At 70.1% G+C, this 115343-nt stretch carries 95 protein-coding genes, 4 tRNA genes and 1 pseudogene (1 of these 100 running past the window's edge); 46 read left to right on the top strand and 54 right to left on the bottom strand.

Annotated features, from left to right (window positions below):
• The 3 genes from ACZ7MG_RS11005 to ACZ7MG_RS10995 all read right to left on the bottom strand — a co-directional run.
• Positions 1–952, bottom strand: the 5' portion of a protein-coding gene (locus ACZ7MG_RS11005) for an MFS transporter (protein WP_471382536.1). The gene continues 338 nt to the left of window position 1, outside the view; only the first 952 of its 1290 coding nucleotides appear in the window; it begins with the start codon at positions 950–952; its stop codon lies beyond the left edge, outside the window.
• A 79-nt stretch (positions 953–1031) separates the two neighbouring features.
• Entirely contained in the window at positions 1032–2114 is a 1083-nt protein-coding gene (locus ACZ7MG_RS11000; protein WP_471382538.1) for an inositol-3-phosphate synthase, read from the bottom strand.
• Positions 2115–2158: 44 nt separating this feature from the next.
• Positions 2159–2839, bottom strand: coding sequence for a PadR family transcriptional regulator (locus ACZ7MG_RS10995; RefSeq protein WP_471382540.1), 681 nt, complete (start codon positions 2837–2839; stop codon positions 2159–2161).
• A gap of 373 nt (positions 2840–3212) precedes the next feature.
• Here ACZ7MG_RS10995 and ACZ7MG_RS10990 point away from each other — a divergent pair, with 373 nt between their 5' ends.
• Together ACZ7MG_RS10990 and ACZ7MG_RS10985 are read left to right on the top strand one after the other, a co-directional pair.
• Positions 3213–5885, top strand: coding sequence for a transglycosylase domain-containing protein (locus tag ACZ7MG_RS10990; RefSeq protein ID WP_471382542.1), 2673 nt, complete (start codon positions 3213–3215; stop codon positions 5883–5885).
• Positions 5886–6068: 183 nt separating this feature from the next.
• Positions 6069–7577: a glycosyltransferase family 87 protein gene (locus tag ACZ7MG_RS10985; RefSeq protein WP_471382970.1), complete on the top strand. Its 1509-nt coding sequence runs from the start codon at positions 6069–6071 to the stop codon at positions 7575–7577.
• Between the two features lie 120 nt (positions 7578–7697).
• On the opposite strand, the gene ACZ7MG_RS10980 is transcribed toward ACZ7MG_RS10985, so the two are convergent.
• From ACZ7MG_RS10980 to ACZ7MG_RS10970, 3 genes are all read right to left on the bottom strand, one after another.
• A complete protein-coding gene (locus ACZ7MG_RS10980; protein WP_471382543.1) occupies positions 7698–8729 on the bottom strand; it encodes an alanine racemase in 1032 nt (343 codons plus the stop codon).
• Positions 8730–8794: 65 nt separating this feature from the next.
• Positions 8795–9916, bottom strand: coding sequence for a peptidoglycan bridge formation glycyltransferase FemX (femX, locus tag ACZ7MG_RS10975; RefSeq protein WP_471382545.1), 1122 nt, complete (start codon positions 9914–9916; stop codon positions 8795–8797).
• Positions 9917–10139: 223 nt separating this feature from the next.
• Entirely contained in the window at positions 10140–10454 is a 315-nt protein-coding gene (locus tag ACZ7MG_RS10970; RefSeq protein WP_471382546.1) for a hypothetical protein, read from the bottom strand.
• Positions 10455–10718: 264 nt separating this feature from the next.
• On the opposite strand from ACZ7MG_RS10970, the gene rpsF reads away from it, so the two are divergent.
• From rpsF to rplI, 4 genes are all read left to right on the top strand, one after another.
• Entirely contained in the window at positions 10719–11009 is a 291-nt protein-coding gene (gene rpsF / locus ACZ7MG_RS10965) for a 30S ribosomal protein S6 (RefSeq protein ID WP_005482942.1), read from the top strand.
• 77 nt (positions 11010–11086) lie between these two features.
• Positions 11087–11683 carry a single-stranded DNA-binding protein gene (locus tag ACZ7MG_RS10960; RefSeq protein WP_471382547.1) on the top strand — a complete coding sequence of 199 codons (597 nt, stop codon included), beginning with the start codon at positions 11087–11089 and terminating at the stop codon, positions 11681–11683.
• A gap of 82 nt (positions 11684–11765) precedes the next feature.
• Positions 11766–12002, top strand: coding sequence for a 30S ribosomal protein S18 (gene rpsR / locus ACZ7MG_RS10955; RefSeq protein WP_003949403.1), 237 nt, complete (start codon positions 11766–11768; stop codon positions 12000–12002).
• 18 nt (positions 12003–12020) lie between these two features.
• Complete coding sequence (rplI, locus tag ACZ7MG_RS10950; RefSeq protein ID WP_471382549.1) at positions 12021–12467, top strand: 50S ribosomal protein L9; 447 nt, start codon at positions 12021–12023, stop codon at positions 12465–12467.
• Between the two features lie 188 nt (positions 12468–12655).
• Here the strand turns inward: rplI and ACZ7MG_RS10945 are convergent, their stop codons facing one another.
• On the bottom strand, positions 12656–13993 hold the full coding sequence (locus ACZ7MG_RS10945; protein WP_471382550.1) for an MATE family efflux transporter: 1338 nt from the start codon (positions 13991–13993) through the stop codon (positions 12656–12658).
• A 458-nt stretch (positions 13994–14451) separates the two neighbouring features.
• Between ACZ7MG_RS10945 and dnaB the strand changes: the two genes are divergently transcribed.
• Positions 14452–15930 (top strand): replicative DNA helicase, encoded by a 1479-nt coding sequence (gene dnaB / locus ACZ7MG_RS10940; protein ID WP_471382551.1) that lies wholly within the window; start codon positions 14452–14454, stop codon positions 15928–15930.
• Positions 15931–15980: 50 nt separating this feature from the next.
• A complete protein-coding gene (locus ACZ7MG_RS10935) occupies positions 15981–17366 on the top strand; it encodes a serine hydrolase domain-containing protein (RefSeq protein ID WP_471382553.1) in 1386 nt (461 codons plus the stop codon).
• Positions 17367–17458: 92 nt separating this feature from the next.
• Here ACZ7MG_RS10935 and ACZ7MG_RS10930 read toward each other — a convergent pair whose 3' ends face one another.
• On the bottom strand, positions 17459–17911 hold the full coding sequence (locus tag ACZ7MG_RS10930; protein ID WP_471382554.1) for a GNAT family N-acetyltransferase: 453 nt from the start codon (positions 17909–17911) through the stop codon (positions 17459–17461).
• Between the two features lie 10 nt (positions 17912–17921).
• The gene (locus ACZ7MG_RS10925; protein WP_471382556.1) at positions 17922–18380 is read right to left on the bottom strand and encodes a MarR family winged helix-turn-helix transcriptional regulator; all 459 of its coding nucleotides are present in this window, start codon (positions 18378–18380) and stop codon (positions 17922–17924) included.
• Positions 18381–18520: 140 nt separating this feature from the next.
• On the opposite strand from ACZ7MG_RS10925, the gene ACZ7MG_RS10920 reads away from it, so the two are divergent.
• Positions 18521–19750 (top strand): MFS transporter, encoded by a 1230-nt coding sequence (locus tag ACZ7MG_RS10920; protein ID WP_471382558.1) that lies wholly within the window; start codon positions 18521–18523, stop codon positions 19748–19750.
• 34 nt (positions 19751–19784) lie between these two features.
• Here the strand turns inward: ACZ7MG_RS10920 and ACZ7MG_RS10915 are convergent, their stop codons facing one another.
• Positions 19785–20651, bottom strand: coding sequence for a GNAT family N-acetyltransferase (locus ACZ7MG_RS10915; protein WP_471382559.1), 867 nt, complete (start codon positions 20649–20651; stop codon positions 19785–19787).
• Between the two features lie 711 nt (positions 20652–21362).
• Here ACZ7MG_RS10915 and ACZ7MG_RS10910 point away from each other — a divergent pair.
• On the top strand, positions 21363–22868 hold the full coding sequence (locus tag ACZ7MG_RS10910) for a globin domain-containing protein (RefSeq protein WP_471382561.1): 1506 nt from the start codon (positions 21363–21365) through the stop codon (positions 22866–22868).
• Between the two features lie 41 nt (positions 22869–22909).
• Here ACZ7MG_RS10910 and ACZ7MG_RS10905 read toward each other — a convergent pair whose 3' ends face one another.
• The 5 genes from ACZ7MG_RS10905 to ACZ7MG_RS10885 form a co-directional block, all read right to left on the bottom strand.
• Complete coding sequence (locus ACZ7MG_RS10905) at positions 22910–23392, bottom strand: NUDIX domain-containing protein (RefSeq protein ID WP_033530680.1); 483 nt, start codon at positions 23390–23392, stop codon at positions 22910–22912.
• Positions 23393–23458: 66 nt separating this feature from the next.
• Entirely contained in the window at positions 23459–24364 is a 906-nt protein-coding gene (locus ACZ7MG_RS10900; protein WP_471382562.1) for a LysR family transcriptional regulator, read from the bottom strand.
• 190 nt (positions 24365–24554) lie between these two features.
• A complete protein-coding gene (locus ACZ7MG_RS10895) occupies positions 24555–25700 on the bottom strand; it encodes a cystathionine gamma-lyase (RefSeq protein WP_471382564.1) in 1146 nt (381 codons plus the stop codon).
• Positions 25697–26188: a low molecular weight protein-tyrosine-phosphatase gene (locus ACZ7MG_RS10890; protein WP_471382566.1), complete on the bottom strand. Its 492-nt coding sequence runs from the start codon at positions 26186–26188 to the stop codon at positions 25697–25699. The genes ACZ7MG_RS10895 and ACZ7MG_RS10890 overlap by 4 nt, the downstream gene beginning before the upstream one ends.
• A gap of 8 nt (positions 26189–26196) precedes the next feature.
• The gene (locus tag ACZ7MG_RS10885) at positions 26197–26574 is read right to left on the bottom strand and encodes a phage holin family protein (protein ID WP_471382568.1); all 378 of its coding nucleotides are present in this window, start codon (positions 26572–26574) and stop codon (positions 26197–26199) included.
• A 57-nt stretch (positions 26575–26631) separates the two neighbouring features.
• On the opposite strand from ACZ7MG_RS10885, the gene ACZ7MG_RS10880 reads away from it, so the two are divergent.
• The 4 genes from ACZ7MG_RS10880 (at position 26632) to ACZ7MG_RS10865 (ending at position 29336) form a co-directional block, all read left to right on the top strand.
• Positions 26632–26949, top strand: a complete 318-nt coding sequence (locus ACZ7MG_RS10880) for a cupin domain-containing protein (RefSeq protein WP_471382569.1) — start codon at positions 26632–26634, stop codon at positions 26947–26949.
• A 165-nt stretch (positions 26950–27114) separates the two neighbouring features.
• The gene (locus ACZ7MG_RS10875) at positions 27115–27327 is read left to right on the top strand and encodes a DUF5326 family protein (RefSeq protein ID WP_471382571.1); all 213 of its coding nucleotides are present in this window, start codon (positions 27115–27117) and stop codon (positions 27325–27327) included.
• Between the two features lie 747 nt (positions 27328–28074).
• A complete protein-coding gene (locus ACZ7MG_RS10870) occupies positions 28075–28800 on the top strand; it encodes an IclR family transcriptional regulator (protein WP_471382972.1) in 726 nt (241 codons plus the stop codon).
• Positions 28801–28898: 98 nt separating this feature from the next.
• Positions 28899–29336 (top strand): SsgA family sporulation/cell division regulator, encoded by a 438-nt coding sequence (locus ACZ7MG_RS10865; RefSeq protein WP_086747006.1) that lies wholly within the window; start codon positions 28899–28901, stop codon positions 29334–29336.
• 29 nt (positions 29337–29365) lie between these two features.
• On the opposite strand, the gene ACZ7MG_RS10860 is transcribed toward ACZ7MG_RS10865, so the two are convergent.
• Positions 29366–30844: a YibE/F family protein gene (locus ACZ7MG_RS10860; protein WP_471382573.1), complete on the bottom strand. Its 1479-nt coding sequence runs from the start codon at positions 30842–30844 to the stop codon at positions 29366–29368.
• Positions 30845–31064: 220 nt separating this feature from the next.
• Here ACZ7MG_RS10860 and thiC point away from each other — a divergent pair, with 220 nt between their 5' ends.
• The gene (gene thiC, locus ACZ7MG_RS10855) at positions 31065–32891 is read left to right on the top strand and encodes a phosphomethylpyrimidine synthase ThiC (RefSeq protein ID WP_471382575.1); all 1827 of its coding nucleotides are present in this window, start codon (positions 31065–31067) and stop codon (positions 32889–32891) included.
• A 231-nt stretch (positions 32892–33122) separates the two neighbouring features.
• Here the strand turns inward: thiC and ACZ7MG_RS10850 are convergent, their stop codons facing one another.
• From ACZ7MG_RS10850 to ACZ7MG_RS10840, 3 genes are all read right to left on the bottom strand, one after another.
• A complete protein-coding gene (locus ACZ7MG_RS10850; RefSeq protein WP_471382576.1) occupies positions 33123–34001 on the bottom strand; it encodes a hypothetical protein in 879 nt (292 codons plus the stop codon).
• Positions 34002–34184: 183 nt separating this feature from the next.
• Positions 34185–35264, bottom strand: a complete 1080-nt coding sequence (locus ACZ7MG_RS10845) for a metallophosphoesterase family protein (RefSeq protein ID WP_471382578.1) — start codon at positions 35262–35264, stop codon at positions 34185–34187.
• A gap of 214 nt (positions 35265–35478) precedes the next feature.
• Entirely contained in the window at positions 35479–36591 is a 1113-nt protein-coding gene (locus ACZ7MG_RS10840) for a LacI family DNA-binding transcriptional regulator (RefSeq protein WP_086752587.1), read from the bottom strand.
• 427 nt (positions 36592–37018) lie between these two features.
• Here ACZ7MG_RS10840 and hisC point away from each other — a divergent pair, with 427 nt between their 5' ends.
• The 5 genes from hisC (at position 37019) to ACZ7MG_RS10815 (ending at position 45788) form a co-directional block, all read left to right on the top strand.
• Positions 37019–38098 carry a histidinol-phosphate transaminase gene (gene hisC / locus ACZ7MG_RS10835; RefSeq protein WP_471382579.1) on the top strand — a complete coding sequence of 360 codons (1080 nt, stop codon included), beginning with the start codon at positions 37019–37021 and terminating at the stop codon, positions 38096–38098.
• 196 nt (positions 38099–38294) lie between these two features.
• Positions 38295–39803, top strand: a complete 1509-nt coding sequence (locus ACZ7MG_RS10830) for a cytochrome ubiquinol oxidase subunit I (protein ID WP_471382581.1) — start codon at positions 38295–38297, stop codon at positions 39801–39803.
• Between the two features lie 27 nt (positions 39804–39830).
• Positions 39831–40835 (top strand): cytochrome d ubiquinol oxidase subunit II, encoded by a 1005-nt coding sequence (cydB, locus tag ACZ7MG_RS10825; RefSeq protein ID WP_471382583.1) that lies wholly within the window; start codon positions 39831–39833, stop codon positions 40833–40835.
• 108 nt (positions 40836–40943) lie between these two features.
• Positions 40944–44438, top strand: a complete 3495-nt coding sequence (gene cydD / locus ACZ7MG_RS10820; RefSeq protein ID WP_471382584.1) for a thiol reductant ABC exporter subunit CydD — start codon at positions 40944–40946, stop codon at positions 44436–44438.
• A gap of 285 nt (positions 44439–44723) precedes the next feature.
• Positions 44724–45788 carry a peptidoglycan DD-metalloendopeptidase family protein gene (locus tag ACZ7MG_RS10815; RefSeq protein WP_471382586.1) on the top strand — a complete coding sequence of 355 codons (1065 nt, stop codon included), beginning with the start codon at positions 44724–44726 and terminating at the stop codon, positions 45786–45788.
• 82 nt (positions 45789–45870) lie between these two features.
• On the opposite strand, the gene ACZ7MG_RS10810 is transcribed toward ACZ7MG_RS10815, so the two are convergent.
• The 6 genes and pseudogenes from ACZ7MG_RS10810 to ACZ7MG_RS10785 all read right to left on the bottom strand — a co-directional run.
• A complete protein-coding gene (locus ACZ7MG_RS10810) occupies positions 45871–46740 on the bottom strand; it encodes an HAD family hydrolase (RefSeq protein ID WP_471382587.1) in 870 nt (289 codons plus the stop codon).
• Positions 46741–46898: 158 nt separating this feature from the next.
• Positions 46899–47801 (bottom strand): LLM class flavin-dependent oxidoreductase, encoded by a 903-nt coding sequence (locus ACZ7MG_RS10805; protein ID WP_471382588.1) that lies wholly within the window; start codon positions 47799–47801, stop codon positions 46899–46901.
• Positions 47802–47837: 36 nt separating this feature from the next.
• On the bottom strand, positions 47838–48386 hold the full coding sequence (locus ACZ7MG_RS10800; protein WP_471382589.1) for an RNA 2'-phosphotransferase: 549 nt from the start codon (positions 48384–48386) through the stop codon (positions 47838–47840).
• A gap of 123 nt (positions 48387–48509) precedes the next feature.
• A complete protein-coding gene (locus ACZ7MG_RS10795; RefSeq protein ID WP_471382591.1) occupies positions 48510–49544 on the bottom strand; it encodes a MerR family transcriptional regulator in 1035 nt (344 codons plus the stop codon).
• Positions 49541–51325 carry an SDR family oxidoreductase gene (locus tag ACZ7MG_RS10790; protein WP_471382592.1) on the bottom strand — a complete coding sequence of 595 codons (1785 nt, stop codon included), beginning with the start codon at positions 51323–51325 and terminating at the stop codon, positions 49541–49543. Before ACZ7MG_RS10790 ends, ACZ7MG_RS10795 begins: the two co-directional genes overlap by 4 nt.
• A pseudogene (locus ACZ7MG_RS10785) lies at positions 51322–51426 on the bottom strand (M24 family metallopeptidase); the annotation flags it as partial. The gene ACZ7MG_RS10790 and the pseudogene ACZ7MG_RS10785, both read right to left, overlap by 4 nt.
• A 385-nt stretch (positions 51427–51811) precedes the next feature.
• Here ACZ7MG_RS10785 and ACZ7MG_RS10780 point away from each other — a divergent pair.
• The 6 genes from ACZ7MG_RS10780 to ACZ7MG_RS10755 all read left to right on the top strand — a co-directional run bounded on the left by ACZ7MG_RS10780 (position 51812) and on the right by ACZ7MG_RS10755 (position 56213).
• Positions 51812–52801, top strand: a complete 990-nt coding sequence (locus ACZ7MG_RS10780; RefSeq protein ID WP_471382973.1) for an ABC transporter ATP-binding protein — start codon at positions 51812–51814, stop codon at positions 52799–52801.
• Entirely contained in the window at positions 52791–53744 is a 954-nt protein-coding gene (locus tag ACZ7MG_RS10775) for an ABC transporter permease subunit (RefSeq protein ID WP_471382593.1), read from the top strand. Before ACZ7MG_RS10780 ends, ACZ7MG_RS10775 begins: the two co-directional genes overlap by 11 nt.
• Positions 53741–54652, top strand: a complete 912-nt coding sequence (locus ACZ7MG_RS10770; protein ID WP_005482879.1) for an ABC transporter ATP-binding protein — start codon at positions 53741–53743, stop codon at positions 54650–54652. Before ACZ7MG_RS10775 ends, ACZ7MG_RS10770 begins: the two co-directional genes overlap by 4 nt.
• A gap of 10 nt (positions 54653–54662) precedes the next feature.
• Positions 54663–55382 (top strand): ABC transporter permease, encoded by a 720-nt coding sequence (locus tag ACZ7MG_RS10765; RefSeq protein ID WP_471382595.1) that lies wholly within the window; start codon positions 54663–54665, stop codon positions 55380–55382.
• Between the two features lie 159 nt (positions 55383–55541).
• Entirely contained in the window at positions 55542–55844 is a 303-nt protein-coding gene (locus ACZ7MG_RS10760; protein WP_471382597.1) for an SGM_3592 family protein, read from the top strand.
• A gap of 285 nt (positions 55845–56129) precedes the next feature.
• A tRNA-Ser gene (locus tag ACZ7MG_RS10755) sits at positions 56130–56213 on the top strand.
• Between the two features lie 175 nt (positions 56214–56388).
• Here the strand turns inward: ACZ7MG_RS10755 and ACZ7MG_RS10750 are convergent.
• The 9 genes from ACZ7MG_RS10750 to ACZ7MG_RS10710 all read right to left on the bottom strand — a co-directional run bounded on the left by ACZ7MG_RS10750 (position 56389) and on the right by ACZ7MG_RS10710 (position 67351).
• The gene (locus ACZ7MG_RS10750; RefSeq protein ID WP_471382975.1) at positions 56389–57243 is read right to left on the bottom strand and encodes an HAD family hydrolase; all 855 of its coding nucleotides are present in this window, start codon (positions 57241–57243) and stop codon (positions 56389–56391) included.
• Between the two features lie 173 nt (positions 57244–57416).
• Positions 57417–58694 (bottom strand): serine--tRNA ligase, encoded by a 1278-nt coding sequence (gene serS / locus ACZ7MG_RS10745; protein WP_471382598.1) that lies wholly within the window; start codon positions 58692–58694, stop codon positions 57417–57419.
• A 584-nt stretch (positions 58695–59278) separates the two neighbouring features.
• The gene (gene pheA, locus ACZ7MG_RS10740) at positions 59279–60214 is read right to left on the bottom strand and encodes a prephenate dehydratase (protein ID WP_471382599.1); all 936 of its coding nucleotides are present in this window, start codon (positions 60212–60214) and stop codon (positions 59279–59281) included.
• Between the two features lie 185 nt (positions 60215–60399).
• Complete coding sequence (gene efeB / locus ACZ7MG_RS10735) at positions 60400–61902, bottom strand: iron uptake transporter deferrochelatase/peroxidase subunit (protein WP_471382600.1); 1503 nt, start codon at positions 61900–61902, stop codon at positions 60400–60402.
• Positions 61903–61910: 8 nt separating this feature from the next.
• A complete protein-coding gene (locus ACZ7MG_RS10730) occupies positions 61911–64082 on the bottom strand; it encodes a copper resistance CopC/CopD family protein (RefSeq protein ID WP_471382977.1) in 2172 nt (723 codons plus the stop codon).
• 59 nt (positions 64083–64141) lie between these two features.
• Positions 64142–64639 carry a copper chaperone PCu(A)C gene (locus ACZ7MG_RS10725; protein WP_471382601.1) on the bottom strand — a complete coding sequence of 166 codons (498 nt, stop codon included), beginning with the start codon at positions 64637–64639 and terminating at the stop codon, positions 64142–64144.
• Complete coding sequence (locus ACZ7MG_RS10720; protein WP_471382603.1) at positions 64636–65370, bottom strand: SCO family protein; 735 nt, start codon at positions 65368–65370, stop codon at positions 64636–64638. The genes ACZ7MG_RS10725 and ACZ7MG_RS10720 overlap by 4 nt, the downstream gene beginning before the upstream one ends.
• An 82-nt stretch (positions 65371–65452) precedes the next feature.
• Positions 65453–66205: a YcnI family copper-binding membrane protein gene (locus ACZ7MG_RS10715; RefSeq protein WP_471382605.1), complete on the bottom strand. Its 753-nt coding sequence runs from the start codon at positions 66203–66205 to the stop codon at positions 65453–65455.
• 333 nt (positions 66206–66538) lie between these two features.
• A complete protein-coding gene (locus tag ACZ7MG_RS10710) occupies positions 66539–67351 on the bottom strand; it encodes a hypothetical protein (protein ID WP_471382606.1) in 813 nt (270 codons plus the stop codon).
• A gap of 935 nt (positions 67352–68286) precedes the next feature.
• On the opposite strand from ACZ7MG_RS10710, the gene ACZ7MG_RS10705 reads away from it, so the two are divergent.
• Positions 68287–68733: an ATP-binding protein gene (locus ACZ7MG_RS10705; protein ID WP_471382608.1), complete on the top strand. Its 447-nt coding sequence runs from the start codon at positions 68287–68289 to the stop codon at positions 68731–68733.
• A 530-nt stretch (positions 68734–69263) separates the two neighbouring features.
• A complete protein-coding gene (locus tag ACZ7MG_RS10700) occupies positions 69264–70133 on the top strand; it encodes an alpha/beta fold hydrolase (protein WP_471382609.1) in 870 nt (289 codons plus the stop codon).
• A gap of 204 nt (positions 70134–70337) precedes the next feature.
• On the opposite strand, the gene fxsT is transcribed toward ACZ7MG_RS10700, so the two are convergent.
• The 4 genes from fxsT to fxsA all read right to left on the bottom strand — a co-directional run bounded on the left by fxsT (position 70338) and on the right by fxsA (position 78470).
• Positions 70338–74309: an FxSxx-COOH system tetratricopeptide repeat protein gene (gene fxsT, locus ACZ7MG_RS10695; protein WP_471382610.1), complete on the bottom strand. Its 3972-nt coding sequence runs from the start codon at positions 74307–74309 to the stop codon at positions 70338–70340.
• Between the two features lie 135 nt (positions 74310–74444).
• A complete protein-coding gene (locus ACZ7MG_RS10690; protein ID WP_471382612.1) occupies positions 74445–75692 on the bottom strand; it encodes a TIR-like protein FxsC in 1248 nt (415 codons plus the stop codon).
• A 132-nt stretch (positions 75693–75824) separates the two neighbouring features.
• Positions 75825–78233, bottom strand: a complete 2409-nt coding sequence (locus ACZ7MG_RS10685; protein ID WP_471382614.1) for an FxsB family cyclophane-forming radical SAM/SPASM peptide maturase — start codon at positions 78231–78233, stop codon at positions 75825–75827.
• Between the two features lie 39 nt (positions 78234–78272).
• Positions 78273–78470, bottom strand: coding sequence for an FxSxx-COOH cyclophane-containing RiPP peptide (gene fxsA, locus ACZ7MG_RS10680; protein WP_471382616.1), 198 nt, complete (start codon positions 78468–78470; stop codon positions 78273–78275).
• A gap of 726 nt (positions 78471–79196) precedes the next feature.
• Between fxsA and ACZ7MG_RS10675 the strand changes: the two genes are divergently transcribed.
• Both ACZ7MG_RS10675 and ACZ7MG_RS10670 read left to right on the top strand, forming a co-directional pair.
• The gene (locus tag ACZ7MG_RS10675; RefSeq protein WP_471382618.1) at positions 79197–80144 is read left to right on the top strand and encodes an intradiol ring-cleavage dioxygenase; all 948 of its coding nucleotides are present in this window, start codon (positions 79197–79199) and stop codon (positions 80142–80144) included.
• Positions 80145–80153: 9 nt separating this feature from the next.
• On the top strand, positions 80154–80990 hold the full coding sequence (locus tag ACZ7MG_RS10670) for a triphosphoribosyl-dephospho-CoA synthase (protein WP_471382620.1): 837 nt from the start codon (positions 80154–80156) through the stop codon (positions 80988–80990).
• 211 nt (positions 80991–81201) lie between these two features.
• On the opposite strand, the gene ACZ7MG_RS10665 is transcribed toward ACZ7MG_RS10670, so the two are convergent.
• Together ACZ7MG_RS10665 and ACZ7MG_RS10660 are read right to left on the bottom strand one after the other, a co-directional pair.
• Complete coding sequence (locus ACZ7MG_RS10665) at positions 81202–82689, bottom strand: aminopeptidase P family protein (protein WP_471382621.1); 1488 nt, start codon at positions 82687–82689, stop codon at positions 81202–81204.
• Positions 82690–82984: 295 nt separating this feature from the next.
• Positions 82985–84538, bottom strand: coding sequence for a PP2C family protein-serine/threonine phosphatase (locus ACZ7MG_RS10660; protein ID WP_471382623.1), 1554 nt, complete (start codon positions 84536–84538; stop codon positions 82985–82987).
• Positions 84539–85048: 510 nt separating this feature from the next.
• On the opposite strand from ACZ7MG_RS10660, the gene ACZ7MG_RS10655 reads away from it, so the two are divergent.
• Together ACZ7MG_RS10655 and ACZ7MG_RS10650 are read left to right on the top strand one after the other, a co-directional pair.
• A complete protein-coding gene (locus tag ACZ7MG_RS10655; protein ID WP_471382624.1) occupies positions 85049–85714 on the top strand; it encodes a bifunctional DNA primase/polymerase in 666 nt (221 codons plus the stop codon).
• Positions 85715–85769: 55 nt separating this feature from the next.
• Positions 85770–86651, top strand: a complete 882-nt coding sequence (locus ACZ7MG_RS10650) for a hypothetical protein (protein ID WP_471382625.1) — start codon at positions 85770–85772, stop codon at positions 86649–86651.
• 255 nt (positions 86652–86906) lie between these two features.
• Here ACZ7MG_RS10650 and ACZ7MG_RS10645 read toward each other — a convergent pair whose 3' ends face one another.
• From ACZ7MG_RS10645 to ACZ7MG_RS10635, 3 genes are all read right to left on the bottom strand, one after another.
• Entirely contained in the window at positions 86907–87896 is a 990-nt protein-coding gene (locus ACZ7MG_RS10645; RefSeq protein WP_471382626.1) for a DUF5926 family protein, read from the bottom strand.
• Positions 87897–88100: 204 nt separating this feature from the next.
• Positions 88101–88643 (bottom strand): ATP-binding protein, encoded by a 543-nt coding sequence (locus ACZ7MG_RS10640; protein WP_471382627.1) that lies wholly within the window; start codon positions 88641–88643, stop codon positions 88101–88103.
• 404 nt (positions 88644–89047) lie between these two features.
• Positions 89048–89857 (bottom strand): glycerophosphodiester phosphodiesterase, encoded by an 810-nt coding sequence (locus ACZ7MG_RS10635; RefSeq protein WP_471382628.1) that lies wholly within the window; start codon positions 89855–89857, stop codon positions 89048–89050.
• A 254-nt stretch (positions 89858–90111) separates the two neighbouring features.
• Between ACZ7MG_RS10635 and ACZ7MG_RS10630 the strand changes: the two genes are divergently transcribed.
• The 3 genes from ACZ7MG_RS10630 (at position 90112) to ACZ7MG_RS10620 (ending at position 92350) form a co-directional block, all read left to right on the top strand.
• Complete coding sequence (locus tag ACZ7MG_RS10630; RefSeq protein WP_471382629.1) at positions 90112–91848, top strand: S1C family serine protease; 1737 nt, start codon at positions 90112–90114, stop codon at positions 91846–91848.
• 77 nt (positions 91849–91925) lie between these two features.
• A tRNA-Ser gene (locus ACZ7MG_RS10625) sits at positions 91926–92010 on the top strand.
• Positions 92011–92140: 130 nt separating this feature from the next.
• Positions 92141–92350 carry an antitoxin gene (locus ACZ7MG_RS10620; protein WP_471382631.1) on the top strand — a complete coding sequence of 70 codons (210 nt, stop codon included), beginning with the start codon at positions 92141–92143 and terminating at the stop codon, positions 92348–92350.
• Between the two features lie 42 nt (positions 92351–92392).
• On the opposite strand, the gene ACZ7MG_RS10615 is transcribed toward ACZ7MG_RS10620, so the two are convergent.
• Both ACZ7MG_RS10615 and ACZ7MG_RS10610 read right to left on the bottom strand, forming a co-directional pair.
• The gene (locus ACZ7MG_RS10615; RefSeq protein ID WP_471382632.1) at positions 92393–92755 is read right to left on the bottom strand and encodes a hypothetical protein; all 363 of its coding nucleotides are present in this window, start codon (positions 92753–92755) and stop codon (positions 92393–92395) included.
• A 188-nt stretch (positions 92756–92943) separates the two neighbouring features.
• On the bottom strand, positions 92944–93867 hold the full coding sequence (locus ACZ7MG_RS10610) for a bifunctional DNA primase/polymerase (RefSeq protein WP_471382634.1): 924 nt from the start codon (positions 93865–93867) through the stop codon (positions 92944–92946).
• Between the two features lie 354 nt (positions 93868–94221).
• On the opposite strand from ACZ7MG_RS10610, the gene ACZ7MG_RS10605 reads away from it, so the two are divergent.
• The 6 genes from ACZ7MG_RS10605 to ACZ7MG_RS10580 all read left to right on the top strand — a co-directional run bounded on the left by ACZ7MG_RS10605 (position 94222) and on the right by ACZ7MG_RS10580 (position 99991).
• Entirely contained in the window at positions 94222–94527 is a 306-nt protein-coding gene (locus tag ACZ7MG_RS10605) for a hypothetical protein (RefSeq protein WP_471382636.1), read from the top strand.
• Between the two features lie 231 nt (positions 94528–94758).
• Positions 94759–95709: a bifunctional MaoC family dehydratase N-terminal/OB-fold nucleic acid binding domain-containing protein gene (locus ACZ7MG_RS10600; protein WP_471382637.1), complete on the top strand. Its 951-nt coding sequence runs from the start codon at positions 94759–94761 to the stop codon at positions 95707–95709.
• A complete protein-coding gene (locus ACZ7MG_RS10595) occupies positions 95706–96149 on the top strand; it encodes a MaoC/PaaZ C-terminal domain-containing protein (protein ID WP_471382639.1) in 444 nt (147 codons plus the stop codon). The genes ACZ7MG_RS10600 and ACZ7MG_RS10595 overlap by 4 nt, the downstream gene beginning before the upstream one ends.
• A complete protein-coding gene (locus ACZ7MG_RS10590) occupies positions 96146–97312 on the top strand; it encodes a lipid-transfer protein (RefSeq protein WP_471382641.1) in 1167 nt (388 codons plus the stop codon). The genes ACZ7MG_RS10595 and ACZ7MG_RS10590 overlap by 4 nt, the downstream gene beginning before the upstream one ends.
• A gap of 236 nt (positions 97313–97548) precedes the next feature.
• Positions 97549–98175: a SigE family RNA polymerase sigma factor gene (locus ACZ7MG_RS10585; RefSeq protein WP_471382642.1), complete on the top strand. Its 627-nt coding sequence runs from the start codon at positions 97549–97551 to the stop codon at positions 98173–98175.
• A 157-nt stretch (positions 98176–98332) separates the two neighbouring features.
• Entirely contained in the window at positions 98333–99991 is a 1659-nt protein-coding gene (locus ACZ7MG_RS10580; protein WP_471382644.1) for a long-chain fatty acid--CoA ligase, read from the top strand.
• Between the two features lie 69 nt (positions 99992–100060).
• On the opposite strand, the gene ACZ7MG_RS10575 is transcribed toward ACZ7MG_RS10580, so the two are convergent.
• Together ACZ7MG_RS10575 and ACZ7MG_RS10570 are read right to left on the bottom strand one after the other, a co-directional pair.
• Positions 100061–105220 carry a PAS domain-containing protein gene (locus ACZ7MG_RS10575; RefSeq protein ID WP_471382646.1) on the bottom strand — a complete coding sequence of 1720 codons (5160 nt, stop codon included), beginning with the start codon at positions 105218–105220 and terminating at the stop codon, positions 100061–100063.
• A gap of 347 nt (positions 105221–105567) precedes the next feature.
• Positions 105568–106086 carry an SSI family serine proteinase inhibitor gene (locus ACZ7MG_RS10570; RefSeq protein ID WP_471382647.1) on the bottom strand — a complete coding sequence of 173 codons (519 nt, stop codon included), beginning with the start codon at positions 106084–106086 and terminating at the stop codon, positions 105568–105570.
• A gap of 234 nt (positions 106087–106320) precedes the next feature.
• On the opposite strand from ACZ7MG_RS10570, the gene ACZ7MG_RS10565 reads away from it, so the two are divergent.
• The 4 genes from ACZ7MG_RS10565 to ACZ7MG_RS10550 all read left to right on the top strand — a co-directional run bounded on the left by ACZ7MG_RS10565 (position 106321) and on the right by ACZ7MG_RS10550 (position 107676).
• Positions 106321–106411: transfer RNA gene (locus ACZ7MG_RS10565), tRNA-Ser, on the top strand.
• Between the two features lie 200 nt (positions 106412–106611).
• A tRNA-Arg gene (locus ACZ7MG_RS10560) sits at positions 106612–106684 on the top strand.
• A gap of 597 nt (positions 106685–107281) precedes the next feature.
• On the top strand, positions 107282–107494 hold the full coding sequence (locus tag ACZ7MG_RS10555) for a DUF2188 domain-containing protein (RefSeq protein WP_401306054.1): 213 nt from the start codon (positions 107282–107284) through the stop codon (positions 107492–107494).
• A gap of 5 nt (positions 107495–107499) precedes the next feature.
• Entirely contained in the window at positions 107500–107676 is a 177-nt protein-coding gene (locus ACZ7MG_RS10550; protein WP_401306052.1) for a hypothetical protein, read from the top strand.
• A 115-nt stretch (positions 107677–107791) separates the two neighbouring features.
• On the opposite strand, the gene ACZ7MG_RS10545 is transcribed toward ACZ7MG_RS10550, so the two are convergent.
• The 7 genes from ACZ7MG_RS10545 to ACZ7MG_RS10515 all read right to left on the bottom strand — a co-directional run bounded on the left by ACZ7MG_RS10545 (position 107792) and on the right by ACZ7MG_RS10515 (position 113753).
• Positions 107792–109045, bottom strand: a complete 1254-nt coding sequence (locus ACZ7MG_RS10545) for a site-specific integrase (RefSeq protein ID WP_471382648.1) — start codon at positions 109043–109045, stop codon at positions 107792–107794.
• On the bottom strand, positions 109045–109227 hold the full coding sequence (locus ACZ7MG_RS10540; RefSeq protein WP_249639482.1) for a helix-turn-helix domain-containing protein: 183 nt from the start codon (positions 109225–109227) through the stop codon (positions 109045–109047). The genes ACZ7MG_RS10545 and ACZ7MG_RS10540 overlap by 1 nt, the downstream gene beginning before the upstream one ends.
• Positions 109224–110681: a replication initiator gene (locus tag ACZ7MG_RS10535; RefSeq protein WP_471382650.1), complete on the bottom strand. Its 1458-nt coding sequence runs from the start codon at positions 110679–110681 to the stop codon at positions 109224–109226. Before ACZ7MG_RS10535 ends, ACZ7MG_RS10540 begins: the two co-directional genes overlap by 4 nt.
• Before the next feature lie 132 nt (positions 110682–110813).
• Positions 110814–111563 carry a DUF2637 domain-containing protein gene (locus ACZ7MG_RS10530; protein ID WP_471382652.1) on the bottom strand — a complete coding sequence of 250 codons (750 nt, stop codon included), beginning with the start codon at positions 111561–111563 and terminating at the stop codon, positions 110814–110816.
• A 48-nt stretch (positions 111564–111611) separates the two neighbouring features.
• On the bottom strand, positions 111612–111782 hold the full coding sequence (locus tag ACZ7MG_RS10525; protein WP_471382654.1) for a hypothetical protein: 171 nt from the start codon (positions 111780–111782) through the stop codon (positions 111612–111614).
• Between the two features lie 13 nt (positions 111783–111795).
• The gene (locus ACZ7MG_RS10520) at positions 111796–113208 is read right to left on the bottom strand and encodes an FtsK/SpoIIIE domain-containing protein (RefSeq protein ID WP_471382656.1); all 1413 of its coding nucleotides are present in this window, start codon (positions 113206–113208) and stop codon (positions 111796–111798) included.
• Between the two features lie 161 nt (positions 113209–113369).
• Positions 113370–113753 (bottom strand): SCO3933 family regulatory protein, encoded by a 384-nt coding sequence (locus tag ACZ7MG_RS10515; protein WP_471382658.1) that lies wholly within the window; start codon positions 113751–113753, stop codon positions 113370–113372.
• 161 nt (positions 113754–113914) lie between these two features.
• Here ACZ7MG_RS10515 and ACZ7MG_RS10510 point away from each other — a divergent pair, with 161 nt between their 5' ends.
• Positions 113915–114364: a GntR family transcriptional regulator gene (locus ACZ7MG_RS10510; protein WP_471382660.1), complete on the top strand. Its 450-nt coding sequence runs from the start codon at positions 113915–113917 to the stop codon at positions 114362–114364.
• Positions 114365–115343: the final 979 nt, after the last annotated feature.

The raw sequence follows: 115343 nt of genomic DNA, 5'->3' as shown, positions 1-115343 counted from the left end.
TGACGATCCACATGCCGGGCCCCAACCGCCCTGCTGCCCAGGGCGTGATCACCGCCGCTGTGAAGAACCCCGCTCCCGAGATCCCCACGGCGAGACCGAGCAGGGCCAGTCCCTGCTCGGAGTCGGGCGTCCCTGAGGTGTCGGACGACCAGGCGTAGCGGCAGAGCATGAGCACCATGACCGTCAGGGCGCCGTAGCAGAACCGCATCAGCGTCATCGAGGCCAACGCCCAGGCAGCGGCCCGCCGTCCCGGTTCGGCAAGGTGCCGGACGCCCGCTGCCAGGCCCCGCGCGGTTCCGGCGACCGCGGCACCGAGCCGTGGCTGCACCAACTCCGGATCCGGGCCGAGCAGTTCCCGGGCGATGCGGAGGGAGGCCAGGGCCGCGCACAGGTACAGGGCCGAGCCGAGGAGGACCACCGCGGCGTCGGAGTCCGAGGCCACCAGTCGCACGACGAAGGCGAGCCCACCGCCGGCGGTCGCGGCGAGCGTTCCGGCCGTCGGTGAGAGCGAGTTGGCGATCACCAGGCGGTCGGCGTCCACCACACGGGGCAGCGCCGCGGAGAGCCCCGCCAGCACGAAGCGGTTGACCGCCGTGACACAGAGCGCGGAGACATAGAAGAGCCAGTCGGGTACCTCGCCGAGAATCAGGACGGCGGTCACGGACGCGAGCACGGCACGCAGCACGTTTCCGTACAGCAGCACCTGGCGACGTCGCCAGCGGTCCAGCAGGACGCCGGCGAAGGGGCCGACGAGGGAGTAGGGAAGAAGCAGCACCGCCATCGCGGAGGCGATCGCCGCCGCCGAGGTCTGCTTCTCGGGCGAGAAGACGACGTACGTGGCGAGCGCGACCTGAAAGACGCCGTCGGCTCCCTGGGACAGCAGCCGTACGGTCAGCAGATGCCGGAAGTCCCGGAAGCGGAGCAGGACGCGCAGGTCGCGCACGACGGACATGGGGCACAGCCTCACATACGGGGAGGGCCCCCGGGGCACCTGCCCCGGAGACCCTCAACAGCCCGCTACGCACGCACGGTCAGCGCTCGACCTCGCCCTTGATGAACTTCTCGACGTTCTCGCGTGCCTCGTCGTCGAAGTACTGCACCGGCGGGGACTTCATGAAGTACGAGGACGCCGACAGGATCGGACCGCCGATGCCGCGGTCCTTGGCGATCTTCGCGGCACGCACGGCGTCGATGATGACACCGGCGGAGTTCGGGGAGTCCCAGACCTCGAGCTTGTACTCCAGGTTCAGCGGGACGTCACCGAACGCGCGGCCCTCCAGGCGGACGTACGCCCACTTGCGGTCGTCGAGCCAGGCGACGTAGTCGGACGGGCCGATGTGGACGTTCTTCTCGCCGAGCTCCCGGTCGGGGATCTGGGAGGTGACGGCCTGGGTCTTGGAGATCTTCTTGGACTCCAGTCGGTCGCGCTCGAGCATGTTCTTGAAGTCCATGTTGCCGCCGACGTTCAGCTGCATCGTGCGGTCCAGGATCACGCCCCGGTCCTCGAACAGCTTCGCCATGACGCGGTGCGTGATGGTGGCGCCGACCTGCGACTTGATGTCGTCGCCGACGATCGGGACGCCCGCCTCGACGAACTTGTCCGCCCACTCCTTGGTGCCGGCGATGAAGACCGGAAGAGCGTTGACGAAGGCGACCTTGGCGTCGATGGCGCACTGGGCGTAGAACTTCGCCGCGTCCTCGGACCCGACGGGCAGGTAGCAGACGAGAACGTCGACCTGCCGGTCCTTGAGGATCTGGACCACGTCGACCGGGGTCTCGGCGGACTCCTCGATGGTCTCGCGGTAGTACTTGCCGAGGCCGTCGAGCGTGTGACCGCGCTGCACGGTCACACCGGTGGCCGGCACGTCACAGATCTTGATGGTGTTGTTCTCGGAGGCGCCGATGGCGTCCGCGAGGTCGAGACCGACCTTCTTGGCGTCGACATCGAAGGCGGCGACGAACTCCACGTCACTGACGTGGTAGTCACCGAACTGCACGTGCATGAGGCCCGGGACCCTCGACGCCGGGTCGGCGTCCTTGTAGTACTCGACTCCCTGCACCAGCGACGCGGCGCAGTTGCCCACGCCTACGACGGCTACGCGAACCGAACCCATTCCGGTTGCTCCCTGTGTGTACGAGTGAGGTCCTGGCAGGGACCTCACGTGGTGGTGTCGCCGGGCGCATCCGGACCGGGGGTGTCCCCGGGCCGGGGCAGGGCGCCCGGCGCTCCCTCTGTGGTGTCGCGAGCGGGTTCTCCGTGGGCGGGGCCCTTCAGGTCCCGGCCCGCCCGCTCGCTCTCGATGAGCTCGTTCAGCCAGCGCACTTCGCGCTCCACGGACTCCATCCCGTGGCGCTGGAGCTCGAGCGTGTAGTCGTCGAGGCGCTCGCGGGTGCGCGCCAGAGAGGCACGCATCTTCTCCAGCCGTTCCTCCAAACGGCTGCGACGGCCCTCCAGGACGCGCATGCGCACATCACGGGAGGTCTGCCCGAAGAACGCGAAACGAGCGGCGAAGTGCTCGTCCTCGTAGGCGTCGGGACCCGTCTGCGAGAGCAGCTCCTCGAAGTGCTCCTTACCTTCCGCCGTCAACCGGTAGACGATCTTGGCGCGGCGGCCCGTGAGTGGGACGGCGGCAGCATCCTCCGGGGTACCCCCCGACTCCTCGATCAACCAGCCGTTGGCGACCAGCGTCTTGAGGCAGGGGTAGAGCGTGCCGTAGCTGAACGCCCGGAACACACCCAACGACGTGTTGAGTCGTTTGCGCAGCTCATAGCCGTGCATCGGGGCTTCGCGGAGCAGGCCGAGGACAGCGAACTCGAGTATTCCGGAGCGCCGGCTCATCGTCGCCTCCCCTCTCCCGCTCGCCCTGTCGACACGTTTTATGCCGAGCTGATGTATCGACTCGATACATCCAGACGATAGAACGCCCCTACGGATGCGACAAGTGGGGATCCGGTGAACGGGGTCACATCACCGATTAGTAGGAAGCAAGTTGCCTGATTTGGGGTGAAGTTCGGTGCTCAGTGGGTTTTGGCGGTGCGTAGTCTGTGCGGCATGCACATCACCGGGAACCGAGTGACGTCTGAGCACGTAGTGGTCCTGGGTGCGGTACGGATGAATACCCACACGACCGCATCCGTACTTCGGGGGGACCGGAAACCAGCCGCCGTTTCCAGGCGCGCACGGGTGCGCCTGCCCGAGGAGTAGTCGTTCGATGAGCGAGCACCGTCGCAAAATGCCGCAGCCGCAGGGCGGCGGACGTGGCGCGGCCCGACGCGGCCAGTCGGCGTCCTCCGGCCGCCGCGCGGCACCGCCGGGCGCCACCGGGTCACTTTCCGACACCTATGGCGCGGGAGGTGAGGAGACCCAGTACGAGGGCCGTGCCGCGGCTCGACGGGCGTCGCAGAGAAGCACCGGCACGGCCAGCGGCGGCGTCGGCGGCCGCCGCAGAGCCGCCGAACCCGCGGGGCGCGGACCCGGCCGCGGTCGTGGACGTGCCGCTCCACCCGGGAAGAAGCGCTTTATCGACTACCCGCGCGCCGGCAAGTACGGGGCAATGCGTTGGGTCCCGTCATGGCGGCAGGTGACAGGTCTGCTCATCGGGTTCTTCGGAAGCCTGGTGGCGGCGGCCGGCATCGGCTACGCGGTCGTGGCCGTACCCAACGCGGCCGAGGCCGCTACGGCGCAGAACAACGTCTACTACTGGTCGGACGGCACACAGATGGTCGCGACGGGTGGTGAGGTCAACCGCCAGATCATCGCGTACGAGAAGATCCCCAAGGCGATGCGCTACGCGGTCATGTCGGCCGAGAACAAGACGTTCGAGACCGACAGCGGCGTCGACCCGATGGGTATCGCCCGTGCCGTCGTCAACATGGCCAAGGGTGGTCAGACGCAGGGTGGTTCGACCATCACCCAGCAGTACGTGAAGAACGCCATGCTCGACGACCAGTCGCAGACGCTGTCCCGGAAGGTGAAGGAACTCTTCATCTCCGTGAAGGTGGGCGCGTCCGTCGACAAGGACGAGATCATGCGCGGCTACCTGAACACGGCCTACTTCGGCCGTGGCGCCTATGGCCTCCAGGCGGCTGCCCGTACGTACTTCGGGGTGGACGCGGAGAAGCTCAATCCCAGTCAGTGTGCCTTCCTCGCCGCTGTCCTCAAGGGCGCGACGTACTACGACCCGGCCGGAGCGACATCGATCGACCCGGCGGCCACGCCTCAGGCGAACACCAAGCGGGCCGCGGAACGCTGGGGCTGGATCTTCGACGAGATGGTCAAGGACAACCATCTATCGGCAGCCGAGCGGGCCAAGTACCCCGACTTCCCCAAGATCCAGCGTCCACGCTCAAACGCCCAGTTGGGCGGCCAGATCGGCTACCTCGTCGACACGGCCAAGGGCTACATCCTCAACAACACGGAGATCAAGCCGAACCAGCTTGAGCAGGGCGGATTCGAGATCCATACGACCTTCGACAAGAACAAGGTCAAGGAACTCGAGAAGGCCGTCACCAAGGTTCGCAAGGAGAACATCAAGCCGGATCTGCGCCCGAAGACCGACACCCACGTGCAGTTCGGCGGCGCGTCGGTGAGTCCGAAGTCCGGCGCCATCGAGGCTCTCTACGGCGGTGAGGACGCCACCAAGCACTTCACCAACAACGCCGACGTCACCGGAGCGCAGGTCGGCTCGGTGTTCAAGCCGTACGTCCTGGCGGCAGCCATGACCTGGGGCAAGCGCGACCCCGACCTCGATCCGGACCAGGCACAGGACGAGCGCACCATCGTCTCGCCGAAGAGCCTCTACAGCGGCAAGAACAACCTCAAGATCAGGGACTACAACGGCGAGATCTGGACCAACGAGGAGGGCAAGGAGTGGCTGCAGGCCAACGACGGCGACGAGTCGTACGGCAGTGCTCCGAAGTACCAGATCGATCTCCGTGAGGCGATGCGGGTTTCGGCGAACTCCCCCTACGTGCAGTTGGGCATGGACGTCGGTCTGGACCGGGTGAAGGAGGCGGCCATCGAGGCAGGCCTCAAGAAGGACAGCCTCACCGGCACGGGCTTCCCGTCCTTCTCGATCGGTATCTCCGACCCCAGCGCGATCCGCATGGCGGGCTCGTACGCGACCTTCGCCGCCAGCGGCAAGCAGAACGATCCGTTCTCGGTCAAGTCGGTCGAGTACGAGGGCCTGACGGTGTTCGACCACGACGAGGTCGCCAATCCCAAGCGGGCCTTCACTGCCGCGGTCGCCGACAACGTCACCGACGTCCTCAAGACCGTCGTCGACGAGGGAACCGGTACGTCGGCTCAGCTGACCGGCCGTGAGGTGGCGGGCAAGACCGGTACCACCGACGGCAACAAGTCGGCCTGGTTCGTCGGGTACACCCCGCAGTTGTCCACGGCGATCAGCATGTACCGCATGGACGACGACGAGTCGAACAAGAACCGCACGTTCCTTGAGATGTACGGCACGGGTGGTCAGGAGACGATCCACGGTGCCTCGTTCCCGGCCGAGATCTGGCACGACTACATGGAGGACGCGCTCAAGGGCGTGGAGCCGGAGGACTTCCCGGAGCCCGAGCCGATCGGTGTGATCGTCAACGACGACCCGGACCCGACGCCGACCCCGACGCCGACCGAGTCCGAGGAGGAGGAGAGCCCCGAGCCGAGCCCGACGCCGACCGAGAGCGAGATCCTTCCGTCACCGTCGCCCAGCGAGACCTGCACCAACCCGTTCGACACCACCTGTGAGGACACAGGGGGCACGGACACGGGAGGTACGGATGTCGGGGGCACCGATGGCGGGGTGACAGCGACACCGACCGAGTCGGAGGACGATTCGAGAGGCAACCAGAACGGCGGACTCTTCGGAGGCAACGAGGGGTAGCTCCGCCTCCGCCGGACTGTGTTTCACGTGAAACAAGGGCCATCGCACCGATCAAGGTGCGGTGGCCCTCGCTTTGTCCCCGCGACAGGGCAGAGACGAGGGGGCATGTTTCACGTGAAACATGGGCGCGGCCCACGGCGGGATGCGATGGTCCTCGGCGTATTCCTAGGCGCGTACGGCAGGATGTGCGGCATGCCCAGTGCAGAGACGACGCGAGTGAGTACGGACGAGCCGGAGCCGGTGCGGCCGACCAAGGAGGACGAGGTCGCTTCGACCGGCAGCGAGCTGATCGGCGGCCCGATCGGGCGGCGGGCGCTGCTCGGCACGTCCTGGTGGACGCCGGTACGGGTCGTCGCGCTCGTGGCGATCGGCATGTTCGCGCTGGGCATGGTGCAGAAGCTTCCCTGCTACGACGGCGCCTGGTTCTTCGGGGCCAGCTCCCAGTACACGCACGCCTGCTACTCGGACATCCCGCACCTCTACCAGGGGCGTGGCTTCGCCGACGGGCTGGTGCCGTACTTCGACAAGATCCCCGGCGACATGGAGTACCTCGAGTACCCGGTGCTGACCGGTGTGTTCATGGAGGTCGCCGCCTGGCTCACCCCGGGCAGCGGCACCATCCAGAGGCAAGAGCAGTGGTACTGGATGGTCAACGCCGGGATGCTGATGGGGTGCGCGGCGGTCATCGCCGTCTGCTGCGCGCGCATCCACCGTCGGCGCCCCTGGGACGGCCTCTTGGTAGCCCTGGCACCCGCTTTCGCGCTCACCGCCACGATCAACTGGGATCTCCTCGCCGTAGCCCTGCTGGCCGCCGCGATGCTGATGTGGTCGCGTCGGCGTCCCCTCGCCTTCGGCGTGCTGATCGGACTTGCCACGGCCGCCAAGTTCTATCCGTTCCTGGTGCTCGGACCGCTCTTCGTCCTGTGCTGGCGGGCGGGAAAGTGGCGGGCCTTCGGGACGGCCTTGCTCGGCGCCGTCGGGGCGTGGCTCGCGGTGAACCTTCCGGTGATGCTCCTGGCCCCCGACGGATGGGCGAAGTTCTACCGCTTCAGCCAGGAACGCGGCGTCGACTTCGGCTCCTTCTTCCTCGTCATCTCGCAACGGCTGAACATCCAGATCACCGCCGAGACGGCGAACGCGTACGCGATGGTCTCGATGGTGCTCGTCTGCGTCGGCATCGTCGTGCTGACACTCACCGCTCCGCGCCGCCCGCGCTTCGCGCAGCTCGCCTTCCTGGTCGTCGCGGCCTTCATCCTCACCAACAAGGTCTACTCACCGCAGTATGTGCTCTGGCTGGTGCCGCTCGCCGCACTGGCCCGGCCCCGCTGGCGGGACTTCCTCATCTGGCAGGCGTGCGAGGTGGCGTACTTCCTGGGGATCTGGATGTACCTCGCGTACACGACCAGCGGGGACGCCCACAAGGGCCTGCCGGCCGAGGGCTACCAACTCGCCATCATGGCCCACCTGGTGGGGACGCTCTACCTCTGCGTCATCGTCGTACTGGACATCTTCATGCCCGATCGGGACACGGTCCGCCGGGCGGGTGACGACGATCCGTCCGGCGGAGTGCTCGACGGCGCGGAGGATGTCCATGTGTACGGCACGGCGGCTCATCGCCCGCGGCACGCGATGCACTTCGAAGGACCACCGGTCGAGTGGGGCAGCCCTGGCCGGGGCGACCGTTCGCTCTGAGCGAACAAGGCCGGAACAAGCGACGCGGAAGGCCGTACACGCACCTCGTGTACGGCCTTCCGCGTCGCTCCTGGACGTCCGCCCGACGATCTGATCCCGCCTCCTCGCGAGGCCGCGGGGTCAGCGGTCGACGATCCGGTCGAACTGCGTGGTGGTGTGCCGCAGATGGGCCACCAGTTCCTCGCCGACCTTCGGCTCCGGGGCGTCCGACGGTACGAAGAGGATCGACACCTGCATGTGCGGCGGCTCGGCGAACCAGCGCTGCTTGCCGCCCCAGACGAACGGAGAAAGGTTCCGGTTGACCGTGGCGAGGCCTGCCCGGGCGACGCCCTTGGCCCGCGGCATGACACCGTGCAGTGCCTTCGGCGCCTCCAGACCCACTCCGTGCGACGTTCCGCCGGCCACGACCACCAGGAAGCCGTCGGAGGCCGCCTTCTGCTGCCGGTAGCCGAAGCGGTCGCCCTTGGCGACACGGGTGACGTCCAGCACGGCCCCGCGGTACTCGGTCGCCTCGTGGTCGCCCAGCCACAGCCGCGTCCCGATGCGGGCCCGGAAACGGGTCTGCGGGAACTGCTGCTGGAGGCGGATGAGGTCCTCGGACTTGAGGTGGCTGACGAACATCGTGTGCAGCGGCAGACGGGCCGCGCGTAGACGGTCCATCCAGCCGATGACCTCCTCGACGGCGTCCGAGCCGTCGGTGCGGTCCAGCGGCAGATGGATGGCGAAGCCCTCCAGGCGCACGTTCTCTATGGCCGCGTGGAGCTGGGGCAGCTCCTGCTCGCTCACCCCGTGCCGCTTCATCGAGGACATGACCTCGATGACGACACGGGCGCCCACGAGGCCGTACACGCCGTCGATCGACGATACGGAGCGGATGACGCGGTCGGGCAGGGGAACGGGTTCCTCCGCGCGTCGGTAGGGCGTCAGCACCAGCAGGTCGCCGCTGAACCAGTCCTTGATCCGGGCGGCCTCGTACGTGGTGCCGACGGCGAGGATGTCCGACCCGAGGCGCGTGGCCTCTTCCGCCAGCTTCTCGTGCCCGAAGCCGTAGCCGTTGCCCTTGCAGACGGGGACGAGTCCCGGGAACTGCTCCTGAACGTGCTTGTGGTGTGCCCGCCAGCGCGCGGTGTCGACGTACAGCGTGAGCGCCATGGACGGTCCCGGAACCTTTCTCGTGGCTGCGGTGTATCAGAGGTATGGAAGCAAAAACGGGGGCGTCAGCGGCGCGACATGTAGATGTCGAGCGCCTTGTGGAGCAGCTTGTTCAGCGGGAAGTCCCACTCGCCGAGGTACTCGGCGGCCTGTCCGCCGGTGCCCACCTTGAACTGGATCAGGCCGAAGAGATGATCCGTCTCGTCCAGCGAGTCGGAGATGCCCCGCAGGTCGTAGACCGTCGCGCCGAGGGCGTAGGCGTCCCGCAGCATGCGCCACTGCATCGCGTTCGACGGCCGGACCTCACGGCCGATGTTGTCCGAGGCACCGTAGGAGTACCAGACGTGCCCACCGACGACCAGCATGGTCGCCGCGGACAGGTTCACGCCGTTGTGCCGGGCGAAGTAGAGCCGCATGCGGTTGGGGTCCTCGGTGTTGAGGGCCGTCCACATGCGCTGGAAGTACGACAGCGGGCGGGGCCGGAAGCGGTCACGGATGGCCGTGATCTCGTACAGCCGCTGCCACTCCTCCAGGTCCTGGTAACCGCCCTGGACGACCTCGACGCCCGCCTTCTCGGCCTTCTTGATGTTGCGGCGCCACAACTGGTTGAAGTTCTTGTGGACCTCTTCCAGGGAGCGGTTGGCGAGCGGCACCTGGTAGACGTACCGGGGCTGTACGTCGCCGAAGCCGGCCCCGCCGTCCTCACCCTGCTGCCAGCCCATCCGGCGCAGCTTGTCGGCCACCTCGAAGGCACGCGGCTCGATGAAGTCGGCCTCGATGTCACGCAGGCGCTTCACGTCGGGGTTCTGGATGCCCGCCTTGATGGAGGTGGCCTCCCAGCGCCGGATGATCACCGGGGGGCCCATCTTCACCGAGAAGGCGCCCTGCTGCTTGAGATGCGCGAGCATCGGCTCCAGCCAGTCGGTGAGGTTCGGCGTGAACCAGTTGATGACCGGACCCTCGGGCAGATAGGCGAGATAGCGCTTGATCTTGGGCAGCTGGCGGTACAGCACCAGACCGGCACCGACCATCTCGCCCGTCCTGCCGTCGAACCACCCGAGGCTCTCGGAGCGCCACTCTGCCTTGACGTCGGCCCAGGCCGGCACCTGCATGTGGCTGGCCGAGGGCAGGCTCTGGATGTATGCCAGATGCTGCTCACGGCTGATCGTCCTCAGGGTCAGGCTCATTCGGGGCGCTCCTCGGGCTGGGGTGTCCCCATGGGTACAGGGGCTCCGGCTCTCGCGCCGAAGCCTACTGCGCCCTGCGGGCGCCTCGAATGGCCGTATGGAACCTGGGGCCCGGCCGACATGCGGCCGGGACGTCAGGCGGTGTTATTCGGCCGCTTGGTCCGATGTAAGCCGACGGACGGCAAGGAACACGGTCCGTCAACTGTGCGGCCGGGACACGGAGTCAGCCGATGACCCCGCCGAAGAGGCCTCCATGGGCCATGCCGAGGAAGAAGCCGACGGCCGAGGCACCGAGACCCACGATCAGGCCGAAGCGCTCACGGGTCGTCTCCGAGATGAACTGTCCGTACGCGCCGGTCAGAATCCCCACCAGCCCTGCCCATGAACTGAGTAGGTGCAGATGGTGGAACATCGCCGTGATGAAGGACAGCACGCCGAGGACGAGCGTCACGGCCAGCAGGGTGTCCTGCACGGGGTGGGGCTTGTCGTCGGTGGCGAAGAGAGAGCCGGCGATGTTGGGTCGCAATGTCTGTGCCATGGGGCACCTCCTGCGGAAGGCGGCGCATCGTAGCGCCATACACACCCGATGTGTACAGATTGAGGGTCACCACCCCCGGATTTCAACCGGAAGCGGGTGTGCGGGTAGTCTGTACCCTCTGCACCGGTGTCTGCCCAGGCCATGACAGGGATCCCCAGCGGGGACCCCCGATTGTCAGTGGTGGCCGATACCGTTGCGTACGCATCACAACCCTCCTGCCACGGAACGACCGTGGCCGCTGAGTCCGAAGGAGGTGGGTTCCACATGCGTCACTACGAGGTGATGGTCATCCTCGACCCCGATCTGGAGGAGCGCGCTGTCGCCCCCCTGATCGAGAACTTCCTCTCCGTCGTCCGTGAGGGCAACGGAAAGGTCGAGAAGGTCGACACCTGGGGCCGTCGTCGTCTCTCGTACGAGATCAAGAAGAAGCCTGAGGGCATCTACTCGGTCATCGACCTGCAGGCCGAGCCTGCGGTCGTCAAGGAGCTCGACCGCCAGATGAACCTGAACGAGTCGGTCCTCCGGACCAAGGTCCTCCGCCCCGAGACCCACTGAGCTTTCTCGCTCAGTCGGTCCCGGGATCCGAGTAGCAGCACAAGCAGCCAGCAGCAAACCCGCCGAGAGGTTCCCCCATGGCAGGCGAGACCGTCATCACGGTCGTCGGCAATCTTGTCGACGACCCCGAGCTGCGCTTCACCCCTTCCGGTGCGGCGGTCGCGAAGTTCCGTGTCGCGTCCACCCCCCGCACCTTCGACCGTCAGACCAACGAGTGGAAGGACGGCGAGAGCCTGTTCCTGACCTGCTCGGTCTGGCGTCAGGCGGCGGAGAATGTCGCCGAGTCGCTTCAGCGAGGCATGCGCGTCATCGTGCAGGGCCGGCTGAAGCAGCGGTCCTACGAGGACCGTGAGGGCGTCAAGCGCACGGTCTACGAGCTGGACGTCGAGGAAGTCGGCGCCAGCCTGCGCAGTGCCACGGCCAAGGTCACCAAGACTGCCGCGGGTGGCCGCGGTGGCCAGGGTGGTTACGGCGGCGGCAACGGCGGCGGCCAGGGTGGTGGCGGCTGGGGCGGAAGCCCCGGCGGCGGTCAGCAGCAGGGCGGCGGCGCTCCCGCCGACGACCCGTGGGCCAGCGGCGCTCCCGCCGGTGGCAACCAGGGCGGCGGCGGTGGCGGTGGCTGGGGCGGAAGCTCCGGCGGCGGTGGCGGCTACTCGGACGAGCCCCCCTTCTAGGACTTCTTGGGCCGGATCACCGGTCTTCGAGGTCGAGGGTGGGGCCGTCCCCCAAACTTCTTGATCACACAGGAGAAACCCCATGGCGAAGCCGCCTGTGCGCAAGCCTAAGAAGAAGGTCTGCGCTTTCTGCAAGGACAAGGTCACGTACGTGGACTACAAGGACACGAACATGCTGCGGAAGTTCATTTCCGACCGCGGCAAGATCCGTGCCCGCCGCGTGACCGGCAACTGCACGCAGCACCAGCGTGACGTCGCCACGGCCGTCAAGAACAGCCGTGAGATGGCGCTGCTGCCCTACACGTCCACCGCGCGATAAGGGAAGGGTGACCGACACATGAAGATCATCCTCACCCACGAGGTCTCCGGCCTCGGCGCTGCCGGCGACGTCGTCGACGTCAAGGACGGCTACGCTCGCAACTACCTGATCCCGCGGAAGTTCGCTATCCGCTGGACCAAGGGCGGCGAGAAGGACGTCGAGCAGATCCGTCGTGCTCGTAAGATCCACGAGATCCAGACCATCGAGCAGGCCAACCAGGTCAAGGGCCGGCTCGAGGCCGTCAAGGTCCGTCTGGCTGTCCGCTCCGGCGACGCCGGTCGTCTCTTCGGTTCCGTCACCCCCGCCGACATCGCTTCCGCGATCAAGGCTTCCGGTGGCCCCGAGGTCGACAAGCGCCGCATCGAGCTGACTGCTCCGATCAAGACCCTGGGCGCCCACGAGACGTCCGTGCGTCTGCACCCCGAGGTTGCCGCCAAGGTCAACATCGAGGTCATCGCGGCCTAAGGGCCGCGTTCGCTTAAGCGGTGTATGGGGCCGCACCCTGTGAAGGGTGCGGCCCCACATGCTTGTCGGGTCCCTCACCGAGCGACGTCGATCGCTTGGGGACGCCTGCGGGGCGACTGTTTCACGTGAAACACGGCGAACCGGGGCGATGTTTCACGTGAAACGACGCTCGGGCTCACGCCCCGCTCTCACCGCGTCGCCCCGGTGACGATCCACAAGCCGGAACGAGCCCGCAGCCAGAGAGTCAGCATGCGCGTCGCCATCATCAGCGTCATGGCGCCCCAGAGAGCTGTCAGGCCACCACCGAAGGTGGGTACCAGCAAGGCTGCCGGGATGAAGACCGCCAGGGTCAGCAGCATGGCCCGGGCAAGATAAGGGCCGTCTCCCGCGCCCATGAGTACGCCGTCGAGCACGAAGACGATCCCGGAGATCGGCTGGGCGAGTGCCACCACGATCAGAGCGGGGAGCGCGGCTGTCTGCACGGTCGGGTCATCCGTGAAGAGCGGAATGAAGACGGGGCGGGCGAGGATCACCAGGAGCCCGAGCACGGCACCCGTGGCGATCCCCCACTGCACCATCCGGCGGCAGGCTTCGCGGGCTCCCTGGGCGTCTCCCGCGCCGAGGTAGCGGCCGATGATGGCCTGTCCCGCTATGGCGATCGCGTCCAGGGCGAAGGCGAGCAGGCTCCAGAGCGCGAGGATGATCTGGTGCGCGGCGATGTCCTCGTCCCCGAGCCGGGCAGCGACCGCGGTGGCGATCATGAGGACGGCTCGCAGTGAGAGCGTACGGACCAGCAGCGGCGCCCCTGCCTGAGCCGAGGCGCGTATGCCGACGGCGTCCGGTCGCAAGGAGGCGCCGTGTCTGCGGGCACCGCGGATCACGACCCAGAGATAGGCGACGGCCATGCCGGCCTGGGCGATGACCGTGCCCCAGGCGGAACCCGCGATACCCCAGTCGGCGCCGTAGACGAGACCCGCGTTCAGGGCGCCGTTGGCGACGAAGCCCGCCCCGGCGACGTAGAGGGGTGTCTTCGTGTCCTGGAGGCCACGCAGGACACCGGTGGCGGCGAGTACGACGAGCATGGCCGGGATACCCAGTGCCGAGATCCGCAGATAGGTCGTGGCATAAGGGGCCGCGGTGTCCGAGGAGCCGAAGAGGGCGACGAGGGCGGGCGCGGTGGGAATGACGACGGCGACGAGGGCCACGCCGAGCAGCAGGGCCAGCCAGATGCCGTCCATGCCCTGACGGATGGCGGCCCGCAGATCTCCGGCTCCGACGCGCCGGGCGACGGCGGCCGTGGTGGCGTAGGCCAGGAAGACGAAGACACTCACCGCGGTGACGAGGAGGGCGGAGGCGATGCCGAGACCGGCCAGTTGCGCGGTGCCGAGGTGGCCGACGACAGCGGTGTCGACCATCAGGAAGAGAGGCTCGGCGACGAGCGCGCCGAAGGCCGGAACGGCCAGCGTGATGATCTCACGATCATGTCGCCGCCGGTCGGTCCGGGAGGTCACGGAAGCCTGTGTCATGACCACCGATCCAATCTTCCACAGGTAAGAGATGCAATGCGCTGTTGGCTATTACATCATGCCTGTTCGGGCGCGCTCTCGTGCACTGACCGTGATGATCTTGATCCGGTTGGGGAAGTTTTTCTTCTGCACAGCCGGTGGACGGTAAAGATGCAGGTCAGAGTGGGTCTGCTTGGAGAGGCGAGGTCTTGTTCACAGGCCTGTCCACCGAGTCGTGCACAGGTTTTGCGGGGTTCTCCACAGCATCTGGGCCGTCGTCCACATGGCCTGTGGATAACCAGATTGGCTGACGGTGCCGACGGGCCTACGGTGGTGCGGCGCCCGTTCCTCGGCAGATCACGAAAACCTCGCAAAACCGACGTGCCAGAACCGGAGTTGGGCCTCTTATTTGTCAGTGTCGTGCCGTAGAAATGAGAAGCACGGCGAGGTCCGCTCGGCGGACGGGAGGAGGTCGCTCGGTGAGCATTTCCGAGCCCCTGGACGACCCGTGGGCCGAGAGCGGGCCCAGTGAGCGTCTCCCCTCTTCTCGGCGGCGGGACGACGGAGGCCGCAGCAGGGACGAGCGTCATGACCGCGGCCGGGACAACGGGGAGTGGGACGGCGGAGGTTCGGCCTTCGAGCGCGTCCCGCCCCAGGACCTCGACGCCGAGCAGTCGGTTCTCGGCGGCATGCTGCTGTCCAAGGACGCCATCGCCGACGTGGTGGAGATTCTCAAGGGCCCCGACTTCTACAAGCCGGCGCACGAGACCATCTATCAGGCGATCCTCGACATCTACGCCAAGGGTGAGCCCGCCGACCCGATCACCATCGCCGCCGAGCTCACGAAGCGCGGCGAGATCACCAAGGTCGGGGGCGCCTCCTATCTGCACACCCTCGTCCAGACGGTGCCGACGGCGGCGAATGCCGAGTACTACGCGGAGATCGTCCACGAGCGCGCGGTCCTGCGCCGCCTGGTCGAGGCCGGCACCCGTATCACCCAGATGGGATACGCGGCCGACGACGACGTCGACGAGATCGTCAACAGAGCCCAGGCCGAGATCTTCGCGGTCACCGAGCAGCGCACCACCGAGGACTACCTCCCCCTCGGCGACATCATGGAGGGCGCGCTCGACGAGATCGAGGCGATCGGTTCACGGTCGGGGGAGATGACCGGTGTACCGACCGGCTTCACCGACCTCGATCAGCTCACCAACGGCCTGCATCCGGGCCAGATGATCATCATCGCGGCCCGCCCCGCCATGGGTAAGTCCACCCTGGCCCTGGACTTCGCGCGCGCCTGTTCGATCAAGCACAACATGCCGAGCGTGATCTTCTCGCTCGAAATGGGACGCAACGAGATCGCGATGCGTCTGCTGTCGGCCGAGGCGCGCGTGGCCCTGCACCACATGCGGTCCGGCACGATGACCGACGAGGACTGGACGCGACTGGCCCGCCGGATGCCGGACGTCTCGGCCGCGCCGCTCTACATCGACGACTCCCCGAACCTGTCGATGATGGAGATCCGCGCCAAGTGCCGGCGCCTGAAGCAGCGCAACGACCTGAAGCTCGTCATCATCGACTATCTCCAGCTGATGCAGTCCGGAGGCAAAGGGCGGTCGGAGAGCCGTCAGCAGGAGGTCTCGGACATGTCGCGAAATCTGAAGCTGCTGGCCAAGGAGCTGGAGCTGCCGGTGATCGCGCTGTCGCAGCTCAACCGTGGTCCCGAGCAGCGCACGGACAAGAAGCCCATGGTCTCCGACCTACGTGAGTCGGGATCGATCGAGCAGGACGCCGACATGGTGATCCTGCTGCACCGCGAGGACGCGTACGAGAAGGAGTCGCCGCGGGCCGGCGAGGCGGACATCATCGTGGGCAAGCACCGTAACGGTCCGACGGCCACGATCACGGTCGCCTTCCAGGGGCACTACTCACGATTCGTGGACATGGCCCAGACCTGACCCGGGGAAATGCGCTCGACGCGAGGTGCCTGGCCCGATGGACTGGGCGCATGACAACACCTCAGGAAGAGCTGCTGCCCGCCACCCGTCGGGCTCTGCTGCACCGCATCGCCGTCGCCCAGGCCGAGGGGCGGACGCCGTCCCTGGTCGCGGCGGTGGTCCGGGGCGGAGAGACGGTGTGGAACGGGGCACGGACCTCGGTGGAGGGGCACGCACCGGACGCGAACGTGCAGTACCGGATCGGTTCGATCACCAAGACCTTCACCGCCGTCCTGATCCTGCGGCTGCGCGACGAGGGTGTGCTGGATCTCGGCGACCCGCTGGAGAAGCATCTGCCGGGCACCGGCGCGGGGGAGGCGACCATCGCCGAACTGCTCGCCCACACGGGCGGACTGGCGGCCGAGTCACCTTCACCGTGGTGGGAGCGCACCCCGGGCTCCCTGCGCCCGGAACTCGCCGATGTGCTCGGCGAGCGACCCCACCGCCATCCCGTGGGCCGCCGCTTCCACTACTCCAACCCCGGCTTCACGCTTCTCGGCGCGCTCGTCGAACAGCTGCGGGGTGCTCCGTGGGAGGAGGTCCTGCGGCGCGAGGTGCTCGAACCGCTCGGTCTGCGCCGCACGACATGGCACCCCGAGGCACCGCACGCCGGCGGCTGGGCCGTCCACCCCTGGGCGGACGTGATGCTGCCGGAGCAGGTCGAGGATCTGGGGCGCATGGGACCTGCGGGCCAACTCTGGTCGACGGCCGCTGACTTGGCGCGCTTCGCGGTCTTCCTGGCCCAGGGGGACGAGCGGGTGCTGAGCGCGGAGTCCGTCCTGGAGATGCGGACGCCGGCCGCGCCGGGGGAGGCCGCCGATGTATCGGCCGGCTCGGCGTACGGACTCGGGATGCAGCTTCAGCACCGGGACGGCCGGTTCCTCGTCGGTCACAGCGGTTCGGTTCCCGGCTTCCTCGCTCAGCTCACCATCTCCGTCGAGGACGACGTGGCGGCCGTCGTACTGACCAACTGCACCTCCGGGCCCGTGGTGTCGGAGGTGGCAGCCGACCTCGTACGTATCGTGGCGGAAGCCGAACCGCGGATCCCCGAGCCCTGGCGGCCGTTGCCTGATGTGGACCGCTCGGTCCTGGAGTTGACCGGCCCCTGGTACTGGGGGACCTACAGCTTCGCCTTGCGGGTCGTCGCCGACGGTGGTCTCTCGCTGGAGCCGCTCGCCGCCACGCTGCGAGGCGCTCGGTTCCGGCCCAACGACGACGGCAGTTGGACCGGACTCAACGGCTACTTCGCCGGAGAGGTCCTACGGGCCGTACGAGGGCCCGATGGGACCGTGAGCCACCTGGACCTCGGGTCGTTCGTGTTCACGCGTCAGCCGTACGACAAGGAGGCCCCGGTGCCGGGTGGAGTGGACCCCGAGGGGTGGCGCGGAATCTCGTAGGCGCAGTTCTGAGTGTGCTGGAGTTCTGGCTCGCGATGTTTCACGTGAAACATCGCGAGCCAGAACCCCCACAAGCATCCCAGGAGCGGTGCTCAGAGCGGCAGTTTGAAGCCCACATGGGTGGCCTCGAAGCCGAGCCGCTCGTAGAAGCGGTGGGCGTCGGTGCGCGTGGCGTCGGAGGTCAGCTGCACCAACTGGCAGCCCTGGTGCCGGGACGAGTCCACCGCCCACTCGATGAGCCGCGTACCGAGACCGCTGCCGCGCTCATCGGCATGGACTCGCACGCCTTCGATGATCGAACGGGTGGAGCCGCGCCGGGAGAGGCCGGGAATGATCGTCAGCTGGAGGGTGCCGACGACGCGGCCCGCGCGAACGGCGACCATCACCTGCTGGTGAGGGTCCCGGCTGAGACGCTCCAGCGCGGTGGCGTAGGGACTCAGGTCGTCCGGCGACTCGCGTTGGGCGCCCAAGGGGTCGTCGGCCAGCATCGCGACGATCTCCGGAATGTCGTCCTGCGTCGCCGGGCGAATGTCAAGATCTCCCATACCTCGCACCCTACGCGGGCGCGTTCAACGACTCCACGACGCGGACCAGCGGGGCCAGTTCGGGGTTCTCGGCCGCCTCGTCGAGGGCTTCGCGCAGGGCGGCGTCGTTGGTGGGGCGGGCCGCCGCGAGGAGTTGCAGTCCGGCTTCGGAGACATCCGTGTAGATGCCCCGGCGGTCGGTCGGGCACAGATAGCGGGCGAGCAGGCCACGGTCCTCGAGCCGGGTGACCAGCCGAGTGGTGGCGCTCTGGCTGAGGACGACCGCGTCGGCGACCTGCTTCATCTGGAGGTGCCCGCCCTCACCGCTGTGCTGGCGGCTCAACACATCGAGCAGTGAGTACTCGCGCACGCTCAGGCCGTGGCCCGACTGCAGTGCGCGCTCTATGTGGGCCTCGATCCGCCCGTGCAACAAGGAGAGGGCGCACCAGCCCTGGGCGAGAGCGGTGAGTGCGGGGTCCGTCGCTGTCATCGGTGTTCCTCCGTCCCGGAGCTGCTCACCCCAGGATAGGTCACCGACGCAATTGACTGCGGCAGCTGATATAGCGCGTCTGCAATTATTGTGTACGCTTGAAGAGCGCATCTGCAATCTTCTGGAAGGTGTACGTCCTCATGCCTCTCGCGCTTCTGGCTCTCGCGATCGGGGCCTTCGGCATCGGTACGACCGAGTTCGTGATCATGGGGGTGCTGCCCGAGGTCGCGGCCGACTTCGATGTCTCCATCCCCACCGCGGGGTTCCTCGTGACCGGCTACGCCCTCGGCGTCGTCGCCGGAGCCCCGATCATGACCGCTCTGGGGACGAGGGTGTCCCGCAAGCGGATGCTCATGCTTCTGATGGGCCTGTTCATCGCGGGCAACCTGCTCTCCGCGCTCGCTCCCGCCTACTCCGTCATGCTGCTCGGCCGTGTGGTCGCCTCGCTGGCGCACGGTGCCTTCTTCGGCATCGGCTCGGTGGTCGCGGCCGAACTCGTCGCCCCGGACCGCAAGGCCGGCGCCCTCGCGATGATGTTCAGTGGACTGACCGTCGCGAATGTCGTCGGAGTGCCCCTGGGCACCCTGGTCGGACAGTCCGCCGGCTGGCGGGTCACTTTCGCCGGGGTCGCCGCCCTGGGCGTCGCCGGTTTGCTGGGCATCGCCCGACTGGTCCCCGAGATGCCCAGGCCGGAGGGCGTCCGCCTACGCCACGAGCTGGCCGCCTTCAAGAACGTCCAGGTGCTGCTGGCCATGGCGATGACGGTGCTGGGATTCGGCGGTGTCTTCGCGGCCATCACCTACATCGCCCCGATGATGACGCACGTGGCAGGCTTCGCCGACTCCTCCGTCACCTGGCTCCTCGTCCTCTTCGGCCTCGGTATGGTCGGCGGCAACCTCGTGGGAGGCAAGTACGCCGACCGCGCGCTGATGCCCATGCTGTACGTCTCGCTGGGCGCCCTGGCCGTCGTCCTCGCACTGTTCTCCTTCACCGCCCACGACAAGATCGCCGCGGCCGTGACCGTCACGCTGGTCGGCGCCTTGGGCTTCGCGACCGTGCCGCCGCTGCAGAAGCGGGTCCTCGATCAGGCGCACGGCGCGCCCACACTGGCCTCGGCCGTGAACATCGGTGCCTTCAACCTCGGCAACGCGCTCTCCGCGTGGCTCGGCGGCCTCGTCATCGGCGCGGGTTTCGGCTACACGGCACCCAACTGGGTCGGAGCAGCCCTCGCCGCGAGCGCACTCGTACTGGCCCTCGTCGCGGCGGCGCTGGAGCGCAGGGGGAGCGGCACCGGCAGTCCCGCCGACGCCGCCGACACCGCCGTCACGGGCGCCGAAGCGACCGCACGGCGAACGGCCGTCCACCACTGACGCCCGAAGAACCCGACCCGCTGGACCCGGTGCCTCAGGTCGCTGCCACGGTGAGTGGGGCGTACCGCCGGGTCCAGTCACCCGGTAGCTCGGTGAGCCCGTACGTCATCACCGCGTTGAAGGCGACCGGTGCCAGGCCGTGTTCCTTCACCCACGCCAGCAGTCCCTCGTGACGTACGTCGATGTCGGTGCGCAACGGTCGCTCGGTGTGGGCGGCGACCGAAGCGATGAGCGCCTTCGCCGTCTGTGTGTCCCGTGCGATCAGGGGGCCGACGACATGGTCGTCCATGTTGGGCCAGGCGGCCGTGTAACCGATGATCCGGCCCTTCTCCTCGGCCACGCGCAGCTGATCGGCGAAGGCGGGGAGGCGGGTAAGGACATGGGTGCGATCCGAGCCGAAGACCTCTTCGTCGAGCCGGAGGATCGAGGTGAGGTCCTCCGCCGTGGCCGGGCGTGTGAAGACCGCGGGAGCAGGCTCCGCTGATGTGAAGTGCCCGCGAACCATCTCGGCCCCTCCGGTGACCTTGAAGCCCAGTTCCTCGTAGAGCGGACGTCCGTAGGGGGTCGCGTGCAGGGTCAGTGGGGTCGTGCCCATCTCCGACAGCACATGACGCATCAGACGGCGGCCGACGCCTTGGCGGGCGTGCCTCTCGGCGACCAGGACCATGCCGATCGCGCCCAGATCCGGACGGCCCGCCGGACCGTATTCCGTCACCACGCAGGCGGCGACGAGGCCGCCCTCGGGGTCATCGATGCCGTACCCGGTTCCGGCCGTCACGAGAAGTCCCCACTTGTGCTCCTCGCGAGGCCAGCCACGGTCCTCGGACAGATCGGCGCAGGCGGTGAGATCGCGTGGCGTCAGACGGCGGATGGGCAGAGTGGTGGGGGAAGGTGTCGACACGCAGGTCAGGCTGTCCGACACGAGCCCATGGCGTCCACCGGTTTGCGGTCGGACGTACACCGTTCTGGCCAACTCGGGCACAACCGCACAGCACGTGGACGGATGTTTCACGTGAAACATCTGCCTCCGGGCAAACGTGTGCAGGCAGACTCTCTCCGACGTGGAACTCTTCGGTACTGTGCCGACCCCGGTCGCCGTGAATGCCGACCCGTATCCGATGGGTCGGCCATGTACTCACGCATGGGGCAGGATCTGTGGGATGCCTATGAATTGGTGGGGCGCGCCCAGTAATTGAAGGAATTCCTGATTCACCCCCATTGAATTACCGGTGCGGCAAGGGGGGACTTGTGTGTGGCGGCCCTACCGGTAGGGTCGAGTCCGGTTCGTGTCCGAAGCGAGATGCAGTCGTCTCATGGCGGGGGTGCGAACGCAGCTCAATGCAGCCTAACCGGACAGGGAGATCGGGGACCTGCGTTTACCGTTACGAGGTGGGAGCGTTCAGGTGCCGTGGAACGCTGCGGGTGAGTGCTGCGGCTCACGTCACACTCTCACCTACTTGTCCGTACGGAGCGGGAACCCGGGTTGAATGTGGCCGCATTGGTCGACGGGGAACTAACGGGGAAAAGCAAGGCCGTCCGCGGGGGAAAGCGTGCGTCTTCCGGCTGGGGGCGTGCGCAGATCGACCGAAAGATGCTCGAGGCGAGGCAGACCATGGACGCTCCGACCACCACGTCGGCCGGCAACGGCACTTCGGGGGCCAGTGACGGAGGCGGCTGGTTCACACCGCGCACGTCTCCGTCGTCCCCCGACGGAGATCAGGAGCCCGAGGGCAATCGCCTCGCCGCCCTGCGGCCCGTGGGGCGCTCTCAGGAGCCGCCGAACCACCCGCAGCAGCGCTCCCAGGAGCTGCCGAACCACCCGCAGCAGAACGGGGAAGCGGCCGCACGGGAGCGAATACAGATCTCCGCGGACCTTCCTCCGGCCACACCGCCTCGCCCCCAGCCGGCCCCGGCCGTCGCGGAGCCAGGTTCCGAGCGCTCCGTCTTCGACGCCCCCGCGCCCGGCCCGCGCGCCGACCAGGTGGCCACGGCCACAGCACCCGCTTCCCCCGACGCCGTCCTCATCCGGCGGACCATGACCGAGGTCGGGCCCGTCGCCGACAAGGTCACCTCGTACTTCTACGCGCTGCTCTTCGTCCAGCACCCGGAGCTGCGCTCGATGTTCCCTCCGGCGATGGACGCCCAGCGGGACCGCCTCCTCAAGGCGCTGCTCACCGCCGCCGAGCACATCGACAACACCCCGGTCCTCGTCGACTACCTGCAGAACCTCGGCTGCGGCCACCGCAAGTACGGCACGCAGGCCGACCACTACCCGGCCGTCGGCGAGTGCCTCATCGGCGCCCTGAGCCGCTACGCCAAGTCGAGCTGGAACGAGGAGACCGAGGCGGCCTGGGTCCGGACGTACACGACGATCTCCCAGGTGATGATCGACGCCGCGGCGGCGGACGAACTGCGCTCCCCGCCGTGGTGGCTGGCCGAGGTCGTCTCGCACGATCTGAGAACGGCGGACACGGCCGTCATCACCGTCCGTCCGAACCAGCCGTACCCCTTCCTCGCCGGGCAGTACACCAGTCTGGAGACCCCTTGGTGGCCGAGGATCTGGCGGCACTACTCGTTCGCCTCGGCGCCCCGCTCGGACGGACTGCTGGCGTTCCACGTGAAGGCGATCCCCGCCGGCTGGGTCTCCAACTCCCTCGTGCACCGCGCCCGGCCCGGTGATGTGCTGCGCCTGGGGCCGCCGGCCGGCGCGATGACCGTCGACCACAGCAGCGACAGCGGACTGCTCTGTCTGGGCGGCGGCACCGGTATCGCGCCCATCAAGGCCATCGTCGAGGACGTCGCCGAGCACGGGCGGCACCGCCCGGTCGAGGTCTTCTACGGGGCCCGCACCGGTCAGGACCTCTACGACCTGGACACGCTGCTCCGGCTGCAGCAGAGCAACTCATGGCTCGAGGTCCGCCCGGTCGTGGACCGGCACGGGCTGCTCCAACTGCCCGACGCCATACGGGACCACGGCCCCTGGAACGGGTACGACGCGTACCTCTCGGGCCCGCCCGGCATGATCCGCAGCGGTGTGGACGCGCTGAGGGACGCCGGCATCCCCTCGGAACGCATACGCCATGACTCGGTCGAGGAACTGGTGGCCGCCGGGGACTGACCAGGCGCGGTCTCCGCCGCGAGTGACCGGCGGCCGGAACGTCAGCCCAGGTCGGGTGCGTGCATCGCCCGTACGCCCTCGATGTTGCCGTCCAGGTAGTGCCGCAGGGACAACGGAACGAGGTGCACGGAGGCGATGCCGACCCGGGTGAAGGGGATGCGCACGATCTCGTACTCGCCCAGAGGTTCGTCCACCTCGGGACCGTGCCGCTTGGAGGGGTCCATGGACTCCAGGCGGCAGACGAAGAAGTGCTGGACCTTCACGCCGGTGGCGCCGCCGTCCTCGCCGATGTGCTCGACGGTGTCCACGAAGCAGGGCACCACATCGGTGATCTTGGCGCCGAGTTCCTCGTGCACTTCGCGGTGGAGCGCGTCGACGACGGTGGTGTCCTCGGGCTCGACACCGCCGCCCGGCGTGAGCCAGTAGGGATCCATGCCCGGCTTGGTCCGCTTGATCAGGATCAGGTCGTCGCCGTCGAGCAGAACGGCGCGGGCGGTGCGCTTGACCACGGGTCGTACGGTCATGGGAGAAATGTGGCCCTGCATGTTCCACGTGAAACATCGCCGGAGCGAGGAAGAGCGGCATCCCCCTCAGGACCAGTTCGCCGCGGCCTCCAGCAGCCACTCGTGCGCCCGTGCGATGTGCGGCATGGCCAGCGTGCCGGTGCGGACGACCAGGAAGTAGGTCCGCAGCGGGGGCACCGTGGGGTCGAGCAGCGCGACGACGTCACCGCGTTCCAGGGCGGAGGCGCACAGATAGCGGGGCAGTACGGCCAGTCCGGCGCCCGAGACAGCGCAGGCGAGGACCGCGCGCAGGTCCGGGACGACGACGGTGCCGGAGGCGGCGGGGCGGGAGTCGAAGACCGAGGCCCAGTAGCGCGTGAGGAAGGGCAGTGACTCGTGTACCTCGACGACCGGGAGGCCGTCCAGGGTGTGCGCGTCCTTGCGGCGCAGCCTGTCGGGGTCCGTCTCGTCCGCCCAGCGCGGGGCGGCGACCAGGACGTGCTCCTCGTCGCAGAGGGGGGTGGCGGTGAGCAGGGGGCCGCGCGGCTGGGCGGTGGTGATGGCCAGGTCGTTGTGCCCGGCGGCGAGGCCCTCCAGTGTCTCGTCGGTGTTCCCGAAGGAGACCCGCAGCGCGAAGGCCTGGCCGTCATCCCCGGTCAGCTCGGTGAGGGCGGGCAGGGCGCGCTCAGCGGTGAACTCCGGGGGACCGGCGAGATGGAGGGTCCGTAGGGACGAGTCGTCGTCCAGGCCGGTCTCGGCGATCTCCACCAGTGCGTCGAGATGCGGCGCCGCCTTGTGGGCGAGTTCGTCGCCGATGGTCGTCGGGGTCACCCCGCGGGCCTGCCGCAGGAAGAGCGGGCGGCCCAGCTGGCGTTCCAGGGTGCGTATCTGTGAGGTGACGGCCGGCTGCGAGAGGCCGAGCAGGGCGGCGGCGCGGGTGAAGGAACCGGCCCGGTGCACGGTCACGAACGTGCGCAGTAAGGCCAGATCCATGGTCACTCCTCCCTTCGCCGCCCTTGGAGCGCCCAACTATAAATAAGTCGATAGGTCTCTGTCGCTACTGTGATTGGACACTGACACAGAGTCAACTAGCCTTGTTCGCGCGGTTCTTCGCGCGCGGAACCGAGGACGGTCCGAGCCACGAGGGGGGAGGCTCGGACCGTCCGTTGGACGTAGCGGAGTACTACTCTGCAGCCACAGAGAGCGCATGCAGCACATCCGCCACGAGATCGTCCGTGTCCTCCGCACCGGCCGAGAAGCGGATGAAGCCTTCCGGAACAGCGTCGCCTCCCCACCGGCCGCGCCGCTCGGCGGTGGAGCGCACCCCGCCGAAGCTCGTGGCGTCGTCCACGAGATGGAGTGCGTCGAGGAAACGTTCAGCATGCGCGCGCGTGGGCAACGCGAACGACACCACACAGCCGTGGCGCCGCATCTGCTGCGAGGCGATCTTGTGCGAGGGGTCGTCGGGGAGCCCTGGATAGCGCACCCCGGTCACCCCGGGCCAGCTCTTGAGCGTCTCGGCCACGGCCAGGGCGTTGACGTTCTGCCGGTCGGCCCGCAGCTGGAGCGTGGCGAGCGAGCGGTGCGCGAGCCAGGCCTCCATCGGGCCCGGAATCGCCCCGACGATCTTGCGCCACCGTCGGACACCGGCCATCAGCGAGGCGTCGAGTCCGGCGACGTACCCGAGGAGGACGTCCCCGTGTCCGGTCAGCTGCTTGGTGCCGCTCGCCACGGCGAAGTCGGCGCCCAGATCCAGCGGCCGCTGCCCGAGCGGGGTCGCCAGGGTGTTGTCGACGGCCACGAGACAGCCACGCGCGCGTGCCGCCTCGCTCAGCCGCCGGATGTCGCACACGTCCAGCCCGGGATTCGAGGGCGTCTCGATCCACAGCAGTCTGGCGCCGTCGAGAGCGTCGAGCTGGGCGTCGCCGCCCGTCGGGGCACTGCGCACCTCGATGCCGTACGAGCGCAGCTGCTCACCGGCCAGCGGCAGCAGGTTGTAGCCGTCGCTCGGCAGGACGAGCACGTCGCCCGTACGCAACTGGGAGAAGAGGACGGCCGAGATGGCGGCCATGCCGGAGGCGAAGACCGCCGTCTCCACGTCCTCCCGTCCCGGTGCCTCCAGTTCGCCGATCGCGCGCTCCAGGAGCGTCCAGGTGGGGTTCTGGTCGCGCCCGTAGGCGTACGGGCCGGTGGGCTCGCCCGGCAGGTGGTAGTGGGCGGCGAAGACCGGTCCGGGGAGCGTCGGTTCGTGCTTGACGGGTTCGGGCAGTCCGGCCCGCACCGCGCGGGTGCCGTCCCCGGGGCCCGCGGCAGGGTTCTCCGTGCTCATGCGACCTGTCCCTCCACCTTCTCGCGTACGGCGGCCAGCAGGCCGGGGCTCGCCGCCTCCACGAGCTCCAGGCACTCCTCGAAACCGTCCATGCCCCCGTAGTAGGGGTCCGGAACGTCGAGATCGTCACCGGCGGCGGGATCGTAGGAGCGCAGGAGCCGGACCTTCTCCGCCTCCGCCGCGGTGGGCGCGAGACGGCGCAGGGCCTTGAGATGGCCTTCGTCCAGGGCGACGACGAGGTCGAGGCGGGCGAACCAGGAGGCCAGGAACTGCCGGGCCGCGTGATGGCCGGCATAACCGTTCGCCTCCAGGACGGACACCGTGCGCGGATCGGCGGGGTCGCCCTCGTGCCAGCCTCCGGTGCCCGCGCTGTCGACCTCGACCAGGCCGTCGAGTCCGGCCTCCTCGACACGGGCGCGGAAGACGGACTCGGCCATCGGCGAACGACAGATGTTGCCGGTGCAGACGAAACACACTCGATAGGTCATGCCGGACCTCAGTCCCCGTCGGGCAGGACGACGGAGAGCGCCCAGGAGACGATCGAGATGATCAGGCCGCCGAGTACGGCGGTCCAGAAGCCCTCCACGTGGAAACTCACGTCGAGGACATCGGCCAGCCACGAGGTGAGCAGCAGCATCAGGGCGTTCACGATCAGCGTGAACAGGCCGAGCGTGACTATGAACAGCGGGAGGGTCAGCAGCTTCACGATCGGCTTGACGACCGCGTTCACCAGGCCGAAGACCAGGGCGACCAGCAGCAGCGTGCCGACCTTCTTGCCCGTACTGTCCCCGGTGAGCGTGATCTTGTCGAGCAGCCAGACGGCGACCGCCAGGGCGCCCGCGTTGGCGATCGTCTTGACTAGGAAATTCATCATGTGTCTGATCGTGGCAGAAGCGATCGGTACGAGCACCGGGCAGGGGCGACTAAGTCGATGAAGGCATTCCGGTTGGATGAACTGGAGGCGGAGCGCGCCGCCAATGACGGTGCCTACCTGCAGTTTCTGCGTGAGCGGAACATGTCGGTCGGTCTGTACGCGCTGGATGCCGGCGAGCTCGACTCACAGAAGCCGCACAGCCAGGACGAGGTGTACCTCGTGGTGAGCGGCCGGGCCGCGCTCACGGTCGGCTTCGAGACCACCCAGGTCGCCCGCGGCAGTGTCGTGTACGTGCCCGCCGGGGTGGCCCACAAGTTCCACCACATCACCGAGGACTTGAGGGTCGTGGTGGTGTTCTCTCCGCCGGAGGGCTGACGTCCGCTTCGGTGTTCCCCTAGGGGGACGATCAGGGACGGACAAGGGGTGCGAGGCCCCCGGACGGCCTCCTCACGGCCCTAGCATCGATGACAGGACAGCAGTAGGCCCGGAATCAGTGCCCCGGTGGCGGGGCGACGGGTGGAGACACAAGGAGCAAGGGCGATGCGGGAGATCTTCGCGGGAATGCCGTGGTGGGTGAAATGGATCGTGGTGCCGGTCATCGCCCTGCTGGTGTTCGGAGGACTGATAGTCAGCGTCGTCCAGGTCGTGGTGGGCCTGCTCTTCAAGGTGCTGGTCTTCGTGGCACTTGTCGGCGGACTGATCTACGTCGTCAGGAAGTTCACGGCGGGTTCCTCCTCGCGCGGCGACTGGTGAGGCGTCAGCACCACGCAACAGGTGAGGCGTGAGTGGGTGAGGCCGGTCAGTGCGCCGGGGTAACAGGAACGTGAGGTTCCCTCGCGCGAGGGAAGTTTCCCCGCAGGGCCGTCGGCGAGCGGTGAGCGGCGGCTAGAGTCCGGGAACTCGTCGCGGGCTCGACCCCCGCGGGCGGCGCATCCCCCTCCCGTGTCCCCCGCACGGGCGGCCCTCCTCGCGCTTCGGGAGTGACCCTTGGCCACGGCTGACACCGCACCGGCAGAACCGCTCTCCTCCTCCGCCCTGCAGCGTTCCCGGTCGACACAGAGCGCCGTTCCGCCCACACAGCCGGGTCCCCGATCGACACCGACAGCCGCGGTCGAGCCACCACTCGTCCGGGCCGCGGAGACCCATGTCCCGCAGACACCGCCGCGTACGACGCCCTCCAAGTCCCCGGCTCCCCCGGTGCAGCCACGTACCTCGCCGGGCGAGGAGAACGCGCGACGTCCCGAACGTCCTCCGGCGCAGCCGCGGCGTGGGCGGACCACATCACCCGGGCCGACGGTCCCGACGCAGGAGCAGCCACCGGCACCCTCGCCTGCCGCACGAGCGCAACCCCTGGCAACCCCGGCCCGGACCCAGCCGAAGACGGCGGGTCCCGTGCGCCCCGTGGCGCCCCACGGGCGCGGCCCGGGCAGGGGAGCGCGGATTCCGTCCCCGGCGCCGCAGACCGCGCCGGAGGGGAACTCCGGCACCCTGATCGGCTCCGTGCAGCGGGCCATGCGGCTGCTGGAGGCCGTCGCCGAGCGAGAACACGGGGCGCCCGCCAAACAGTTGGCGCGGGACGCCGGGCTCGCGCTGCCCACGGCCTACCACCTGCTCCGCACCCTGGTCCACGAGGGCTATCTGCGCCGGGAGAGAGGGCTGTTCTTCCTCGGCGAAGCGGCGGAGCGGCTGAGCAGCAGCGGAGCGCAGCAGAAACGTCGCAGCACGGTGGGCGAGGCACTGGCGCACTGGCGGGACGCCCTGGGTGTGCCCGTGTACTTCGCGATCTACCGGGACGGCGAGATCGAGGTCAAGTGCGTGGCCGACAGCCCGAACATCCCGGCGGTCGAGGAGTGGGCCGACTTCCGTGAGTCGGGTCACGCGCACGCCATCGGGCAGTGCCTGCTGTCCCAGCTGAGCGAAGAGGCCCGCCGCGACCACCTGAACCGTTACCCGGTGCGGTCGCTCACCCCGTACACGGTCCGTGACGACGAGGCGTTCCTGCGGCGCCTGGACCGGATCGGGCGGATGGAACCGGTCGTCGAGCGGCAGGAGTACGCCCTCGGGACGGTCTGCGCCGCGATTCCCATCACGGTGGGGACGACCGCCGGGACCCTCGCCGTCTCGCTTCCCTCGCACCAGGCGGACCGGCTGCTGCCCGTCGCGCATCAATTGCAGACCGAGATCGGAAAGCTACTAGGGACACTCGCGATCTCTATCAGCATCTGAAAAATCACTCCTTGTGATCTCTCGTGTACTTTCAGCAAACTTCCAGGGGTGTCAGGCGGATGATTCCTGGCCAGTCGACGAACACGGCGGGGTAGGCGATGCGCGAGTCGGTACAGGCAGAGGTCATGATGAGCTTCCTCGTCTCGGAGGAGCTCTCCTTCCGCATCCCTGTGGAGCTGCGTTACGAGACCTGTGATCCCTATGCCGTGCGGCTGACCTTCCACCTGCCCGGGGATGCTCCGGTGACCTGGGCCTTCGGGCGGGAACTGCTCATCGACGGCGTGGGGCGGCCGTGCGGGGACGGGGACGTCCACATCTCGCCGGCCGATCCGGAGACGTTCGGCGAGGTCCTGATCCGACTTCAGGTCGGCACCGACCAGGCGATGTTCCGGGTCGGCACGGCGCCGCTGGTGGCCTTCCTGGACCGAACGGACAAGCTCGTGCCGCTGGGTCAGGAGCGTTCCCTCGCCGACTTCGACACGCTGCTCGACGAGGCGCTGGACCGCATCCTGGCGGAGGAGCAGAGCGCGGGCTGAACGTTACGGCGCCGGGGTGCCGTAACGCTTCAGCGCTTGCGGCGGCGGCCCCTCCCCCCACGCGCCGGAGCGGGCACGGCCGCCGCTTCCGGGGCACCAGGGCGGTCGGCCGAGACGACGAGCGCGGCCAGCGCGGTGGTCAGCGGCACCGAGGCCACCAGACCGATCGAGCCGACGAGCGTGCGCACGATCTCCTCGGCGACGAGCTCGCTGTTGGCCACCGTGCCGACACTGCTCTGCGCGATCGAGAAGAGCAGCAACAGCGGCAGCGCGGCACCGGCGTAGGCGAGCACGAGGGTGTTGACCACCGACGCGATGTGGTCCCGGCCGATCCGGATGCCGGCGCGGTACAGGTCCCGTCGGCCCATCGCGGGGTTGGCCTCGTGCAGCTCCCAGACCGCGGACGTCTGGGTGACCGTCACGTCGTCGAGGACGCCGAGCGAGCCGATGATGACGCCCGCGAGCAGCAGACCGCTCATGTCGATCGTCGGGTAGAGGCCGTGGATCAGACCGGTGTTGTCGTCCGTGTTGCCGGTCAGATAGGCCCAGCCGATGAAGCCCGAGCCGAGCAGACCGATCAGCAGCAGCGAGATCAGGGTGCCGAGCACCGCCACGGATGTCCGTGCCGAGAGGCCGTGGCACATGTAGAGGGCGATCAGCATGATGGCGCTGGCCCCGACCACCGCTACCACCAGCGGATTCGAGCCCTGCAGAATCGCCGGCAGGATGAACAGGGTCAGCACCAGGAAGCTGATGGCCAGCGCCACCAGGGCCATGACACCGCGCATCCGGCCCACCACCACGACGGCGAGGGCGAAGATCCCGGCGAGCAGTGCCATCGGGAACTTCCGGTTCACATCGGTAACCGAGTACTGCAGGTCCTTGGGCGCGGCGGGCTCGTAGGCGACCACGACCTCCTGACCCTGCTCCAACTGCCGGGACTGGTCCGGCTGAACGATCTCCGTGAACGTACGGCCCTTGTCGTCACCGGTGTCGACCCGGATCGTGGCCTTCTTGCAGGTGCCGTTGGCCTGTTGCTGGGCGGACGAGCCCTCGGCGGTGGACGTGTCGCCGGTGGGGGTCTCGCCGGAGGCGTTCACCGACGAGCAGTCGACCTCGTCGACCTTGGTGACGGTGGCCTGCTGGGTCTGCCGGTCGAAGCCCACACCGGTGCGTTCATGGGCCGGGGCGCCGCCGGGCCAGAGCACGACGAGACCCACGACGACCGCGGTCGCGAAGGGGATCAGCACCGCCGCGATGACCTTGCGCAGGTGCAGAGAGACGGGCGCGGCGGGCCCATGACTGTGGCTGTGGGAATGGCCGTGGCCGCCGCCGGAGGACGGGCCGGGGCCATGTCCGTCGCCGGGGCCGTGGCCGCCTCCGGAGCCGTGGCCGCCCCCGGAACCGTAGCCATGGCCGCCGTCGGAGCCATGCCCGTGGCCGTTTCCGGGGCCATGGCCGTGGGGCGGCTCGGAGGGCGGAGGCGGGGGCTGCTGCGTCGTGGTCACCGACCGATCATCGCAAGAACGAGCGAGGCCCACTGTTCACCGCGCCACATCTGCCGCTAGCGTGGGGGCACCTTTGCACACGCGGGAGCTCGGAGCACCGGGCTGAGAGGGCGCTGACCTCCGCAGACGCGATGTTTCACGTGGAACATCGTCGGGCGGAAATCGCTGCGTCGACCGCTGAACCTGTTACCGGGTAATGCCGGCGTAGGGAGTAGGTCTCATGACCATCGAGGACACACGCACGCCTGCCTCCAGCCAGACGGACGGGACGACCGCCGCGTCGGAGGGCGAAGGGAACCAGGGCGAACAGCCCCTGGAGGCCGGGAAGTCCATCGGCTGGCACAAGGCGTACATCGAGGGCTCACGCCCCGATCTGCGGGTGCCGGTCCGCCAGGTGCACCTCACCAACGGGCAGTCCGTCACCCTGTACGACACCTCCGGCCCGTACACCGATCCGACAGCGGAAACCGACGTCAGGCGGGGGCTGCTCCCCGTGCGCGAGAACTGGATCATCGCCCGGGGAGACACCGAGGAGTACGCGGGCCGGCCCGTCCGCCCCGAGGACGACGGGATCAAGCACACCTCGCCACGTGGCGGGCTGCGCAACCTCGACGCGGTGTTCCCGGGTCGGCCGCGCCAGCCGCGCCGGAGCCGGGACGGCCGGGCGGTGACCCAGCTCGCGTACGCACGACGCGGGGAGATCACCCCCGAGATGGAGTACGTGGCCGTACGGGAGAACGTCTCGCCGGAGGTCGTCCGAGAGGAGATCGCCGCGGGCAGGGCCGTACTTCCCGCGAACGTGAACCACCCGGAGATCGAGCCGATGATCATCGGCAAGCGGTTCCTGGTGAAGGTCAACGCGAACATCGGCAACTCGGCGGTCACCTCCTCCATCGAGGAGGAGGTCGAGAAGATGACCTGGGCGACCCGGTGGGGCGCCGACACGGTCATGGACCTGTCCACCGGCCGGAACATCCACACCACCCGTGAATGGGTACTGCGCAACTCCCCCGTCCCCATCGGCACGGTGCCGCTCTACCAGGCGCTGGAGAAGGTCGACGGCAGGGCCGAAAACCTGACCTGGGAGATCTACAAGGACACGGTCATCGAGCAGGCCGAGCAGGGCGTGGACTACATGACCGTCCACGCGGGCGTGCGCCTCGCGTATGTGCCGCTCACCGCGAACCGCAAGACCGGCATCGTCTCGCGCGGCGGCTCGATCATGGCGGCCTGGTGCCTGGCACACCACAAGGAGTCGTTCCTCTACGAGAACTTCGAGGAACTGTGCGAGATCCTCGCCGCCTACGACGTCACCTACTCCCTCGGCGACGGCCTTCGGCCGGGCTCCATCGCGGACGCCAACGACGAGGCGCAGTTCGCGGAGTTGCGCACGCTCGGGGAACTCAACCGGATCGCGAAGCGTTTGAACGTACAGACCATGATCGAGGGCCCGGGACATGTCCCGATGCACAAGATCAAGGAGAACATCGACCTTCAGCAGGAGATCTGCGATGAAGCTCCGTTCTATACGCTCGGCCCGCTGACCACGGACGTCGCTCCGGCCTACGACCACATCACCTCGGGCATAGGTGCCGCGATGATCGCGTGGTGGGGCACTGCGATGCTCTGCTACGTCACGCCCAAGGAGCACTTGGGACTGCCCAATCGTGACGACGTGAAGACCGGCGTCATCACCTACAAGATCGCGGCCCATGCGGCGGACATCGCCAAGGGACACCCTGGCGCACAGGAGTGGGACGACGCGTTGTCGGACGCCCGCTTCGAGTTCCGCTGGGAGGACCAGTTCAACCTGGCTCTCGACCCCGACACGGCCCGCGAGTTCCACGACGAGACGCTCCCGGCCGAGCCGGCCAAGACGGCCCACTTCTGCTCCATGTGCGGGCCGAAGTTCTGCTCGATGAAGATCTCCCAGGACATCCGTCGTGAACACGGCGGTTCCCGGGCCGAGATCGAGGCGGGCATGGCGCAGAAGTCCAAGGAGTTCGCGGAAGCGGGGAACCGGGTCTATCTGCCGATGGCGGACTGAGACCCGTCGGCGCCGAGCGGCACGCGGGGAAGGCGGACGTGGCGCGGATCTCCGCCCGTGCCACTGCCGACGCCGCTGCCGTGCGACGAGCGGTGCTCTTCCGGGCGGTTGCCGGGAGAGCCCGCCGCCGCGGGTGGCGGTGCGGTGGATCCGGTCCCGGCCGGGACCGGGCGGGTGCCGGGTGGCCGCCGAGGCCCGGTGGCTTCCGGGGCGGCGGCCGGGGCCCGGGTGCTACTCGGGCTGGTGTTCCGGTCCGCCGAAGTCCGGGCTGGAGAAGTCCGGGCTGCTGTACCCGGCGCGGGAGCCCGCGCTGTTGCTGTCCGGCCTGCTGCTGAAGCTCGGGCGGTTGTAGCCGAGGTGCGGCATGCGGCTGGGCGGGGCCGGGCGGTCCGGCTCGCTCAGCAGCGCCGGGCCCGGGTTCGCGAGGGCGTCGCGGAGGAACGGCAGGATGCCGCGCTCCAGGAGGGTCTCGCGCCAGGCCTCCCTGGCCCGGGTCACCTCCTCGTTCAGCTCGCTGCGGGCGCTGTCGTCCAGCAGGGCGGTGGCGTTGTTGCGCAGGGCGGTGAGCAGGAGACCGACGGCGGCCACCAGGATCGCCGCGGCCGTGACCGCGCCGAAGACCCATCCCGTGGTGAGCAGGGTCTCGGCGATCGCCCGCTCGGGGTCGAGCACCTTCATGACGTAGCCGACGAGCAGGAAGAGCACGGCGGCCGTCCCGGCGAGGACGGGGGCCAGCACCGCGGCGATGGCTCCGGCGCCCGCGCCGGCCGCCTCGGTGACCTCGCCCACGGTGGCCGCGAGCCCCACGGCGGAGCCGTCCGGTTCGCTGGAGCCGGACGCTGCTCCCTCACGGGCCGGTGCGGTGGCCGACGACGGGCTGCGGAATTCGTCGCGGACCTTGACGTAGTACTGGTATTCGGTCGCCGCGGCGGCCGTGATGATCGCCGTGGCGTTGAGGGCCATGGTGCGCAGTTGTTCGGGGTTGAGCCGCTGAAGGCCGGCGGCGAATTCCTGACGGTGTGGTGCGGAGCGCAGCGCCTCGCCGAGGATCCGCTCGTACTCCTGGCGGTCCTCACTGAGCAGGTGCTGCGGAACGCTGTTCATGTGCATCCCCCGATGCTCCGTAGGGCTTGTGGCTCGGCATGCTGACGAGCCGTCGGGCAGAAACGGAGGGGAGCCTGCTACGGATAAGCCGATGGTAGAGCGGTGACGGCAGGCGGTGACAGGGGGTTTGAAGAAATTGGCCCCTGGCCAGCGAAGTCTTCCGACGACAGACGCCTGCCCGTTGACGGCTCAGGTACGCAGCGGAAGTTCCTGGACCAGCAGCTTTCCGGCCATGGTCACGCCGCCGTCCATGGCGACGGCCAGACCTTCCGCATAGGTGTACGGTCCGTCGACCGATGGCCCCGAGCTGTCCTCGCCGTCCTCCGAGCCGACCTCGCCCAAGAGGTACGGGATGGGACTGTGGCCATGGACGATACGGGTGCCGCCGTAGGTCTCCAGCAGGGAGCGCACGGCGTCGGCGCCGCCCTCGTCCCGGAAGGAGAAGCGCCGGGTGAACTTGCGGAAGAGGTCCCAGACCTCGTCGGGGTCGTTACGGGTGATCGTCTCGCGGACGGTGTCGTTGACCGCCTCGATGGAGTCGCCGTAGTCGCGGTAGGCGGTGGTGTCGGAGTGCACCAGGAGGTGGCCGTCGACCTCTTCCATGGCGTCCAGGCGGGCCATCCACTGGAGGTGGTGGTCCTGGAGGCGGTCCATGTCGGTCTTCTGGCCGCCGTTGAGCAGCCAGGCGGCCTGGAAGGTGGCGGTGCCCGCGCCGGAGTTGACGGGGGTGTCGCCGAACCGCTTGGCGCCGAGCAACAGCAGCTCGTGGTTGCCCATGAGGGCCTTGCAGTAGCCGCCCGCCGCGGCGGCCTCGGCGGAGAGCCGCATCACGAGGTCGATGACGCCGATGCCGTCCGGGCCCCGGTCGGTGAAGTCGCCGAGGAACCAGAGCCGGGCGGTGCCCGCCGACCAGTTGCCCGCCGCGTCGACGAGGCCCTTCTCGCGGAGTGCGGCGAGGAGCTCGTCGAGGTAGCCGTGGACGTCCCCGACGACGAAGAGCGGGCTCGGCCGGGAGGACGGCTCGGCCGAGGCGTCCTCCGGGTCGATCACGACCTGAAGCGTGTCGCCCCGGTTGATCACCGGGAGATCGCGCTGGGTCGGCGTGTACCCCTCGGGGTAGCTCTCGGCTTCGTCTGCGGCGGGCCGGGAGGCCTCGCCGGAGTCCGTGGTCTGTCCGTACGGACCGGCCTCGTGGACGTACGCGGGCACGCGGAAATCGCGCACCGTCGGCGTCCGCACCTCGGGTCCCTGACCGGCCCCCTGAGTCATCGACCCCTCCACCACCATCGCCCGCAGCTGCACCGCATCGGACTGCCTGGTCGCAGCGGCCCGCGGTGTGTGCGCCCATCATAGGAATGCGGATCGCGCCATGTGATGACCCAGGGGTGGTGAAATGGCGCAGGGCCCCGGTTCACCGCGGTTTTCTCCCGAATTGGGCGGGGCTCTCCCCGCCCAATTCCCGTTCGGATCCTCAAGCGGGGCGTCAACCCTCTTCGGGTGACCGCGGCGGACTGACCGTCCTGCGCGGCGGACGCCGCTCGGACGAGGTCCGCACGATCAGTTCCGTCGGTATCACCTGCTCGACCGGTTGGTCCGATTCGACCCCTTCGATGGCGTCGATGAGGAGCTGGACCACAGCCGTGCCGATCCGGCGCGGCTTGAGCGAGAGCGTGGTGATCGGCGGCTCGGTGGTCGCGTACACGGCGGACTCGCTGCAGCAGACCAGCAGCAGGTCGTCGGGAACGCGCAGACCGTACCGTCGGGCGGCGGCCAGCAGATCGGTGCCGTTGGGGTCGAAGAGGCCGTAGACCGCGTCCGGGCGGTCCGGACGGGCCAGGAGGCGGTCGGCGGCGACGGCTCCGGCGCACGGATCGTGCGCGGGATAGGCCTCGTACACCGGATCCTGGCCCACCCGCTCGCACCAGCGCAGATACGCGGTGGTGGAGAGATGCGTGTAGGTGTCCGTCGTCGTGCCCGTGAGGAGTCCGATCCGGCGGGCCCCGGCGTCGGCGAGGTGGTCGAGGATGCCGAGGACGGCGGCCTCGTGGTCGTTGTCGACCCACGCGGTGACCGGCAGCGTGCCGGCCGGGCGGCCGTCGGAGACCACCGGTAAGCCCTGGCGGACCAGTTCGCTGACGACCGGGTCGTGGTCGGAGGGGTCGATGACCACGGTGCCGTCCAGGGCGACGTTCGACCACACGTCGTGCCGCGAGGTCGCGGGGAGGATGACCAGGGCGTAGCCCCGGGCCAGCGCGGCCGAGGTGGCGGCCCGCGCCATTTCCGCGAAGTACGCGAACTCGGTGAAGGTGAAAGGTTCATCCCCGTAGGTGGTCACCGTCAGGCCGATGAGGCCCGACTTGCCGGTTCTGAGGGTTCGGGCTGCCGCCGAGGGGCGGTAGCCAAGTCGGTCGGCGACCTCACGTACATGGCGTCGGGTGGCGTCCGGGAGCCGGCCCTTGCCGTTGAGGGCGTCGGAAACGGTCGTGATGGAGACTCCGGCGGCGGCGGCCACGTCCCGGATGCCCGCCCGGCCCGACCGGCTGCCTCGGCGGGGAGTTTCCGCGCGGCTCACCTGGTGCTTCCCTGCTGCTGTCATGGCGAGCCGATAGTAGGGCTCATGCGGTGGGGTAGTGCGGACGCATATGCACTCGTTGACAGGCACGTTTCTGCAAGGTCGCCGGGGGGCAATTTCCTTGCATTGCAAGGGAGTTGGACGATCCTATGCCAGTACGTGACTTGTCGACGCGCATGGGCCTGCCAAGTAGCTGATGTTTCGAAGAGGTCTCAACTCACCTGCACGGGTGATGCGCGCTACGGCGTGAGCCACCGGCGCGCGCGCCCGTGAGGGGCGCGCCCCCCTGATTCGTACACCTTCGTGCGCTGATGCCCATGGGGCGGTTGGGACGGCAGGGGCGTGGACGAGAGGCGCCGGACGCGGGGCGGACGTGGTTGTCCACAGGCCATTCGCAGGGGCGCCGAATCCTCATAAGGTGAGAAGCATTACGTCGACGAGGAGGACTGCGGTGAGCGAGACGAGCCCCAAGCTGCGCGCCGAGCTGGACGGGATCCCGACCTACAAGCCCGGCAAGCCGGCCGCGGCGGGCGGCCCGGTGGCGTACAAGCTGTCCTCCAACGAGAACCCCTATCCGCCGCTGCCCGGCGTGCTGGAGAGCGTGACCGGGTCGGCGGCGGCCTTCAACCGCTACCCGGACATGGCGTGTACGGGGCTGATGAGCGAGTTGGCGGACCGCTTCGGGGTGCCGGTCGCGCACCTGGCCACGGGCACCGGCTCGGTCGGTGTCGCCCAGCAGCTACTGCAGGCGACCTCGGGCCCCGGCGACGAGGTGATCTACGCCTGGCGGTCGTTCGAGGCGTATCCGATCATCACGCAGATCAGCGGGGCCACGTCCGTCCAGGTGCCGTTGACACCGGGGGATGTGCACGACCTGGACGCGATGGCGGACGCGATCACCGACCGGACCCGGCTGATTTTCGTCTGCAACCCGAACAACCCGACGGGGACCGCGGTCCGCCGGGCGGAGCTGGAGCGGTTCCTCGACCGGGTTCCCGGCGATGTGCTGGTGGTGCTGGACGAGGCGTACCGGGAGTTCGTACGGGATGTCGAGGTGCCGGACGGCGTCGAGTTCTACCGTGAGCGGTCGAACGTCTGTGTGCTGCGCACCTTCTCCAAGGCGTACGGGCTCGCGGGGCTCCGGGTGGGCTTCGCGATCGCTCATGAACCCGTGGCGGCCGCCCTGCGCAAGACGGCCGTGCCCTTCGGTGTGAGCCAGCTCGCACAGGACGCCGCGGTCGCCTCGCTGCGCGCGGAGGACGAGCTCCTCGGCCGGGTCGGCTCGCTGGTCTGCGAGCGGAACCGCGTGGTCGAGGCGCTGCGCGGCCAGGGCTGGACGGTCCCGGAGACGCAGGCGAACTTCGTCTGGCTGCGACTGGGGGAGCGCACGGTCGAGTTCGCCGGTGTGTGCGAGCAGGCCGGTGTCGTCGTGCGGCCGTTCCCGGGCGAGGGCGTCCGGGTGACGATCGGCGAGACCGAGGCGAACGACATCTTCCTCAAGGTGACGGAGACGTTCCGCAAGGAGCTCTAGAAGGCTCTGACCAGGGGGTTCGGAGATTCTCTCTGGACCCCTTGCCTTTTTCGGACCCCACGCTCCCGCGTCGAACGAGCATGCGTCATAATTGCTTGTGAATGTGAACGCGTTCACAAGCTCGTCCCGTTTGTCTGAGATGTTGCGTGCCAGGCGGGACAAACTGCCGCAGTGCCACGGCATGTAAGGAGAAGACGTGGACTTCGCTCTGGCGCCGGAGACCCTGGCGCGATGGCAGTTCGGCATCACGACCGTCTACCACTTCCTCTTCGTCCCCCTGACGATCTCGCTGGCCGCGCTCACCGCCGGCCTGCAGACCGCGTGGGTGCGCTCGGGGAAGGAGAAGTACCTCAAGGCCACCAAGTTCTGGGGCAAGCTCTTCCTGATCAATATCGCGATGGGTGTCGTCACCGGCATCGTGCAGGAGTTCCAGTTCGGGATGAACTGGTCCGACTACTCCCGCTTCGTCGGTGATGTCTTCGGAGCTCCGCTCGCCTTCGAGGCGCTGATCGCCTTCTTCTTCGAGTCGACCTTCATCGGTCTGTGGATCTTCGGCTGGGACAAGCTCCCCCAGAAGATCCATCTGGCCTGCATATGGATGGTCTCGATCGGCACGATCCTGTCCGCGTACTTCATCCTCGCGGCCAACTCCTGGATGCAGCACCCCGTCGGCTACCGGATCAACGAGGCCAAGGGCCGGGCCGAACTCACCGACTTCTGGCTCGTCCTGACCCAGAACACCGCGCTCACCCAGGTCTTCCACACCCTTTCGGCGGCCTTCCTCGCCGGTGGCGCCTTCATGGTCGGCATCGCCGCCTTCCATCTGGCCCGCAAGAAGCACATCCCGGTGATGAAGACCTCGCTGCGCCTCGGCCTGGTCACCGTGATCATCGCCGGCATGCTCACCGCGATCAGCGGAGACCTGCTCGGCAAGGTCATGTTCAAGCAGCAGCCGATGAAGATGGCCGCCGCCGAGGCCCTGTGGGACGGCGAGGCACCCGCGCCCTTCTCCGTCTTCGCCTACGGCGATGTCGACAAGGGCCACAACAAGGTTGCCATCGAGATCCCCGGCCTGCTGTCCTTCCTCGCCAACGACGACTTCGACTCGTACGTCCCCGGCATCAACGACGTCAACAAGGCCGAGCAGGAGAAGTTCGGGCCCGGCGACTACCGGCCCAACATCCCCGTCGCCTACTGGGGCTTCCGCTGGATGATCGGCTTCGGTATGACGTCCGTCGCCATCGGTGTGGTCGGACTCTGGCTCACCCGCAGGAAGTTCCTGCTGCCGCAGCACCTGCGGGTCGGCGAGGACGAGGTGCCGCATCTCGTCCTGCTGCCGAAGAAGGCCCTCGGCCCGACCCTCACCAAGTGGTACTGGCGCATCGCGGTCCTGACCCTGGGCTTCCCGCTGATCGCCAGCTCCTGGGGCTGGATCTTCACCGAGATGGGCCGTCAGCCGTGGGTCGTCTACGGCGTGCTGCGCACCGAGGACGCGGTCTCCCCCGGTGTCTCCCAGGGCGAGATCCTCACCTCGATGATCGTCTTCACCACGCTGTACGCGATTCTCGCAGTCGTCGAGGTCAAGCTGCTCGTGAAGTACGTCAAGGCGGGGCCGCCCGAGCTGACGGAGGCCGACCTCAACCCGCCCACGAAGATCGGCGGCGACTCCCGTGACGCCGACAAGCCGATGGCCTTCTCGTACTAGGCCGCACCGGGCCAAGGGAGCACAGTCATGGAACTTCACGACGTCTGGTTCGTCCTCATCGCCGTCCTGTGGATCGGCTACTTCTTCCTGGAGGGCTTCGACTTCGGGGTCGGCGTCCTCACCAAGCTGCTGGCCCGGAACCGTCCGGAGAAGCGCGTCCTCATCAACACCATCGGGCCCGTCTGGGACGGCAACGAGGTGTGGCTGCTCTCGGCGGGCGGTGCGACCTTCGCCGCCTTCCCCGAGTGGTACGCGACCCTGTTCTCCGGCTTCTATCTGCCGCTGCTGCTCATCCTGGTCTGCCTGATCGTCCGGGGGGTCGCCTTCGAGTACCGCGTGAAGCGGCCCGAGGAGAGGTGGCAGCGCAACTGGGAGACGGCGATCTTCTGGACCTCGCTGCTCCCCGCGTTCCTGTGGGGCGTGGCCTTCGCCAACATCGTGCGCGGAGTGAAGATCGACCGCGACTTCGAGTACGTGGGCAACCTCGCCGATCTGCTCAACCCGTACGCCCTGCTGGGAGGTCTGGTCACGCTGACGCTCTTCACCTTCCACGGCACGGTGTTCGTCGGTCTCAAGACCGTCGGGGACATCCGGGAGCGCGCGCGGACGCTGGCGCTGCGGGTGGGTGCCGTGACGGCCGGACTGGCTCTGCTCTTCCTGCTCTGGACCCAGATCGAGAACGGCGACGCTGTCTCACTGATCGCCGCGGTCGTGGCCGTTGCCGCGCTCGTGGCGGCGCTGGTGGCCGTTCGAGCGGGGCGCGAAGGATGGGCGTTCGCCCTGTCGGGAGTCACCATCGTGGCCGCCGTCGGGATGCTCTTCCTGACGCTCTTCCCGAACGTCATGCCGTCCTCGCTGAACGAGGACTGGAGTCTCACGGTGACGAACGCCTCGTCCAGCCCGTACACCCTGAAGATCATGACCTGGTGCGCGGCCATCGCCACACCGGTCGTGATGCTCTACCAGGGGTGGACGTACTGGGTGTTCCGCAAGCGAATCGGTACCCAGCACATCGCCGAGTCGGCGCACTAAGTCCCCGCGAGGCGGTGTGTTGGACGATGTTTCACGTGAAACACACCGCCTCAGGCCGAAGGGGCATGTTTCACGTGAAACATGCCTGCTGAGAAGAGGGTGTTTCACGTGAAACCGATCGACCCGCGACTCCTGCGGTACGCCCGTGCCACCCGGCTGTTCCTGGTGGTGGTCGTCGGTCTGGGTGTTGTGGGCGCGGCCCTGGTCATCGCCCAGGCCATGCTCATCGCCGAAGTGGTGGTCGGCGCCTTCCAGCACGAGCTGCCCGTCGCTCAACTCCGCACTCCCCTGCTGCTCCTGGCGGCGGTCGCGCTGGGACGGGCCCTGGTCTCCTGGCTCACCGAGCTGGCCGCTCACCGCGCGAGCGCGGCGGTGAAGTCGGAGCTGCGGGGGCGGCTGTTGGAGCGGGCCACCGCACTGGGGCCCGGCTGGCTGAGCGGACAGCGCACCGGCTCGCTGGTCGCCCTCGCCACCCGGGGGGTCGACGCGCTCGACGACTACTTCGCGCGCTATCTGCCGCAGTTGGGCCTCGCCGTCGTCGTACCCGTCGCGGTGCTGGCGCGGATCGTCACCGAGGACTGGGTGTCGGCGGCGATCATCGTCGGCACGCTGCCGCTGATCCCGGTCTTCATGGTGCTGATCGGCTGGGCCACCCGCTCGCAGATGGACCGTCAGTGGCGGCTGCTGTCACAGCTGTCGGGGCATTTCCTGGACGTCGTGGCCGGGCTCCCGACGCTGAAGGTCTTCGGCCGGGCCAAGGCACAGGCCGAGTCGATCAAGCGGATCACCGGCGAGTACCGCCAGGCGACCATGCGGACGCTGCGGATCGCCTTCCTGTCGTCCTTCGCGCTGGAGCTGCTCGCGACGATCTCGGTCGCGCTGGTCGCGGTCACCATCGGCATGCGGCTTGTCCACGGCGAGATGGACCTGTACATCGGGCTGGTCATCCTCGTGCTGGCCCCCGAGGCGTATCTGCCGGTACGGCAGGTGGGCACCCAGTTCCACGCCGCCGCCGAGGGACTCGCGGCGGCCGAGGAGATCTTCGAGGTCCTGGAGACGCCGGTGCCGGCGTCGGGGACCGGTGCCATGCCGTCCGCCGGTGACCTCCACTTCGACGGGGTGACCGTCCGCTACCCCGGCCGGTCGTACGACGCCGTCTCGGACGTGTCCCTCACCGTGGCCCCCGGTGAGACGGTGGCCCTCGTCGGGCCGAGCGGGGTGGGCAAGTCGACCCTGCTGAGCGTCCTGCTGGGCTTCACGGAGGCCACGGCGGGCACCGTACGGGTCGGGGGAGCCGATCTTGCCTCGCTCGACCTGGACCAGTGGCGTTCACGCGTGGCCTGGGTGCCGCAGCGGCCGCACCTGTACGCCGGATCGATCGCCGAGAACGTCCGGCTGGCCCGTCCGGACGCCGACGACACGGCGGTACGGTGTGCGCTCGCCGACGCGGGGGCGCTGGAGTTCGTGGACGCGCTGCCCGCCAAGGCTGCGACGCTCCTCGGTGAGGACGGCGCCGGTCTCTCCGCCGGACAGCGGCAACGGCTGGCCCTCGCCCGGGCGTTCCTCGCCGACCGGCCCGTGCTGCTCCTCGACGAGCCGACGGCCTCGCTGGACGGGGAGACCGAGGCGGAGGTCGTGGAGGCGGTACGGCGGCTGGCGGTCGGCCGGACGGTGCTGCTGGTGGTCCACCGGCCGGCGCTGCTGGCAGTGGCGGACCGGGTGGTGCGGCTGGAGGAGGCGCAGGGGCGCGGGACGGCACCGGTTGTCGGGCACGACAGGATCGCCGCGCCGCGCAGGCCGGGCCGACAGGAGGCCCCGGCCTCGGCGCCCGCTGAGGAACCGCCACGGGAACAGCGTGGGAGTGTGCTGAGCCGAGTGCGCCGCATGGCCGGGCCACGTCGGGGCCGGCTCGTCCTCGCCCTGCTGCTCGGCAGCCTCGCGCTGGGCAGCGCCGTGGGGCTCATGGCGACCTCCGGGTGGCTGATCTCACGGGCCTCGCAGCAGCCTCCGGTGCTGTATCTGATGGTCGCGGTGACGGCCACGCGTGCCTTCGGGATCGGTCGGGCGGTGTTCCGGTACGCGGAGCGGCTCGTGTCGCACGACACCGTGCTGCGGATGCTGGCCGACACGCGGGTGGCCGTCTACCGGAGGCTGGAGCGACTGGCGCCCGCCGGGCTGCGCACGACCAGGCGCGGCGATCTGCTCTCGCGACTGGTCGCCGATGTGGACGCCTTGCAGGACTACTGGGTGCGCTGGCTGCTGCCCGCCGGGGCCGCGGTGGCCGTCTCCGCCGCCTCCGTCGGGTTCACCGCCTGGCTGCTGCCCGAGGCCGGAGCCGCTCTCGCCGTCGGGCTGCTCGCCGCCGGAGCCGGGGTGCCCCTCGTCACCGGCGCCGTGGCCCGGCGGGCGGAGCACCGGCTGGCGCCGGCCCGCGGGGTGCTGGCCACCCACGTGGCCGATCTGCTCACCGGTACCGCCGAGTTGACGGTCGCGGGCGCCCTGCCCGGCCGTACCGCCGATGCGCGCCGAGCCGACCGGGTGCTCACCCGGATCGCCTCCCGCGCCGCCACCGCCACCGCGCTCGGCGACGGGCTCACCGCGCTCGTCTCCGGGCTCACCGTCGCCGCCACCGCGCTCCTCGGCGCCCAGGCCGTCGTCGACGGCTGGCTGAGCGGGGTGGCCATGGCCGTCGTCGTCCTCACCCCGCTGGCCGCGTTCGAGGCGGTGCTGGGGATGCCGTCGGCCGTCCAGTTCCGCCAGCGGGTGCGCAGGAGCGCGGAGCGCGTGTACGAGGTGCTGGACGCCCCCGACCCCGTACGCGAACCGGAGGAGCCGGCCGAGGCGCCGGTGTCGCCGTTCCCGCTGCGGCTCGCCGGGCTCGGCGCGCGGTACGCCGGGCAGGAGCGGGACGCGCTCGCCGGCTTGGACCTCACCCTCGAACAGGGGCGCAGGATCGCCGTGGTCGGTGTCTCGGGGGCGGGCAAGACGACGCTGGCCCAGGTGCTGCTGCGTTTCCTGGACGCGCGCGAAGGGACGTACACGCTGGGCGGGGTGGACGCGTACGCGCTCGACGGGGACGCCGTACGGCGGCTCGTGGGGCTGTGCGCCCAGGACGCGCACCTCTTCGACAGTTCGGTGCGGGAGAACCTGCTGCTCGCCCGGAAGGACGCGGACGAGACGGAACTGCGGGACGCGCTCGCGCGGGCACGGCTGCTCGACTGGGCCGACGAACTGCCGGACGGGCTGGACACCTTGATCGGCGAGCACGGGGCCCGGCTGTCCGGTGGTCAGCGCCAGCGGCTCGCCCTCGCCCGCGCGCTGCTGGCCGACTTCCCGGTCTTCGTCCTCGACGAGCCCGCGGAACACCTGGACCTGCCGACGGCCGACGCGCTGACCGCGGATCTGCTGGCCGCGACCGAGGGCCGTACGACCCTGCTGATCACCCATCGGCTGGCCGGTCTCGACGCCGTGGACGAGGTGGTCGTGCTGGCGGAGGGACGCGTCGCCCAGCGCGGGACGTACGCGGAACTGGCCCTGGTGGACGGGCCCTTGCGGGCGATGGTGGAGCGCGAGGCGGCGGGGGAACTGCTGGCCGGGGTCTGAGCCGAGCGCGTCACGGGTGGGCGGGCACGGCCGCGCTTCGCGGCTGTGCCGGGACGTACCTGATGGCGGGTCTGCCCTGGCGGTCGGCCGGGCGGGCGGGCCACCGCCGTGGCCTTCGGAGCGGGCCCGTCCAGGAGGACCCGGGCCGCCCGCAAGGCTCCGCGCCGAACGCACCGCGATCTGGCCCCTGTTCGGCCCAGGCCCTTGGACCGTCCGGGGCACCGCGTCCCCCGGCCGTACGACTCGGACAGGACTGCGGCGGTGGGCGGGGCCACGATCGCTGCTATGCGCTTCTCTCGCCGACACCCGCTGTTCGCCGTCGTGGTGCTGTGCGCCTCGGTGCTCGTCGTGGCCCGGCCGACGGCGGCCGAAGGCGATGGCGGTGGGGCGCCGGGCGGGCCCGGCGAGGAAGGCATCAGCACCCGGGTGGCGCGACTGTTCGAGGAAGCGGCGGTGGCGACGCAGCGGTACGAGGCGGGGCGGCGGGCGGTCGAGGCGCAGAAGACGAACGCACAGCGGCTGGAGAAGCTCCTCGTGCGGGAGCGGAAGCAGATCGCCGTGCTGAACGCCGACCTCGGCCGGATCGCGCGCGCCCAGTACCGCGAGGGCGGTGGGGTGCCGTACACCGCGCAGATGCTGTTCGCGGCCGATCCCGAGGAGCTGATGCGAGGTCAGCGGGCCGTCTGGCAGGCCGATCTGGCGGTCAACAACGCCGTGTCGAAGAGCCGCCGCGCGGAGACGAGACTCGCCGCGGACGAGGCGAAGGCCGCTGCGGCGTGGCGGGCGCTGGAGGAATGGAAGACCGGGCTCTCCGGCGTCAAGCGGGCGATCGAGGAGAAGCTGGAGGAGGCGCAGTGGACGCTCCAGGGGCAGGCCGACGCGGCGGTCGCGGCCGGCGCCTGCCGGGGAGCCGTCCGGCTGGATCAGCCGGACGACGGGCGGTCGAAGGCATGGGTCGCGCCGGTGGCCACGTACGACCTGTCCGCGGGCTACGGCAGCGGCGGCGAGCGCTGGGCGGGTCGGCACACCGGGCAGGACTTCGCGGTCCCGATCGGCACACCGGTGCGGGCGGTCGGGGCGGGGAGGGTCGTGAAGGTGTCCTGCGGGGGCGCCTTCGGCATCGAGATCGTCGTCGAGCACGCGGACGGCTACTACACGCAGTACGCGCACCTCGCCGCCGTCACCGTCGACCAGGGCGACCGGGTGGCGCCGGGGCAGTGGATCGGCCAGGCGGGCACCACCGGCAACTCCACCGGACCGCATCTGCACTTCGAGGTACGGGTCACCCCGGAGCTGGGGTCGGGCGTGGACCCGGTGCCGTGGCTGCGCGAGCACGGGGTGGAGCTGTGACCGCGGCGGGTCCCCCGGTATCGACTCGGCCGTGGCGGGTGGTGGCTACGCCGCGGCCGTGGCCGGTGGTGGCCGCGTCCGGCTACAGCCGTTCCGCCAGCAGGCGTTCGATCACGACCGCCACGCCGTCCTCGTTGTTGGCCACGGTCCGGCCGGAGGCCGCCGCGAGGACGTCCGGGTGGGCGTTGCCCATGGCGTACGACTGGCCGGCCCAGGTGAGCATCTCGACGTCGTTCGGCATGTCCCCGAAGGCGACGACCTCCTCGTGGGAGATGCCGCGCTCGGCGCAGCACAGGGCGAGGGTGCTGGCCTTGGAGACGCCCGGTCCGCTGATCTCCAGCAGGGCGCTGGGGCTGGAGCGGGTGATGGTGGCACGGTCGCCGACGGCGATCCGGGCGGTGGCGAGGAAGTCGTCGGGGTCGATCGAGGGGTGGTATGCGAGGATCTTCAGCACGGGCTCGTCGTCGGCCACACCGCCCGGGCCCAGCAGCTTCTCGGCCGGGGCGAGGACGTCGGGGATCTCCATGTGGAGCTTGGGGTACTCGGGCTCCTGGTTGAAGCCGTACGTCTGCTCGACCGCGTACACCGTGCCCGGCGCGGCCTCGCGCAGCAGCCGTACGGCGTCCAGCGCGTTCTCCCGCGCCAGTTCGCGGACCTTGACGAAGCGGTGAGCGCCCGGGCCGCCGTGCAGGTCGACCACGGCGGCGCCGTTTCCGCAGATCGCGAGGCCGTGGCCGTGGACGTGCTCGCTGACGACATCCATCCAGCGGGCGGGGCGGCCGGTGACGAAGAACACCTCGACGCCGGCCTCCTCGGCGGCCGCGAGGGCGGCGACGGTGCGGGGGGAGACCGACTTGTCGTCGCGGAGCAGGGTGCCGTCGAGGTCCGTGGCTATCAGCCGGAGCGGGACGGTCGGGGCCGGGGTCTCGGGCTGTCGCGTCGCTGAGGTCACGGACCCCATTGTCGCGCATATGCGCGCACGCTCGTGCGGGCGCCCGCACAGGTGAGTGATCACCGCCCTGGCCGGGCCCGCCACCTGCGCTGTCTGGAGCGTTGTCCTCGTGCTCCCGAGAGCGGTGGGTCCCCGCCCCGCAGCTGTTCCCGGGGCTTTCAGGCGAGCTGGGCCGGTGCCTCCATGGCGATCCGCTCGAACACCTTCTCGTCCGCGGCGAAGACCGAGTCGGGGATCGGCCAGTGGATCACGAGGTCGGTGATGCCCAGCTCGGCGTGGCGGCCCGCGAAGTCCACGAACGCGTCCAGCGACTCCAGCGGCCGGCCGCGGTCCGGGGTGAAGCCCGTGAGCAGGATCTTGTCGAGCCCTGTCGCCTCCCGGCCGAGCGCGGCGGCGGTGTCGGCCAGCTTCTCGACCTGTCCGCGGATGGCCTGCACCGACTGCTCGGGGGTGCCCGACTCGAACAGCTTGGGGTCCCCGGTGGTCACCCACGCCTGTCCGTACCGTGCGGCCAGTCGCATACCGCGCGGCCCGGTGGCGGCCACCGCGAAGGGCAGCCGGGGGCGCTGCACGCAGCCGGGGATGTTGCGTGCCTCGTGGGCGGAGTAGTAGTCGCCCTCGTACGAGACGGAGTCCTCGGTGAGGAGCCGGTCGAGCAGGGGGACGAACTCGGCGAGACGGTCGGCGCGCTCACGTGGAGTCCACGGCTCCTGGCCGAGCGCGGTGGCGTCGAAGCCGGTGCCGCCCGCGCCGACGCCGAGGGTGAGCCGGCCGCCGGAGATGTCGTCGAGGGAGATCAGTTCCTTGGCGAGGGTCACCGGGTGCCGGAAGTTCGGCGAGGTCACGAGGGTGCCGAGGCGAAGATGGTCGGTCACGGCGGCAGCCGCGGTCAGGGTCGGCACGGCGCCGAACCACGGCCCGTCCCGGAAGGTCCGCCACGACAGGTGGTCGTACGTGAACGCGGTATGGAACCCGAGCTGCTCGGCCCGCTGCCACATGGCACGGCCGCCCTCGTGCCAGCGGAGGTACGGCAGGATCACGGTGCTCAGACGCAGACTCATACATCGAGCGTAAGGGCAACGGTCGGGTGGTTCCGCTCAGCGCGACTCGGGGAACCGCAGGTAGGCGGGCGGCACCGTGTCGGTCAGCCACACCCCGTTGGCGCTGACCCGGAAGACGTGCCCGTCGCGGTGCATGGCGCCCGCGTCCACGGAGAGCACGACGGGGCGGCCCCGGCGGGCGCCGACGCGGGTGGCGGTCTCCCGGTCGGGCGAGAGGTGCACGTCGTGCCGGTTCATGGCACGCAGGCCCTCGGCGCGGATCGCGCTCAGGTAGGCCTGCACGGTCCCGTGGTAGAGGTACGGCGGCGGGGCCGCCGGGGGCAGGCCGAGGTCGACCTCGACGGTGTGGCCCTGGCTGGCGCGGATCCGGTCACCTTCGATCGCGAAGCGCTGTTTGTCGTTGGCCTCGACCACGTGATCGAGTTCCGCCCTGGTGAAGTGGAAGCCGTGGGCGGCGGCTGCCTCGATGAGTGTGTCGATCCCGACCCAGCCGCCCTCGTCGAGGGTGAGCCCGATCCGCTCCGGCTGGTGTCGGAGGTGTTTCGAGAGGTACTTCGACACTCTCACGGTACGTCGTTCGTTCATTCCGCCAGCGTGCCTGGCGAGACCGGTGTCACGCACTTGATTTTGATCCGGATGTTTGATCCACAGCCAAGTGTAGTTATCCACAGGCTAATTGGAGATTCTGTGGACAACTAGCGGACCGATTCAGGGTGATTGGTCAACTTTGTCACTATCGCGCATGTTTGCTGTGAGCCTGTCCAAGGTCCGTGACTGTACCTCCCGTTCGGCTGCCGCCGCGACGAAGTCCGACGCGTGCGCGGGGCCAACCAGCGTCTCGACGGCCCGCATCGTGGACGCCGGGATCCGTACATAGCACGACTCTTCCGGGACTTCGGCGGGGGCGTCGAAGTCGAGGTGCCGGAGCAGCTGGCGGGTGGCGAAAAGCCGCATCGCGCGGGCGAGTTCGGCGTCCACCGTCTGATGCGCGAGCGGCCGCAGCCGCCGTACGAGCGTTGTCGCCTCGACCGCGTCCGCGTCGGACGGTGGCTGGTGCGGGCCGATATAGCGGGCGAACACATGCTCGGTCGTGAACTCCAGGAAGCGGGCGGCGATGTGCTCGACCTGGCCCCTCAACTCCCGTAGATGACCGGCGATCGCGGACAACGGCACCCCGGCCGCGTGCAACTCGGCCGCCACGGACAGCTCTTGGGGGCTGGGCACGAGGAACTGGTCCTCCTCGCCGGGCACCTGCTGCAGCACACCCAGGTCGACCGCGTGGGCCACCGCCGCCTCGTCCGGGGCGCCGCCGAACCGCTCGACGAGCTCGGCCCGTGAGATCCGTACGGCCTGCTCGTCGGTCCATGGCCCGTCGACCTCGGCGGCCAGGCCGAGCACCCCGCCGAGGCCCCGGCCGGTGTCCCAGGCTTCCAGCAACTCCTTGATGGAGGCCAGGGTGTAGCCGCGGTCGAGCAGGTCGGCGATCTGGCGCAGTCTGGTCAGATGCGTGTCCGAGTAGACGTTCGCCCGCCCACGCCGCTCGGGGCGGGGGAGCAGCCCGCGGTCCTGGTAGGCACGGATCGTCCGGACCGTGGCACCGCTACGGTGCGCCAGATCCTCGATGCGATACGCGGGAGCAGGCCCGGGCGAGCACTTCGGCGGCCGGGGTCCGGTCGCCGGGGGGACCGTGCGGGGGCCGATCACATGGTGCCCGTTCGCGTCCCGCTCGTCCCGGTGGCTCATAGCGGCGGTTCCAGGCGGGCGAGCGCGCGCAGCGCGCGCGGGGTGAACCGGGACATGAAACGGCCGCCGTGGGCCTCCGGCGTGACGGGGACGACCGCCTGGTTGCGGACCACCGCGCGCAGGACGGCGTCCGCGACCTTCTCCGGCGGGTAGTTCCGCAGCCCGTACAGCTTCGAGGCCTTCCGCTGCCGGCGCTTCTCCTCCTCGGCGTCGACGCCGGCGAAGCGCGCGGTCGAGGTGATGTTGGTGTTGACGATGCCGGGGCAGATCGCCGTCACCCCGATGCCCTGCCCGGCCAGCTCCGCGCGCAGGCACTCGCTCAGCATCAGGACGGCCGCCTTGGAGGTGCTGTACGCGGGCAGTGACCTGGACGGCAGATACGCGGCGGCCGACGCGGTGTTGACGATGTGGCCGCCCTGGCCGCGCTCGGCCATCTGCCTGCCGAAGAGCCGACAACCGTGGATCACGCCCCACAGGTTGACGTCGAGGACCTTCCGCCAGTCCTCGGCGGTGGTGTCGAGGAAGGACCCCGACAGCCCGATCCCCGCGTTGTTCACGAGCACGTCGACCACGCCGTACGTCGAGGCGACCTTCTCGGCGAGTTTCTCCATGGCCTGTTCGTCCGAGACGTCGACCGCCTCGGCCCAGGCCTCGGGCGCGCCGATCAGCCGGGCCAGCTCCGCGGTGCGGGCCGCGCCTTCGGCGTCCAGGTCGACGGCGACGACGCGGGCCCCGGCCTCGGCGAAGGCGACGGCCGTGGCCCGGCCGATGCCGCCGGCCGCGCCGGTGACCAGCACCAACTGCCCGCCGAACCGGTCCGTGTACTTCCCGGTGGCCGCCGGTGCGGGGCGGCCGCCCTCGGCCCGCGTGACGAACTCGGTGATCCAGGAGGCCAGTTGGTCGGGGCGTGTGCGCGGGATCCAGTGCTTGGCGGGCAGGGTGCGACGGGTGAGCTCCGGCGCCCACGACTCCAGGTCGTCGTAGAGGTGCTCGGAGAGGAACTGGTCCCCCAGAGGCGTGATGAGCTGCACGGGCGCGTGGGCGTACGCGTCGTCACGAGGGCGGGCCAGACGAGTCCGGATGTTGTCCCGGTACAGCCAGACACCGTGTGCGGCGTCCGTGGGCAGCGACGGGCTGGGGTAGTCGCGCCCGGGCAGCTTCTCGGCACGCCGGACCAGGGCGGGCCACCGCTTGCCGAGGGGGCCGCGCCAGGCGAGTTCGGGAAGCACGGGTGTGTGCAGCACGTAGATGTACCAGGACTTGGCGCCTTGGCCGAGGAGTTGGCCGATCCGGCGCGGGGTGGGGCGCTTCGCCCGTCGTTTGATCCAGTGCCCCAGGTGGTCGAGGGAAGGGCCGGACATCGAGGTGAAGGACGCGACACGGCCCTCGGTGCGCTCGGCCGTCGCGAACTCCCAGCCCTGCACGGAACCCCAGTCGTGCCCCACCAGATGAACGGGGCGGCCGGGGCTGACCGCGTCCACGACCGCCAGGAAGTCGTCCGTCAGCTTCTCCAGCGTGAACCCGCCGCGCAACGGCTGCGGCGCCGTCGACCGGCCGTGGCCGCGCACGTCGTACAGCACCACGTGGAAGCGCCCCGCGAGCCGTACGGCGACCTCGGACCACACCTCCTTGGTGTCGGGGTAGCCGTGCACGAGCAGCACCGTCGGCTGCCCGGGATCGCCCAGCTCGGCGACGCACAACTCGACCCCGTCCGCGCGCACCCGGCGCTCCCGCGCGCCCTCCAGCGTCACCGCATCCGTCACGTCTCCCCCTTCGGTCATCGGCACTTCTCCTCCGTCCACGGTCGGACGTGCGCCAGCTCGTCGTCCAGGTGGGGCTCGACGGCCCACAGGCCCGGCCGCGGCGGATGGCCGGAGAACCTCGCGCGGCCGGTGGTGCCTGTCGGTGCCGAGGTCATGCCGCTGCCCCACCCGTCCTCGTCGACTACGGTCCGTGTTCGCAAGATGACATCAACGAATGTGACAGTGAATGGAGGCTGCGTCAATGGGGGTGCGTGGGCTGTGGACAACCGACGGGTTCGAAGACGGACGTGAACGCGGGCACGAAACGGCGACGCCGGACGTTCACTCCCTGACGGCCGCTCCCACGCGACCTGCCTGCGTCGGGTCGTTCGACCTCAGGGTGACCCCTAGGGGGACCGGCGGTGGAGACCCCCTACGGGCCCGTACGACTCGAGAGTGACGCCGAGACAGCTCTGCGGGGTGACGACCTCGGCGGCCCGGGCCCCTAATGTCTGAATCGTGACTGTGATCGCGACCGAAAGCCTGAGCAAGCGGTTCCCGAGGGTGACCGCTCTTGACCGGCTCTCCGTGGACATCGGACCCGGTGTGACGGGACTCGTCGGTGCCAATGGCGCCGGCAAGTCCACACTGATCAAAATCCTGCTGGGTCTGTCCCCCGCCTCGGAGGGCCGGGCCGAGGTGCTCGGCCTGGACGTCGCCACCAAAGGCGGCGCCATCCGTGAGCGCGTGGGGTACATGCCGGAGCACGACTGCCTGCCGCCCGACGTCTCGGCCACCGAGTTCGTCGTGCACATGGCGCGCATGTCCGGGCTCCCGCCGACCGCCGCGCGCGAGCGCACCGCGGACACCCTGCGCCACGTCGGCCTGTACGAGGAGCGGTACCGCCCCATAGGCGGCTACTCCACGGGCATGAAGCAGCGGGTGAAGCTCGCCCAGGCGCTCGTGCACGACCCGCAGCTGGTCTTCCTCGACGAGCCGACCAACGGCCTGGACCCGGTCGGCCGCGACGAGATGCTCGGCCTGATCCGCCGCATCCACACCGACTTCGGTATCTCGGTCCTGGTCACCTCCCACCTGCTCGGCGAGCTGGAGCGCACCTGCGACCACGTCGTCGTGGTCGACGGCGGCAAGCTCCTGCGGTCCAGCTCCACCCGGGACTTCACCCAGAGCACGGCGACCCTCGCGATCGAGGTCACCGACAGCGACGAACACCCCGACGGCACCGGCGCGTTGCGTGAGGCACTCCACGCGCGCGGAGTGACCGTCGCCGACGGCAGCGGCCTCCCGGGTGCCGGGCACATACTGCTGCTCACCGCCCAGAGCGACGAGACCTACGACCTGGTCCGCGACGTCGTCGCCGACCTGGGGCTCGGCCTGGTCCGTATGGAGCAGCGCAGGCACCAGATCGCCGAGGTCTTCCAGGACAACGACGAGCAGACGGGCACCCGGAGCGCCCAGGACGCAGGAAAGGAGGCGGTCGGCCATGGCGGTTGAGCAGCACGGTGCGCAGGCACCCGCCCTCGCCGGTGGACAGCCCGCCGGCACGGGCGAGCAGAGCCGCATCCACAACATCGGATACCGCTCGTACGACGGCCCGCGCCTCGGCCGTGCCTACGCCCGCCGCTCGCTGTACTCGCAGTCCCTGCGTGGCGCCTACGGACTGGGCCGCTCGGCCAAGTCCAAGGTGCTGCCCATGCTGCTGTTCGCGGTGATGTGCGTGCCGGCGGCCATCATGGTGGCGGTCGCGATCGCCACCCGGTCCCAGGGCCTGCCCGTCAACGACCTGCCCGTCAAGTACACCGAGTACGCGGTCATCATGCAGGCCGTCATCGGCCTGTACGTCGCCTCCCAAGCACCGCAGGCCGTCTCGCGCGACCTGCGCTTCAAGACCGTCCCGCTGTACTTCTCGCGCCCGATCGAGACCGCCGACTACGTCCGCGCGAAGTTCGCGGCACTGACCTCGGCGCTCTTCATCCTCACCGCGGTGCCCCTGCTCGTGCTCTATGTGGGCGCGTTGCTGGCCGAGTTCGACTTCACCGACCAGACCAAGGGATTGGCGCAGGGACTGGTGTCCGTGGCACTGCTCTCGCTCCTCTTCGCCGGCATCGGCCTGGTGATCTCGGCGGTCACCCCGCGCCGCGGCTTCGGCATCGCGGCCGTCATCGCCGTGCTGACCATCTCCTACGGGGCCGTGTCCGTCGTCCAGGCCATCGCCACCGAGCAGTCCAGCGCCGACGTGGTGCCCTGGCTGGGCCTCTTCTCGCCGATCACCCTGATAGACGGCGTACAGACCGCCTTCCTGGGCGCCGCCTCCGCCTTCCCCGGCGGACACGGTCCCTCCGGTGGGCAGGGAGTCCTCTATCTCCTCGTCGTCCTGGGTCTCATCGCCGGCTCCTACGGCCTGCTGATGCGCCGCTACCGAAAGGTCGGGCTGTGACCACCCTCAACATCGACCACGTCTCACGCTGGTTCGGCAACGTGGTGGCGGTCAACGACGTCACCATGACCATCGGCCCGGGTGTGACCGGACTGCTCGGGCCGAACGGCGCCGGCAAGTCCACCCTCATCAACATGATGGGCGGCTTCCTCGCCCCCTCGACGGGCTCCGTCACCCTCGACGGCACGCCGGTGTGGCGCAACGAGCAGATCTACAAACACATCGGCATCGTCCCCGAGCGCGAGGCGATGTACGACTTCCTCACGGGCCGCGAATTCGTCGTCGCCAACGCCGAACTGCACGGTCTGGGCGCGAAGGCAGCCCAGCGGGCGCTCGCCACGGTGGAGATGGAGTACGCGCAGGACCGCAAGATCTCGACGTACTCCAAGGGCATGCGCCAGCGCGTGAAGATGGCGTCCGCGCTGGTTCACGAACCGTCCCTGCTCCTGCTGGACGAGCCGTTCAACGGTATGGACCCGCGCCAGCGCATGCAGCTCATGGACCTGCTGCGGCGCATGGGCGACGAGGGCCGCACGGTGCTGTTCTCGTCCCACATCCTCGAAGAGGTCGAGCAGTTGGCGGCCCACATCGAGGTGATCGTCGCCGGACGGCACGCGGCGAGCGGTGACTTCCGGCGCATCCGCCGGCTGATGACCGACCGCCCGCACCGCTATCTGGTGCGTTCCAGCGACGACCGGGCGCTGGCCGCCGCGCTGATCGCCGACCCGTCGACAGCGGGCATCGAAGTGGACCTGGCCGAGGGCGCGTTGCGTATCCAGGCCGTCGACTTCGGCCGGTTCACGACCCTGTTGCCGAGGGTGGCCCGGGACCACGGCATCCGTCTGCTCACGGTCTCGCCGTCGGACGAGTCCCTCGAGTCCGTCTTCTCGTATCTCGTCGCGGCGTAGGAGGCCGAAGATGTACGACCCCACAGTCGCCCGGCTCACCTACCGGGCTCTGCTCGGCCGCCGTCGGGCCCTCATACTGAGCGCGCTGCCCGCCCTGCTGATCGTGCTCGCGGTGGCCGTGCGCGCCCTGAGCGGCGCCGACGACCAGGTGGCCGCGGACCTCCTCGGCGGGTTCGCGCTCGCCACGATGGTGCCGATCATCGGAGTCATCGCGGGAACGGGCGCGATCGGACCGGAGATCGACGACGGCTCCGTGGTGTATCTGCTGGCCAAGCCGGTGAAACGGCCGACGATCATCTTCACCAAGCTGATCGTGGCGATCGCGGTGACCATGGCGTTCTCGGCCATACCGACATTGATCGCCGGCCTGATCCTGAACGGCAACGGACAGCAGATCGCGGTCGCCTACACGGTGGCGGCCCTGGTCGCCTCGATCGCGTACGCGGCGATGTTCCTGCTCCTCGGGACGGTCACCCGGCACGCGGTCGTCTTCGGGCTGGTGTACGCGCTCGTCTGGGAGACCCTCTTCGGGTCCCTGGTGGACGGGGCCCGCACGCTCAGTGTCCAGCAGTGGGCGCTCGCCGTCGCCCAGAAGGTCACCGACGGCGGCCTGGTGACCTCCGACGTGGGACTGCCGACGGCGGTGGTGCTGCTGACGGTCGTCACGGCGGGCGCGACCTGGTACGCGGGACAGAAGCTGCGGACGCTGAAGCTGGCCGGCGAGGAGTGACGGAACCCTCCGGGGCGCTCAGCCCCGGAGGCCCGACCCGTCCCCGTCCCCGACCTCGATCTTGACGGGGGCTTCACCTACGCCCCGGCAGACTGGGCGAAGGGGAAACGAGCGACATCACGCGGCCAGGAGGGCGGCCAGGAGGCAGGAGGGACGGGGATGGCAGCGGAGGTTGCGCCCGACAGCGGTGAGCCACGCGGGGCGGTGCCCGACGGCACAGCCGGGCCCGGATCGGGTGCCGAGGTCGGGCCTGACACCGAGGGCGGGGCTGGCTGGGACGACATCGTGCTGGACGCGGACTTCATACGGTCCGCCGAGACGGCCGAACCGTCGGCGCGGGCCCGGATGCTCGCGGCGCGCTGGCGGCAGCAGGCCCCCGATCCCCAGCCCTGGCGCTCGGACGAGCCGCCCGCCGGGTGGTTCTTCAGCAAGGTGCGACGTCGGAGGTGGCGCCGCCGGTGACAGCCTCGCGCGGAGGGTTCCGCGCGGGCGGATATTCGGTGGCGGGCAACTCGGCTGCCGGGCACAGTGGTTGATGTCCAGGTCGCCGGATCGAGCCGGCGCCACGTTCTGGGAGAGGAGCACGGCGATGCTGTCCATCAGGCACAGTGCGTCGAGTTCCCGGCAGGGCAGCCCACGGCGGGCTCCGGAGTAGTTACCCCTCCGTCGAGTCCGTCACCCCCAGCGGGGAGTTGCCCGGGGCGGCCGCTTCGAGCACGCGAATCGCTTCGCGTGGGCCGCCCACCCGGAGGATTGGCCGAGTGGTAAGGCACCGGCTTGCTAAGCCGTGGTCGGGTTGTGCCCGCGCACGTTCGATTCGTGCATCCTCCGCCGTTTCGCTGTCGCTGTGACCTGGCCGGGTTGTGGGGCCAGGGGTAGGTGTGTCGAGGCTCCCGCGGCTGGGGCTGGGGCTGGGGCTGGGGCTGGGGCTGGGCTGGCTCGGGCGTCGGGCGGCCACGTCGATGGTGTCTCGCCCCGGTGTGGACCGTCGGCACGCCCTGGCCGGCTAGCCCAGTAGGCGCTCGAGTACCTCGGCGATGCCGTCGGCCTCGTTGGACGAGGTGACCTCGTCGGCGACGGCTTTGAGGTCGGGGTGGGCGTTGGCCATGGCTACGCCGTGGGTGGCCCAGTTGAACATGGGGATGTCGTTGGGCATGTCGCCGAAGGCGATGGTGTCGGTGCGCTTCGCGCCGAGGCGGCGGGCGGCGAGGGAGAGTCCGGTGGCCTTGGTGAGGCCGAGGGGGAGGAGTTCGACGATGCCCTCGCCGGCCATGGCGACCGTGACGAAGCCGCCGGCGGCCTGACGGGAGGCCTCGGTGAGTTCGTCGGAGGTCAGGGTGGGGTGCTGTATGTAGATCTTGTTCAGCGGGGCCGCCCAGAGGTCGGACACGTCCGTGAGCGGGGTGGTGGGGAGCGAGCCGTGCAGTGCGTAGCCGGAGCCGACCAGGATCTCGCCGTCCAGGCCCGCCCGGCTGGCCGCCAGGTGCAGCGGGCCGACCTCCGCCTCGATCTTGGCCAGGGCCACGGCGGCGAGCTGCCGGTCCAGGGTGACGGCCGTGAGCAGGCGGTTCTCTCCGGCGTCGTAGACCTGCGCGCCCTGGCCGCAGACGGCCAGTCCCCGGTAGCCGAGGTCGTCGAGGATGTGGCGGGTCCAGGGGACGGCCCGACCGGTGACGACGATATGGGCCGCGCCCGCCGCGGTGGCCGCGGCGAGCGCCTCACGCGTGCGCCGGGAGACCGAGTCGTCGGAACGCAGGAGCGTTCCGTCGAGGTCGGTCGCGATCAGCTTGTACGGGAAGCCCGAGCCCGAGCCCGAACTTGAGCCCGAGTCCGAGGAGGATACGGACGACTCGGAGCCCACGGCCCCCGCCGACGCCCCGGCCCTCGCCCCGGCTTCCACCGAGGCCCCCGCCCTCACCGATGCCCCGGGTTCCACCGATGCGCAGGCTCCCGGCGGTGCCGCGGGTGTGTCCGCGGCGCCGGGGACCGTCGTCTTCCCGGAGTCCAGCGGGCCCCCGGTCGCAGCCGCTTCGCTCACTTGGCTACCGGCTCCAGCACCTCGCGGCCACCCAGGTACGGGCGCAGGACCTCGGGGACACGGACGGAGCCGTCGGCCTGCTGGTGGTTCTCCAGGATCGCCACGATGGTGCGCGGGACGGCGCAGAGCGTGCCGTTCAGCGTGGCCAGCGGTTTGACCTGCTTGCCGTCACGGACGCGGATCTGCAGACGGCGCGACTGGAACTCGGTGCAGTCCGAGGTCGAGGTCAGCTCGCGGTACTTGCCCTGCGTCGGGATCCACGCCTCGCAGTCGAACTTGCGCGAGGCCGAGGAGCCGAGGTCGGCGGAGGCGACGTCGATGACCCGGAAGGGCAGTTCGAGCGAGGTCAGCCACTGCTTCTCCCAGTCCAGCAGGCGCTGGTGCTCGGCCTGCGAGTCCTCGGGCGCGACGTACGAGAACATCTCGACCTTGTCGAACTGGTGGACGCGGAAGATGCCCCGGGTGTCCTTGCCGTGCGAACCGGCCTCGCGGCGGAAGCAGGGGGAGAAGCCCGCGTAGCGCAGCGGGAGGCGGTCGGCGTCGATGATCTCGTCCATGTGGTACGCCGCCAGCGCGACTTCGGAGGTGCCGACCAGGTAGAGGTCGTCCTTGTCGAGGTGGTAGACGTCCTGGGCGGCCTGGCCGAGGAAGCCGGTGCCGGCCATCGACTGCGGGCGGACCAGCGCCGGGGTCAGCATCGGGGTGAAGCCGGCCGCGGTGGCCTGGGCGATCGCCGCGTTGACCAGGGCGAGTTCCAGGAGGGCGCCGACGCCCGTCAGGAAGTAGAAGCGCGAGCCGGAGACCTTGGCGCCGCGCTCGGTGTCGATGGCGCCGAGGATCGTGCCGAGCTCCAGGTGGTCCTTCGGCTCGAAGCCCTCGGCCGTGAAGTCACGGATGTCGCCGTGCGTCTCCAGCGTGACGAAGTCCTCCTCGCCGCCGACGGGGACGTCGGGGTGGACGAGGTTGCCGAGCTGGAGAAGGAGCTCCTGGGTCTCGGTGTCCGCCGCGTCGCGCTCGGCGTCGGCGGCCTTGACGTCGGCCTTGAGCTGTTCCGCGCGCTTGAGCAGCTCGGCCTTCTCCTCGGCGGAGGCCTTGGGGATCAGCTTGCCGAGCGACTTCTGCTCGGCGCGGAGCTCGTCGAAGCGGACGCCGGAGGACCTGCGCCGCTCGTCGGCGGACAGGAGGGAGTCGACGAGCGCGACGTCCTCTCCACGGGCGCGCTGGGACGCGCGCACACGGTCGGGGTCCTCACGGAGCAGGCGAAGGTCAATCACCCCACAAGGCTACCGGTGCGTGGTTCCGGCCCACGACTTGAATTCCCTCAGCGCCAGTTCTGTGACTGTTTGACCTGAATGTCCATCGCGGTGGCGGAGAGTGATGTGTGGGTGCGGACGGTGGACGGATGCCGGTGAACGTCAATGAATTGCAGGGTGGACCCCTGAAAGGGGGCGGGGATGTGGCGCCTGGTTGACTCGACTCCCTTGTTCCGTACGGGACTTGGGGATCGGCCGTCCACAGGAATCCACGGTGTCGCAGAGTTATCCACAGGCTGTGCGAAAGATCTGTGGACTATGGGGAAGATCATGAGGAAAGTCGGGCGCCGACTTGAGGATTCCCGAGCCAAACCACCTTCACGCCCACTTTCGAGTGGATTCGCAGGTAAATGGGTCGCTCTAAAGAGTTGACGGGAGGAAACACGTGGACGAAGGGTGACCCACGGGGTTGTGGACGCAGCAGGGCCTGTGAAGGGGATTTATCGACTGAGTGGCACTGTGTTGTCGACTTGTCCCCAGGTCGAGAAGCAGCCCTGTGGATAACTTCTGTGGACAAAGAAAATAAGCAGGTAGGACCAGCTGTCCTAGAAGCGGCCGTCCTGGCAGCGCGCCACCCAGTCCGCCGCGGCCACGAACTCGGCGTCGGAGGTGCCCGGCAGAGTGGGCCGGGGCTTCGTGGTGGCGGCGTCCGCACGCGGGTATGAACCGAGGTAGCGGACCTGGAGGCAGACCCGCTTGAGGCCCATCAGCGCCTCGGCCACCCGACGGTCGGAGATATGGCCCTCGGCGTCGATGGCGAAGCAGTAGTTGCCGATGCCCTCGCCGGTCGGTCGGGACTGCAGCAGCATGAGGTTGACCCCGCGGACGGCGAACTCGCCGAGCAGATCACGCAGCCCACCGGGGTGGTCGTCGCGCTGCCAGATGACGACGGAGGTCTTGTCGGAGCCGGTCGGGGCGGCGGGCCGGGCCGGGCGGCCGACCAGGACGAACCGGGTCTGGGCGTTCTCCGCGTCGTGGATCTCGGTCTGCAGGGCCTCCAGGCCGTACCGGGAGGCCGCGAACTCACCGGCGAAGGCGGCGTCGTAGCGGCCCTCCTGGACCAGGCGGGCGCCGTCGGCGTTCGAGGCGGCGGACTCCCAGACGACGTCGGACGGGAGGTTGGCCTTCATCCAGTTGCGGACCTGCGGCTGGGCGGCCGGGTGCGCGGTGACCGTCTTGATGTCCGAGAGCTTGGTGCCCGGCCGGACCAGCAGCGCGAAGGTGATCGAGAGGAGCACCTCGCGGTAGATCATCAGCGGGGCGCCGGCGACCAGCTCGTCGAGCGTGGTCGTGATGCCGCCCTCCACGGAGTTCTCGATCGGGACGAACGCGGCCTCGGCCTCGCCGTTGCGGACGGCGTCGAGTGCGGCGGGCACGGACACCACCGGGACGAGCTCGCGGGTCGCGGACTCCGGCAGCGTGCGCAGGGCGACCTCGGTGAAGGTGCCCTCGGGACCGAGGTACACGTAGCTGGCTGGCATGGCCTCACCCTAATGGGCCTGGGGCCGCCCGGCGCACGCGTCTCGCCCACACCACCCCTGAGGGCGACGTACGGCCCTGGGGGCGCCCTCACACCTCCCTGGTCGGGCACCTTCCCGGCCGGGCGGGTGCAGGCACAGCCCAGGAAAGGCCAAGGGAGCGACCGGCGGCATCGTCCGGCCCGCGATCAACCCTCCAGCAGCCCCTGCCCCACGTACTCCCCCTCCGCCGCGCCCCCCGGCACCGCGAACAGCCCGCTCGACTCGTGGCGGATGAACTTGGACAGCGCGTCACCGCGGTCGAGCTTGCGTTGCACGGTGACGAAACCGCGGAGGGGGTCGGCCTGCCAGCAGACGAACAGGAGACCGGCGTCGGGGACCCCGTTCGCGTCGATGCCGTCGTGGAACGAGAACGGGCGCCGCAGCATGGCCGCGCCCCCGTTCTGGTCGGGGCGGGTGATCCGGGCGTGCGCGTTGATCGGGACGAGGAGATTGCCCTGGGCGTCGGTCTTCTCCAGGTCCATCGCGGTCGTCTCGACCGCCTTCGCGCCCCCGCTCAGCGGTGCGCCGTCCGACTTCCGGCGCCCGATGACATCCTCCTGCTCCTTGACCGAGAGCTGCTCCCAGTCGTCGAGGAGCATGCGGATGCGGCGGACGACGGCGTAGGAGCCGTTCGCCATCCACGCCGGGTCGCCGGAGGTGTCCGGTGAGGCGTTCGCCGGCACGAAGATCCGCTCGTCGAAGTCGGACTCGGCCGGCTTCGGGTTACGGGTGCCGTCGATCTGGCCCATCAGGTTGCGGGCCGTCATGGGGTGGGCCGTGGCTCCCGGCGAGCGGTTGAAGCCGTTCATCTGCCACCGCACCCGAGCGGCGCTGCCCGCGTCCTTCTGGATCGCGCGTAGAGCATGGAAGGCGACCAGCGCGTCGTCCGCGCCGATCTGCACCCACAGGTCGCCGTTGCTGCGGGTCCTGTCGAGCTGGTCCGAGGAGAAGTCGGGCAGCGGGTCCAGGGACTCCGGGCGCTGTTTCTCCAGACCGGTACGAGCGAAGAAGCTGTGCCCGAAACCGAAGGTGACGGTCAACGACGACGGTCCCGCGTCACGGGCGATGTCCGTGTCGTCCTGGGCCGCCGCCTCCCCCGCCATCAGCCGCCGGGCCGTCTCCGACCAGCGGCGCAGCAGGGCGGCCGCCTCCTTCCGCCCCGACCCGGCCGCCAGGTCGAACGCGACGAGGTGGCCACGGGCCTGGAGAGGCGTGGTGATTCCCGGCTGATGTTTCACGTGAAACATCACCTCCCCCGCGCCGAGGGAGGACAAGGGGGTGACCTTCTCGGCGGAGGAAGAGGAGGAAGAGGAGGAGGACGAGGAAGCGGCACCGGCCGCGTAGCCCGCGGCGCCGCCCACCGCGCCCAGCGCGAGTCCCGTGGCGCCGGCCGTGCCGAGCAGACGGCGCCGGGAGATCGGCCCCTCCGAGGAGTTCCCGGCTGGGGCGCCCTTCTCCGGCTCCCGCTTCGAACCGCCGGACGGTGACGCCGACCGCGACTGCGACTGTGACTGCGACCGTGCCCCCGCCCGCGACTGCGAGTCGTTCGTGGTCGCACGCGCCTGCGCGGCCGTAGCCGCCTGGTCGGCACCGCCCCGCGCCCCTTTGCGGGCGGCGGAGCCGTCTTCGACGAGGTCCTGGTCAGCCATGGTGTGTTTCAGCCGATCTTCGCGTTCTTGCCGACGGTTACCTGGTCGATCTCAGATGTCCGTACGGTGATTTCGATCTTCCAGTCGCCCGCCATGGGGATCTGCACCCCGTTGGCCGTCCAGTGGCCGGTGGTGACCCGGTCGGGGACCACGGGCAGCGGGCCGATCTTCTTGGCCTCCAGGGTGAAGGCGACCTTCACCTCGGGGACGTCGAAGGGCTTGCCGTCGGGCCCCTGGACATAGACATGCATCTCGTTGGCGCCCACACGCGCGGGGTCGATCTGCAGCCGGGCCACGCCCTGGCCGTTCTTGCCCCCGGTGTCGAACGACATGTCCAGCGCCAGCGCGCCCGAGGTCTCGTCCTCCTGCGTCGCGGCGGCCTTGGCCGCGTTGGCCTCCTCCACCGTCCGCCCCGGCTCGGTGGCCGTCAGCACCGTCGTGACGGCGAGCAGCACGACGGCGACGGCCGCTTCCGCCAGCACCGACCGGCGCAGCCCCGTACGGCCCGGGTCGGCGTTCCGTATCCGCTTCTCTCGCGCGCTCGCCACCGCGGCCTGTTGCCGCGCGAGCTGGGCGGCGCGCTCGGAACCCCCACCAGAAGTCCCACCAGAAGTCCCACCGGAAGTCCCGCCGGAACTCTGATCGGTGGTCCGTCCGGAGCCGCCGCCGCTCGCGTGCGCGGCCACCGGCTCCTTCTCCTCCGCCGTTTCCTCGGCCGCCTCCGTCACCTCGGCCTTCGCCTCGGCCTTCGCCTCGGCCTTCGCCTTCGCCTCCGCCTGGGTCGGGGCTTCCGCGAGTTGTGAGGTCCAGCGACGCGAGATCCACGCGATCCCGACGAGTACGGCGACCAGGCCGATCTTCACGAGGAGCAGCTGTCCGTACGAGGTGCCGGTCAGCGCGGACCAGGTGCCGACCTGGCGCCAGGACTGGTAGATCCCGGTCGCGGTCAGGACGAGCACACTGCCGAACGCGACCCGCGAGAACCGTCGTACGGCCGCGGTCTCGATCTGTGCGTCGACGGGCGCCCGGAACAGGGCCACGAGCAGGGTCACCAGGCCGCCAAGCCAGGCGGCGACCGCCAGCAGGTGCAGGATGTCGAGCGGCATCGACAGGCCCGTCTGGATACCGGTCGAGGCGTGCTCGGCCATCGCCCAGCTCGCGGCGAGACCGGCGGAGACCACGCCTCCGCCGATGGCGAGCCCGAAGGTGAGGTCCCGGTGACGGGACTCGTCGTCGTCCTCGTCCTCCTCGTCCTCCTCGTCGTCGTGCTCGTCATCGGCCTCGTCAGCCGAATCGGCCACGTCGGCCTCGGAGTCCTCCGCAGAGCTCTGTTCGGTCTCCTCAGACTCTCCCTCTCCCTCTCCCTCTCCCTCTCCCTCGTCCTCGATCTCCTCGTCCCGTCGCGCGTACGCCCCGAACAGCACCGCGATGAACAGTGCGGCAGCGGCGAGGAGTAGCAGGCGGGAGACGAGGGCGGCGCCCGTCTTCGTCTGGAGGACTTGGCCGAGCAGATCGAGGTCGAAGACGTCGCCGAGCTTGCCGGAGCCGGTGTACGAGCCGCGCATGAGCAGCATCGCGAGGGTGGCGGTGGTCAGCGTGAGCCAGCCGGCGACCACCAGCCGCTGCACGGGCCGTACCCCCGCCCCGCGCTGCCAGCAGGCCAGCACGAAGGCCGCGCCGCCGACCAGCAGGATGAACCCGGCGTACGACAGGTAGCGCGCGAACCCGTAGAGGGCGCCGACGACCCCGCCGCCGGCCTCCTGCTCGGGTACCGCGACCGTCGTCTTGGAGGGCGCCCCCACGGAGAAGGTGAAGGCGCCGGAGACGGGGTGGCTGTCCGCCGAGACGACCTGGTAGGTGACGGTGAACGTGCCGTCGGGCAGGCCCGAGTGGAGCCCGACGGCATAGCTGTTGCCGCCCAGGTCGGTGACCTCGCCGGTGTCGGCCTCCTTGCCCTTGGGGTCGTACACGCGTACCGAGCCGTCGGACATCGCGACGTTCTCGGAGAAGGTGAGCGACACCTGGTCCGGTGCCTCCTTGACCACCGACCCCTGCTGCGGATCGCTGCCGGTCAGCGCGGCGTGCGCGGAGACGGGCACGGCACCGGCGAACAGCGCTCCGACGGCGGCGAGCAACAGCAGCAGAAACGGCCGCAGAGACGATCTCAGAGATGATCTCAGTGGCGGCCTCAGTGGCGGCCTCAGCGACGGCCTCAACCGGCTCAAGGGTGCTACCTCCCTCAGTGTCCGCTGGTCGGCTGGTACGTCGCCGACTTCACGGGCATCTCGACCGTGATGGCCTTGGACTTGGTGAAGTTCAACCGCAGGGACACCGTCTCGCCTTCCTTCGGCTTGCGCTTCAGGTTCTCGAACATCAGATGGTTTCCGCCGCTTTGGAGGACGAGTTCGCCGTCGGCGGGGACCTTCAGGCCGGTGACCTCCTGCATCGACTGCCCGGTCGTCTCGTGGACGGTGACGTCCTGGGCGATGTCGCTGGTGACCGAGGTCAGCTCGTCCGCCGTACCGCCGTCGTTCTCGATGACGAGGAAGCCGGCGGCCAGGGAGTCCGTCACGGGCTGGGGCATGTAGGCGGACTTCACCAGCAGCTTCGCGGCGGAGGAACCGCCGGAGGAACCGCCGGAGGAGCTGTCGGAAGAGGACGAGGAGTCGGAGGAACCGCACGCGGTCAGGACGAGCGCGGCGACGGTGATCAGGACGGGTCCGGCGAGTGGTCTCACGGCTTCTCGCCCTTGAGCAGCTTCGGCAGGTCCTTCTCGTAGTCCTGCACGGTGGCGTCCTCGCCGTACAGCACATAGCCGCCGTCGGTCTTCGGCGAGAAGGCGATGACCTGGGTGCCGTGCTCCGAGACGGTCTTGCCGTTCTCGTCCTTGGTCGGCGGGTTGATGGAGATGCCGAGGGTACGGGCGCCGGCCTGGATCTCGTCGAAGTCGCCGGTCAGGCCGACGATCTCGGAGTCGATCCCCTTGAGCCACTTGCCGAGCTCGGCCGGGGTGTCCCGCTCCGGGTCGGTGGTGACGAAGACGAGCCGGAGGTTCGCCAGCTCCGACTTCGAGACCTTCTTCGCCACCTCCTTCTTCGCGACCGCGAGGTTGTTCATGGTCAGCGGGCAGACGTCGGGGCAGTTGGTGTAGCCGAAGTAGATCAGCGTCGGCTTGCCCTCGGTCTCCTTGCGGAGGTCGTACGCCTTGCCCTTCGTGTCGGTGAGGACCAGATCCGGCTTGGTGAACGGCTGGTCGAGGACCGTGGCGGCCTTCTGCGGACCGGTGTCGGAGACCTCGGCGACCGACGTCGTGGAGTCGTCGCCCGTGCCGCAGGCCGAGAGGGTGAGGACGGCCGCGACCAGCAGGGCGCCGGCGGCGAACGTCTTCTTCTTCGTATTCGTGATCTTCGCGCTCGTGATCCGCGTGTTCGCGATCTGCGTGTTTGTGAGCTTTGTGTGCGTACGCATGGAGAAATGTCCCAGTTGTTCGAGCCTCGGCGCGCACGGGGCCGCGTGCGCGCCGAGGGGAAGGGGCCGAGAAGCCGGAGGCTCAGGCGTTCGTGCGCCGACGGCCGGCCAGGACGCCGTACGCCACGCCCGCGGCGCCGACGACGATGCCGACGACGCCGAGGACTCGGGCGGTGGTGTCGCTGCTGTCGGCGGGCGCGGCGGTCTCGTTCGACGCGGCCTCGGCGTTCTTGGCGTCGTCCTTGGCGTCCTCCGACTCGTCGGAGGCGGTAGCGGCGGAGGAGCCGTGGTGATCGTCGGACGCGGCGGAGAGCGCGAGCACGGGCGCCGGGTTGTCGGGCTCCTCCTCGCCGTCCTTGGGCACCTCGATCCAGCGGACGACCTCCTTGTTGGAGTACGTCTGGATCGCCTTGAAGACCAGTTCGTCGGTGTTCTCGGGGAGCTGACCGATGGAGACGGGGAACTTCTGGAAGAAGCCCGCCTTGATGCCGGCGCCGTCGGCGGTCCAGGTGATCTTGGAGACGGCCTCGTCGATCTGCTCGCCGTGCAGTTCGACCGGCTTGTCGAGCTTGGCCTTGGTGACCTTGATCTCCCAGCCGGGGATGGCCTCCGGCTGGGCCGAGGCGAGCGGGTGGTCGGTCGGGAAGTTGACCTCGAGCTTGGTGGTCGTGGCGTCGTCGCGCTCGTTGGGGACCTTGAAGTTGACGGTCGCGTACCCGCCCTTCGCCGCCGTGCCCTCCGCCGCGACGCTGACGTGCGCGAAAGCGGGGCCGGACAGGATGAGCACGGCCGAACCGGCGAGGGCGCCGACGGCGGCGATACGAGAAGCCTTCATGACTGGTGACACTCCACAGTGAGTGAGGGAGAAGAAGAACGAGGAAGAGGGCAGCGTGCGCGCCGCGAGCCGACGAGCGTGCGAGCCGACCGCCGGGTGGTCGGAACCCGGCGCCCGAGACCGCGAGCCGGAATGCAGGGCCAGGTGCCAGGACCTGGGAGCCAGGGCCCAAGGCCAAGGCCAAGGCCAAGGCCAAGGCCAAGGCCCCGGGGGCCGGGGAAGTACCCAGGAGCCAGAAGGCACCGGCCAGGAGCGGCAGCGGAATTCGGGTGCGCACGCCTCGACGCCGTACGACGGACCTCTCTCCCCGGTGCGGAGTGAGCGGGCGTCGGGTCAGGCGGCGAGGGTGAGGGCCGGGGCGGTGGTCGGTGGGCCGCGCCGTACGAGCGTGTGCTGGAGGGCGGTCGTCCGCGGGGGCGCGGGCGCCGCGTACACCCCGTGCCGGGCGCCCGTAACGGTCTCCGGCGTGCTCGGGAGCCCGGACCGCAAGGCCCGCGCCAGCGCGAACGCCCCGCGCAGGGACCGTACGAACGGCTCCTGGGCGGACAGCCGGGCCAGGCGCAGCAGCGCGAGGTCGCCGTGGCGGAGCAGCCACCCGGCGGCGACGGCCGCGAGCACATGGCCGAGCATCATGGGCAGCGACGGCAGCAGGGCGGACGAGCCCGTCCCGGTCGCCATGGTGTCCACCGGGCCGTGTGCGGCGTGCGTACCGCCGACGCCGGCCTCGGTGAGGATCCGCCGCGCCTGGGTGGGGCTCAGGGCCGCCGCGGTCGTGCCGCACAGGAAGCGGGCGGCGCGCTCGACGAGCACCGCGTCCATGGCCTCCGTGGTGCGCGACGCGGCCGTCGTGCCGTGCTGGCCCAGGCCGAAGAGAGCGTGCAGCACGGTCTGACCCACCGCCAGCGTCGCCGCGATGCCCGGCAGCGAACGCTCCCGCCCGGCCAGCGCGACCGCCACGGCGAAGACACCGGCGAAACCGACACCCAGGGTCCACAGCGGGACGGCCGCGCACGAGGCGAGCGCGTGTCCCGCCCCGGCCAGCACGACGCAGACCGCGGCGAACACCGCGGCCCGCGGAACCCGGAGGTCACCTCCGGCGCGGGCCGGGCGCGGGGCCGTCGGCCGGTGTGGGTGGGGGGCAGTCATGGCGGGCCCATCATCGCACCGGGGCGCTCCGCTGGGTTGGGCGGGTACATGGGTTCAGGTACGGGGAAGAGGGGGCCGGTGTTCAGTTGGGGGTCCGGTCGGGGGAAGGGGCGGGGTTCGGTCAGGTGGTGGGTGCGTGCCGGTGGGGGCTCGCCGCGCAGTTCCCCGCGCCCCTGAAAGACCGATGCGCGCGACGCGCGCGCCCCGGACGGTACGCGGAGCGCGCGCCGCGAGCCGAAGGCACGGACGGCCCGTGCGCCGGGAGCCACGAGATTGCCCGTGCGGGGGATGACGCGAGGCCGCCTGTGCGCGGAAGATCCAAGGCCTCCGTGCGCGGGAAAACCTGAGGTCGCCCGCATGCCGGACGACGTGAGGCCGCCCGTGCGCGGGATGACGCGAGGCCGCCCGTGCCCCGGAAGATCCGAGGCCGCCCGTGTGCGGGAAGGCCCGAGGTCGCCCGCATGCCGGGAGCCACGAGATTGCCCGTGCCCGGGAAGACGCGAGGCCGCCCGTGCGCGGAAGACCCGGGACCGGCCGCGCGTCGGAAAACCCGAGGCTGCCGGGAACCGGAACCACCGGCCGGAGACAAGGTCGTCGGGTCCCGGAGGGCGGCCTGTGTGCTGGATGGGCGGGCGGTTGCCCGTGCGTTGGAAGGGCGCGCGGTGGCTGTGCGTCGGAAGGGCGGGCGGTTGCCTGCGGCCCGGAGGGATGTGTGGGGCGCTCGCCACAGGGGAGTGTGGCGCCGCCCGCGACGCCGAGCATGTCGGCCGGAGTGGTGCGAGTGATGGGTGATTCGGAAGAGTTCGGTCCGCATACACCGATTGTTCGGGGGGCGCATCCGCCGTATGGGCGGAGAGACGGCTTCCGGGCGATTGCGCACGGCCCTCGGCGGCAATACGTAACGGTATGTCGAGCCGCGGCCAGGAGGCTGGAGCATGAGCATCTGGTGGTCACTCCATCTGCGGCGTGAGGCTGCGAGCGTGCCGCTCGCCCGGCGGCTGCTGATCGGCACGATGGAGACGGCGGGTGTCGACCCGGACGTCTCCTACGACCTCTCCATCGCCCTCAGCGAGGCCTGCGCCAACGCGGTCGAGCACGGTGGCGGGCTCTCGGCCGGCGCGACCACGGAGGCGTACCGGGTCACCGCCTATCTCGACGGCGAGAAGTGCCGGATCGAGGTCGCCGACTCGGGCCCGGGCTTCCCGCACCGCCACCCGGTCCGCCCGGCCCACACCGACGCCGAGAACGGCCGCGGTCTCTGTCTCATCCGCGAACTCGCCGACCATGTCCACATCGGCAACAAACCGGGCCACGGCGGCGCGGTCGTCAGCTTCGACAAGATCCTGAAGTGGCGCGAGGACGCACCGCTGGTGGCGGTGTAACCCGACCCTCCTCCCACCCGCTCGGTGCCCTACGCGGTCTGGGCCGCGTGGCCGTCCGGCTGCATACTGGCCGGATGGGGGAGTTGGCGACCAGCACGGGCATCCGCCGGTGAGGGGGATCGAGCCGACGGCCGACGGAACGTCACGAAACACGGCCGTCACAGTCCGTGCGACCCGGTGGGGTGCGGTTCCACGACGTACGACCACGTCGTGCTGTACGTCGCGAAGCGACACATCGGCATGCGGCGCATCGTCATGCGGCACGCCCACGCCCACGCTCGCGTCCTGCCGTACGAAGACAGCGGTCCGTACCCAGACGACGCTCCGTACGAAGACAGCGGTCCGTACGAAGACAGCGCTTCGTGCGAAGTCGGCGTTCCTCACGTCGTCGCCCCACCCCGTCGCCTCCCCCGGTACCTCCCACCGAAGCCGAACGCGGTGCGAAGCCCGAGCCCGTCGTGGTGGTTGACGACCGGCGGAGGCGGGGATCGGCGGGACACAGGGGCGGGACGGGACGACAGGGGATGGCGATGCAGCGAACGGTGCACACCTCGGACGGTCGGCGGCTGTCGGTCGAGCAGAGCGGTGATCCGGACGGCCGGTCCGTGTTCCTGCTGCACGGCACCCCGGGCAGCCGGCTCGGTCCCGCGCCGCGTGAGCAGGTGCTGTACCGCATGGGCATCCGTCTGATCACCTTCGACCGGCCGGGGTACGGCGACTCGGACCGGCTGCCGGGCCGCACGGTGAGCGCGGCGGCCGGCGATGTGCGGCACATCGCGGACGCCCTGGGCATCGGCCACTTCGCCGTGGTCGGCCGCTCCGGCGGCGCCCCGCACGCGCTCGCCTGCGCCGCGCTGCTGCCGGAGCGGACGACGCGGGTGGGCGCGCTGGTCAGCCTGGCTCCGCGGGACGCGTCCGGACTCGACTGGTTCCAGGGCATGACCGAGTCGAACGTGCGGGAGTACGTCAACGCCGCCATCGGCCGGAACCGGGTGACCGCGACCCTCGGACGCCGCACGAAGTCGATCGTCGCCGATCCGGCCGCGTCGGTCGCCGAGATGGCCGGCGGGCTGCCGGAGTCCGACCGGTGGATCATCGCGGACGCCGGGATCCAGGACATGCTGGAGCGCAACTTCGCGGAGGGGCTGCGCAGTTCCGCCGACGGCTGGGTGGACGACGTGATGGCGTTCAGCACGGGGTGGGGCTTCGACCTCGGCCGTATCAACACGCCCGTGAAGCTCTGGCACGGCGCGGACGACATCTTCGCCCCCGTGGAGCACACCCGCTGGCTGGGCCGGAACATCCCGTACGCGGAGGTCGAGGTCGAACGCGGTGCCGCCCACTTCGCTTCCCTGCGGGTCCTGACCCGCATCCTGAGCTGGGCCGTCACCGTCAACTAGGGCCTGTCGTCCGGATCACGCCTGGGCCGCGGGGCGTGGCACGCACATCTGCGGCCTCTGCGTCGACGCCCTCCTCCGCCTTGCAGCTGCACGCACCAAGCTCCGCTCACCGGCAGCCATCAGGCGCCGTCGCCCGAAGCCGGCCGTGATCCGAACGACAGACCCTGGGGCCTGCCCCCGAGGGCAGGCCCCAGCGGTGACGGCTCACGTCTGCTGCGGCTCCAGGTCCCGGCCGACCCGGCGCCCGGCGCGGACGGACTCGGTGACCGGGTGGGTGTCGCCCAGCAGTTGGGACAGCCTGGTCTCCGCCTGCTGCTGGAGCCGCTCGGCCTCGTCCGTCCGCCGCATGCCCCGCAGGGTCACGGCCAGGTTCCCGGTGCTGACCAGCACGTCCGGGTGATCCGCCCCGAACCGGGCGCGCAGCCCCTCGATGGCCACCCGCTCCCATTGCTCGGCCCGGTCGTGGAGCCCCAGGTCGCCGTAGGCGTTGGCGAGATTCAGACCGGCGGACAGGACGGCGGGGTGGTCGTCCCCGAGGTCCTCCGCGAGGGCGTCGCGGGCCTGTTCGCTGAGTTCGGCGGCCTTCTCCGCCTCGCCCTGGGCCCGGCGGTAGATGGAGAGGTTGTTGAGGCAGTACATGACGAACGGGTGTTCGGGGCCGAAGATGTTCTTGTAGCCCTCCAGCACCTCTTCGACCAGTTCGACCGCGCGCCCCGCGCCGTTCTCCGGGTCCGTGGCGAAGTAGTCCGCGGCGAGGTTGAGTCCGCAGGCCAGCGCCTCGGGGATCGTGCTGCCGTAGCGGTCGTGGTAGAGCGCGTAGGTGTCCCAGGTCTCCTGGGTGATCCGCAGCGCCTCCGCGGTATGGCCGCCCTTGCGCAGGGAGACCGCGAGGCTCTTGTCGACGCGCAGCACCTCGGGCACGTTCGGGTTGAGCACCTTCTTGAAGCCCTCGCGGACCTCGCGGAGGATCTCCACCGAGCTCTTGAAGTCCCCCAGTTCGCGCAGATCACGGGCGTGGTGCCCCTTGGTGGTCAGGGTGTACGGGTGGCGCGGGCCCAGCAGTGCGGTACGCCGGCGGACCGTGTCCTCGTCGAGGCGGCGGGCGTCCTCGCTGCGGCCGGCCAGCCGGTAGTCGATCGCGAGGTTGTTGGCGGCCGACAGGCTGCGCGGGTGGTCCTCGCCGAAGATCTCCCGGAAGCCCCGGAAGATCCGCTGGTCCAGTTCCAGGGCCTCCTTGAAGCGGCCCACCGCCCGCAGGTCGGCGGCGAAACTGCCGGAGGTGATCAGGATGCTCGGGTGGTCCTCGCCCAGCAGCTGCCGCTGGTCGGCGAGGGTCTTCTCGTCCAGGTCCAGGGCGTCCTGGTACTGGCCCTGCGAGCGCAGAACGTTCGCCAGTTCGAAGCGGAGGTTGAGGATCTGCTCGTCGGTGGCGTCCGGGAACTCGCCCGACCAGAAGTCGTTGAGCTGGGTGCTCAGGGTGCGGGCGGCGTGCAGGTCGCCGCGCTTCCACAGATAGCGGACGCGGTAGACCATCAGCTGCCGCGGGTCCTCCTCCGAGCAGTTGCGGATGTTCGACGGCGTCAGATGTGGCCAGATCACCTCGAAGCCGGGCCACTGCGCGGGGTCGTCCAGGGCCTCCTCGGGCGGCCGGGCGGCGGCGAGGATGCGGTGCACCTCGTGGATGGTGTCCTCGAACTTCAGCTCGTCCATGCTGTCGCGCACGGCGGCCTGGACCAGGCGGTGCACCTGGATCGAGTTGTCGGTCGAGTCGACCTTGGCCAGGGCGAACCGGTTCAGCGCCTGGGTGACCCGGCCCAGCATGTAACGGGCGCGCAGATCACGGTCGTACGGGAGCAGGGCCCTGATCATCGAGTCGCTGCCGATGAGGCCCATCGAGATGGGCTCGGCCGCGAAGAAGGCGCACAGTTCGAGGAGGCGGGCGGCGGCCGGGGACTCGTCGCGGAGCCGGTTGATGGAGATGTTCCAGGTGGCGCCGACGGACCTCGGGTAGTCCACGGCCTCCACGGCCTCCTTGACGGAGAGCACCTGGGTGGACTGCTCGCGCAGCTGTTCGATGTAGACGTCGACGGGGGTGGCCGTCGCCTCCAGCCAGGCGGCGGCCACCTCGATGGCGAGCGGCAGATCACCCACCGCGTCGGCGACCAGCCCGCCGTCCTCCTCGCTCAGTCCGGGCACCCGGCGGCACAGATGCTCCACGCTCTCCTCGCGGGTGAAGACCTCCACCTCCAGCGGCTGGACCTTCGGCAGCGCGGGCCGGGTGCGGGTGGTGGCGATGATGTGGCCGTAGACGTCGTCGGGGATGGGGCCGGTGTACTCCGGGAAGTTGTGCAGGACCTTGTCCAGGTCCTCGACGTTGTCGAAGATCAGCAGCCAGCGGTTGAACGGCTCCCCGTTTCTGAGGGCGTGGATGACCGACTCGGCCGCTTCCTTGACGTCCTCGCCGACGCCGAGGCCGAGGTGCTGGGCGAGCGCGGCCAGCTTGGGCGGCACCAGCTCCGGCTGCTCGGCGTCGACCCACCACACCAGGTCGTAGTCCGCCATGAACCGGTGGGCGTACTCACGGGCCAGGTGCGTCTTGCCCACACCGCCGAGGCCGTGCAGGATCTGGGGCACGCGCTGGCCGGGGCGGTTGGTGGTGAGCTGCTGGCGCAGCCGGTCCAGGATCGTGGAGCGGCCGGTGAACCAGCGGTAACGGGCGGGGACGTTGGAGATCCGTCGGCCGAGAATGGGGAAGCGCAGCCCCCGGGAGCTCGGGGACATCGTGGAGACGGCCTCCGGGCGGTCCAGCCCGTTCAGCAGCGTGGTGTACGCCTGGGTTTCGGTCAGGCCCTTGAGGTCGATGACCCCCCGGCTGGCGAACGGCAGACTGAGCTGCACGTCGTCGACGCGGATCGACACCGGCTGCTGCCGCTTCTCGGAACCGCCGGAGTGCACGGCCGCCTCCCACGCCGCCCGCGCACGCCGGGAGTCGACGAAGCTCGGCGAGAGCACGGCGAGCACCCGGTGCGCCCCGCCGGGCATGGCCTCGCCGCCGATCTCCGTCGTCTGCATCGACTGGACGTTCTTGGGCGTCACCTCGAAACCCACGCCCCGCAGCACGGATTCGAGCCAGTCCACCCACATCCGGTCCTCGGACACGTAGTAGAGCGTCAGCTGGGAGAGCGGGACCGGGCGCTGCCTGGTGTACGCGCTCTTGAACTGGGCCCGCTTCGCCTCGCTGATCGGCGGTAGCTTGGTCACCCGCTCCTCGGTGATGACCGAGGTGAGCCGCTCACAGGCGCTCAGCATGGAGTTGGCCGACTTCGGCGGGTCGCCGAACGCCGCGAGGATCTCCTCGTAGGCGTAGTACGGCTGGTAGAGGATCTCCGTCGAGGCCCAGTAGTCGGCCAGCTGGTCGGAGTTCAGGCCCGCCGGCAGTCCGGAGAAACGTTCCTTGGCGCGGGCGCGACCGGCGTCCAGCTTGTCCTTCTCACCGAGGTCGATGCGCATGGCGACGGGCAGGATGCGGATGCCCTTGTCGCCGTGGAGCTCCTTGATGTCCTGGGCGACGGAGGCGGCGCCCTCGATGCTCTGCTCGCTGAGGGTGTAGCAGACGACCAGGGTGTTGGGCATCTGCACGGTGCAGATGTCCGCGAGGTCGCTGAGGCCGGTCCGGCTGTCGATCAGGGTGAAGTCGTAGTAGCGCTGCATGTCGCCGCGCATCGCGTCGAAGAACTGGCCGCCGCCGTAGCTGGCGTAGAAGCGGTCCCAGTCCATGTTGCCGACGATGGGGTAGTCGCGGTGCCGCTTGCCGGCGGAGAGGAAGTCCAGGCTGCCGCCGTCGGGGAAGGCCCAGTCGAGGGAGAGCGCGTGCGGCCGGACCCGTGCGTAGCTGCGGTGCCAGTCGGCCGCCCGGTCGGGCAGGTTGCGCAGCGCCTCCCGCCGGTACTCGTCTATCAGGTTGATCAGCCCGGGTGTGCCCCGCAGTAACTGGGCGTCCAGGAAGGGGTGGAAGAACTTGTGCAGGCCCGGTGCCTCCAGGTCCCAGTCCACGGCCAGCACACGATGGCCGTTCGCGGCCAGGATCCACGCCACGTTGGCGAGTGCCATGGTCCGTCCGGTACCGCCCTTGTACGAGTAGAACGTGATCACGGTGCCGTTGCGGCTTTGCGCCATGTTTCTGCCTTCCGCCCTGTCGGCCTCTTTCGGCCTCGCTCGTCGCGCGCCTTTCGGTGGTCGTGCCAGGTGGTGCTGCCGGGGTCCGTGACCCGGGTCCTGCCCGCGCGGGTCTCGCGCAGCTCTCGCGCGGGTCTAGCTCAGGTCGGGCCCCTTCAGCCGTGGAGGCTTGATGGGTGGTCCCTCCGGTGGATAGGTCTCGATGTGCTCCCAGTAGTAGAAGACGGCCGAGGCGACCGCCCGTTGCAGCTCGCTTCCGAAGGCGTCCAGATCGTGGATGCTGCCGTTGGCCGCACAGTGGCCCGCGCCGTCCGCCAGCCGCGGGACCAGCGTCCGGTACGTCAGTTCTTCGAGCTGCTGCTCCTTCTCCGTCGGGACGACGTCGTTGCGGTGCCGCGGGATCATCACGCTGACCCAGGGGCGCTGTTCCCCGCAGAGCTTGCCCATGAGGTCCTTGCCCTTGGTGGATTCGAGCGCCCACCGGTCGAGCAGCATCAGCCCCGGGGCCTTGGGGGTCTCCTGGCGGAGCATGCGGGAGTTGTCGTCGAGGGCTCCGACGTTGACCTTGTAGTCCATGGTGCGCACCAGGTCGGCGGCGTGGTCGCCGAGCGGCAGGGTGGACTCCGGGTGGTACGGGTTCCAGTCGTGCGGCCGGTCCCCGTAGTAGTCCGGCTTACGGCCCTGCGGCAGGTCGGAACGGGTGCAGGCGAGCACGGAGATGTCGAACTCCGGCGGGTGTTCGGCGGATCCGAACGCGGCCGGCAGCGACTCGTAGTCCTTGGAGAACTTGCCCTCGTCCAGCGCGGCGTCGTTGGCCACCCGCACGATCTGCTTGGCCAGCCGGTAGACGGCCCGCTCGTACTCGTCACGGAGGTAGCGCAGTTTGGTCAGTCCGTAGAGGCCCTCGTCCGCGTAGTCCTGCCCGAAGGTGGCGTGGTTGAACTGTAAGTCCCTTGCCACCTGCGGCATTTGAGCGGGCTCCACGGGCACCCATAACGCGGGGATGATCGCGCTGTCCCGTGCGATCCCGCCGCGCGCCCGGTGGTTGACCTGCCGCTGGGAGAAGGCCCACCACTCCCGGCCGCACTGCTCGCTGCGGAAGTAGCGCGGCGAGTACAGCGGGACGAACACCTTGCAGCGGGCGAGGTTCACCGACAGCTCGTCGGTCCACCGGGTGCCGACCTGGATGCCCTGGTCCAGAAAACCGACCTTGGCCCCCTTGGGCAGGTCGGTCAGCTCCATGATGTGCTCGCACAGCCCGTCGAACAGCTTCTTCACCCATACGATGGGGTCGGCGCCGCTCGAATCGTGGTTCGGCGTGTGCGCGTAGGAGAGGAAGAAGTACGGACTGCTCCCCCCTCTGCCCAGACTGGCTCCTTGCACGTATGCCCCCCGACGCTCCGTGACTGGGACCCCAGTGTAGGAAGGCACAAGTCCTGTTCGGAACAGGACGAACACACCCGTCTCGACGCTGGTTCAGTCCGGCGCGCGTGCCGGGCGTGCGCCGCGCCTCCGCTAACGCGCGGCCGCCTCCCAGGCGCCCCGGTGTTCCTCGGCCGCCCGTTGAGCCGTCCGCAGGGCCTCGATGCCGACCCGGGCCCCCATCAGCCCCTGTACGGTCTTGCGCATCTCGGCGACGAACCGCTCCCCGGCCGCCGTGAGCGCACCGGAGCCCGCCAGGGTCTCCACCGCCTCGGCGGTCTGGTCGCGCCAGCGGGAGAACTGGACCTCGGCGGTGCGGGCCTCCTCCCCGGTGCTGGTGCGCAGCCGGGCATGCCAGAAGTCGATCACCGCGATATGGGCGTACGTGCCCTGCAGCAGCCCCTCCAGGGGGCGTGGGTCGGGGCGCCAGGGCGCATAGAACAGGCGCTCGCAGGACGGGTCGTAGAGGTCCGTCAGATCGAGCACGGCACCCAGCTTGACGTGCTGGAACTCATGGACGAGCAGCAGCGCCAGCGTCTCCGGCGCGGCCGGCCGGGCGATGGCCACCGCCCCGAACGCGTCCCGGGCGGCGGAGCTGATGTCGTGACCCTCGGAGGAGGGGCGCAGGGGGGTGACGACCCGGAGCCCGGCGGCGATTCCCGGCGCGTACTGCGGCAGTTCGCGCCGGATCCACGCCCATGCGGCGGCCAGGTCGGCCCGCCAGGCCTGCGCCTCGCCCTCGGTGAGCCGGGCGTGCGCCGGGTGTCCGTGGCAGTCGCGCCAGGGGTCGGTGTCCTCCAGCGCGACGGCCCAGCCGTCCAGCTCGAACTGCCGGCTCAGCTGCCAGGCGGGGTCCTTCTCACCCTCCCAGGACATCGTGTACGTCCGCTCGCCCACCCGGGCGGTGAAGCCGTCGGCGTCCGTGCGCACCTCGGCCCGCTCGGCGTCGGCCGCCACGGCCAGCGCCCCGAGCGTGGGCAGCCGCAGCAGCCCGTCGTGGACCGGCACGACGACCGTCTCCGTGCGGCCGGCGCGCAGCGCGGCGGCGGCGGCGATCTCCGCGACCCCGCGCATCGCCGTCTCGGCCGCCTCCGGGTCGCCCGCGAGGGACCGTAGCGCCCAGGACCGCACATAGGGGTGCGCCAGGACCCGGTCCACCGACTCGGGCGCCTCGCTGTCGAGAACGGTGAGCGTCTCCCAGGCGGCCTCGCCCTGCGCGGTGTGTGCCGTCTCCTGCCAGGCGAGGCCCAGCAGTTCGCGGCCCAGCGCCAGTTGGTGGTGGGCCAGCAGTTCGGTGGTCTCGGAGGAGCCGAGACCGGCGGCCAGTTCGTCGAGGTGGTGGTCGGCGAGCGCGGGCTGGGCGGACTGGTCGGCCATGTGACGGTCCCGGATGTCGGTGATGAGGCGCAGCAGGTCGGAGCAGTACACGGACGGGTTCAGGAACTCGCTGCCGGTTCTGTACCGGTGCGCGTAGAGCCCGCCACCGCAGGAGCGCACGACCGGACAGGTACGGCATTCCTCGGCCAGCCCGTCGAGCCCCTGCTGCCGGGCCACCAGCCCGGGGTGCGCGGCCACCTGGTCGAGCGTGTTGTTCCGTACGTCCATACCGGTGACGGGCGCCCCGTCGAAGGCGGTCTTCAGCGAGTCGGCCTGCTCGAACGTGCCGTCGGTCTCGATCACGGCGAGGTCGGCCGGGGCCAGCCCCAGCGACTCGGTCAGGCTGCTGTCGCCGCGCAGGGTCCGCAGGATCGAGTCGAAGATACGTACGTCCATGGGGCGGCCGTCCGCGGTCCAGCGGTCGTGGACCGCCAGCAGCCAGCGGGCGTAGGCCGTGCCCTCGGTGTCCTCGGCCGGGCGCAGCGGCGGCTCGTCCCAGGTGGCGTGCGGGAGGAGGAAGTCGACGCGGGGCGGGGCGAGTTCGGCGAGCGCGTCGTAGACGGCGACCGGGTCGTTGCGTACGTCGATGGTGCAGAGGATGCCCGCGAACAGATGGCGGTACCGGGGCCGACTGAGCAGGGCGATGCCCCTGAGGACCCGGTCATGGCTGCTGCGCCCGTTGGCGTAGCGGCGGTGCAGGTCGTTGGCGGCCTTGTCGCCGTCCAGGGAGACGCCGACCTTGATGTCGAACTCGTCGAACAGGTCCAGGAAGCGTTCGTCGAGGGTGACGGCGTTGGTGTGGATCCGCAGGTCCAGGGCGCATACGCCGTCGAGCGCCGCGCGGAGTTCCTCGGCCGCCCTGCGCAGCCGGACGCGACCGGCCAGGAGCGGTTCACCGCCGTGGAGCACCACATGGACGGTGTCCAGGGCGTGGGTCCGCGCATGTTCGGCGATACGTTCCGCCGTGGCCCGGAGTACCTCGTTCGACGTCACGATGGGCCGACCGTGCCAACTTTGGTCCGCGTGTTCGAACACATAGCAGTGATCGCATGCCAGATCGCAGCGGCTGTGCATTTTGAGCACGAATTGGCGTAAGGGGTGGGGTGGTCGGCCCATGGGTGTCATGAGGGTGTTGTCGGTTCCCGATCGATGGGATCGATGAGATCAGACCGAGCTCTGGAAGGCCGCGACCGCGACCCTGCCCGGTCCCCGCCGCTCGACGCCGTTCGAGACGGCACGAGTCAGCGCGGGCGACAACGCACCGTTACTCTGCGCAGCCAGGCGCACCAGGGAAACCCGCTCCGGGCCGACAGCGGTCGGCTTTCCCGGCTCTTCGGCCGCGGCGTCGAGGGATGCGTTCATTCGGACCTCATCAATCTTTCAACCATCTGGGCCGTGAAGCGCAGACGGTGGCGTGAGCCTAGGGGTTCAGACCTAGGGATTTACTAACAGTGATCGTCCAGGACTGCCATCTGAGGCCGATGGTGAGACGCTGCAGTGGCCAGCAGAAAAGCGGGGTTATCCGGCCCAAGGCGAGCCACTGATGGCGCAGACGATAACCCCCCCACCTCAGCACCAATGCCACGCCCCACCGGATAAACGTGAGTCACATCACGCTGACGGGTGAGTTCTTGATCTCCCGTCAGCGCCAAAGACGAGGCCACCGCGCTGGACCTTGGTCAACCTCGTGATGCATGACGATCCAGGCAGTCGACGCGGCACGGGAGACTTTTACCAAAGAGTTATCCAAATTGAGTCGATGTACTGTCAACTCGTACTGCAGAGAGCGTAGTTGCACCTACTGGAAGTGCATGGGGCGAACCGATCGCGAGCCGCACATCCATGCGCCGAGGCGTACGCCCGAGCGCGCCACGACATCCCCCGAAATCCCTCCACGGACCCGGCACGACCCCGGTTCAACCGGCTTCGGCCACTCGGGGCCGTGAGCCCTGCTCGTCACTTTCCGTGATGGCTCCGTTCGGCGCTCACCGCCCTCCGTGGAGCGTGACTTCAGCCTTCTCGGCACTCTCAGCCCCCGCACAGCCACACCTCAGCCCCCTGACGGGCTGTGTGCCTAATTTTCTGGGCATGACGGGAATCCACAAAAGCAAAACGATCACTCGGCGGCGCGCTCTCGCGGTGACCGGAGGGACGGTCGCCGCCGGTGGGCTGGCGGTGGCCGGGTACCAGTCGGCGTTCGCGGACGAGACGACGGCCACCACCGGGGCGACGGCGACGGCCACGGCGGAGGCGACGAGCACCAGCGGTGCGTGCATGACGCTGATGTCGAGCGTCACCGAGGGCCCGTACTACCTTGACGGCGCCCTGGTCAGGAAGGACATCACCGAAGGCAAGAGCGGTGTCCCGCTGACCCTGCGCCTCACGGTCGTGGACGCCACCGACGGCTGCACCCCGGTCCCCGGCGCGGCCGTGGAGATCTGGCACTGCGACGCCTGGGGCTACTACTCCGGCTACACCACCGCGAACCCCGGCGGTTCGGCGCCCGCCGAGAGCGAGGACGGTTCGACCGCCAACGACGCCACCTACCTCCGTGGTTACCAGATCGCGAACGCGAACGGGGTGGTCAAGTTCGAGACCATCTTCCCCGGTTGGTACACCCCGCGCACCTGCCACATCCACGTGAAGGTGCACACCGGCGGCGAGAAGGAGGACGGCACCTACGAGGGCGGCAAGGTCAACTACACCGGCCAGTTCTTCTTCGACGACGACATCGCCCAGGAGATCTTCACCCTGGAGCCCTACTCCCAGCACAGCGGCAGCTACACCACCCTCGACGACGACATGGTCTACGACGGCGGCGGCGCCTCCAGCGGTCTGCTCACCCTCAAGGCGGTGAAGAAGGCCAACCCGGCCCGCGGCTACAAGGGCTTTCTCACCCTGGGCATCGATCCCGACGCCGAGAACACCGGGGCGGGCAGCGGCGGTGGCGGCGGCGAGGGCGGCACTCCCCCCTCGGGCGAGCCCCCGGCGGACGCCCCGACCGACTCCGCCACCGACTCCGCGTCGGCCTCGTAGGGTTCGCCCATGAGCAGCCGCGAGGACGAGACGCTGGCGCTGGCCGCGGTGGCCGCGCTCACCCGGCAGTTGGAACTGACGCCCAAGCCCGGCCTGCCCGACCCGCGCGACCTCGGCGCCCGCGTCACCCGGCAGGACCACCGCGCCCTGCGCTGGTCGGCGAAGGCACTGGTGCCCGGCCTCGCGGCGATGGCGGCCTGCGCCCGTCGCAACGGTACGGCGACACCCGAACTCCGCGCCGAACTCGGCGCGATCGGGCGCTGCACCGAACACTCCATGCAACTCGCCGGGGGCGGACACCGGGGCGCCACCTGGGTGTTGGGCCTCCTGGTCGCCGCGGCGGCCATGGACCCCGGCGCACGCGGGCGCGAACTCGCCGCCACCGCCAAGAAGATCGCCGCGCATCCCGACCGGCGTGCGCCCCGGCGCCCTTCCCGGGGTTCCTCGGTCTCCGCCAAGTACGGTGCGGCCGGCGCGCGGGGTGAGGCCCGCGCCGGATTCCCTCATGTACGGCGGGCGTTGGACGTCCTCGCCAAGGCCCGCACGGCGGGGACGCCGGAGCCGTACGCCCGCCTCGACGCCCTGCTGACGGTCATGTCCACGCTCCAGGACACCGAGTTGCTGTACACCGCCGGTCCCCATGGGCTGCGGAAGGTGCAGGCCGGGGCCCGGACCGTGATCGACGCGGGCGGTACGACGACGGACGCGGGCCGGGAGGCACTGACCGCGCTCGACGCGGAGGTGCTGGAGCGGGGGTGGAGTCCCCGGGGCAGCGGGTCGCTGCTGGCGGGCGCGCTGTTCGTGGACGCGCTCCCGGTCACCTCGCGGGTGTTGGTCGCCTCATAGCTCGGGGGTGCGGGTCGCTTCGGCGGGTGCGGCCCCGGTGGGGCTTCTCGCGCAGTTCCCCGCGCCCCTAAAAGACCAGGCCCCCGCGGGCCTGAAGGGGAACCGGCGGCGGGCCTGAAAAGCATGGGGCGCAGCCCCTGCTTTTCAGGGGCGCGGGGAACTGCGCGACCAGCCCCCACGCACCCGCACCCGCACCCGACCACGCTCCGCCCTACCCCCGCGCACCCCTCAAAGAAGCCATCCACCCCTCGACCTCCCCGGACTGCCGGGGCAACCCCGCGCTGAGGTTACGGTTCCCCTCCTCCGTCACCAGGATGTCGTCCTCGATCCGCACACCGACACCCCGGTACTCCTCGGGCACGGTGAGGTCGTCGGCCTGGAAGTAGAGGCCGGGCTCCACGGTCAGCACCATCCCCGGCTCCAACGTCCCGTCGACATACGCCTCCACGCGCGCGGCGGCACAGTCGTGGACGTCCATGCCGAGCATGTGACCCGTGCCGTGAAGGGTCCAGCGGCGCTGGAGGCCCAGCTCCAGGACCCGCTCCACGGGGCCCTCGACGAGCCCCCACTCGACCAGCCGCTCGGCCAGCACATGCTGCGCCGCGTCGTGGAAGTCGCGGTACTTGCCGCCGGGCCGCACGGCGGCGATCCCGGCCTCCTGGGCGTCGTACACCGCGTCGTAGATCTTCTTCTGGATCTCGCTGAACGTGCCGCTGATCGGCAGGGTGCGGGTGACGTCGGCCGTGTAGTACGTGTGCGTCTCGACACCCGCGTCCAGCAGGAGCAGGTCGCCGGAGCGGACGGGGCCGTCGTTGCGGACCCAGTGCAGCGTGGTGGCGTGCGGGCCGGCGGCGCAGATGGAGCCGTAGCCGACGTCATTGCCCTCGACTCGGGCCCGCAAAAAGAACGTTCCCTCGATATAGCGCTCCGACGTGGCCTCGGCCTTGTCCAGCACCCGTACGACGTCCTCGAAGCCGCGCACGGTCGAGTCGACCGCCTTCTGCAGCTCGCCGATCTCGAAGTCGTCCTTGACCAGCCGCGCCTCGGAGAGGAAGACCCGCAGTTCGGTGTCGCGTTCGGCGGTGACCTTGTCGGTGAGGGCCGCCTCGATACCGGCGTCGTACCCGCGGACGACCCGCACCGGGCCGGTGGCCTCGCGCAGCTTGTCGGCGAGTTCGCGCACGTCGGCGGCGGGGATGCCGTACAGCTGGGCCGACTCGGTGAGCGAGTGGCGGCGGCCGACCCACAGCTCGCCCTGGCCGGAGAGCCAGAACTCGCCGTTCTCCCGGTCGGAGCGCGGCAGCAGGTAGATCGTCGCCTCGTGGCCCTCGGCACCGGTCGGCTCCAGGACCAGGACGCCGTCCTCCGTCTGGTTGCCGGTGAGGTACGCGTACTCGACCGACGCCCGGAAGGGGTACTCGGTGTCGTTCGAGCGGGTCTTGAGGTTGCCCGAGGGGATCACCAGACGGTCGCTCGGGAAGCGCGCGGAGAGCGCGGCGCGGCGGGCGGCGGTCTCGGCGGCCTGGGCGATCGGCTCCAGACCGTGCAGTTCGGTGTCGGCCCAGCCCGACTTCATGTTCTCGGCCAGCTCGTCGGACACGCCCGGGTACAGGCCGTTCTTGCGCTGCTTGATCGGCTCCTCGGCTTCGGTCGCCTCGGTCTCCGGGATCGCCGGCTCGAGCTCGTCCGCCACGGTCATCCTCCTAGGTACGGCACTGGACCTCGTCCATCGTACGGTCGTACCGACGAAGACCCAGGTCGTACCGGAGGAGACCCGGCAGCCCCGGAACACCCCTCACGACGGGTCACCGGCCCCTTACCGGAAGCGGCCAGGAGGCGCGGGGCGCGCGGCAGGCGAAGCTCCGGGGGCCGGATGAAAGAAGCCCGGTACCGGCGCGGTGACGCGCGCCTCCACCGCACGGCGACACAAGCGCTCCGCCCCCGGCAGCGCCCGTCCCACCCCTACGCATCCCTACGCATCCCTACGGGTTCCCCTACTCGAACCGCGCCGCCAGCAACACCACGTCCTCCGTGCCGTCGGCCTCGTCGAGGCGGTCCGGGAGGACGGTGCGCAGGATGTGGTCGGCCAGGGCGCCGGGGTCGCCGCGCAGGGCCCGGGGGACACCGGCGGCGGCCGCGTGGAGGCGGGCGAAGGCGCGGTCGACGGGGTCGCCCGTGCGCTGGAGGAGACCGTCGGTGTAGAGCAGGACGGTTTCTCCTGGCGCGGCGGTCAGCTCCACGCTCGGTGCCTCCCAGCAGGCGAGCATGCCGAGCGGCGCCGACAGGGACGTCTCCACGAACTCGGTGCGCCGCTCGCCGATCACCAGCGGCGGACTGTGCCCGGCCCCGGCCAGCGTGATCTTGCGCAGCGCCGGCTCGACGTAGGCGAAGAGCGCGGTGGCGGAGCGGGCGGGCTCGGTCAGGCGCAGCAGCAGTTCCAGGTCGGAGAGGACGGCGACGGGGTCCTCTCCCTCCATCACGGCGTACGCCCGCAGCGAGGCCCGCAGCCGTCCCATCGCGGCGATCGCGCTGGGCCCGGACCCGGTGACCGAGCCGACCGCGAGGCCGAGCGCGGCGTCCGGCAGCGGCAGCGCGTCGTACCAGTCGCCCCCGCCGCGCGGCCCGGTGCGGTGCCGGGCCGCGAGCTGGACGCCGGCGACGCGGGGCAGCCGGGAGGGGAGCAGTTCCTCGGCGATGGTCGCCATGGCCGCGCGGGTGCGCTCGACCTCGACGAGCCGGGCCAGGTGCTCGGCGGCGTACCGCGTGTACAGCCCGACGAGATGCCGCTGCCGCTCGACCGGTTCCGCGGGCTCGTCGTACAGCCAGACCGCGGCGCCGAGCGGGCCGGCCGGCGCGGCGGAGCCTCCCTCGCCGGATCCACCCTCGGTGGACAGGGGGAGCGCGTAGCTCGCCGCGTACCCGAGCCGGGCGGCGACCTCGCGGTGGCGGGGGTCGAGTCCGTCCTCGGCGAACAGGTCGGGCTGCGCGATCTCCCCGTCACCGCCCGGCAGTCCGTCGAGGATGCGGCCGTACGGCAGGGAGCTGCGCGGCACGGTCTCGATGTGCCCGAGGTCGGCGCGGCCGAGGCCGAGGCCGATGGTGGTGTCCGGGCCGAGTCCGTCGCCCGGTTCGAGGACGAGGAGACCGCGGCGGGCGCCGACGAGGGCGGCTCCGGCGTGCAGGGTCTCCTTCAGGGCGCCGTCGAGTGAGTCCGTGCGGGCCAGACGTTCGGTGAGTTCGTGCAGCGTCGTGAGGTCCGAGACCCAGCCCGCGAGTCTGTCCTGCAGAACGGCCCCGGGAGCGGTGCCCAATCCGGTGGCGGGAGGGGCCGATGGGGTACCCGGGGCGGCGGGCGCGGGCGCGACAGTGTGTGCGGGGGAGGGAACCGTTGAATCGATTCCAGCCACTTTCGGAGGGTGAGGGGCGTTCATGGTGTCCGGCTTTCCGACCGGTGCGTATTGCTCAAAAGCATCGCAAACCCCCATGTCATTCTGCGCCGCTAGCAGTGTCTCCACATGTACACGCACTCGTGAGGGGATGTCCAGCATTGTCCTGCTGGGATATCTGGTGTCCGTGGGGCCCTGTTGGACATGTGTCAACTTCTTGTCCAGTCCTTTGGAAAAAGCAAAGTTGGCCAAAAAGTGTTGTGGTGAACGGTGTATTGAGGTCGACTGGCCTTGTTCAACAGAGCGTCACAGCGGTCGTGATGGGTACGTACTCGGTGAAGGCCAGGCGTGGCGGAGGCCACGGAACCTGGCGACGGAACCGGGCGTCCTATCCACCGACGACCGAGCCCCATCCTCCCGTGGCGGAGGCGGCGAGCACACGCAGGACAGCAAAACGCCAGGCGCCGCCACCCCTACGCCATGCCCATGCTTTTGACAGACGCAAGTCGACGCAAGCGATGGACGCGGACGTAACCGAGCTCGGCCCGCAGGGTTCCCCTTGTCCGCGACAGGGGTGTGATGCGCCAGCAGGTACGCACAGTGCAGTGAACGACACATGTTGTGATGTGACCCACGGTGTTGCCATGCGTGCAACGGAAAGGACGAGCGCTCATGCGCGAGATCCCCGGAAAGCGACGCAGGCTCCTGTCCAAGCGCAACGGCGGGAGGCCCGAGCTTCTTGAGCAGGCCCTGACGTTCGCGACGGAATGGCAGTGGCCCGTACTCCCGGGGGTGGCGCCGGACCCGCAGGGGCGTGCCCGCTGCGGCTGCCCGGACCCGGAGTGCGTGGTGCCCGGCGCTCACCCCTTCGACCCGCCGCTGCTCGCCGCCACCACGGACGAGCGCATGGTCCGCTGGTGGTGGACCAACCGGCCGACCGCCCCGATCGTGCTGGCCACCGGTGGTGCCGCCCCCTGCGCGGTGAGCCTGCCGGCCCTGGCCGCCTCCCGCGCCCTCGCCGCGCTCGACCGCTCCGGTATGCGCCTCGGCCCCGTGGTCGCGGCCCCGCACCGCTGGGCGATCCTCGTCGCGCCGTACTCCATGGAGCAGTTGGGCGAACTGCTCTACGCCAAGGACTTCGTCCCCGGTTCGCTCCGCTTCCACAGCGAGGGCGGTTATCTGGCCCTGCCCCCCTCCGAGACGGGTCACGGTCTGATCCGCTGGGAGCGGGCACCGCTGCCCGGTTCGGCCGCGCCGTGGGTGCCCGATGTCGAGGCGGTCGTGGACGCGGTCGTCGACGCCCTCACTCGTACGGGTGTGAGCGCGCCCGAGTTCTGAGCCCGCCCGGCGCGCGCGGGGCCGGGCGCCCCCGGTCGGTCGTTATGTTCCGCATATGCAGCGTCTTCCCGGGGGCCACGGGGCCCCGTCGCGCGGCCGTCACAGCGCTCCCCCGCCCCGGAGCCGTAGAGCGTCCGATCCGGCGCGCGGCGGGCCCGATCCGCGCCGGCTCCGCCTCGCGGGACTGACCGTCGCGGTCGCGGTTGCGCTGGGCCTGCCCCTCGCCGCGTCCGCCGGCCCGCTCGGCGACGCACAGACGTCCGAACGAGCCCTCACCTCCGACCTCGACCGCGTCACCGGGCGCCCCGGCGATGCCACTGGCCTCGGCGCCGACGGCGGCGAAGCCGATGCGGGGACGGGTGGATCCGGCGGCGCGACGGACGGGGGCACGGACGGGTCCGGCGGGGACGTCGAGAACTCCGCCGACTCCACCCGCTCCGCAGGCTCGTCCGGCTCCGCAGGCTCATCCGGCCCTGCCTCGGCCGACTCCTCCGCAGACTCCTCGGCCAGCTCCTCCGCAGACCCCTCCGCCGGGCGTGCCGATCCGAAAGCCGCCGGTGGCGACGCCGACTCCTCGCGGCTGCTCGGTCTCGGGCTCGCCACCGCCGCCCGCTGCGGTCCCGAACTCACCTCCCCCGACGGCATCGAGGCACAGACATGTGTCCTCACCCAGGGCGAGCAGACCTGGGCCCGCACCTACTACCGCAACGCCACCGGGCGGGAGTTGAGTGCGGTCCTCAGCATGATGGCGCCCGGCGGGCGCACCGTACGGATGCACTGCGCCGTGGGCGCGCACGACGAGCCCGGGGTATGTGAGACGCCAAGGGGGCGTACGCGGGGCGCAGCGGGGGCGTACACGGCTGTGGCGGAGTTCGCGGCTCCGGACGGCGGGGGACCGCTGTTGCTGCGCTCAGGGAGCAACTCAGGCCGCTCGTAAGGGCGTTGACGCCGCGCCGGGATCCGTACAGCGGAGCCGTTCCGGATCCGGGCATGAAAAGACCCGGTTGCTGGCGACGGGGGATGCACCAGCAACCGGGCTAATGGAACCGTAACAAGAGATCGGCGCTTCGCAAATTCGGTCTTGGCTATTCGGACACGAATTTGCCTGTCACGTAGGGGAGTTGTGACAGGAGTCACCACACTTCGCACGCACTCGGCGGGCCGGCCGTCGCGCCGGCCCGCCGAGTGCGTGTCAGCTGAGAGTGACCTGCCGGTTGGTCAGTCCGCCGCGCGCCCGGCGCTCGTCCGGGGTCAGCGGGGACTCGTCGGCCAGGGCGGTGGCGAGCCGCTCGGCGAACTCCGCCGCCGGCTTCTCGATGTCGTCCGCGCCGACACCGCTGGGGAGGTCCCAGACCGGCACGGTGAGGCCGTGAGCACGGAAGGAACCCACCAGACGGGTGCCCTCGCCGAGGCTGGACCGCCCCGCCGCGTGCAGCCGCGCGAGCGCGTCCAGAAGCCGCTCCTCGGCGTGCGGCATGACCCATCGCAAATGGTTCTTGTCGGGGGTCTCGCACCAGTACGCCGCATCGACGCCCGCGAGCTTCACAGTCGGGATCGCCGCGGAGTTGGCGCGCTCCAGGGAGGCGGTCACCTCGGGAGTCGCGTTGTCCGTGTCCGGGACCCAGAACTCGAAGCCCGTGTGCACAACTGGCTCGAACTCACCTTCGGGGTCGAGCAGGTCCTGCAGACGCGGACCGTCGGCCGGGGCGCGGCGGCCCTGAACCGGAGTGCCCGGCTCGGCGACGAGGGCGCGCTGGAGGGTGTCGGCGAGGTCGCGGCTGATGTCGCCGGAGGCCGTGTCGTTCTGCAGGCCCAGCAGGACCGAGCCGTCGTCGCGGCGCAGCGCGGGCCACGCCATGGGCAGCACGGTGGCGAGCGTCACCGACGGGACGCCCTCGGGGAGCGCGTCCTTCAGCTTCAGCTCGACGGTGGCGGCGGGCACCAGCTCGCGCAGCGCGATCCAGTCGCCCTCGCCCGGCAGGCCCTCGAACGGGCGCTGCACCAGCTCGGTCACCGCCTGGGCGGCGGCCCGGCCGTGACATGCCTTGTAGCGGCGGCCGCTGCCGCAGGGGCATTGCTCGCGCGCGCCGGCAACCGGAACCTGCCCATCGGCGCTTGCGGCGCCGGCTCCGCCGGTGCCCTGCGGGCGCTTGGCCTTGGTGTGGGGTCGCTTCTTGGCCATCGTGGGTGTCTCCCGATCACGGCTCGTCTCGTACTCGCGCGAGCCTAGCCGCTCGTACGGCGCCCGACGGGACCCTGTGGACAACGCACCGAGTCGTCCCGGAACCGGTGGATCAGGCCAGGATGTGCCCGCCTGGCCCGGTCGGCGGGCACGCACATGGTTCCCACCCGGTGGACGACCGCGTCGCCCCGCCCGGTGGAGGGATCAGTCCATGTCCTCGAACGCGTCCGCGAAGTCCAGATCGGGGACGGTGGAGACCGCGGGGGCCACGACGCGGGTCGCGAAGTCGTCCCGTCGGTGGGCGCGGTAGACGTCGTCCTGGACGACGACCCACACCGTGACCTCGCCCCGGGCGTCGTCGCGCACACCCCAGTCGTCGGCCAGTGCCGTCACGATGTTCAGCCCACGGCCGCCATGTGCGGTGACCGAGGGCGTGGACGGAACCGGGCGGGTCGGACCACCGCCGTCCGTGACCTCGACGGTGAGCCGCCCCGTGGGGTCCATGCGCCAGGAGCAGCGCACATCGCCGTCACCGGCCAGCGCCTCGCCGAGCGGCCTGCCGTGTTTGCAGGCATTGCTGAGTAGTTCGGAAAGGATCAGTAGGGCGTCGTCGATGACCGATTCCGCCACACCACCGCCGCGCAACTGATCGCGCATCCGGTGCCTCGCTTCCCCCACGCCCGCAGGGCCATGGGGTACGGCCATGCTCGACGACGTGGGCACCTCCTGTGCCACCACCAACGCCACCCCCGAGACCTCCTTCGCCCCACGCCACGGTGTGAATGCCCCATTGGACTGGACTGGAAACCGGCCGGAACATGTGCTCTGACGCACTCACAACGATCGAATACGGACCGAACGCGCCGGTGCACACCCCGTAGCCGACTGGCTGAATTTCGTCCCCGATATACCGACTTGTCCTCGGGTCGGGACCGGCCGTCTTGGCGGAATTCTTACCTCCGCCAAGGGGCGCGCGGCGGCGCCGACAGGGGCCTGCGGGGTGGTAGCAGGTGTGAACAGAGGCGTGTTCGGACCTGTCCGGGGCGACGTGTTGGAAGCTGTCGGAATCGGGGTGTTGGAAGCTGTCGGAAGCCGTGCGCTCGCCGGTCCCGGAATTCGGGCGCTCGGGGTGGCCGAGGGCGGGGGGTCCGTCAGCGGCCGAGCTGGTGGAGGACCGCGCGCGGGCGGTTGGTGATGATGGCGTCGACACCCAGCTCGACACAGAGGTCGACGTCCTCGGGCTCGTTCACGGTCCACACGTGCACCTGGTGCCCGGCGCTCTTCAGGCGCTCGATGTACGCGGGGTGGTTGCGCACGATCCGGATCGAGGGGCCCGCGATCCGGACACCGCTCGGCAGCCGTCCGTCCCGCAGGCGGGGCGAGACGAACTGCATCAGATAGACCGTCGGCAGCGTCGGCGACGCGGCGCGGACGCGGTGCAGCGAGCGCGCGGAGAAACTCATGATCCGCACCGGCGACCCGGCGGCCGGCTCCGGGGCGTCCAGACCGAACCGCTTCAGCAGGACCAGCAGCCGTTCCTCGACCTGGCCCGCCCAGCGGGTGGGGTGCTTGGTCTCGATGGCCAGCTCCACCCGGCGCCCGGCGTCGGCCACGAGTTCGAGCAGACGTTCAAGGGTGAGGACGGAGGTGTCCGCCCGGTCCTCGGGGGTGACCTCCCAGTCGGGGGCCTCGTCGCCGTTCTTCCAGGAGCCGAAGTCCAGGGCGGCCAGGTCGGCCAGCTCCAGGGCGGAGACCGCGCCCCGGCCGTTCGACGTACGGTTGACGCGTCGGTCGTGGACACAGACCAGGTGGCCGTCGGCCGTCAGCCGGACATCGCATTCGAGCGCGTCCGCGCCGTCCTCGATCGCCTTCTTGTACGCGGCCAGGGTGTGCTCGGGGGCCGCCTCGGAGGCGCCGCGGTGGGCGACGACCTGAATCGGGAGCTGTCGTGCGTGGGTCACCGCGTCATGGTGCCACCGTGACGGGGTACGCGTGGGGGCGGTGACCGTGGACGACCGGGTTCATACGCACAGTACGCGCCGATAGTCCGATAGATCCTATATAAAGGATGGTCCCGGACCCACAGGCACCGCTTATGGTGCCCTGACGGCTCGTGGGAAAAGCTGACCACACACAACACTCGCGCACAGCCTGATGTGCGACCAAGAACAGTCGACCGCCGACAAGGTGAAGCCGTGGATCGAGGAGAAAAGCTGTGAGCACCGAGAACGAGGGCACCCCGGTACCCCCGGCCCCGTCCGCACCTCCTGTGCCGGTGGAAACTCCCGCTGCCTCCGCACCGGCCCCGGCGCACGAGCCGAGCGCGGCACCGGCGGAGCCCACCGCCCCGGCGACCCCGGCCGGAACCACCGCCGACAACGAGCCGACGACCCAGCTCCCGCCGGCCCCGCCGACGGCCCCGCAGCCGGACGCCACGGCGGTGCAGCCGCGGGTGCCGCAGGCGGAGCCGCCGACGGCTCAGCAGCCGGTGGCTCAGCAGCCGCCGGTTCACCAGCCGCATCCGGAGCTGGTGTCCGCCGGGGCGCCCGGATACGCGGCGGCTCCGGGCCAGGGGCAGGGGCAGACATACGGCGGTGGCTATGGACAGGCGCCCGGTGCGGCCGGGTCCTCCGCGCCCGACGCCGCCTGGCCGCCCCCGGCGCCGCCCGCCGTCCCGTCGTACGCGGACAACGGCGTCGGCGCCGGCGCCGGCGGGGCGTACGCGGACGGCGGCGCGGCCGGGGGGGCCGGTGGCGCCGGCGGCTCCGGTGGCGGCGGCTGGGGCTCCTCCTGGCAGCAGACGCAGCAGCCCGCCCCCAAGCCGGCCGGCAACAAGCGCGGCGGTCTGATCGCCGCGATCCTGGTGGCCGCGCTGGTCGCGGGCGGGGTCGGCGGCGGCATCGGCTACACCCTGGCCGACCGCAACGACAACTCCTCGGGCTCCACGACCGTCTCCGCCTCCCAGAACGGCGGTGACGTCAAGCGCGCGGCCGGTACGGTCGCCGCCGTGGCCTCCTCGGCGCTGCCGAGCACGGTCACCATCGAGGCCTCCGGCAGCGACGGCGAGGGCGGCACGGGCACCGGCTTCGTGTTCGACAAGGAAGGCCACATCGTCACCAACAACCACGTGGTGGCGGAGGCCGTCGACGGCGGCAAGGTGTCGGCGACCTTCCCGGACGGCAAGAAGTACGACGCCGAGGTCGTCGGGCACGCGCAGGGCTACGACGTGGCGGTCATCAAGCTGAAGAACGCCCCGTCGAACCTGCAGCCGCTGACCCTCGGCGACTCCGACAAGGTCGCGGTGGGCGACTCGACGATCGCGATCGGCGCGCCCTTCGGCCTCTCCAACACGGTCACGACGGGCATCATCAGCGCGAAGAACCGTCCGGTGGCCTCCAGCGACGGCTCCTCCGGCAGCAAGGCCTCGTACATGAGCGCCCTGCAGACCGACGCGTCGATCAACCCGGGCAACTCCGGCGGCCCGCTCCTCGACGCACGGGGCAACGTCATCGGCATCAACTCGGCGATCCAGTCGGCCAGCAGCGGCGGCAGCTTCGGCTCCGGCCAGGCGGGCTCCATCGGCCTCGGCTTCGCCATCCCGATCAACCAGGCCAAGAACGTGGCCCAGCAGCTGATCAAGACGGGCAAGCCGGTGTACCCGGTGATCGGCGCCTCGGTCTCCCTGGAGGAGGGCACGGGCGGGGCGAAGATCACGGACTCGGGTGAGGGCGGCGCGGACTCCATCACCGCGGGCGGCCCCGCCGACGAGGCCGGCCTCAAGCCCGGTGACGTCATCACCAAGCTCGACGACCACGTCATCGACAGCGGCCCCACCCTGATCGGCGAGATCTGGACCCACCTCCCCGGCGACAAGGTCACCCTCACGTTCACCCGCGACGGCAAGACCCGGACGGCCGACGTCACCCTCGGCGAACGCGAGGGCGACAGCTGACCCCGCTCACCCCACCCCGCCCACCCTCGCTGACCGGCTAGTCTTGTCCCCGCGCGACCACGAACGTGATCGCGCGGGGTGGGTTGCCCGAGCGGCCTAAGGGAACGGTCTTGAAAACCGTCGTGGCGCGAGTCACCGTGGGTTCAAATCCCACACCCACCGCATAGTTAAACGGCCCCTGACCAGGTAAGACGGTCAGGGGTCGTGGTGTTGGTGGGGTGGTTACGAGATGCGGGGTGGGGGTGGGGCGCGGATTCTGGTGGGGATGGTGTCGACGGCGGAAGGAGCCGTTATGTCCATGATGGACAAGCTCAAGCAGATGCTGAAGGGCCACGAGGAGCAGGCCGGGCAGGGTGTCGACAAGGCCGGTGACTATGTCGACGGGCGGACGCAGGGCAAGTACAGCGGTCAGGTCGACTCGGCGCAGGAACGGCTCAGGCAGCAGATGGGCTCGGAGCAGACCGGGCAGCCCGACGCCGGCCGCGAGGACCCGCCCCGGTAGGGATGCGGTGCGGTGCCCTGACGGCGCGGCCGGCGGGGCCGGTCAGTCCAAGTCGTCCCCGTCGGCCTCGGCCGACTCCCGCGCCGCGATGATCTCCGTCTCGTAGCGGTCGATGACCTGCTCCGCCGTGCGGCCCGTGACCTTCGCCACCTCGTCGATCGCGGCCACCGCCCAGTTCGCCAAGGAGAGGGCGAAGGCGATGAGTTGGTCGTCCCCGTAGGCGCGTTTGATCGTCAGGAGATACGCCAGGTTCAGATAGGGCACGAGATCGGGTTCCACGGTGGGGCCCGTGCTCGTCCGCATCAGTTCGATCGTGGTGTCGGTCGCCTCCGCGCGGAGCGGAAGCAAGCGGTCCCGTTCCACGTGGACCTCGGCGAGTAACTCCTGCCGCTGTTCCCTGTCCAACTCGTCCCTCCAGAGCGGTCGTTCCGCACGGTCCGTCGAACGCCGGCCGACGTCGGCCGGCGTTCGCCCACGGCGCGTCCGTTGCCGGGCCGCGGTCAGTTCAGTTCTTCCAACGACCGACGCCCGGAAACGCAGGCATCGGTCGTCCGTGCGACGGCTCAGGAGGGCGGGACTTCTGGGTTCCGGGCTCACCGCCCCGGTCCGCCGCCGCGCCCACGTCCCGACATCCGTGCCGCCGAGGCGATGGTCGAACGGGCCTCGCGTTCTGTGAGACCCGTGCGTACGGCGGCTTCGAGCAGCGCGTCGGTGAGGCCGGGGCCGAGGCCGTTCTCGTAGGCGCGGCAAGCGGCCCAGAAGAGGCGGGTGTTGCGCTGGCCCTCCTGGGCGGTCAGGACGAAGTGGATCAACCCGTGACCCTGGCCACCACCATGGTCATGGCTGTCGGGCGGGCCTCCGCCGGGCGCATCGGAGGCGTCGCTCGCGCGGGCCGGTGGCAGCAGCAGGCGGAGCAGGGCCGGTGGGCAGGGGGCCGGGGGCAGGTGGGCCGTACCGGGGGCCGTGCCGTAGACGCCGTGGTCGGTGCGGGAGCCGGGGCCGACGAGGTAGCCGCCGGCGCCGCGGATGTCGATGCCGGGGGCGAGACGGCTCGCGGAGTTGGGGACGACGACGTCGGGCGGGCCGGTGAGCCAGAGGTGGCGCCCACCGCTGGGGGTCAGCACGACGACCGTCTCAGGGATCGTGAACAGGTGGCGCAGGGCCAGTTCGCGCAGGGCGGCGGAGGAGTCCGTACCGGATTTCGTGTCGAGGTCGACGCCGATGAGGTGGTGGGGGCGGATGCCGCAGGCGATGCCGTAGCCGGTGGCCCAGGGGGCGGCGGCGAAGAGTTCGCGGACGCGGTGGGGGTCGGTGGAGGCGTCGTACACGCCGTGGCCGAAGCGGCCGCATTCGCCATGGCAGAGGCGGTCGTCGGCCGGGGGCGGGTCGTTGCGGTGGGGGGAGCGAAGGGCCGGGAGTTTCGCGCGGGACAGGGGGATCACCGCCAGTCCGCGCTCGGCGGCGGAGAGGGCGTGCGCCAGGGCCAGGGTGCCGGCCTGCCGGTCGATGGTGGCCATACCTCCATGTTCGTACGTGTGTTCGATAAAGGGAAGAGAGTTCGGGGTGCGCTTTCGGCCGTCGAGGGCCTGTCCGCGGGTTGGCCGGAAAGGTGCCGGAACGCTTCGCCCCTTGTCCCACTTGATCTTGCTGTCATGTGTGAGTCTCATCCGGGCTGAGCTGGGAGTTCCTTGATCCAAGGGGGTTTATCGACTTGTCATCACGCTTCAGGGGGAATGAGGCCTTCCGGGGTGGTTCGCCGGGGATTCGGTGGGCAACTCTTGATTCGCGACGTCGAAGACCCGCACCGAGGCGGCCGGCCAACTGCCCCGGGGCAACCCGTACTTGTGTGAAAGTCCCTGGAGGAAATGCACATGGCAAGCATCCGTACCGCCCGCGTTCTCGCCGCCGTCTCGGCGCTCCCGATCGCCGCCGCCCTGTTCACCGGCGTGGCGACGGCCGACAACGGCTCGTTCGCGGACAACGGATCGAACGCCGGCGTGGCGAACATCGTCGGCAGCGGTGTCGGCCAGGACAACAACGGCAACTCGTCGACCTCGCAGCAGCAGGCGAACGGCTCGGGCGCCTCGAACCAGAACAACACCGCCCAGGTCAACGGCTCCGGCTACACGGCCATCGACCAGGAGAACGCCGTCGTCAACTTCACCAACCTCTGGTGAACCCGTCGGGGGCGGGTCGGTGGCCCGGGGTGCGTGGATGAGGTCGCCCCGGTCCTGACAAGGCCCGGCCCTCGCACGCAGGACGTGTGGGACGTGTTTGTGGGGTGTGACACGCCTGTGCGGCGGTGCTTCGGCACCGCCGCACAGGCGTGTTCGGCGACCTTGACAGTTCCGGCGACAGTTCCTTCAATCTGACGGACAGTCAGATTCGTCCGAGGGGGCTGCGGCACGATGGTCGAGGACCTGTCCGTACGGCTCAAGGCCTACGAGGGGCGCACGGCCGTCCTCGGCGGCCATGGCAAGGATCCCGTCAACTCGCCCATGATCAGGCACTGGTGCGAGGCCATGGGTGACACCAACCCCGCGTACACCGGGCCGGACGCCGTCGCCCCACCCACCATGCTTCAGGTGTGGACGATGGGCGGCCTGAGCGGGCACAAGACCCGCGCGCCGGCGTACGACGAACTTCTCGCGCTGCTCGACGGCGCCGGGTACACCTCCGTCGTCGCCACTGACTGCGAGCAGGAGTATCTGCGGGCGCTGCGGCCGGGGGACGAGATCACGTTCGACTCGGTCGTCGAGTCGGTGTCGGACCGGAAGGCCACCCGGCTGGGAACTGGGCACTTCGTCACGACCCGGACGGATGTGCGGGTGGGCGACGAACTCGTCGGCACCCATCGCTTCCGGATCCTCAAGTACGCGCCCGTTCACCAGCCAAGGACGCCGCAACCCAGGACGCCCCCGCCCCAGGAGCGTCCCCGCCGCCCCCGCCCCGTCGTCAATCGCGACAACTCCGGCTTCTGGGACGGCGTCTCGCGCCACCGGCTCCTCATCCAGCGCTGCGCCGGCTGCGCCGGCCTCCGCCTTCCCTGGCTGCCGGGCTGCAACGCGTGCGGGTCGCCCGAGTGGGACACGGTCGAGGCGTCCGGCGAGGGGACCGTGTACTCGTACGTCGTCATGCACCACCCGCCCTTCCCGGCCTTCGATCCGCCGTACGCGGTCGGGCTGATCGAGCTGGCGGAAGGGGTGCGCATCGTCAGCAATGTCATCGGGGTGCCGTACGACAAGGTGCGGATCGGGATGCCCGTACGGCTCGAATTCGCGCGCTGTGACGAGGAGTTGGAGCTTCCGCTCTTCCGGGTGACGGAGGACGGGGTGGGGAAGGGGGTGGCGTCGGAATGAGGGTCGAGGCCGGGCAGGTGCTGCCGTCGCTGGAGGTCGAGATCACCCGCACGCTCGTCGTCGCGGGGGCGATCGCCTCGCGTGACTACCAGGACGTACACCATGATCCGGAGCTGGCACGGCGGCGCGGGTCGCCGGACGTCTTCATGAACATCCTGACGACGAACGGGCTGGTCGGGCGGTATGTCACCGATCACTTCGGGCCCGCCGCCGTGCTCCGCAAGGTGGCGATCCGGCTCGGCGCGCCCAACTACCCGGGCGACACGATGGTGTTGACCGGCACCGTCGAGGCGGTCGAGGCGGTCGCATCGGTCGACGGGATCGAAGGCGGCGGTACGACCACGACCACGACCACGGCCACGGTCAAGGTCGTCGGCGAGAACGGCATCGGCAGACATGTCACCGGCACGGTGACCGTGACCCTGGGGGAGGCGCGGTGAGCGTACGGACCAGGGACCGGCTCGGCGGGCGGGCGGCGATCGCCGGGATCGGCGCGACCGAGTTCTCCAAGGACTCGGGGCGCAGCGAACTGCGGCTGGCCGTGGAGGCGGTACGGGCGGCGCTCGACGACGCGGGGCTGGCGCCGGCGGACGTGGACGGGATGGTGACGTTCACGATGGACACCAGCCCGGAGATCACGGTCGCGCAGGCGGCCGGCATCGGTGAGCTGTCCTTCTTCTCCCGCGTCCACTACGGCGGCGGTGCCGCGTGCGCGACCGTGCAGCAGGCGGCGCTGGCGGTCGCGACGGGCGTGGCGGAGGTCGTGGTCTGCTACCGCGCGTTCAACGAGCGCTCGGGGCGGCGGTTCGGCGCCGGCGTACGCCACCGGGAGCCGTCGGCGGAGGGCGTGGCGCTGGGCTGGACGCTGCCGTTCGGGCTGCTCACGCCCGCCTCCTGGGTGGCGATGGCGGCGCAGCGCTATCTGTACGCGTACGGGCTGACCCCCGAGGCGTTCGGTCACGTCGCCGTGGTCGACCGCAAGTACGCGGCGACGAACCCGGCGGCGTACTTCCACGGCCGCCCCCTCACCCTCGACGAGCACGCGGCCTCGCGCTGGATCGTCGAACCGCTGCGGCTGCTGGACTGCTGCCAGGAGACGGACGGCGGCCAGGCGCTCGTCGTGACCTCGGTGGAGCGCGCGCGGGATCTGCCGAGGCCGCCCGCCGTGGTCGTGGCCGCCGCCCAGGGCGCGGGCCGGGCGCAGCAGCAGATGACCGGCTTCTACGACAGTGATCTCACCGGGCTGCCGGAGATGGGCGTCGTCGCCCGCCAGCTCCGGCGCACCTCGGGGCTCGGCCCCGGCGACTTCGACGTGGGCATCCTCTACGACCACTTCACGCCGTTCGTGCTCATGCAGCTGGAGGAGTTCGGGTTCTGCGGGCCGGGTGAGGCGGCGGACTTCGTCGCGGCGGAACGGCTGCCGATCAACACCCACGGCGGGCAGCTCGGCGAGGCGTATCTGCACGGGATGAACGGCGTCGCGGAGGCGGTACGGCAGCTGCGGGGCACCTCCGTGAACCAGGTTCCCGGCGCCGAACGGGTGCTCGTCACCGCGGGGACGGGGGTGCCGACCTCGGGGTTGGTGCTGGGGACGGACGGGTGAGCGGTCAGGGTGTGGCGGCCGGGAGGGACTTCGGGCACCCTGGGGACCGGCGGGGCCGGGGTGATCGGTGCCGTACAACCCTGGCAGGTGTTTCTCAGGGGTACACCCTCAGTACCTGGGGGCTGTTCATCCACCTCCAGTAGGTGAGGTCCGCCCCACTCCTACAACCTGAGGGGGATTCGTCTTCGGGACCTGCGGCCGATCCGCCGGGCGGGGGCCGCTCCTAGCGTGGAGCCATGACCACACCCGTCTGCACCAGCGCTTCGAAGGCCGCTGCACCAGTGCCGCGGACCCTGACGACTCCGGCCCGTTCGCACTCGGCCCGCTCGCACTCCGCCCGGCCGACCCTGCCGGGCCGGACGGACCTGTCGTACCCGTCGTTCTCGGCGTACGTGAAGGCCCGGCAGCCGGTGCTGCTGCGGACCGCCCGGTCGCTGACCGCGAACCCGTGCGACGCCGAGGACCTGCTGCAGACGGCGCTGGCCAAGACGTATGTCGCCTGGGAGCGGATCGAGGACCACCGGGCCCTCGACGGCTATGTGCGCCGGGCGCTGCTGAACACGCGGACCTCCCAGTGGCGCAAGCGCAAGGTGGACGAGTTCGCCTGCGACGAGCTGCCGGAGCCCGAGGGCGTCCAGGCCGCCGACCCGGCCGAGCAGCAGGTGCTGCACGACGCGATGTGGCGGGCGATCATGAAGCTGCCGGCGCGGCAGCGGGCGATGGTCGTCCTCAGGTACTACGAGGACCTCAGCGAGGTGCAGACGGCCGAGGTGCTCGGTGTCTCGGTGGGCACGGTGAAGTCGGCGGTGTCCCGCGCGCTGGGCAAGCTGCGCGAGGACCCCGAGCTGGAACCCGTGCGGTAGTCCGTTCGTTGCCTGGCCGAGAGGCTTTCGGTACCTGTTTCGCGGGAGGCTCGCTCTGATCGATCATTCTGTCCCCTAGTGACATACCGATCGGTATGTGAGCAGAATCAGCGCAACCGTTACCACCGCGTAGGCAGAGCCGCCCCGGGAGGACGCCGTGCTGAGCACCATGCAGGACGTACCGCTGTTGATCTCCAGGATCCTGACCCATGGGTCGAGCATCCACGGGACGTCGCAGGTGATCACCTGGACCGGCGAGGGCGAGCCCGAACGCCGCTCCTACGCCGAGATCGGAGCCCGTGCCGCGCAGCTGGCCCACGCCTTGCGCGAGGACCTCGGCGTCGACGGCGACGAGCGGATCGCCACGCTCATGTGGAACAACTCGGAGCACGTGGAGGCGTACTTCGCGATCCCCTCCATGGGGGCCGTCCTCCACACCCTCAACCTGCGGCTGCCCCCCGAGCAGCTCGCCTGGATCGTCAACCATGCCGCCGACCGCGTGATCATCGCCAACGGTTCGCTGCTGCCCCTCCTCGCGCCGCTCCTCCCGCACCTCAAGCCGGTGGAGCACGTCGTCGTCGCGGGGCCCGGCGACCGGTCGCTGCTCGCCGGCGCGAGCGTCCAGGTGCACGAGTACGAGGACCTGATCGCCGGCAAGTCGACCACGTACGACTGGCCCGAGCTGGACGAGCGCTCCGCCGCGGCCATGTGCTACACCTCCGGCACCACCGGCGACCCCAAGGGCGTCGTCTACTCCCACCGCTCGATCTATCTGCACTCCATGCAGGTCAACATGGCCCAGTCCATGGGCCTGACGGACGCCGACCTCTCGCTCGTCGTCGTCCCGCAGTTCCACGTCAACGCCTGGGGCCTGCCGCACGCGACCTTCATGACCGGCGTCAACATGCTGATGCCCGACCGGTTCCTGCAGCCCGGCCCGCTCGCCGAGATGATCGAGACGCTGAAGCCGTCGCACGCCGCCGCCGTGCCCACCATCTGGCAGGGGCTGCTCGCGGAGCTGTCCGCCCGCCCGCGCGAGGTCGACTCGCTCACCCAGGTCACCATCGGCGGCTCGGCCTGCCCGCCGGCCCTGATGCAGGCCTTCGACAAGCTCGGGATGCGCGTCTGCCACGCCTGGGGCATGACGGAGACCTCCCCGCTCGGCACGATCGCCCGGCCGCCCGCCCATGTCGAGGAGGGCTCCGAGGAGGAGCTGGCCTACCGCCTCACCCAGGGCCGCTTCCCCGCCTCCGTCGAGGCCCGTCTCACCGGCCCCGGCGGCGAGCGCATCCCCTGGGACGGCGAGTCCGCCGGTGAGCTGGAGGTCCGCGGACCCTGGATCGCGGGCGCGTACTTCGGCGGGCAGGGCGCCGAACCCGTACGCCCCGACGACAAGTTCAGCGAGGACGGCTGGCTGAAGACGGGTGACGTCGGCACGATCAGTCCCGACGGCTTCCTCACCCTCACCGACCGCGCCAAGGACGTCATCAAGTCCGGCGGCGAGTGGATCTCCTCGGTCGAGCTGGAGAACGCCCTCATGGCCCACCCGGATGTCGCCGAGGCCGCCGTCGTCGCCGTACCGGACGAGAAGTGGGGCGAACGTCCCCTCGCCACGGTCGTGTTGAAGGAGGGCTCCACCGCCGACTTCACCGCCCTCCGCTCCTTCCTCGCCGAAGACGGCCACATCGCCAAGTGGCAGCTCCCCGAGCGCTGGACGATCATCGAGTCGGTGCCGAAGACGAGCGTGGGCAAGTTCGACAAGAAGGTGCTGCGTCGGCAGTACGCGGACGGTTCGCTGGACGTGACGCAGATCTAGGGCGCGTCCGTACGCAGTTGGGGCGATGTTTCACGTGAAACATCGCCCCAACTGCTGCTGTCTGTGGGCTCAGTTCGTGCCGACTCGTGCCAGCAGGTCCACGATCCGGGTCTGGACGTCGGGGCTCGTCGAGCGTTCCGCGAGGAAGAGGACCGTCTCCCCCGAGGCCAGGCGCGGGAGTTCGGACGGGTCGACGGCGGCGGTGTAGACGACGAGCGGGGTGCGGTTCAGCTGGCCGTTCGTGCGCAGCCAGTCGATGATTCCGGCCTGGCGGCGGTGCACCTGGAGCAGATCCATCACCACGAGGTTCGGCCGCATCTGCGCCGCCAGCGTCACGGCGTCCGCGTCCGACGCGGCCCGCGCGACCTGCATGCCACGCCGTTCCAGCGTCGCGGTCAGGGCGAGCGCGATCTCCGCGTGCTCCTCGATGAGCAGGACACGCGGCGGGTGCTGCTCGGAGTCGCGCGGCGCGAGCGCCTTCAACAGGATCGCCGGATCGGCGCCGTACGCCGCCTCGCGTGTCGCCTGGCCGAGCCCCGCCGTCACGAGGACGGGGACCTCGGCGGCCACGGCGGCCTGGCGCAGCGACTGGAGCGCGGTGCGGGTGATGGGACCGGTCAGCGGGTCGACGAACAGGGCGGCCGGGTAGGCGGCGATCTGGGCGTCCACGTCCTCGCGGGAGTTCACGATGACGGGCCGGTAGCCGCGCTCGCTCAGCGCCTGGTGGGTCGTCACGTCCGGCGCGGGCCACACCAGCAGCCGACGCGGGTTGTCCAGCGGCTCCGGCGGCAACTCGTCGTCCATCGGCTGCGGATGCGGCCGGTCGGGGACCTCCACCGCGCCACCGGGACCGTCGAGCGGCTCCGGACCTTCGTCCGCGTTCTCGTCGGGCGCCCCTATGGCGTACGACCGCCCGGCCCCCTCCGTACGGCCGGCCAGCCGGGACTGCCCCGCGAGGGACGGCTGCGGCGGGAGCGGGACCTGCCCGGCGAGCGAGGGCTGCGCCGGCAGCGGGGTCTGGCCCGTCGGCGACGGCGCCTGCGTGGCTGCCTGCTGGGGCTGGGCCGCCTGGGCCGCCTGGGCCGCCTGGGCCGCCTGGGCCGCCTGGGCGGGGGGCGGGGTCTGGCCGGTGGCGAGACGGAGGCCGGAGCCGTTGGTCAACGTGGACTGCGGGTGGGGGCGCGCGGCCGACTCGGGGCGGTCCCCGGTCGGCTGGGGCGGTGTCCCGAGCTTGCGGCGCCTGCCGGAGCCGCCGGGCTGGTTCGGCGCGGGCGTGGCGCCGGTCTGGGGCTGGGCCTGGGCACCCGCTTGGACCTGTGCCTGTGCCTGTGCCTGGGCTTGGGCTTGCGGGCTTCCCTGGCGGGAGAAGGGGACGCCCTGGCCGAGGGTGCGGACGCTGATCGCCCGTCCGTGGGTCGAGTTGGGGTCGACGGGGGCGGCGGGCGTGGCCTGTGCCTGTGCTTTCGGTGCGGCCTGCGCCTGCGCCTGCGCCTGCGCCTGCGCCTGTGCTTGAGCCTGCGCCGGGGCCGCGGCTTCGGCGGGCAACGGCTGCGCGGCACGCGGCTGCTGCTGTACGGCGACCTCCGGCGGCAGCGGAGTGCCCGAGGAGGGCGTGGACTGCGGCGGCAACGGGGCCTGCGGAGCGGTTACGGGGATGCCCGCGCCGGAGGTCTCATGGCGGGGGTCGGGCCAGGACTGGGGCTGCGGCTGGGGCGCCCCGGGGGTCTCGGCCTGAGCGGGAGCGGACTGGGCGGGGGTGGGCTGCTGGGCACCGGGCACGCCTGGGGCGGACACGGGGCGAGCGGCGCCCTGGGGCTGCTGGGCGCCCTGTCCGCCCTGCCTGGCCTGCACCCCTTGCGCGGCGTGCACCCCTTGTGCGGCGTGCACCCCTTGTGCGGCGTGAACTCCCGGTACTACCGGTGCTCCTGGTACGCCCGGTGCTCCCGGTACGACGACGGAATGGCCGAGAGGACCGCCCTGCGGAGGTACCTGCTGCTGGCCACCGGGGACACCCTGCGGCGGGACGGCGCCCTGAGCGGCGACGGCCTGTCCGGGCTGGCCGGTCTGTCCCGGCTGTCCGACGGCGGGTTGTCCGGGAGCCGCCTGCCCGGGGAGGGCCTGGACGGCGGCTGCCTGGGCGGCGGCGATCCCGGCCGGGACGCCGACTGCTGGGGCGGGCTGTCCGGGAGCGGCGCCCATGGCCTGAGCGGCCACCGGCTGCGGACCGCCCGGCACACCTTGGACACCCTGGGCAGCCACGGGCTGCGCGGCCGCCATCGCGGCGCCCTGCGCGGGCACCGGCTGCCCCGGCCCGCCCTGCGGGGGGACCCCCTGAACAGGACCGCCCTGGGCCGGCATCCCCTGCGCGGGCGCCATCGTGACGACGCCGTCGCCCTGCTGCGGAGCGGGCTGTCGCACCGCCCGGCGGCGGCCCGTCGGGGTGGGCACCGGGTGCGGCTGGGGCGGGGTGTGGTCGTCGCCCGGGTGGTGCGCCGCGGCGTCATGACGACCGTCGTCGACACCACCGGCCGGGGCGCCCGACACCTGGCCCGGGGCGGCGACTTGGCCCACACCGGGAGCCTGCCCGGCACCGGCGGCCTGACCTGGGACACCCGGGCCCATGCCCGGCCCCTGGCCCGCACCGGCGGCACCCGGGCCGCCCTCACCGTCGTACCCCTCCCCGCCCGGTACGGGACCGGCGGGTGCGGTGGTTCCGGCGGGCAGCGGCATCGGCATGGGCGCGCCGGGCGTACCCGGGCCCGCGGGCAGCGGAACCGGACCGAGCGCGGCGGCCTGGGCGTACTCGGGGCCCCGGTCGGCCTCGGCCGGCGGCAGGGCGAAGACGGCTCGCGCACCCGGCTCGGGCGCGGCGGGGCGCTCCTCCGCGGCGGCGAGGGCACGACGACGGCGCCCGGTGGGCTGCTGTGCACCGGCCCCCTCGCCGGAACCGGAACCGGAACCGGAACCGGCGTCGGTGGCGGTGGTGGCGGTCGCGTCGGTGACCGGGCTGGGCCCGGCGGGCAGCGCCGGCGGCAGGGCGTTCTGTGCGGCGGGCTCCCGGCGCGCGCGCCGTCCACTGGGCGCGGGCACCCCCTGCGGCGGCACCGTCCCGCCCAGCCCGCTGGCGGTCGCGGCGGCACCCGCGGCGTGTTCCGCGGCCATGACGACCGCGCCCTCGGCGGCCACGGGCCCCCCGGCACCCTCGGCCGAGGCGACCTGCCCACGGCGCCGCCCGGTACCCCCGGCGCCCTCGGCCTCGCCGCCCGGCGCGGGTACGGGACCCTCACCGGCACCGACGGGCTGAACCCCGTTCACCCCGTTCGCGGCGACCCCGGCGTCCTCCGCCCTGCGCCGGCGCCGTCCGGTCGGGGCGGCGGCCTCGACCTCGTGGGCCTCGGGTGCGTCCTCGCTCTCCAGGAACGCGTCCACCGACGACCGCCGGGCCCGGCGCCGCCCGCCACCGGCGGGGGCCTGCTCGGGCAGGGCGACCTCGGCACCGGTGGCCACGGCCCCGGAGCCGGCCTCGGCGACCACGGCGGGAGGCAGTGCCTGCGCGGGCACGGCACCGGCACCGCCGCCGAGCGGCACCTCCAGCACATACGCGCTGCCGCTCATCCCCGGCACCTCGACCGTCTGGAGCACACCACCGTGGGCCCGCACGATCCCCTGGACGATCGGCTGATGCACCGGGTCTCCCCCGGCGTACGGCCCGCGCACCTCGATCCGGACGACCTCACCGCGCTGCGCGGCGGCCACGACGACGGTGTTGTCCATGTAGCCGCCGGCGGACATGGGCGCGTTGCCCGTCGCGTCGACACCGGCGACATCCGCGATGAGGTGGGCGAGCGCGGTCGCGAGCCGTACCTGGTCCACCTCGGCCTCGATGGGCGGCGCGTGCACGGCGAACTGCACCCGCCCCGGCCCGACCAGCTCCACGGCCCCGTCGACACCGGCCGCGACGACCGCGTCGAGCATGACGGCCGTACGGACGAGGCCGTCCTCGCCGGCGTCGATCCGCTGATAGCCGAGGACGTTGTCGATGAGGGTCGTGATCCGCGAGTACCCGGCGGTCAGATGGTGCAGCACCTGGTTGGCCTCGGGCCACAGCTGTCCGGCGTCGTCGGCGGCGAGTGTGCCCAGTTCGCTGCGGAGCTGGTCGAGGGGGCCGCGCAGCGAGGTGCCCAGCACGGCGAGCAGCTGCTCGTGCCGCGCGGCCAGCGCCTCGTACCGGTCCTTCTCCCGCTCGCCGAGCGCCGCGTACCGCTCGTCCCCGGCGGCGAGTTCCTCGGCGTGCTGCTCGCTCAGCTCGGCCAGCTCGGCGGCGTGCTCCTCGCGCACCCCGGCGAGTTCCTCCGCGTGCTCCTTGGCGAGCCGCTCCAGCTCCTCCGCGTGCGTCTCGGCCTCGGCGTCCTTCTCCTCGGCGAGCTTGTCGTACGGCCGCCGGTCGGTGAACGTCATCACCGCGCCGACGAGCTGATCCCCGTCACGCACCGGTGCGGTCGTCAGATCGACCGACACCTTCTCGCCGTTCTTCGCCCACAACACCTGCCCGCGCACCCGGTGCTTGCGCCCGGACTTCAGGGTGTCCGCGAGCGGCGACTCGCCGTACGGGAAGGGGGCGCCGTCCTCGCGGGAGTGCAGCACGAGCGTGTGCAGCTCGCGTCCGCCGAGGTCACTGGCCCGGTAACCCAGTATTTGGGCGGCAGCCGGGTTGACGAGAACGATCCGCCCGTCCGTGTCCGTCCCGACCACGCCCTCGGACGCGGCCCGCAGGATCATCTCGGTCTGCCGTTGCGAACGCGCGAGTTCGGCCTCGGTGTCGACGGTGCCCGAAAGATCCCGTACGACCAGCATGAGCAGCTCGTCGTTGGTGTAGCCGTAACCGTCGTACGCCTGCTGGCCGTTCTCCAGATTCGCGCTTGTGACCTCGACCGGGAACTCGCTGCCGTCGGTCCGGCGGGCGGTCATCCGGGTCGGCTTGGTCCGCCCGGTCGGGTCCATGGTGTCGGGTCGCCGCATGGAACCCGGGATGAGCCGTGAGTCGAACTCCGGCAGCAGATCCAGCAGGCCGCGTCCGACCAACGCGGTCCCGGGGGCCTCGAAGGCCTCCAGCGCGATCGTGTTGGCGTTGACGACGGTCCCGTTGGCGTTGACCAGCACCAACGCATCGGGCAGCGCGTCCAGTATGGCTGCGAGGCGAGCAGCGCCTCGGGATGGCCTGCTGCTCACGAGACGCTTCCTCCCTGTTACCGCACCTTGCCGACCGCTGGGCCTTCGGCCATCTTGCCAACCGGCCCGCAACGTGTCACGCGAGGGAGTCTACGGGCAGAGGTTGCGCTCGCGACGCCGGATGAGAGGGAGGTCGCACACCGAACATACGGAGATGCCGTGACTGTACGAACGCGGATGCCGTGACCGTGTGTTTTGCCGGAGGACCGGGACGGCGGCACATATGTACGGGCCATGCACGACTGTCGAGGGGCGGGTCCACACCACCGCCCAGGTGGCTGATTCCTGTCTGTTCCTCTCCCCCTCTTCTCCTGCGCCTTCTTCTCCCTCCTCGCTCCTCCCTCCTCCTAGGCGTGGGGGGCCGGCAGTACGGGGACCATCGCGTCCCAGCGGGCGATCTCGCAGCCGTTGCCGCGGTCGAAGCGGGCGTCGACGCGGCGGCCGGCCCAGGTCCCGGTGACATGCGCGGTGGCTTGACCGCCGTACTGCATCGTGCACACGGTGCCGGGCCGGACCGGGGCGAACGGGTCCGTCCCCCAGGTGGTGCGCCGGTCGAGCCGACCGCAGGCGTCCCGCACGGCCGGGTGGGTGCCGCCCTCGGGGTGGCAGCGCAGTTCGAAGGTCCCGTCCGCGCCACCTCCGACTCCGCGCACGGTGACGGACAGCCGGTCGCCGGGGCCGGACGCGGGCATGGGGAGTGAGGCCCGCGACAGCGCATCGGCGGCGTACGCCTCCGGCGCAACCGGCGTGAGCGTGCCGGCGGCGGCCGCGGCGAGCGAGGCGGCGGCGCCGAGGAACAGCCGGCCGAGGGTGGAGGGGCGGCCGGGGAGCGCGGAGGGAGGGCTGGGCGGGGTGAACTGACTCATGACCTGACTAACGCCACGCGCGCCCCACGGTTGCGGCGCCGGCCCGCCCGGGCCCGTCGCACCCGCGACCTCCCCCCGAACCTCCCCCGAACCACTGCCGCACCGCTCCCGACGTGCCATACGGCTTTGCCCTGCGGCCTCTCCGCCTAGTACCGTGGGAGGCGATTGGTGACAGCCCACTCGGCTGTGTCATCATCTGCACGCACCACTCGCGCTCGCGCGGGAGGTTGTGCTGGAGGCGTCGCCTAGTCCGGTCTATGGCGCCGCACTGCTAATGCGGTTTGGGACTTCAATCCCATCGAGGGTTCAAATCCCTCCGCCTCCGCGCGTGATCACCGAAGCCCCGGTCCATCCGACCGGGGCTTCGTCGTTCCCACCCTCGCCCCGGTACCGCCCCAGAAGGGCGTTTTCCCAGGTCACAAGGGCTATGGCAAACGGATTTCACATGACGACGGCAGTCATGTAATGTTCTTCCTGTCGCCGCGAGCGGGCCGAAAGACCCAGGACCGGCAGAAAACAAAACAAGCACTCGTAGCTTAACGGATAGAGCATCTGACTACGGATCAGAAGGTTGCAGGTTCGAATCCTGCCGAGTGCACAGCAGACCAGAGGCCCTAAGGATCACTCCTTAGGGCCTCTGGCTTTTGCGTTGACGGCAGTGTTTGACGGCAACCGTCTCCAGCCGTGACTGGTGCGACCGTGAGTCGTCGGAGCACGCATCTTTTGTGGAGCAGTCGAGATCGTGCGGTCGGCCGGTGCGTGCCCGCCCGCCTCTGGCTCACATCACGGTCCCGACCGCGAGTCTGGATCATCGAGGGTCTGCGTAGGTGAGGGCCGCTGTCGCTTCGGATTCCCTTCGTCTCCGTTGGGCCACCCTCACTGTCAGTGGGCGCCGGTATCCTGGTGTCGAGCTCTCGTCTGAAACACAAGATGTTGTGGTGGGCTCCCCATTTCCCGGTACATGTTGGGGTGTCCTTGCTTGCTGACGGGTCGTCTGGGGTGCTTCACTTGATCCGCCAAACCAAAACAGGCCCCAGCCGGGGCCCAACTTGAGGTTGGGCGCGTGGATGGGGCCTGATGCGTTGGTCGCGCCTTCGGACCCTATCGCCGTCTCTTGGTTCCTCCAAGATGGCCGTCCTGCGCGTCCGATCTCGGAAACGGATGTTTCATGACAGGGCAACCCAACATTCGGGACGTGTCGAAGCGCGACGACGGCTGGGCAGTGACGAAGCCTGGGGCTGAACGAGCCAGCGCCGTTCTGCCGACTCAGGCTGAGGCGGCCGCGCGTGCCAAGGAGATCTTGGCCAACGACGGTGGCGGAGAACTACGCATCCGGGGCACGAACGGTCAGGTGCGAGAGCAGAACACCGTCCCGCCGGGCAGTGACCCGAAGAAGTCGAAGGGCTGATCGCGATGGACAAGTACGTGATCAATAAGGACTTCAGCGGGAAGCGCGAGGTCGAAGCCTCCGGGTTCAAGACCGTTGGCGACTTCATCGACTTCTACGCGGTCGACAGCGACGGTGACGTCGTCGTGACGCTCAGAATCCGGTCCGCTCGGGTCGAAACCATCGACCTGATCAGCGGCTGATCAGGTAGTCCGTTCTGAGACGGAGCCCCTACCAACGCGGCGGGGACTCCGTCTTAAGCGCCGGAATGTGCGGAGCCACAATGGGTTCCGGTCAGAGCCTCGACTGCGCCTCCGTCTATGCACCCGGCTTCGTGTCGTCGTCCTTCCGCAGGGCATCCCCCACTCGATCGAACGCCGAGCGCTGCGAGTCGAGCCGTACGAACGTGTAGATGTCCATGGTCACGCGGATCGAGCTGTGGCCGAGGACTTCCATGATCATGCGGGCGTCGGCGCCCTGTTCGTGGAGGAGAGACGCGCAGGTGTGGCGCAGGTCGTGAAAGCGGACCTTGCGGACGCCGGCGCGGAGGCTCAGCACCTCGAAGGAGCGGTTCAGGTTGCGCGGCTCGATGGGGGTTCCGTTCTTGGTGGTGAAGACGAGGCCGTGACCCGTCCCCTTCCAGTTGTGGCCCGCCGCCTTCCTGTCGGCGATCTGCTGGGCGTGCTGAGCCCGGAGCGCGGTTACACACTCGCCAGGGAGAGCCACGCGGCGGGCCGAGCGCTGTGTCTTGGGCGCGACGATCAGCAACTCGCCGCCGACCCGCTGTAGGGCCTGCCGCACGGTGAGGACGCCTTCGTGGAGATCCACGTCTGACCAGCGCAGCCCGAGCACCTCGCCGCGCCGCAGGCCGATACGGACCGCCATTTCGTACGCGGCCCATAGCCGGTTGTCTCGGGCCGCCGCAAGGAGCTGACGCCCCTCCCTCACCGAGAGCGGTTCGATCTCGCGCTTCGTTCCCATGCTCAGCTCCACGTTCCGGGCCACATTGCGGGGCAACTCGTCTTCGCGTACGGCGTGCTGGAGAGCGGCACGCATGATCACCAGCAGGAAGCGCACGGTCCGATCAGACGGGAGCTTCTTGCAGCACTTGCCGAGGGCGCAGCAGCGCCGCTTGTGCTCTGGCCGCTTCTTGTCCTTGCCCTGTGCGCAGCACTGGCAGGCGACCGCAGTCTTCGCGAGGAAGGCGCGGATGTCGCGAGCGGTAAGCCGGACCAGCTTCTTCCTGCCGAACTCCGGGGTGACGTAGTTGCGCACCAGCGACTCGTAGTTGACGTACGTGGTCTTGCGGACCTTGTTCTTGGCGATGTTCGTCAGCCAGTACGTCAGGTACTCGGCGATCGTCATTTTGCTGGTGGCGACCGGGAGACCGTTGAGAGAGTCGGCCTTGAGCTTGGTCAGCTTCTCGTGCGCCTCGTCCCAGGTCTTGCCGTAGACGCTGCGCCGCTTGTACGTGCCGTCCGTCGTCAGTACGTAGGCGCTGCCTTCCCAACGGCCGTCCTTGCGCTGGTAGATGGTGCCCTCGTTGTTGGCGTTCTTCTTCGGCGTGGCCATCAGGCGGCTTCCTGTTCGGTGCGGAGGGATACATAGGCGTCCAGTGCGGTTTCGCTGATGCGGCGGCAGCGGCCGATCTTGAAGGAGGCGAGTTCGCGGGAGCGGATCAGGTCGTGGACCTTCCAGCGGCTGATGCCGAGGCGCGTCGCGACCTGGTCCACGGTGAGTACGGCGGTCGTCATGCAGGCTCCAGCCCTTCGTGCTTGCGGCGTTGGGCCTGGTTGATGTCGTGGCGGGTCTGGTTGGCGAGGAGTTCTTCGCCGGGGCGGTAGCCCGAGGCGAGGTAGGCCCAGGAGGCTTCGGTGACGAGGACGGTGTCCGGGGTGGGCGCGGGGATGCCGGCGCGGGTGCGGGCTGCTTCGGCTTGGGCGAGGCGCCAGGCGCGGCGTACGTCGCGGAGGGCGCCGAGGGTGGTGGAGTAGGCGCGAGACTTGGTGGAGAAGTGGCCGCGGAAGCCGAGCATGTGGGCCCACTTGCAGAGCTTGAGGTCCGCGAATTCGGGCAGGCCACCGAGGTCCCAGGCGGTGCGGATCATTTGTCGAACGTGCTGGTGGACGGGCAGCTCCCGCAGGGGTTCGGCCTGGCGGGTGCCTTCGCAGTCGGGGCACAGGTCCCGAATACGGTCGCCGACGGTGCCGTGGCCGGAGCAGGTGCGGCAGACCAGGGAACGGTCGACGGTGCCGGAGTCCTCAGCGCTCTTGGTGGCGTACTTGGCGATGTATCCGGCCACGGCGGCGTCGGTGAGTTCGCCGTCGCCGAGCGCGGTGATCTTCTGTACGTCGAGCATCTGTCCCCAGCGGATCTCGTGGTCCCCGACGGTGTCGGAGGCGACGGTGAGCGCGGTGCGGGGGACTGCGGCGCGGATGGCGTGGGTGAGGTCGTCCACGGTGGCCCAGGACGGCGGAGAGCTGGTGTGGCCGTCGGGGCCGTCGAAGCGGATGACGGCGTGGAAGTGGACCAGGCCGCGCTTCTGGTACTCGGCGACCTTGGCGAAGGACACCCGCAAAACCTGCTTCATGTCCTTCTGCGTGATGCCGAAGTGGGCGGCCAGGGCGCGGCGGAGGTTGAGGGTGAAGCGGGCCCACAGGGCTCCGGCGTGGGCGTTCCACAGCACGGCGCCGGTGTAGTCGTAGGAGGCCGGGTGCAGTGGTGTGCCGAGTGCTGGGGCGTCGTCTGCGTGGTGCTCGCCGCAGCGGCAGGGCTGCGGCTTGCCGTCCTTGGTGGTGGGCCGGTTGTGGACGGGTCCGAACGAAGGGGCGGTGAGCGTGGCGAAGACGCGAGGGTGGGAGCGGACGGTTTCGGGGACGTTCTTGCCGCCGGAGAGTCCGGCGCGGATGAGGTGGTAGGTGTCGGCGGCGTAGACGCGGGAGCAGGTGGCGCAGCGGGAGGTGCGGCGGTTGCCGCAGGTGGTCAGCAGGCGTCCGGTGGGTTCGTCGCTGGTGGAGTATGAGCGGATCGTTTCGCCGGTGGCTGCGTCGCGGGTGTGGGTGTGGCCGACGAGGTTGACCGGGCGGGTGCAGCCGCGCAGGCGGGAGACCTGGTCGCGGGTGCGGTCGAAGTCGCCGAGGTTGGCCAGCTCGATCAGGTCCCGGGCAGCGGGGCTGATCACGTGCCGCAGGTCGAGGTCACGGGGCATCGGAAGGTGCGTCCTTTCCGCTGATGGAGGGTTTCGGGCAGCACTGAGGGCGGGGTTGGGTGCTGCCCGAGGGCGTGACGGGGCAGGCCCAGGGGGCCAGGGAGGAGGAGCGCCGGGAGGCCGGCGGGAGGTTCAGGCCGTCAGGGCCGCGTGTGCGGCGGCGGCCAGAGGCAGGCTTACGCCGAGGCGAGCCTTGAGCTGGGGTGCGGTGATCGGCTGGCCGTGTGCGGCGCGGTGGGCGTCGGCGATCTCGCGGGCGGCGTCGAGCAGGGCCGGGGCCACCTTGACCGGTGAATGCGGCGCAGAGACTGGAGAGAGGGCGGGGGCCAACGGGGCGGGAGCCAGGGGCATCGCCGGTTCGGGGGCAGGCGGCTCCGGGGCAGGAGCGGCTTCGGTCGGGTCGTTCTCCGGCACGGTTTCCCTGCTCGGCTCTGGAAGGGCTACGGGGGCCGGGTGTCCAGCCGGTACACCGGCTGGGGTGGCGACGGCGTGGAAGTGGCGCAGTAGCGCCGGGCCGACAGCGCCCCAGCCGAGTAGGAGCAGCGGGGCGACCGCGTCGACGCAGGCGCGGCCGTAGTGCCCGGCGATGATGGGTTCGGCGATGTTGAGGGCGAGAGTGAAGAAGCCGGAGGTGTGCATCAGCCGGGTCGCGCCCTTGAGGGCGTCGGCGGGGACGCCGCGCAGGGACAGGTAGCGCAGGGCGACCAGGAGACCGAGGACGGACAGGTCGACCATGGGGGCGATCAGCGGTGCGATCGGGTTGGGGACGCCCAGGCGCAGGGCGAGGTTCCAGACGTTGCCGAAGGAGAACACGAACGCCAGCAGGGCGATGACTGCCATGACCACGGTGATCGTGCGCTGAGTGATCCGGTCTTCTGACATGAGGGGTTTCACCTCCTTCCAGGACGAGTTGAGGGCACGAGCAGGGGGTCAGTCGCGGTCGAGGCCGGCCCGGTGGGCGGCGTTCGGCCCGAGGTAGGTCTCCAGAACCCGGCGTTCGCTGGCATTGGCGACGCGGTAAGCGGCGATACCGATCCGACCAGCCATGTCAAAGTCCTGGGCGGTGATTGCCCTGCGCATGTGCCGGATGTAGATCCTCATGACGCGGCGCATGTCAGGCCGCCTTTGCCGGGGGCTCGGGGTCGGGCTTGGTGAGGTCCACCACCGGGCGGCCGGTCAGGCTCTCCAGCAGCCGGGCCGGGTGCTGCGTCAGGTGGGCGGTCTGCTCGGCGATGCGGACGGCGTCTTCGTCGGCGACGTAGGGGGTACGGATGCGTACGAAGCCGGGGCGCCCGTGCTGGGACATGACCGCGACACCGACGTAGGCGGGGTCCTGAAGGTTGACCGGGCTGGCGTCGGGCCACTCGCGGATGTCGTCGCCGAGCGCGGCCACGGCGGCATCCGCGGTCTTCTGCGCGAAGGACAGCCCGACCGGGCACACGTCCCGGATGAAGGTCGGGATGGCGTCCCCGGTGGTCTTCTGCGTGGTCAGTACGGTCAGGAAGCCGACCGAACGGCCCTTCTTCACCAGGTCCTCCGTCAAGCGGGCGTTGTCCGCTGCGAACGCGGCGAGCTTCCTGGTGGCCGGGTCGGAGCCCTTGTGGTCGCGGAAGTAGGTGTGGGCTTCGTCGATGACGATGACGATCAGTGGCCAGTCGGCGGACGGGCCGACGTGCCACATGTTCTTCACGCCCAGGACGCTGCGGATGGAGGCGGAGCGGGCGCGGCGCAGCTGCACCAGTTCCTTCAACAGCTTGTTCGCCTGCTCCAGGTCGTCGCCGCAGAACGCGAACGCCCGCTGGACGAGGTCGGCGTAGTCGCCCTCATAGGCGTGGTAAACCTTGCCGTCGAAGAAGACGAACTGCACGGCCGGCGAGGGTGCCCAGTCGCACACCAGCCGGTTCACGCACGAGGTCTTCCCGAAGCCCGGCAGGCCGCCGACAGCCATGCCGGGTACTTCCCTGAGGGGTACGACGACGGGCATGCCGAACTCGTCGACCCCCAGGTCCCATTTCGCGTGCTCCTCCGGAGGGCGGCCGGTGGGCACGTGCACGGTCGGCACGATCAGTGGGTCCACCCGCACCCCGCGCAGCAGGACCTGTCCGGGCCTGTCCCCGGGTAGTGCGGACACCCGCGTCATGCGCCAGGCGTCCGCCAGGTAGGGGGCGGCCTTCTGGAACTCCGCCAGACCCACCTTCGGCAAGCAGTTGGCCCACGCCATCACTCCGAAGGCGTCCGGCGTGACCTTGAGGGCCGGAACCAGGACCCGGGGCGTGGGCGGCGTGCCGTCCGTGTTCGCGAGCGAGGCCAGGGGGGTGGGCATCTTGTCCGTGACCGACAGTCCGCACATCTGGGCGAGCCGCTTCCAGCCCCAGCGAATCCGTATCGCCTGTCGGATACTGATCCGCTCCATCGGCGACGCCCGCAGGTAGCGGACGACCCAGATCACGGCCCACAGGGCGATCAGTCCGAGTCCCAGCCACGTTGCCCCGCGGAGCCAACCAGCCGCTTCGTTGAGTTCGTTCACCAGTCTTCCTTCGTGTCGTTCAGGAAACGCGCGGCACCGGACGCGCGGAGGAGCACAAGGGATGGGGGCGCATGCCCCGGAGGGGCAGCCGCTCCGTCGATGAAGATGGCGAACGGGCGGCTGCCATCTGGGGTTTCACCCCAGCCATGCGGGGAGCGGCGTCACGCCGCAGCGGACTCGGGCGCGGCCACGTCCTGCTGCACGTGACCGTCGACGAGTTCCAGCGCAGAGCAGCGGTAGGCCACGCCTTCCTGAAGCTGATCGTTGAAGATCCGCGCCCACGGGCTCGCGAAGAGGTCCACAGGGCGGACGAACCGGCCCGGGTGCAGGCCGTTGGGCAGACCGGTGTGCGGGACGGTCACCTTGATCGCCTCGGCGCGCTCGCCCTCCATCACGAAAAGAGTCAGGGTGCACAGCGGCGCACCGGTCTCGAAGTCCACCGCGCGGACGCCGTTCTCCTGGTCCTTCCACTTCGGCACCGTCGGTGTGCCGACCATGACGTTCGTGGAGTCCAGCACGTGCACACGGATAACGGTCCTGGCCATGACAGTGAGGCCCTTTCTGCAGGGGTGACCGGTGGTCTCCGGCCAGGACCAGATACAACCACATGTTTCAGTTGGCTGCAACGCTAGGCAACTGAAACGCCGAGAGTGGGAGTTTGCTGGTACTCCCGCGTGATCTAGCTGGGTGGCCGTATCCTGCGGCCATGACACTGCCCCTCGATCGGGACCACCGGCCCCCCTATGTGCAGGTCGCCGAGTACCTGCGACGCCAGATTCAGACCGGCGTCCTGAAGCCCGGTGACCAGATCCCCCCGTCGCGGGAACTGCAGGAGAAGTTCGGCATCGCCAGCGCCACCGTGCAGAACGCGTTCCGCATGCTCAAGAACGAGGGACTCATCTACGGCGTCCAGGGCAGGGGCAGTTTCGTGCGCCGGCCCGAAGGCGAACCCGAGCAGGTTCAGGGCGAACAGGCCGAAGAGGGTGCACCCGAGAGCACGCCCCCCAAGCCAACGCCTTCCGAGACTCGCTACTTCAACCTCGCCATGGAGGTGGAGGAGCTGAAACATGAACTGGCAGGGCTGAAGCAGGACATGGCCAAGATGGTCACTCTGATGCAGAAGATGGCAGACCGCATCGACGAGCAAGAGAGTTGAGTTCCTGCGCCGCCCGCCGCATCAGCTCCGCGAACTCGGCTATCTCGATGGATAGTTGCTCCACGTCCGCTTCCAGCGCTGCGATCTCCCGCTCGTCCACCGTTTCCCCGTCCGTCGCTGTGCCGTTCATCCGTGTCGCCTCGTGAAACCCCTTGGTGGCCCGTTCTGGCGAAGCACGCGTGCACCATTCGGCCGCTCGTCCGGGAAGCCTGCTGAAACCGGTCCTCCTGCCGCAACCCACGTGCCCGCCGGGCGGGAGCGGGCAGGAAAATCCCTCGTGACCTTCCGTCGTGCGGGCGGCGCAGTCGCGGGATCGCACCGCCTGACGGGAAGCAATCGGCTGCTGTGACCGGCACAGAGCACGCCAGTCATCTCCCACTCGCTCCACCTCCGTTGCCCTGGGCCGTAGCCCTCCGGAAATTCCCAGAGGATCCGGACTCTCACTGGCTACAGGTGCCGAAAGGGCTGAGCGTGTGACGGTCAGATGTGTGGCTTGAGTCACATCTACCGCCTTCGGTGGGCATAGGCTCCACGCTCTCCGGCGTGAATCGCGTGCGATCAGCAGAAGATGATGATCCGTCAGATAGCGCACCCCGCTCCTCCTTTCCGACGGCCCGCGCCCGGCTGGCATGCCTGTGGATAACTTCAGCAGGGACATCAGACATGGCGGGATCTGTGGATAGAGAACGGCGATCCGGCGAACAGAACGGATTGAAACGGCAATAGTGCGGATGAGATATGCCGAACGCGTCGAAACAGCCCGCCACCTAGTGGCCGAAGCGACCGAAGGGGCGAGCTGTCCAAAGTTTCTTTACTGGATCAAGGCGGCCCGCTGGCGCGGGCCGCGGGGGGGGGGGGGACCAGGAGACGCTGGCTCCCCGTTTCCGCCAACCCCCGGAAAAGGACCACCCCCCCCCGCCCCAGACCCAAGAAAAACCCCCCAGAACCACACAAAAACCCCTCCCCCCCCCCCCAACGC

It is taken from the genome of Streptomyces sp. NPDC107538 (genome assembly GCF_055657445.1).
This window is presented reverse-complemented; position numbering and strand designations above follow the sequence as displayed.

Excerpts from the sequence above, each read along its gene's own strand:
- fxsA (WP_471382616.1), bottom strand. The coding sequence starts at position 78,470 with ATGAACGCATCCCTCGACGCCGCGGCCGAAGAGCCGGGAAAGCCGACC.
- ACZ7MG_RS10510 (WP_471382660.1), top strand. The coding sequence starts at position 113,915 with ATGACACTGCCCCTCGATCGGGACCACCGGCCCCCCTATGTGCAGGTC.
- ACZ7MG_RS10990 (WP_471382542.1), top strand. The coding sequence starts at position 3,213 with ATGAGCGAGCACCGTCGCAAAATGCCGCAGCCGCAGGGCGGCGGACGT.
- ACZ7MG_RS10710 (WP_471382606.1), bottom strand. The coding sequence starts at position 67,351 with ATGACTGCCCCCCACCCACACCGGCCGACGGCCCCGCGCCCGGCCCGC.
- ACZ7MG_RS10525 (WP_471382654.1), bottom strand. The coding sequence starts at position 111,782 with ATGAGGATCTACATCCGGCACATGCGCAGGGCAATCACCGCCCAGGAC.
- ACZ7MG_RS10720 (WP_471382603.1), bottom strand. The coding sequence starts at position 65,370 with ATGCGTACGCACACAAAGCTCACAAACACGCAGATCGCGAACACGCGG.
- ACZ7MG_RS10905 (WP_033530680.1), bottom strand. The coding sequence starts at position 23,392 with ATGACCGTACGACCCGTGGTCAAGCGCACCGCCCGCGCCGTTCTGCTC.
- ACZ7MG_RS10585 (WP_471382642.1), top strand. The coding sequence starts at position 97,549 with ATGACCACACCCGTCTGCACCAGCGCTTCGAAGGCCGCTGCACCAGTG.
- ACZ7MG_RS10865 (WP_086747006.1), top strand. The coding sequence starts at position 28,899 with ATGCGCGAGTCGGTACAGGCAGAGGTCATGATGAGCTTCCTCGTCTCG.
- ACZ7MG_RS10670 (WP_471382620.1), top strand. The coding sequence starts at position 80,154 with ATGAGCAGCCGCGAGGACGAGACGCTGGCGCTGGCCGCGGTGGCCGCG.
- ACZ7MG_RS10645 (WP_471382626.1), bottom strand. The coding sequence starts at position 87,896 with ATGGCCAAGAAGCGACCCCACACCAAGGCCAAGCGCCCGCAGGGCACC.
- ACZ7MG_RS10550 (WP_401306052.1), top strand. The coding sequence starts at position 107,500 with ATGGACAAGTACGTGATCAATAAGGACTTCAGCGGGAAGCGCGAGGTC.
- ACZ7MG_RS10595 (WP_471382639.1), top strand. The coding sequence starts at position 95,706 with ATGAGGGTCGAGGCCGGGCAGGTGCTGCCGTCGCTGGAGGTCGAGATC.
- ACZ7MG_RS10530 (WP_471382652.1), bottom strand. The coding sequence starts at position 111,563 with ATGTCAGAAGACCGGATCACTCAGCGCACGATCACCGTGGTCATGGCA.
- ACZ7MG_RS10795 (WP_471382591.1), bottom strand. The coding sequence starts at position 49,544 with ATGAGCCACCGGGACGAGCGGGACGCGAACGGGCACCATGTGATCGGC.
- pheA (WP_471382599.1), bottom strand. The coding sequence starts at position 60,214 with ATGCCAGCCAGCTACGTGTACCTCGGTCCCGAGGGCACCTTCACCGAG.
- ACZ7MG_RS10605 (WP_471382636.1), top strand. The coding sequence starts at position 94,222 with ATGGCAAGCATCCGTACCGCCCGCGTTCTCGCCGCCGTCTCGGCGCTC.
- ACZ7MG_RS10515 (WP_471382658.1), bottom strand. The coding sequence starts at position 113,753 with ATGGCCAGGACCGTTATCCGTGTGCACGTGCTGGACTCCACGAACGTC.
- ACZ7MG_RS10790 (WP_471382592.1), bottom strand. The coding sequence starts at position 51,325 with ATGACCGAAGGGGGAGACGTGACGGATGCGGTGACGCTGGAGGGCGCG.
- rplI (WP_471382549.1), top strand. The coding sequence starts at position 12,021 with ATGAAGATCATCCTCACCCACGAGGTCTCCGGCCTCGGCGCTGCCGGC.
- rpsR (WP_003949403.1), top strand. The coding sequence starts at position 11,766 with ATGGCGAAGCCGCCTGTGCGCAAGCCTAAGAAGAAGGTCTGCGCTTTC.
- ACZ7MG_RS10805 (WP_471382588.1), bottom strand. The coding sequence starts at position 47,801 with ATGAGTCTGCGTCTGAGCACCGTGATCCTGCCGTACCTCCGCTGGCAC.
- ACZ7MG_RS10765 (WP_471382595.1), top strand. The coding sequence starts at position 54,663 with ATGTACGACCCCACAGTCGCCCGGCTCACCTACCGGGCTCTGCTCGGC.
- ACZ7MG_RS10910 (WP_471382561.1), top strand. The coding sequence starts at position 21,363 with ATGGACGCTCCGACCACCACGTCGGCCGGCAACGGCACTTCGGGGGCC.
- ACZ7MG_RS10815 (WP_471382586.1), top strand. The coding sequence starts at position 44,724 with ATGCGCTTCTCTCGCCGACACCCGCTGTTCGCCGTCGTGGTGCTGTGC.
- ACZ7MG_RS10775 (WP_471382593.1), top strand. The coding sequence starts at position 52,791 with ATGGCGGTTGAGCAGCACGGTGCGCAGGCACCCGCCCTCGCCGGTGGA.
- ACZ7MG_RS10900 (WP_471382562.1), bottom strand. The coding sequence starts at position 24,364 with ATGGATCTGGCCTTACTGCGCACGTTCGTGACCGTGCACCGGGCCGGT.
- ACZ7MG_RS10570 (WP_471382647.1), bottom strand. The coding sequence starts at position 106,086 with ATGAGTCAGTTCACCCCGCCCAGCCCTCCCTCCGCGCTCCCCGGCCGC.
- ACZ7MG_RS10925 (WP_471382556.1), bottom strand. The coding sequence starts at position 18,380 with ATGACAGCGACGGACCCCGCACTCACCGCTCTCGCCCAGGGCTGGTGC.
- fxsT (WP_471382610.1), bottom strand. The coding sequence starts at position 74,309 with ATGGCGCAAAGCCGCAACGGCACCGTGATCACGTTCTACTCGTACAAG.
- ACZ7MG_RS10930 (WP_471382554.1), bottom strand. The coding sequence starts at position 17,911 with ATGGGAGATCTTGACATTCGCCCGGCGACGCAGGACGACATTCCGGAG.
- ACZ7MG_RS10545 (WP_471382648.1), bottom strand. The coding sequence starts at position 109,045 with ATGGCCACGCCGAAGAAGAACGCCAACAACGAGGGCACCATCTACCAG.
- ACZ7MG_RS10995 (WP_471382540.1), bottom strand. The coding sequence starts at position 2,839 with ATGAGCCGGCGCTCCGGAATACTCGAGTTCGCTGTCCTCGGCCTGCTC.
- ACZ7MG_RS10970 (WP_471382546.1), bottom strand. The coding sequence starts at position 10,454 with ATGGCACAGACATTGCGACCCAACATCGCCGGCTCTCTCTTCGCCACC.
- ACZ7MG_RS10960 (WP_471382547.1), top strand. The coding sequence starts at position 11,087 with ATGGCAGGCGAGACCGTCATCACGGTCGTCGGCAATCTTGTCGACGAC.
- ACZ7MG_RS10660 (WP_471382623.1), bottom strand. The coding sequence starts at position 84,538 with ATGCTGGACATCCCCTCACGAGTGCGTGTACATGTGGAGACACTGCTA.
- ACZ7MG_RS10650 (WP_471382625.1), top strand. The coding sequence starts at position 85,770 with ATGCAGCGTCTTCCCGGGGGCCACGGGGCCCCGTCGCGCGGCCGTCAC.
- ACZ7MG_RS10885 (WP_471382568.1), bottom strand. The coding sequence starts at position 26,574 with ATGATGAATTTCCTAGTCAAGACGATCGCCAACGCGGGCGCCCTGGCG.
- ACZ7MG_RS10850 (WP_471382576.1), bottom strand. The coding sequence starts at position 34,001 with ATGCACATGAACAGCGTTCCGCAGCACCTGCTCAGTGAGGACCGCCAG.
- ACZ7MG_RS10655 (WP_471382624.1), top strand. The coding sequence starts at position 85,049 with ATGCGCGAGATCCCCGGAAAGCGACGCAGGCTCCTGTCCAAGCGCAAC.
- ACZ7MG_RS10685 (WP_471382614.1), bottom strand. The coding sequence starts at position 78,233 with ATGACACCCATGGGCCGACCACCCCACCCCTTACGCCAATTCGTGCTC.
- ACZ7MG_RS10675 (WP_471382618.1), top strand. The coding sequence starts at position 79,197 with ATGACGGGAATCCACAAAAGCAAAACGATCACTCGGCGGCGCGCTCTC.
- ACZ7MG_RS10540 (WP_249639482.1), bottom strand. The coding sequence starts at position 109,227 with ATGACGACCGCCGTACTCACCGTGGACCAGGTCGCGACGCGCCTCGGC.
- ACZ7MG_RS10890 (WP_471382566.1), bottom strand. The coding sequence starts at position 26,188 with ATGACCTATCGAGTGTGTTTCGTCTGCACCGGCAACATCTGTCGTTCG.
- ACZ7MG_RS11000 (WP_471382538.1), bottom strand. The coding sequence starts at position 2,114 with ATGGGTTCGGTTCGCGTAGCCGTCGTAGGCGTGGGCAACTGCGCCGCG.
- ACZ7MG_RS10935 (WP_471382553.1), top strand. The coding sequence starts at position 15,981 with ATGACAACACCTCAGGAAGAGCTGCTGCCCGCCACCCGTCGGGCTCTG.
- ACZ7MG_RS10600 (WP_471382637.1), top strand. The coding sequence starts at position 94,759 with ATGGTCGAGGACCTGTCCGTACGGCTCAAGGCCTACGAGGGGCGCACG.
- ACZ7MG_RS10665 (WP_471382621.1), bottom strand. The coding sequence starts at position 82,689 with ATGACCGTGGCGGACGAGCTCGAGCCGGCGATCCCGGAGACCGAGGCG.
- efeB (WP_471382600.1), bottom strand. The coding sequence starts at position 61,902 with ATGGCTGACCAGGACCTCGTCGAAGACGGCTCCGCCGCCCGCAAAGGG.
- ACZ7MG_RS10920 (WP_471382558.1), top strand. The coding sequence starts at position 18,521 with ATGCCTCTCGCGCTTCTGGCTCTCGCGATCGGGGCCTTCGGCATCGGT.
- ACZ7MG_RS10760 (WP_471382597.1), top strand. The coding sequence starts at position 55,542 with ATGGCAGCGGAGGTTGCGCCCGACAGCGGTGAGCCACGCGGGGCGGTG.
- ACZ7MG_RS10880 (WP_471382569.1), top strand. The coding sequence starts at position 26,632 with ATGAAGGCATTCCGGTTGGATGAACTGGAGGCGGAGCGCGCCGCCAAT.
- rpsF (WP_005482942.1), top strand. The coding sequence starts at position 10,719 with ATGCGTCACTACGAGGTGATGGTCATCCTCGACCCCGATCTGGAGGAG.
- cydB (WP_471382583.1), top strand. The coding sequence starts at position 39,831 with ATGGAACTTCACGACGTCTGGTTCGTCCTCATCGCCGTCCTGTGGATC.
- ACZ7MG_RS10895 (WP_471382564.1), bottom strand. The coding sequence starts at position 25,700 with ATGAGCACGGAGAACCCTGCCGCGGGCCCCGGGGACGGCACCCGCGCG.
- ACZ7MG_RS10845 (WP_471382578.1), bottom strand. The coding sequence starts at position 35,264 with ATGACTCAGGGGGCCGGTCAGGGACCCGAGGTGCGGACGCCGACGGTG.
- femX (WP_471382545.1), bottom strand. The coding sequence starts at position 9,916 with ATGAGCCTGACCCTGAGGACGATCAGCCGTGAGCAGCATCTGGCATAC.
- ACZ7MG_RS10875 (WP_471382571.1), top strand. The coding sequence starts at position 27,115 with ATGCGGGAGATCTTCGCGGGAATGCCGTGGTGGGTGAAATGGATCGTG.
- ACZ7MG_RS10945 (WP_471382550.1), bottom strand. The coding sequence starts at position 13,993 with ATGACACAGGCTTCCGTGACCTCCCGGACCGACCGGCGGCGACATGAT.
- ACZ7MG_RS10985 (WP_471382970.1), top strand. The coding sequence starts at position 6,069 with ATGTGCGGCATGCCCAGTGCAGAGACGACGCGAGTGAGTACGGACGAG.
- ACZ7MG_RS10800 (WP_471382589.1), bottom strand. The coding sequence starts at position 48,386 with ATGAACGAACGACGTACCGTGAGAGTGTCGAAGTACCTCTCGAAACAC.
- ACZ7MG_RS10980 (WP_471382543.1), bottom strand. The coding sequence starts at position 8,729 with ATGGCGCTCACGCTGTACGTCGACACCGCGCGCTGGCGGGCACACCAC.
- ACZ7MG_RS10840 (WP_086752587.1), bottom strand. The coding sequence starts at position 36,591 with ATGACAGCAGCAGGGAAGCACCAGGTGAGCCGCGCGGAAACTCCCCGC.
- ACZ7MG_RS10705 (WP_471382608.1), top strand. The coding sequence starts at position 68,287 with ATGAGCATCTGGTGGTCACTCCATCTGCGGCGTGAGGCTGCGAGCGTG.
- ACZ7MG_RS10715 (WP_471382605.1), bottom strand. The coding sequence starts at position 66,205 with ATGAAGGCTTCTCGTATCGCCGCCGTCGGCGCCCTCGCCGGTTCGGCC.
- ACZ7MG_RS10610 (WP_471382634.1), bottom strand. The coding sequence starts at position 93,867 with ATGGCCACCATCGACCGGCAGGCCGGCACCCTGGCCCTGGCGCACGCC.
- ACZ7MG_RS10620 (WP_471382631.1), top strand. The coding sequence starts at position 92,141 with ATGTCCATGATGGACAAGCTCAAGCAGATGCTGAAGGGCCACGAGGAG.
- ACZ7MG_RS10535 (WP_471382650.1), bottom strand. The coding sequence starts at position 110,681 with ATGCCCCGTGACCTCGACCTGCGGCACGTGATCAGCCCCGCTGCCCGG.
- ACZ7MG_RS10700 (WP_471382609.1), top strand. The coding sequence starts at position 69,264 with ATGCAGCGAACGGTGCACACCTCGGACGGTCGGCGGCTGTCGGTCGAG.
- thiC (WP_471382575.1), top strand. The coding sequence starts at position 31,065 with ATGACCATCGAGGACACACGCACGCCTGCCTCCAGCCAGACGGACGGG.